We start from the raw sequence: 115,343 nt of genomic DNA on the forward strand, positions 1-115,343 counted from the left end.
CGCTCGGTCAGCGTGTCCTCCAGGACGAGGACGGTGGTGTCGCCGGCGGTCTCGCGGGCCTGTGCCGTGTACGCCCGGCCCACCAGCAGGTGGGTCGCGCCGCTGTCCCGCAGGAGTGCCGCGTTGCGGGCGGCCGGGGCCGCCGGGTCCAGCGGCAGATAGGCACCGCCCGCGCCCAGCACACCCAGCACACCCGTCACGAACGGCACGCCGGGGTCCGCGAGCATCGCGATCAGGGAGCCGGTCCGCACGCCGTCCCGGGTGAGCCGGGCGGACAGCCCGCCGGACGTCTCGACCAGCTCCCGGTAGCTGAGGGTGCCCGTGCCGTCGGTCAGGGCGGGCTCGTCCGGGATGCGGTCGGCGACCGCGCGCACCCGCTCCACGACGCCGAGGCTCTCCTCGGGGATCGAGGGGTCCCAGGTGCCGAGCAGACCGCCGAGCTCGCCGGGCGTCCCCGGTCCGGCGAGGCCGGCCGGCGCGGTGACGTCGACCCGGGCGAGCGGCAGCGCGGGGTCGTCGGCGACGGTGCGCAGGAGGTGCCGGAACATCACGGCGACGCGTTCGACGTCGGCGCGGGTGAACAGGCCGGGCGCGTAGTCGAACCGCAGGTGCAGGGCCTCGCCGGGGAACACGGCCATGCTCAGCGGGTGGTGGCGGGCGTCCCTGGCCTCGGTGCGCAGCACCCGGGTGCCGTCGGTCCCGGATTCGGTGCCGGCCGCGTCGAGCGGGAAGTTCTCGAACAGGACGACGGTGTCGAAGACCTCGCCGGTCAGCCCGGCGGCCTTGTGGATGTCGGCGAGGCCCAGGTGCTCGTGCGGCAGCAGAGCGGTCTGCTGGTCCTGGAGCGTGGACAGCAGCTCGGCGAGGGTGGTGCCGGGGCTGAGCCGGACCCGGACCGGGACCGTGGTGAGGAACATGCCGATCATCGACTCGACGTCGGGGACCTCGGCGGGCCGGCCGGAGGTGACGGCGCCGAAGACGACGTCCTGGCGTCCGGTGAGCCGGCCGAGGAGCAGCGCCCAGCAGCCCTGGACGACCGTGTTGAGGGTGAGACCCCGGGCGCGGGCCCAGCCGGACAGGGCGGCGGTCAGCTCGCGCGGCACCTCGGCGTGCACGGTGTCGGGCAGCGCGGGGGCGCGGCCGGGGTCGGCCGGTACGAGCAGCGTCGGCTCGTCCACGCCCTCCAGTGCGGCGCGCCAGGCCGCCCGGGCGGCCTCACGGTCCTGGGCGGCGAGCCAGGCGAGGTAGGAGCGGTAGGGGGCGGGGTCGGGCAGCGGCGTGGTGTCCGGGCCGGGACGGCACAGGGTGAACAGCTCGCGCACCAGCAGCGGCATCGACCAGCCGTCGACGAGGATGTGGTGGCTGGTCCAGATGAATCGGTGCCGTCCCTCTCCGTGGGTGACCAGGGCGAACCTGAGGAGCGGCGGGGAGGTCAGGTCGAAGCGCCGGGTGCGTTCGGCCTCGGTGATCCGGTCGAGCTCCGCGGTGCGCTCCGGTTCCGGCAGGGCCCGCAGGTCCGTCTCCTGCCAGGGCAGCTCGGCGTGGTCCGGCACGATCTGCACGGGGTCGCCGGTGGCGCGGGCGCGGAAGGCGGCGCGCAGGTTGGGGTGCCGGTCGAGCAGGGCCTGTCCGGCGGCGCGCAGCACGGCGGGGTCGAGGTCGCCCTCCAGTTCGGCGACGATCTGGAGCGTGTAGACGTCGGTGGTCCCGCTGTCGTAGTCCGCGTGGAAGAGCAGGCCCTGCTGGAGCGGGGTGAGCGGGAGGACGTCGGCCAGGGCCGTGCCGGCGGCGGCGAGTTCGCTCTCGTACGTCTCGATCTCCGCCTGGCTCAGGGCGACCAGCGGCAGGTCGGACGGGGTGCGGCCGCCCGCGCCGGACCCGGTGGTGTGCCGGACCAGCAGGCCCAGGGCACGGAACCAGGTCTCGGCGATGTCCTGGGCGTCCTCCTCGGCGACCGCCTGGCCGGCCCACGCCCAGTTGGCGATGAGGTGGGGGCCGTCGTGGCGGTCCTCGGTGGCCGGGGTGACGTCGATGAGGTGCGGCAGCGGCATACCGGGGTGGGCGCCGGTGCCGACGACGCCGTCACCGCCCGCCGGTTCCCACAGCCGGTCCTCGCGGGCGTCGAAGCGGCCCATGTAGTTGAAGCCGAGTTGCGGGCGGGCGCAGGGGGCGAGGACACGGGCGGCGTGCGGGTTGAGGTAGCGCAGCAGGCCGAAGCCGACACCCCGGTCGGGCAGGGCGCGCAGCTGTTCCTTGACGCGCTTCAGGGCGGTGGACAGGGCGGGGCCGCCCGCCCACACCTCGTCCCAGTCGAGGGCACCCGGATCGAGGCGGACCGGGAAGGCGCTGGTGAACCAGCCGACGGTGCGGGACAGGTCGAGGTCGTCGGTGAGCTGCTCGCGGCCGTGGCCCTCCAGCTCGATCAGGGTCTGCGCGTAGGGGGTGCGGCCGTGCCGGCGCCGCCAGTCGGCGACGGCCAGGGCGAGTCCGGTCAGCAGGACGTCGTTGACCTCCGCGTGGAAGGCGGCGGGCACCTCGGTGAGGAGCGGGCCGGTGACATCGGGCCCGAGTTCCAGACGGAGGGTCCGGCGGGTGCCGTACACGTCCTTGGCGGGGTCGAGGCGGCGGGTTCCGATGAGTGGGTCGGGACCGTCGAGAAGGTCCTGCCACAGGGCGAGTTCGGTGCCGCGCCTCTCGGTGCGGGCCTGGTCGGCGAGCGTGCGCGACCAGGCGCGGTAGGAGGTGCCGACCGGGTCGAGTGCGGGGGTGCGCCCGTCGGCGAGGGCCGCGCAGGCGGCCGCCAGGTCGGGCAGCAGGATGCGCCAGGAGACGCCGTCGACGACGAGGTGGTGGCCGCACAGCACGAGCAGCGCGGTGCCGGCGCCGGGGGCCGGTGCGATCAGCACGGCCTGGAGCATGACGGCGACGGACGGGTCGAGCCGCGCGCGGGCGGCGGCGGCCTGCCGTTCGGCGAACGCGAGCAGGTCCTTGCCGTCGGCGGCGCCCGCCTCCGCACGCGCGACGAGGCGCACGCCGGCCAGTGCGCCGGGTTCCAGCACCTCGGTGTGCCACAGCCCGGGCGACGGCTCGGTGGCGCGGGTGCGCAGGGCGTCGTGGTGGTCGGCCAGGGCGTGCAGGGCGGTCTCCAGCACCTCGGCACCGAGGTCCGCGGGCACGTGCACGACGACGTGCTGGCTGTACTTGACGACCGGCCCCGTCAGGCTGCGGACGTCCTCGTGCAACTGGCCCATGATCGGCGTCAGTTCGTACGGTCCGACGCCCGGCTCACCGTCCGGCTCGTCCGGCTCGCCGGTGCGGGGGCCGCCGGCGGCGCGGGCCAGCGCGGCGACGGTCTTGTGCTCGAAGACGTCCCGGGTGGTGAGGGCGAGCCCGGCCTTGCGGGCGCGGCTGACGACCTGGATGGAGCGGATGCTGTCGCCGCCGAGCGCGAAGAAGTCCTCGTCGACGCCGACCTCGGGGGTGCCGAGGACGTCCCCGAAGATCCCGCACAGGATGCGCTCCCGCTCGGTGCGTGGACCGCGCGCGGTCTCCTGGCCGGCGAGCGCGGGCTGCGGCAGGGCCTTGCGGTCGAGCTTGCCGTTCGGGGTGAGCGGCATGGCGTCCAGGACGAGCCAGGTGGACGGGATCATGTACGCGGGCAGCAGCTGGGCCAGCTCATGGCGGACCTGTACGGCGTCGACGCCGGGCCCGGTCAGATAGCCGACCAGGCGCGGGTTGCCGGAGGCGTCGGGCAGGACGGCGACGGCGGCGTCGGCCACGCTCTCCAGGGAGCGCAGGACGGCCTCGATCTCACCGGTCTCCACGCGTCGTCCGCGGATCTTGACCTGGTGGTCACGGCGCTCGATGAACTCCAGCTGCCCGTCCACACGCTGCACCACCCGGTCACCCGTCCGGTACATCCGCGCGCCCGGACCCGCGAACGGGTCGGCCACGAACGTCCCCGCGGTACGCCCCGGATCATCCAGATAACCACGGCCCACACCCGCACCACCGACATACAACTCCCCCGGCACCCCGGTCGGCACCGGCTGCAACTCGTCACTGAGCACATACAGCCGCGTATGACGGACCGCACCACCGATCGGCACCCGGCCACCCAGCACGTCACCGGACCGGATCACCCCGTGCGTCACATCGTCCGAACACTCCGTCGGACCGTACGCGTTCATCAGCGGCACCAGCGGATAACGCCCATGCCAGCGCTCACACAGATCAGCGGGCAACGCCTCACCCGTCACCATCAGCCACCGCAGATCCGGCAACTCAGGCGCACGGCCCTCCACGTCGAACGCGTCCAGCGCCGCCCGCAGCAACGACGGCACCACCTCCAGCACCGCCACCCGCTCATCACGCACCACCGCGAACAGACCCACCGGATCCGCCGCCAGCTCCGTGCCCGACACCCGCACCCGGCCACCCACCAACAAGGGCGCCAGCATCTGCCACACCGACACGTCGAACGTCAGCGGAGCGTTCTGCACCACCACCTCACCCGCGACCAGCTCCAGATCCGCGACCTTCGCCCACAGGTGGTTCACCATCCCCGACCGCTGGACCATCGCCCCCTTCGGACGCCCCGTCGACCCCGACGTGAACATCACATACGCCAGGTCGAGCGGGCCCCCGGACAGGGGGAGTCCGGCGTCGCCGCGGGCGTCGGCCGGGTCGGTGAGGGACAGGGCCACGACGTCCGCGTCCGGGGTGTCGAGCCCGGCGCCGAGGAGGAGGTGGCGTGCGCCGCTGTCCCGCAGGAGTGCCGCGTTGCGGGCGGCCGGGGCCGCCGGGTCCAGCGGCAGATAGGCACCGCCGGCGGCCAGGACGCCCAGCACGCCCGCGACGAAGGGCACGCCGGGCTCGGCGAGCAGGGCGACGACCGCACCGGTGGCCGTGCCGGCCGCGCGCAGGCGGGCGGCGACCCCGGCGGCGCGGGTGACGAGACCGGCGTAGGTGATCTCCTGTGTGCCGTCGGACACGGCGACGGCGCCGGGCGAGAGCGCGGCGACGTCCCGGACCCGCTCCACGAGCCCCTCGTAGCCGGCCTGTTCGGTGTCCCGGTCCCAGGTGCCGAGCAGTCCGAGCCGTTCACCGGGGGCGCCGATGCCGATCCGGCCGACGGGGTGGTCGGCGGGGAGGGCGGCGAGGTCGCCGAGGAACGTCTCGAAGCGGGCCAGGTGGGTGGCCAGCTCCTCGGAGGTGTAGAGCTCCGGGTTGCCGTCGAGGTGGATCTCCATCGTGCCGTCGGCGGTGTTGAGGACGGTGATGATGAGGTCGTTGACGATGCCGGTGGAGAGATTGACGACGGTGCCCCGGCAGCCGGTGCCGAAGGTGAGGGCAGGGTCCTGGTCGAGGACGTTGACGAACGGCCCGAAGGGGCGCCGGTCGTCGGTGCGCAGGCCGATGTCGCGGCGGACGCGGTCGCCCCGGTACCGCTGGTGCTTCAGGGCCCCCGACACCTCGACCCAGGACTGGCGCAGCAGCTGGGCCGGGGTCATGCCGGGGCGCACCGGCACGGCCAGCGGAAGGTAGTTGGCGAGCATGCCGGGGATCTCCCGGCTGGCGGCGCCGACCCGGCCGGTCACCGGCAGGGTGAGCAGCGGCCGGTCGACGCCGGTGGCGTGCCGGGTGTACGCGGCGGCCGCGGCGACCAGGACCACGGGCAGGGTGACCTTGCCGTCCCTGGCGAGGGCGCGCAGGGCGTCCGTGGCCTCGGTGCCGAGGCGGGTGGTGTGCCGCAGCGCGCTGCGGCCGGGGGCGGGCTGCCGCGAGGAGAGCGAGACGAGTTCGGGGGCCGGTCCGCGGGTGCCGTCGGTGAGCCGTGCGGTCCAGTAGGCGCGGTCGCGTTCGACGTGCGGGGAGCCGAGGTAGTCGCGTTCGGCGTCCAGAAGCCGGTGGAAGGGCGGCATGGCGTCGGCGTCGAGGTCGCCCGGGCGGGCGCCGGCGGCGAGCCGGGTGTAGAGGGCGGCGAGCTTCGGGTAGAGCAGGGCGCGGCTGAACCCGTCGGCCAGGATGTGGTGCATGCACAGGTAGAGCAGATGGTGATCGGGGCCGAGCCGGATGAGGGCGCCGCGGAACAGCGGGAAGTCGGTGACCTTCAGGGGGTCGGCGTGGTCGGCGCGCATCCACGCCCCGGCCGCGGCGAGCGGGTCCGCCTCGCCGCTGAGGTCGAGGGTCTTCAGGGGGAGCTGGGCGAGCGGCCGGACGATCTGTCCGGGGGCGCCCTCCTCCTCGACGAACTGCACCCGCAGTCCCTCGGCCTCGTGCCCGAGACGTCCGAGGGCCCGGCCGAGCACCTCGGTGTCCAGCGGTCCGCGCAGGTCGATGTAGTCGGCCATGTTGTAGCCGAGCGGCCCGGTGGCGAACTGCTCGTCGAACCAGATCTCCGCCTGTGCCGCGGTGAGCGGGAGGACGGCGCCTCGGTCTGTCGTCATCGCTTTCCTCTCCGTCATGCTCAGCGCCTCAACCCATCCGTCCGCTCGTGCCGTTCATCCGGAGACCGGTTCGAGTCCGGCCGTCTCACCGGTCCGTGCCGGGTGCCGCTCGGCGGTCCGCGTCAGGCTGTCCGGGCCGAGGGCGTGGGTGACCCAGTCGTCGTGGTAGACGGTCTCCATGTAGCGCTCGCCGAGGTCCGGGGAGATGGTCACCGCGGTCACCTGCTCGTCCGCCCGGCCGGTGGCGTCGCCGTGGTGCCGGTCGAGCCAGGTCAGCGCGCCGGTCACGGCGGTGCCCGTGGAGCCGCCGAAGGAGAAGCCGTGCCGCATCAGTTCCCGGCAGGTGCGGACGGTGTCCGCCTCGGGGACGTGGACGACGGCGTCGACGAGGGACTCGTCGAGCAGGGCGGGCCGCACGCTGGTGCCGAGACCGGGGATGTGCCGGGTGGCCGGGGGACCGCCGAAGGTGACCGAGCCGACGCTGTCCACGGCGACGATCCGCACCGAGGGGCGCCGCTCGCGGAACCAGCGGGCGCAGCCCATCAGGGTGCCCGTGGTGCCGGCGCCGACGAACAGCACGCTCAGGTCGGGGAACTGCCGGGCGATGGCGGGCGCGGTGGTGCGGTAGTGGGCCATCCAGTTGCCGGGGCTGAGGTACTGGTTGAGCCAGACCTTCTTCTCGTCGGCGGCCAGCAGCGCCTCGACGTGGCGGATGCGGGCGCCGAGGAAGCCCTCGCTCTCGTGCGGCTCGGTGATGACGTGCACCTCGGCGCCGAGCGACTCCATGGTGCGCCGGGTCACGGCGTTGCAGCGGGTGTCGGTGACGCACAGGAACCTGAAGCCCCGGTTCGCGGCGATCAGCGCCAGGGCGACGCCCATGTTCCCGGAGGAGGACTCCACGAGGGTCGAGCCGGGACCCAGGGCGCCGGCGGCCTCCGCCTGCGCGACCATCTCCCGGGCCGCCTTGAGCTTGATGGAGCCGGCGAAGTTGAATCCCTCGACCTTGAGAAAGAGCCGACGCCCGAAGAACGGTTGCAGATTCACGAAGAGGTCGCTGACATCGAATTCATGCGACGCGGATATAACCGGCACTGGCACTCCTGGCCTTCGGCGACGAATGAGCCTCGGCGCCCAGCCTGTCGCCGGGCGCTGACGCAGTGCTGACGGTCTGCTGACGGGGGTCCGCCGGGGCCGGGGGCGGCCGGGCACCTGCGGTGGCGCGGGACGCGGGCGGGCGGGGAAGGCGGTACCGGCGTCAGTGGGGTGTCAGTTCCCGGTCAGTTGAGCGTCAGTGCCATCGGAAATCGTCGTGCGGTCGGAATTTCTCCCGGCTTCCGCCCGTCCCACAGCTCTTTTGTGAGGAGCACGGCTTGAATCGGCCATCAGCCATCAGTGAAGTCCTTCCGCTCTCGCCTTTGCAACAGGGCCTGCTGTTCCTCACGGAATTCGACCGGGAGGGGACGGACCGCTACACCCTTCAGCTGGTGGTGGACTTCGAGGACCTGACCGACGCGGGCGCGGCGGCGCTGCGCGAGGCGGCGTCGGCGCTGCTCGACCGCCACCCGCAGCTGCGGGCCTGTTTCCGGCACCGGCGTTCCGGCGAGACCGTGCAGGTCGTGCCGAAGGCCGTGGACCTCCCGTGGCGGGAGGTGGAGGTGGCGGACGACGCGGACCTGGACCGGCCGGCCCGGGAGGACCGGCTGCGCCGGTTCGACCTCGGCCGTCCTCCCCTGCACCGCTTCACCCTGCTCAGGGCGCCGGGGGGCCGCGCACGGCTGCTGTGGACCGTGCACCACATCCTGGTCGACGGCTGGTCGATGGCGACGCTGACGCGGGAGCTGGCGCGGTACGCGGCCGGGGCGGACGAACCGGCGCCCGCGCCGCCCTACCGGGCCCACCTCGCCTGGCTCGGGACGCGGGACCGGGAGACGGCCCGGGCAGCCTGGACGGAGGCCCTGGCCGGCGTGTCGGAGCCGACCCGCCTCGTGGGGGACGACGGGACCGCCGACGGCTCGCGGGATCTGCCCGAGCGGGTCCCCGTCGAGCTCTCCCCTGACGCCGCCGCGAGGCTCACCGGGTTCGCCCGTGCCCGGGGCCTGACGGTCAACGCGGTCGTCCAGGGCTGCTGGGCGCTGCTGCTGTCCCGGCTGACCGGCCAGGACACCGTCCTGTTCGGCGCGGTCACCTCCGGCCGGCCGGCCGAACTGCCCGGCGTCGAGGACATGGTGGGCCTGTTCGCCAACACCCTGCCGGTGCGGGTCGACGTGGACCCCCGGCTGACCCCGGCCGAGCTGTTCGCCGCCGTGCAGGAACGGCAGGCCGGGCTGTTGCCGCACGAGCATCTGACGCTGGCGGAGGTGCAGCAGCTCACCGCGGTGCGCGGCGAGCTGTTCGACACGGCCCTGATGTTCCAGAACTACCCGATGGACCGCTCGCCGCTGACACCGTCCGAGCAGGGCGCGGGTCCGCGGGTGACGGGCGTCGACATCCACTCGGCGACCCACTACCCGCTGACGCTCACGGTGTTCCCCGGCACCCCGTTCGGCCTGGCGGTCGACCATCTGCCGTCCCGGGTCCCGGCCGCCGCCGCCCGCTCCCTCGGGCTGCGGCTCGCGCGGCTGCTGGAGGCGGCGGTGACCCGTCCGGACGAGCCGTCGGGCCGCCTCGACGTGCTGCTGGACGACCGCGAGCGCGCCCTTCTGCTGACCGGCCGCAACCGCACCCGGGCCGACCTTCCCGGCCGCCTGCCGGCGCCGCTCCTGGAGCGGTGGGCCGAGCGCACGCCCGACGCCCCGGCGGTGCGCTGCGGGACGGCACGCCTCACCCACGGGGAACTGCACGCCCGCGCGGACGAGCTGGCCGCCGCCCTGCGCACCGCGGGCGCGGGCCCCGAGCGGGTCGTGGCGCTCGCCCTGGACCGCTCCCCCGACCTCGTGGTGGCGGTGCTCGCGGTCCTGAAGACCGGTGCCGCCTATCTCCCGCTCGACCCCGACTATCCGGCGGACCGGCTGCGCCTGATGCTCGCCGACGCCGCGCCGGTGGTGACGCTCACGCATCGCCGGGTCGCCCCGCTCCTGGCGGACGTGCCGGCCGGCACGACGTGGATCCTCGACGGGGAGGGGTTCCCCGAGGGGACGCCGGGGGACGGCGACGGCCCGCCCACCGACCCGCGCTCCCCCGCGTACGTGATCTACACCTCCGGCTCCACCGGCCGCCCCAAGGGCGTCGTCGTCCCCCACGAGGCCCTGGCGAACCTCGTCCACGACATGACGCGGCGCCTCGAGGTCACCCCCGGGGACCGCTTCCTGGCGGTCACCACCCTCGGGTTCGACATCGCCAACCTGGAACTCCTCGTCCCCCTGGCGGCGGGCGCCGAACTCGTCCTCGCCGACCGGGAGACCGTCCGCGACCCGGCCGCCCTGGCCGACGCGATCACCACGGCCGGCGCCACCCTGATGCAGGCCACCCCCAGCCTCTGGCAGACCCTCACCACCCACCACGCGCCCGCCCTGCGGAACCTGCGCGCGCTGGTCGGCGGCGAGGCGCTGCCGGAGCCACTGGCCCGCGCCCTCGTCACGCACTGCGCCTCGGTCAGCAACGTGTACGGCCCCACGGAGACGACCGTCTGGTCCACGGCCGCGCCCCTCACCCCGGCGCTGCGCGGACAGCCCCCCATCGGCGAACCGGTCTCCAACACGGCCGTGTACGTCCTCGACCCCGCGCTGCGCCCCACCCCGGACGGCTCGTTCGGCGAGCTGTACATCGCCGGGACGGGGCTGGCCCGCGGCTACCTGGGCCGGCCGGCGCTCACCGCGGGCCGTTTCGTCGCCGACCCGTACGGCCCGCCCGGCAGCCGCATGTACCGCACCGGCGACATCGTCCGCCGCTCCGCCGACGGCACCGCGCTGGAGTACGCGGGCCGCAGCGACCACCAGGTGAAGATCCGCGGGCACCGCGTCGAGCTCGGTGAGATCGAGTCCGTGCTGGGCGCACAGCCCGGCGTCGAGCGGGCCGTCGTCACGGCCCGCCCCGGCCACGGCGGCGAGGCCCGCCTGGTCGCCTATGTCGTACCGGCAGGGACCGACCGCGACCGGCTGCGGGAGCGCGCGTCCGCGGTGCTGCCCACGCACATGGTTCCTGCCGTGTACGTCCCCCTGGACACGCTCCCGACCACCCCGAACGGCAAGGTGGACCGCAAGGCGCTGCCCGCCCCGCCGGAGGACCGCGGCGGGGGCGGCCGCCCGCCCGCCACGGCACGCGAGGAGCTGCTGTGCGCCGTGTTCGCGGAGGCGCTGGGCTTCGAACGGGTCGGCGTCGACGACGACTTCTTCGCGCTGGGCGGCCACTCGCTGTCCGCGGTCCGCGTCGCCAACCGGCTGCGCGCGGAGCTCGGCGTGGACGTCCCCGTGCGCACCCTGTTCGACACCCGTACCGCCGAGGCGCTGGCCCGCGCCCTGCCCGGCGGCCCGCTGACGCCGGACCGCCCTCCGCTGCGGCCCGCCCCGCCCGAGGACCGGGCGGCGGCGCCCCTGTCGTACGCGCAGGAGCGGCTGTGGTTCCTCAGCCGGATGGGCGTCCCGGCCGGCACGTACAACATCCCGCTCGCCGTCCGATTCACCGGTCCCCTCGACCCGGCGGTACTGGGGCGGGCGCTCGCGGACGTGGTGGCCCGGCACACGTGCCTGCGCACCGTGTTCGTGGAGACCGACGGGATGCCGTCGCAACTGGTGCTGACCGCGCGGGAGGCGGCCGGGGCGGGCGCCTCCCTGGAGGTCGTACGGCTGCCCGGGGAGGAGGCGCTCGCCGGGGCACTGGCCGGTGAGGCGGCGCACGCCTTCGACCTGTCGGCCCGGGTGCCGCTGCGCGCCCGACTGTTCTCGCTCGGCTCCGGCACCCATGTGCTGGCCCTGACGCTGCATCACATCGCGGCGGACGGCTGGTCGCTGGAGCCGCTGGCCCGGGACCTGGCGTCCGCCTACCGGGCGCGGCTGGCCGGCCGTGCGCCGGACTGGGAGCCGCTGCCGGTGCGGTACACGGACTACGCGCGCTGGCAGCGGGAGCTGCTCGGCCCGGGAGACGACCCGGACAGCCTCGCCGCCGCCGAACTCGCCCACTGGACCCGGGTGCTGGAGGGGCTGCCCGAGGAGCTGGAGCTGCCCGCCGACCACCCGCGGCCCGCCCGCGCCTCCGGGCGGGGCGGGAGTGTGGCCCGGGCCGTGCCCGCCGAGGCGCACACCCGTCTCGCCGGGCTGGCACGGCGCTCCGGCGCCACCCTCTTCATGGCCGTGCAGGCGGGGCTCGCGGCTCTGCTGACCCGGCTGGGCGCGGGTACCGACATCCCGCTGGGCAGCCCGGTCGCGGGCCGCGCCGACGACGCGCTGCGCGACCTGGTCGGCTGCTTCGTCAACACGCTCGTGCTGCGCACCGACACCTCCGGCGATCCCACTTTCACCGGGCTGCTGGAGCGGGTGCGGGAGACGGACCTGACCGCGTACGCCCACGCCGAGCTGCCGTTCGAGCATCTCGTCGACGCACTGAAGCCGACCCGCTCGCTGGCCCGGCAGCCTCTCGTCCAGGTGGTGCTGGCGTTCCGCAACGCCGCCGACCCCCTGCCGGCGATCGACGGGATCACGGCCGCGGTGGAGTCCGTGCCGTCGACGACCGCGAAGTTCGACCTCTCCTTCGAGGTGACCGAACGCGCGGCGCCGGACGGCACCCCGGACGGGCTGGAGATCCTGCTGGAGTACAACGCGGACCTGTTCACCGAGGCGACGGCCGGCCGGATCGCGCAGGCGCTGGCCACCCTCCTCGACGCGGCGTCCCGCACCCCCGGCGCCCCCGTCGGCACGCTCGCCCTGCTCACCGCCGAGGAACGGCACGCGCTGCTGACCGGGCACCAGGGGCGGGTGCGGCCCCGGCCGCCGGTCACGCTGACCGACCTGTTCGAGGCCCACGCCGCCGAGGCCCCCGACCGCCCGGCACTGGTCGTCCCCGGCACGGCCCCCGTGACCTACGGCGAACTGGACGCCGAGGCCGGCCGGCTGGCCCGGCGGCTGCTGGGCCGGGGTGTCGGCCCCGGTGACGTGGTGGCCCTTGCCCTGCCCCGCTCCCCGGACACGGTCGTGGCGCTGCTCGCGGTGCTGAAGACCGGCGCGGCCTATCTGCCGGTGGACCCCGACTACCCGGCCGAGCGGATCGCGTACATGCTGCGGGACGCCCGCCCGGCCGAGGTGCTGTCCGTCCGGGCGGTCGCCGGCCGGCTGCCGGGGGTGTCCCCGCTGCTGCTGGACGACCCCGCCGAGCGGCCCGAGCGGACCGCCGTGCCCCCCGCCGTCCGCCGTGCGGGCCCGCGGGACACGGCGTACGTCATCTACACCTCGGGCTCGACCGGCCGGCCCAAGGGCGTCGCCGTGCCGCACGCGGGCGCGGCGAACCTGGCGGCCACCCTGCGCGAGGGCCTGGGCGCGGGTCCGGGCACCCGGGTCCTGCAGTTCGCCTCGTTCAGCTTCGACGCCACGGTGTGGGAACTGGCCGCCTCGCTGTTCAGCGGAGGCACCCTGGTGTTCGCGACCGCCGAGAGCAGGATGTCCCCGCCGCTGCTGGCCGGGCTGATCGGCGAGAACGGGGTGAACCACGCGATCCTGCCGCCCAGCGTGGTCGCCGGCTTCCCCGACCCGGCGGCGCTCCCCCGTGACCTGTGCCTGCTGGTCGGTGGTGAGGCGTGCCCGCCGTCCCTGGTGGAGCGGGTGGCCCCGTACGTCACCCTGCGCAACGCCTACGGGCCCACCGAGACGTCGGTCTGCGCCACCTGGAGCGACCCGCTCACCCCGGGCGGCAGGCCCCCGATCGGCCGGGCCCTGGACAACGTCCGGCTGTACGTCCTGGACGCGGCCCTGGCCCCCGCGCCGGTCGGGGTCACCGGTGAGCTCTGCGTCGCCGGGGCCGGACTCGCGCACGGCTACACGGGCCGCCCCGGCGTCACCGCCGAGCGCTTCGTCGCCGACCCGTACGGCCCGCCCGGCACCCGGATGTACCGCACCGGCGACCTGGTCCGCCGGCTGCCCGACGGCTCCCTCGACTACGTCGGCCGCGCCGACCAGCAGATCAAGCTGCGGGGCTTCCGGATCGAGCCGGGCGAGATCGAGGCCGCGCTGACCCGGCACCCGTTGGTCGCGCAGGCGGCGGTCGTGGCCACCCCGACACCGGCCGGCGGGAAGCAGCTGACCGGGTACGTGGTGCCCGTCGCGGGCGTGGCCGACGTCGACGTCCGCGCCGTGCTCGGCCACGCGGCCGAGTTCCTGCCGGCCCACATGATGCCGGCGGCCCTGGTGCCCCTCCCGAAGCTCCCGCTGACCACCAACGGGAAGCTGGACGTGCGGGCCCTCCCGGCGCCGGGCGCGCCCGCCCCCGGGCGCGCCCCTCGGCCGCCGCGCACCGCCGCCGAGCAGGCGCTGGCGGACGTCTTCCGCGAGGTGCTGGGCCTGGAGGAGGTCGACGCGGACGGGGACTTCTTCGCGCTGGGCGGCGACAGTCTGCGCTCGGTGCGGATCGTGTCCCGCGCCGCCAAGGCGGGCCTGACGCTCTCCCTGTCGGACGTGTTCACACACCGGACGGTGGCGGCTCTGGCGGCGGCCGCGGAGCGGCGGGCCCCGGTGGAGGAGGGTGACGACGAGGGCTTCACGGCCCTGCTGCCCGTGCGCCCCTCGGGGTCCCTGCCGCCGCTGTTCTGCGTCCACGGCGGCGTCGGCTTCGGTCTGCCCTTCGCCGGGCTGGCACCGCACCTCTCCCCGGAGCGGCCGGTGTTCGCGCTCCAGTCCGACGGCATCGCGGCGCCGGCCGGCGCATGGGTGCCGCCCGCCGACGTGCCGTCCCTGGCCGCTCTCTACGTGGAGCGGATCCGGCGGGTCCAGCCGCACGGGCCGTACCACCTGCTGGGCTGGTCCTTCGGCGGCCTGGTGGCGCACGAGATGGCGGTACGGCTCCAGGCCGCCGGGGAGGAGGTGGCCTTCCTCGCGGCGCTGGACGTCTGCCCGGTCGCCCCGGAGGACCCCGCGGCCACGGACGAGCAGATGCGCACGGCCTTCCTGGAGCATCACGCCCGGGGCCACGCGGTGGACGAGGCGGAGCTGGAGCGGCTGATGACCGTGATGCGTCATCACACCGGCATCGCCCGGCACTTCACACCCGGAGGCTTCCACGGGCCGCTGACCCTGTTCGTGGCCGCGGACGAGCCGGACGCCCCGGTCGCCGACCCGGCGGCGCGCTGGGAGCCGTACGTGGCAGGGCCCGTCGTGGTGCACGAGGTCCGCTGCGGACACGAGGAGATGCTGTCCGGGGAGGCGGCCCGCCACATCGGCACGCTCACGGACCGGGCGCTGCGCCGGACCTGACCCGGCCCGCGCACCCGAAGGCGCCGGCGGTTCCAGGGGAATCGCCGGCGCCTGTCCGTGTCCGCCGGTCTCAGCGGTCCCGCGGGCTCACAGCGACGGGTCCTGCATGAGGATCGCCTGGTACGTGCTGTGGAGCCGGCGCGAGGGCTTGAGACCGAGTTCCTCGTCGAGCCACTTGCGGGTCCGGTGGAAGATGTCGATCGCCTCGGACTGCCGCCCGCACCGGTACAGCGCGATCATCAACTGCTCGCTGAACCGCTCCCGTTCCGGGTACTGGGCGAGCAGCTGCTTCAGCTCGGCAACGACGACCCCCGCCTCGCCGGCCTGGAGCTGAGCCTCGATCAGGTCTTCTCTCGCGGTCTTGCGCTGTTCGTCGAGACGGAGGGCGACCGCCCGGCACCGCGGGCCGTCGCTCACGTCGAGCAGGGCGGGCCCCCGCCACATGGACAGGGAGCTGCGCAGCAGGTCCCTCGCCTCGTGCGGCCGCTCGCTCACCAGACTCGCGCCCTTCTCCGCCATCCGCAGGAAGCGGTGGGCGTCGAGGGCCTCCTCGGGCACGTCGAGCAGATAGCCGTTGTCCACGGTCCGGATGACCGTCTGGTCGGGATCCTCGAAGCCGAACTCGGCCAGCGCCTTGCGCATCCGCTTGACGTTGGCCTGCAGGGCGTTGCGCGTGTTCTTGAGGGGGCTCTCGCCCCAGAGTTCGTCGATCAGTTCGTCGAAGGCGACCACCTGACCGGGGTTCATTGCCAGCATGGTCAGCATGACGCGTATCTTCTTCGCCCGCAGACCGACAGTCCGCTGACCGTCCCCTATCAGCAGCGGGCCCAATATGGAGATGTACACCAAAAAATTCCCATCCCTATCCAAGAATTCGGCCGCGAGCTCCCACCTCGCGACTTCGGGCACAGCACGCGGAACAGCGACTCATTCCGACGGGCCCGACAAGGGAATTACCTGGGAGTTACTCGAACTGATCAATTATCGAACAGGTCCGAGTGGTTCGAAACTGTACCTTCGTACATGTGGTGATGGGCCTGGGCCACCAAGCCCACCTGAAGGCGTGATTCCACTTCCAGCTTGGTCAGGATGCTCGCGACGTGCGCCTTCACCGTGCGCTCGGTGACCTGGAGGCGGGCCGCGATGGCCCGGTTGGAATGCCCGTCGCCGAGAAGTGCGAAGACCTGGAGCTCGCGGTCCGAGAGCGTGTCTACGCGAGCGAGCTCGGCCTGCCAGCGCGCGGTCGGCAGGTCGTCGTCACCGTGCATGGATACTTCCCCCTGATCGCCCCGTTTTCCCCCGTCGTCGCGTCAAGGAAGTTGATGATTCACCCAATGCCTCGGTCGTGGACCGGTGATCGCTCTTCCCCGAACGCGCGTCTGAGTGTACAACTCCCGCATCTTTCCCCACAGGAGTCGCAGAAGCGGTTCACACAATTCACTGGATGATTAGCGAGTGTCCAGCGCAAAGCATGACAGACATGACGGAAGGGGCGGCCCGTAAGGACCGCCCCTTCCGTCGCGACCGGGCCGCGCGGCGCCTCAGAGAATCGGCGCCCGCTGCGCCAGCACCGCCGGGATCCTCACCGGCCGGGCCTCGTCCTGGTGGGCCAGGCGCGAGGGCCACCAGGTCTTCCAGCCGAGGAGCGTCACCACCGACGGCAGGACCACGATCCGGATCAGCGTGGCGTCCAGCAGCACCGCGCAGGCCATGCCCACCCCCATCTGCTTCATCTCGATGAAGCTCAGCGAGGCGAGCAGCGCGAAGACGCTTACCATCACCACGGCCGCGCTCGTCACCACTCCCGCCGTGCGCGTGATGCCCTGCTCGACGGCCTCACGGATGGGCAGCCCGCCGCGCGCCGCCTCCCGGATCCGGCTGACCACGAAGACGTGGTAGTCCATCGACAGCCCCAGCAGGATCACGAACAGCATCAGCGGCAGCCACGCCACCACCCGGCCGGTGGACTCGAAGTCGAGGAAGCCCTCCGCCCAGGTCCGCTGGAAGATCAGCGCCAGCAGGCCGAACGAGGCGACGGCGGAGAGCACGTTGAGCACCACGGTGATCAGCGCGAGCACGACCGAGCGGAACGCGATCGCCATGACCAGGAAGGTCAGCAGCAGCGCCACCCCGAGCACCCACGGCATCTTGTCGACGACGTTGGCCCGGTAGTCCACGTCGTACGCCACGTCGCTGCCGCCGACCGCGAACTCGGCGCCCTCGACGGCGCCCACGGTCTTCGGGGCGATGTCCTCGCGCAGCGCCGCCAGCGACTCCCGCGCCTTCTCGGAGCTGCTGTCGAAGCGGGTGCCGACGGAGATCGTCGTGATCGTCCCGTCCTTCGAGGTGCGCACCTCGGGCGCCGGGGTGTGCACGAACAGGTCGGAGTGCCGGGTGCGTTCGACGAGCGCGCCCACCGCGTCGTCCAGGCGGCCCTGCCGGCCGGCGGGGACCCGGACGGCGACGGTGTGGGTGTCGGCCTGGCTCGGGAACGACTGCGTCAGCCGCTCGTTGGCCTGCATCGCGGGAATGGACCGGGGCAGGTCGTCGACACCGGTCGCCTTCAGCTTCAGGTCCAGGGCGGGCAGGGCGAGGGCGAGCAGGGCGCCCACGGAGACCACCAGGGCGATCACGGGGTGGCGCAGGGACGGCTTGAGCATCGCCGACCACAGCCGCGGCTTGGTGCCGGCCCGCTGGGTCAGCCGCCACACCAGCGGCACCCGCGGCCGGTCCAGGTAGCGGCCGAACTTGGAGAGCATCGCGGGCAGGACGGTCAGCGAGGCGAGCATCGCGATGGCGACGACCAGGACCGCGCCGGTCGCCATCGACTCGAAGGCGATGTGCCCGGCGAGGTACAGGGCCCCCATGGAGACCATGACGACCAGTCCGGAGACCATCACGGAGTGGCCGGAGGTGGCGGAGGCGATCTCGATGGCGTCGATGTTGTCGGCGCCCAGGGCCCGCTCCTCGCGCTGCCGCTTGAGGTAGAAGAGCGAGTAGTCGACGCCGATGGCCATGCCCATCAGCACGATGATGTGGGTCACCGGCCCCGGGTCGGCGACGAGTTGGGAGGCGACGCCCCACAGGCCGAGACCGGCGAGCACGGACGAGATGCCGAGGATGACGGGGACGCTGGCGGCGACGATCGCGCCGAAGACGAAGACCATCACGATCAGGGTGACCGGCAGGCTCAGGCCCGTGGCCCGGCCCAGGTCCTCGGAGAGCATGTCGTCGAGCCCGGCCTTGATGGAGCCGGCCCCCACGAGTTCGACCCGGACGTCGGAGTGCGCGTCCCCGACCCTCGTGACCCGGTCGATGAGCGGCTGTACCCGCTCGCTCGCGGTCTCGGGGTCGCCGGAGAGCGTCACCGGCACCAGCAGGGCCGAGCCGTCCGGCGCGGGCACGGGCCTGCCGACGGAGGCGACTCCCTCGGCGCCACGCAGCGCGTCCGCGGCCTCCCCGGCGGCCGCCCGTGCCGCCTTCTGGTCGAGTCCGCCCTCGTAGGGCGTCACCAGGACGTTCTCCACGGCCCGGCTCTCCAGACCGCCGCTGCGGGCCAGATCGGCGGCCCGCCCGGACTGCCCGATGGCAAGGTCCGAGACGGTCGCCGACCGTGTGCCGGTCATTCCGCCGACCACCAGGGCGCCCAGGACGAACACCACCCAGAGCGTCATCGCCCACCAGGGGTGGACGGCGCTCCAGCGAGCGGCCCTGGTGATCAGGTTCCTGCCTCCCACGATTGCTTTCCCCTTCTCGAATGGATCGCCCGGGATCACGGACACATGACTCGGTACGAAATTCCGGCCGTTGATTACCGCGCGCTCTTGCCTGTCGAAAATCTATGGGTGACCCGGCGCGCGTTCACGGGTACAAGTACTCCGATTCGAGGGGGAGTTTTCTCTACTTGACACCCCGGGTGGCCGACATGGCGGCGGATTCTTCCGGCGGCATGTCATACCACAGCCGCGATGACACGGAAAAGGGGCCGCCGCCGAGCAGGGCGACGGCCCCCGCGTATCCGGCGGGCAGCGTCAGGTCCGCGACCGTCCAGGGGCCGGGCAGCGCACCGGTGGGGTCGCGGACGACGGCCTGGGCCTCGGTGTGCGCCACCGGCACACCCATGCCCTGGGTGAGCCGGCTGCCCGCCGCCTTCACGCAGGCCTCCTTCCTCGTCCAGAAGCGGACGAAGGCGCCGCGCCCGGCGCGCTCCACCAACTCGCGTTCCGCTTCCGGGAAGAAGCGCCTGGCCAGCCGGGTGACGTCGAGGTCCGGCCGGGCGTACTCCACGTCCACGCCGACCGGCCGGGGCGCCAGCGCGAGGAGCGCCAGCTCGCCCGAGTGGGACAGGCTGAAGTGGGTCCCGTCGGCCCCGTCGACGACGGGTTTTCCCCAGGGCCCCCGGGTGAAGCGCAGCTCCTGCGGGGGCCGTCCGAGGCGGGCCCCGATGATGACGCGGGCCGCGGCGTGCGCCCGTACGAAACGGCGGCGCATTCCGGGGAGTTTCCCCATCCGGGCCCGCGCCCTCTCCTGCTCGTCGAGGATCCCTTCGAGAACGGAGACACGGTCTTCCGCTTCCGCTACGCCCGTCCCATGGACCTGCACGGAAGCGGAAGCGGAAGCGGAAGCGCCACCGGAAGCGGAAAGCGGAATGCGCCACACCTCGACCCGCGTGTTCACGGGCGGCCCACCTTTCCGGTGTGCAGTCCCTGGAACAGGTTGAGTTTCTGGATGTTCCGCGTGCCTTCCATGAACTCCACGCCCCGCGCGTCCCGCGCCAGCTTCTCCAGCAGCGGGTGGTCCACCCGTGCGCCGGGCCCGAGCAGACCGAGCGCGGCGAGGGTGACGTCCTCGGCGACCTCGCAGGCCCGCGCCTTCGCGGCGGACGCCAGGTGCCCCGCCGCGGGCCGGCGGTCCACGGCGCGGGCGGCCCGGTAGGTCAGCAGCCGGGCGGCGTCGATACGGCGGCCCAGCTCCTCGTACGTCTCCCGCTCGGCGCCCCGCAGCAGCCGGCGGTGCTCGGCCACGTACGCGTGGGCGGCGCGGGCGATGCCGAGGGCGATGGCGGCCACGCTGGGCCGCAGCTGGTTGAAGACGGCCACGATGCTCCACATCCCGCGCCGGGTCGGCGGCAGATGGGTGCCCAGCACCTGCTCGGCGGGCACCCGCACCGCGTCCAGCGTGATGCGGGTGAGCTGGGCGCCGCGCAGCCCCACCGTGGGCAGCGGCTCGGCGCGGAAGCCCGGGTCGGCGGTGTCGACCAGGACGGCCAGCACACCGAGCCGCTCGGTGCCCTCGACGCGGGCGAAGACGGCGCCGACGTCGGCGCGCGCGGCGTTGCCGACGTACCGCTTCGCGCCGTTCAGGACGTATCCGCCGTCGCCCACCGGGGTGAGGGTCGCGGTCATCTCCCCGATCGCCGAGCCGCGTTCGGGCTCGGTCAGCGCGAAGCAGGTCCAGCGGGGCCGCTCCGCGAGACGGCCGTACACCCGGTCCCGCTGCTCCTGGCTGCCGAGGACGCCGAGCAGCACCCCGCACATGGAGGCGCCCGGCGAGGCCAGCATCATGCCGGCGTCCCCCCGGGCCAGTTCCTCGCTCACGATCACCCGCTCCAGGGTGGGCAGCCCGTGCGCGGGCCCCGCGCCGGCCGCGTCGCTCACCCGGTCCCAGCCGGGCGGCACCAGGTGCCCGGCGAGGAACCGCACGGCGGGCAGGTCGAGGTGCCGCCGGACGGCGTCCGGGTCGCGGTCGAGCTCCAGGGCGTGCGCCCGCAGGTCCTCGGCCCAGCGGCGCACGTGGTCCCGGGTGGTGACGAGGGACGCGGGCAGTGCGCTCACGCCGGCTCCCCGCGGTAGACGTCGGCGAGCAGCTCCGAGGCGTGCGCGGCGGGGCCGGGGCCGTCCTGGGTGAAGCCGTGGGCGCCGAGCAGCCGCAGCAGGGTGCGGTCGGCCCGGGTGATCTGCCGCTGGAGCCGGTCCAGGGTGCCGTCCCCGCCGGGGCCGTCGGCCAGCTCCTCCAGGACGCCCTCGATCTCCAGGTGCTCGATGAGGACGTCGGCGAGGGTGCCCTTGACCATCTGCTGCATCAGCAGCGAGGTGCCCTCGACCTGCCGGGCGGCGAGATAGGCGACGCACGCCTCCCGCAGCCGCTCGGACATGCCGAGCCGCAGCCAGGCCAGCCCGGTGCCCCAGACGCGGGCGTCGGGCCCGTCCGGCGCCGCCGCGGCCTCCGTGCGGTCCGCGGGCCGCAGCACGGCCAGTCCGGGCAGCGGTTCGTCGTCCCCGCGTTCGTCGCGTCGGGCGTCCTCGGCCTCCATCGCGGCGAATTCGTCGAGCAGTTCCTTCGGCAGCACGGCGTGCCCGCGCGGCCCGCGCGGCGGCGCCTTCGGCGACAGGGCCCGCGTCAGCAGGGTCAGCGCGGGCACCAGCCCGTCCGTGCGCGCGCTCCCGCGCGCCTCCCGGCAGTGCTCACGCACCTCGGCCGGAACCGTCATCGGTGTTCCCCTTCCCCCCGGTCACCCGTGTCCGGGCGCAGTCGAGCGTGCAGTGCGCGAGCCGGCCGGGCCCCGGGTCGTGGTCGGCCACCACCACCGGGCCGGTGACACCCCGGACCACCGCGTCCAGGAGCGCCGTCCAGACGCCGGTGCACGGCAGTCCGGGCGCGGCGACGGCCACCGGCGCCCCGTACGCGGGCAGCCGGCAGGCGGCCTCGGCGAGCCGGGCGCCCGCCACCACCGGGACCGCCGGGTCCCACCCGGCGAAGGTGTCCGCAGCCGCCACCGGGCCCTGCCCCATGCCTCCTACGGGCGCCCCGCCGCCGCCCCAGTCCAGCAGCAGCGCGACCGCGGAGTCGGTGTGCGCGGCCGCCGCGTCCGGCACGGGGAACGGCTGGGTGCTCTGGTCCACGGCCAGCAGCAGCACCCGGGTGAGGTCGCGGCGCCGGGCGTACTCCACGGCCACCCGCAGCGCGCTGAACCCGGTCAGCGGCCCCTGGTCGGACAGCGCGAAGGCAAGCGGTCCGCCCGGAAGGCGCCCCTTCACACAGGACGCGGCCAGCTCCGCGTGGACGAAGTCGGGCGTGGCGTACGCGACCACGACGAGCTGCGGGGCCTGCCCGGCGGGCAGGCCGCCCAGCGCGTCGAGTGCGCCGAGGGCCAGCTCCACGGAGCCGCGCCGGGGCGCGGCCGCGTAGCCCTCGCGGTCGAAGCTCAGCCCGTAGGGGGCGCCCAGTTCCGCGTAGAACGCCTCCAGTTCCGGATCCGGTACGTAGGGGGCCGCGGCGGCCCCGGGCGCGAACCGGGCCGCCCTCATGAGGCGGGGCAGGACCGGCGCGGCGCCGTCCGGCTCCGCCCGCCGTACGGGCGCCGCCGTGCGGAACATGCTCAGGCGCCCGCTTCGGCCGCGACGAAGTCGGCGAGGGAGCCCACCGTCTCGAAGTGGGTCATCTCCAGGTCCTCGGCGTCGAACTGCACGTCGAGGATCTCCTCGATGGTGATGAGCAGTTCCAGGGCGCTGCTGGAGTCCAGGCCCAGCTCGTCGAAGAGGCGCACGCCCTCGGCGGCCTCCGAGACGTCCTTGTTCAGGACCTCGCTCAGGCCCTTGCGGACGGCGTCCACATAGCGCTCGCGCTCGGCGCCGGCCACGACTGCGGTGTTCTCGGTCATCTGTCGTTCTCCTCGCTGGTGCGGTCGTTCTCGGGTTCAGGGGGTGGTGTCGCTGCCCGGCGTGTCGTACAGGCGCTGCCCGCCGAGCATCGCCTCGACGTCGTCCCGTTCGCGGACGAGGTGCGGCCGCCCGTCCAGGACGAGGACCTCCGCCGGGTAGCCGTGGCTGAGGAAGTGCACGGGGGAGGCGGTCGGCCCGTACGCGCCGGAGCGCAGCACGCCGATCAGCTCACCGGCCCGCAGCGCCGGCATCGGGACCTTCTTGCCGATGACGTCGTTCGGGGTGCACAGCGGCCCGGTGATGTTCCACGGCTCGCCCGCCGGCTCGTCGAGGCGCTCCAGGGCGACGATGGGGAAGTTGCGCTTGACGTAGGAGCCGATGCCGACGGCCGCCATGTGGTGGTTGGTGCCGCCGTCGGTGACGGCGAAGTTCTCGCCCATCGACTGCTTCGTGTAACGCACGCGCGTCACGTAGGTGCCGGACGCGGCGACCAGGAACCGGCCCAGCTCCATGATCATCCGGGTGTCCGGGTGCCGTACGGCGAAGGCGTCCACGACCGGGTTGAGACGGGCGGTGAGCTCGTCGAGGTCGAGGTCCTTCTCGTTGTCGAAGTAGGCGACGCCCAGGCCGCCGCCGACGTCGACCGTCTCCAGCGGGAAGCCCAGGTGCCCGGAGACGCGCTCGGCGAGGTCCAGGATGCGCCGGGTGTTCTCCACGACGGTGTCCTCGCCGAGGATGCGGGTGCCCAGGTACACCTGGACGCCCATCAGGCGCACGGCGGAGTACCGGGACGTGAGGCCGGGGCCCTCCGCCAGCAGCCGCTCCTCGTCGATGCCGAACTGGCGGGGCTTGCCGCCCATGGTCAGGCCCGAGCCCTTCACGGAGAAGGACGGGTTGACGCGCAGCGCGACCCGGGCGGTGACGAACTTCTCGCGGGCCACCTCGTCGATCAGGGCGAGTTCGTCGAGGGACTCGCAGACGATCGCGTGGATGTCCTCGTCGAGGCAGGCGGCGAGTTCGGCACGGGACTTGCCGGGACCGAGGAAGATGATGTCGCGCGGGGCGACTCCGGCCCGGCGGGCCGTGACCAGCTCGGTCAGGGAGGACACCTCGGCGCGGGCGCCGCAGCGGTTCAGCAGGGCGCAGACCGAGATGTTCGGGTTGGCCTTCAGGGAGTAGAAGACCTCCAGCGACGGGTGCAGGCGCTCGCGCAGTCCCTGGAAGCGGCCGGTGATCTCGGCACCGTCGTACAGGTAGAGGGGGGTGCCGTACTGCTCGGCGAGGTCGGTGACGCCGATGCCCTGCACCTCGAAGGCGTGGCTCACGTTCAGCTCCGTTCCGTGTGGGCCGCGAGGCGGCGGGTGATGTCGGTGTCGAGGGCGGCCACCTCGGCGTCGGAGCCGGCCACGAGGACGCCGTAGAGCCGGCCCTCGAAGCCGTCGTCCCCGGCGTCCGCGGCGGCGGCGTTCACCGTGGCGTAGTTGTTGACGAACAGGCCGCGCGGGCGCGGGCCGCGCTCGGTCAGCAGCAGCGTGTCCAGGACCTCGCGCAGCTCCGCGAAGGGCAGGGCGCGCCGCGGCCGGACGGTGAAGTGCCGGGCGACGGCGACCTCGTCGGGCCCGGCGAGCACCTCGTGGACGACGCTCTGGTACGTCGACATGTTGTTGCGGGCGTTGATCTCCACGACCGGGTACAGCCCCCCGTCGGGGTCGACCATGGCGTCCACGCCCACCACCCCGAAGTAGCCGTCGGCCGCCAGGCGTTCCCCGAGCCGGCCGGCGGTGGCGGCGACCTCGGTGATCTGCCGTCCGGTCAGCCGGGCGGGCATGCGGTGCCCCTTGTGGACGCCGTTCTCGGTGAGCAGTTCCTTGACGAAGTCGAAGTGCGTGGAGCCGTCCCGGCCCACCGTGAACTGGTAGTTGAGGTCGGCGCGCTTGGCGACCCACTCCTCGACGACGAGCGCCGTGCGGGGCTCCGCGCCGCCTGCCGCCCGCTCGGCCTGGGTGACGGCCATCCGGTGCAGCCGCGCGAGGCGCTTGTCGCTGTCGAGGACGACGATGCCCTTGCCGGACACCCCGAACGCGTCCTTGACGACGACCCTGCGGCCCGCCGCCAGCAGCTCCCCGGCCGCCGCGACGGCGTCCGCCAGCTCCGGGAGCGTCTCGCAGGCCCAGCCCCGCGCCTGCCGGATGCCGAGCTCGTCGGCGAGACGGCGGCTGTAGACCTTGCTGTTGACGCGCTTGCAGACGGCGGCGGACGGGGCGGCCAGGGCCAGTCCGGTGCGTTCGGACAGCTCCTCCTCGACGGTGGAGACGCCGTGCCCGGTCAGCCGGGCGCCGCCGGCGGCCAGCGCGGACAGGGTGTGCAGCAGCCCCGGGTCGGCGAGGGCGTCCTCGCTGACCGTGCGGCGCGGGTCCTGCCCGGCCACCACGTGCACGGTGGGCAGGGCGAGGCCGAGTCCCTCCAGGTAGGCGCGGTAGCCGTCGTCGAGGGCGGTCTTGAGGACGACGTGGTCGTCCTTGCCGCCGAGCAGCAGCGCGAACTCGTCCATGCGGTTGACGACCGCGCTGCCGGCGTGGGCGCCGACGCGGGGCAGCGCGGGCTCACCGACCGCCCACTGGTTCTCGACCTCGAAGTTGCCCAGGAACACCAGAGGGGTGTCGACGGCTCCGGTGACGGCGCGCTTGAGGCGCGCGGTGAAGCCGGCGGGCGGTGGTTGCATCTGTGTCGACCTCGTCCTTCTCGTGGATGTCAGTGCTCGAAGACCATCGCCGCGAACGTCGCCCCGAGCCCGACGCTGGTCATGAGGTAGCGGTCGCCGGGGCGCAGCCGGCCCAGCTCGGAGGCGTGCTGGAGGTTGATGAAGGGGTCGGCGCAGAAGCAGTGCCCGGTCTGCGGCACCAGGTCGAGGAAGACCCGCTCCAGGGGCAGCCCGAGCTCCTTGCAGACGCCGATCCACGACAGCCGGTTCACGTTGTGGGGCAGCACCAGCGCGAGCTCGCCGAGCGTGCAGCCCGCCTCGTCCAGGGCCGCGCCGATCACCTCGGTCAGCCCTGGCCCGTAGAGGTCCTGGAAGTCCTTCGCCGCCGCGTCGCCCATGATGAAGTCGGCGCCGAAGCGGGGGTGGGTGCGGGCGGCGTAGCCGAGCATCCGGTCAGGCCCGGTGCGGTCGGCGGTGACCAGGACGGCGGCCGTGCCCTCGCCCATGACGGTCACGTCGGGAATGGACTGCGTCTTGCCGGTACGGGCCTTCTCGCCGGTGAGGACGAGGGCGAGCGCGTCCGGGTCGGGGTCCGCGGCGAGCAGGGTCCCGGCCATGTCCACGGCGAGCAGGCCCGAGGCGCAGGCGTGGTGGGCCACCACGAACGCGGTGGCGTGCTCCAGGCCCAGCTCGGCCAGGAGCGGTCCGAGGGAGGTCATCGGGTAGGGCAGCGGCGAGGCCATGGTGCGGGCCTGCAGGACGTACTTCACCCGCTGCTCCTGACCGCGCAGCTCGACGAGCTTGGCGGCGGCGCGCAGCAGCAGCTCGGTCTCCGTGGCCTCCGGTGCGCGGCACACCTCGGAGAGACCGTAGAAACGCTGGTAGCGGCGCAACTGCACGTCGGTCAGCCCGAGTTCCCTCTGGAACCGGGCGATCGGAATGGTGTCGGGCAGGCTGCTGGAGACCGCGACGATGGACGTCATACCCCTAACAGTCGCGGCCCCCGCTGACGCCCAGCTGACGCTGCGCTGACCGGCGGCCCGCCCCTCACCCGCCGCCCTGCGTCACCGCCGCGCCCTCCGGGGTGCGGCGGTGGGCCGTCGCGAGGGCCAGGGTGACGGTGAGGGACGTGAGAGCCATGCAGGTCATCGCCGTCGCCGGAGTGGTCAGCTGGGCGACCGTGCCCGCCAGGGCCGCGGCGACGCCCTGCATGGCGAGCATCCCGGCGCCGCGCAACCCGAGGGCGTGACCGGCGAGTTCGTCGGGGGTGAGGGACATCAGGCGTTCCTGCTGGGCCAGGGTCGCGCCGAAGCCGACGGAGGCGACGCACACCGCCAGGGCGGACCAGGGCAGACCCGGGCGCAGGGCGAACAGCAGGTACGGCGCGGCCAGCAGCGTCAGGAGCGGGATCGGCAGGCGCGGGCGCAGGGCGGGCGGCACCAGGCGGCCGACCGCCAGGTCGCCGGTGAACATGCCCAGCGCCGCACAGGCGAAGAGCGCGCCGGCCGCGCCGGGGTCGTAGGAGACGTAGAGGGACTCGCAGCCGACGATCAGGCCGTTGGGCAGCCACATGCCGAGGTAGGCGAGGCGGCGGGGGCGCGAGGACCACAGCAGGGCGTTGGTGCGCCAGGTCTCCACGACGGACGGGCGGCCGGCGGCACGCGGCGGACGGGCGGTCAGGCCCAGCCGCAGGACGAGGGACGCGGTGGCATACAGCGCCGCCGCGAGGAGCAGACAGGCACGCGGGGACAGTACGGCCAGGAGGGCGCCGCCCGTCGCGAAGCCGACGATCTGCACCAGCCCGAAGACCATGTTGAACACCGAGCGGCCCAGCACGAAGCCGCCCTTGGGCAGGATCTCGTTGAGCAGTCCCCCGCTCACCCCGCCGCCCAGCGAGGAGACCAGTCCCTGGACGAGGACCACGCCGAAGGCCGCGCCGAGCGGCAGACCGGGCAGCGCCTGCACGGCCGCGCAGAGGGCGAAGGCCAGGGCGATGCCGCTGAGCGCCGCCCGCGGCGGGAGCCGGTCGGCGGCCGACAGCAGGAAGGTCGCCCCGAGCATCTGCGCGAGCTGCGGCCCGAACATGCTGACCGCCGACAGCAGCGGTGAGTCGGTGGCCCGGTAGACGAGCGTGGCGAGTGCGAGCCCGCCGATCGTCAGGGCCGCGCCCTGGGCGGCGGAGCCGAGGAAGAACGGCGTGAACTCACGGGTCCGGAAGAGCTCGCGGTAGCTGCGCATGCGGGGAGTCTGCGGCGGCGCGCGCGGCGGCCGTACTGTTTCGCGCGCACGCGAAACGTCGGGAGGGTGCTCGTGGGGTGGTGGCAGCTCAACGCGGACACGCTGGTGCGCAGCCGGTTCGTGCTCTCCCCGTTCGCGGAGACCTTCGCCAGTCTGCGGCTGCTGCACACGGGCACTCCGGCGCACCCCGGCGAGCGTGCGTGGCTGCGCGCCCATCTGCCCGCCTACCGGTCCCTCCTCGCGGCGGACCCGACGACCGCGCGGCTGGTGGGCGCCGCCCTCGGCCGTGCCTGGATCGCCGACTTCGTGGCGCCCACCCCGCGGGACGGGGAGGGCTTCGAGGACGTCGTCGCCCGGGTGCGGTCCGCCGATCCCGCCGCCGCGCGCGCCCACCTCGCCGTCTCCCTCGCCGGGCCGCTGCCCGCCGAGCTGGACCGCGACGACCTGCCCGAGCGGGCCGCTCGGCTCCTGGAGCACGTCTGGAGACGCACCGTACGGCCGTCCTGGGAGCGGCGCCGCCGCATCCTGGAGGCGGACGTGGCCGCCCGGACCGCGCGGGTCAGCCAGGGCGGCTGGGCGGCGGTCCTGGACTCCCTGCGGCCCGGCCAGACCCGCTGGCTCGGCGGGAACCGGCTCCAGGTGAACCTGCAGGAGTACCCGCCGCGCGAGATCTCCGGCGCGGAGCTGGTGTTCATGCCGGTGACCCCGCGCACCGGCTGGGTCTCCTGGGAGGAGCCCGACCGGTACGCCCTCGTCTACGCCTGCTCGGGCCCCCTCACCGACCCGGGCGCCCGGAGCGTCCCCGCGGGCCTGTCCGCCCTGCTGGGCCCGGCCCGCGCCACCGTCCTCGTCCTCCTCGGCTCCCCCCTGAGCACGAGCCACCTGGTCGCGGTGACCGGGCAGGGCCTGGGCTCGGTCGGACGGCATCTGCGGGTGCTGCGGGACGCGGGACTGGTGGAGCGGCGGCGGCGGGCGGGCCGGTCGGTGCTGTACGCGCGGACGGCGGCCGGGGACGCCCTCGTCGGTGCCCCGCGCCGGCGCGGAACGGAGCGGAGTTAGCATCCGGACCATGACGACCCACAACAGCACCTCACCCCTCGACGTCGACATCGACGCCCTCACCGGCGGCCCGGCCGACCTCGCCCAGTACGCCGGCAAGGCCGTGCTGGTCGTGAACGTCGCCTCCAAGTGCGGCCTGACCCCGCAGTACAGCGGCCTGGAGAAGCTCCAGGAGCGCTACGCCGAGCGCGGCTTCACGGTGCTCGGAGTGCCCTGCAACCAGTTCCTCGGACAGGAGCCGGGCTCCGCCGGGGAGATCGCCGAGTTCTGCTCGGCCACGTACGGCGTGACCTTCCCGATGACGGAGAAGGTCGAGGTGAACGGGGAGGGCCGGCACCCGCTGTACGAGCGGCTGGTGGGCTTCGCCGACGCCGAGGGGCACACCGGCGACATCCGCTGGAACTTCGAGAAGTTCCTGATCGGCCGGGACGGCGCGGTCGTCGCCCGGTTCTCGCCGCAGACCGAGCCGGAGGCCGCCGAGCTCGTGGCGGCCGTCGAGGCCCAGCTGGCCTGACCGCTTGACCTTGCCCCAGGGGCAGAGCCGAGCGTCGTCGTCGCCGGGCGGAGGGAACCGCCCGGCGACGGAGGATGAGGCCGTGGACGAGGAACTGCTCACGATCGGCGCGTTCGCCGCGCGGGCGCGGCTGTCCGCCAAGGCGCTGCGGCTGTACGACCGGCTGGGACTGCTGGTGCCGGCGCGGGTCGACGAGGCCAGCGGGTACCGCTACTACCGGGCCGAGCAGGTCGCACAGGCCCGCACGGTGGCGCTGCTGCGCCAGCTGGACATGCCGCTCGCGCGGGTCGCGGAGGTGGTCGGGGCCCCGGACGGGGCCACGGCCGCCGACCGGCTCGCCGCCTACTGGGCGCAGGTCGAGGCGCGGGTGGCGGGGCAGCGGACGCTCGCCGAGTACCTCCGTGGACGACTGTCGGGGAGGAGCTCCGAGATGTACGGGAAGTTCGTGGTCGAGACGGTGGACGTGCCCGGGCAGGTGGTGATCGGGGAGGCCCGCCATGTGCTGGTGGGCGAACTGCCGGTGTGGATCGGTTCGGCGCTGGGCCGGCTGGAGGCCGCGGGCCGGGAGTGCGGTGGGATCACGGCGCCGCCGTTCGTCGTGTACCACGCCGAGGTGTCGCCGGAGAGCGACGGGCCGGCCGAGGCGTGTGTGCCGGTCGCGGACGAGGCGGCGGCCCGCGCCTGGCTCGCACGGACCGGCCGGACGCACACCACCTCGGTACGGGTGGAGCCCGCGCGGCGGCTGGCCTTCACCCGGATCACGAAGGCGCAGGTGGCGCATCCGCAGATCATGGCGGCGTTCGAGGCGGTGGAGGAGTGGATCGCCCGGGAGGGGCTGGAGCAGGCGGGTCCGTGCCGCGAGGTGTACTTCGCGGACTGGGAGGCGGCGGGAGCCGGGGACCCGGTGTGCGACGTGGCCTTCCCCGTGAGGTGATCCGGGGTGAGGCGGTGGGGATGATGCCGGCGGTCGCCGCGCCGGGTCGCCGTGCCTGACGGGTGTGGCCGAGCCCTCTCGGCAAGGACGGCGGACTGGTCGAGAGGGCTCTTCCTTGTGCTGCCTGTGCAGTCGTGACGCTTACGGCCGGTGGAGGGAAAGGTCAGACGGACCCGCCCCTCACGCCTTGACCGACGCCACGAAGGTGTTCCACGCGTCCGCGGGGAACGCCAGGACGGGGCCCTCGGGCACCTTGGAGTCCCGTACCGCCATGGCCGCCGTGACCGGCGACTTGACCTCGACGCACGCGCCGTTCCCTGTCGAGTACGAGGACTTGGTCCACGTGTCCGTGGAACCCTGACGAATTGCCATGTTCGCTCCGCAATGCTGATGGTGAGTGCTGTCATCGCGCGGCACGGCCCTGGCCGGACCGGCAGCGCGATTCACGCCAACCTTTTTGCTCGGTGGCGTGATCGACGCTACTCGCCACCCCCGGCCGACGAAGCGACTATTCACTCGGCCGAGTGGCATATTCCAATGGAGCCTTCCGCCCTGACGGGTGACGGTGTACGGTGCGGCTTTTTCAGCGCGCGTACTCCTTGGCGATGTCCGCGATGAACTGCCGCGACTGCTCGACGTTCAGGGCCTGCGCCCGCAGGTGCTCGTACATCACGCTGTACTTCTGGACGTCGTTCGCCTTCTCCAGGTACAGGTCGCTGGTGACGCCCTCGATGTAGACGACACTGGAGTCGGCCGCGTCCGGGAACTCCAGGATCGCGTACTGCCCGTTGAGCCCCGGATGGGCGCCCATGTCGAACGGGATCACCTGCACGGTGACGTGCGGCAGCAGGGACTGCTCGACGAGCTGCTCCAACTGGTCCCGCATCAGGGAGCGGTTGCCGACGACCCGGCGCAGGGCGGCCTCGTCCAGCACGGTCCACAGCCGCAGCGGGTTCTCCTCGGTGGAGATTCGTTCCTGTCGGCGCATCCGCACCTGGACGCGCTTCTCGATCTCCGTCGGCGCGGTCTCGGGCAGCGCCCCGGCGATCAGGGCCTCCGCGTACTGCTTCGTCTGCAGCAGACCGGGCACGACCTGCGGGTCGTACACGCGCAGGCTGGCGGCGTCGGTCTCCAGGCCGATGTAGACGCTGTAGGGGATGTCGCCGAAGGAGTGCCACCAGCCCTGCTGACGCGAGTCCTTGGCCATCTGCATCAGGGAGTCGACGATCCGGTGGTCCTCCACCTCGTAGACCCCGCACAGGTCGCGGACGTCGCGCTGGCTGATGCTGCGCCGCCCGTTCTCCAGCCGGCTGATCTTCGACTGGGAGACCAGCAGCCGTTCGGCCACTTCCTCGGCGGTCATGCCCTTGAGCTCGCGGAGCCGGCGCAACTCCTGGCCCAGCCGGCGTCGCCTGACGGTGGGATTGACATTGGACGCCACGGGACGTGCACCTCCGGCTGCCTGCCTTGTGATCGGCACTTTGCGTATCTGCTGTTCAGCAGATTGCCACCAAGGCGCTCACCACCGCTGGGAAACGGTGGATATGCGCAGGACGCACACCGTTGGGGATACGTGCGGGCACACGCGGCCGCGCGGGGCGACGGAACCGGTGTCCCCGTCCGTGAGATGAGACGGACGTACGGTTCCGTCGCCCCGCGCGGATCAGCGGCTCCCGGACCGGTCATGGGGACGGTGCGGCGCTGCACGTGGCGTGCGTGTGGTGCGGGTCGAACGGGTCGAGCGGTCTCTCAGTGGGCCACGACACGCGCCATGGACCCACGGCGCGGCTGTGCCGGGACGGCGCGCGCGGGTTCCGCGGGCGACCTGCCGCCGGGGCCCGGCTGCCGGCCGGACGGTGGCTGGCCGCGACGCGGCTGTGCGGCCGCGCCGTTCTGGACGTCCATCACCGCGTGCGCGACGAGGCCGCCCATGGGGTCGTGCCGGATCAGATCCCGCAGCCGGGAGCGAGAGGAGCGTCCCTCGTTGCCCGGATACAGGTGCTTGCCGAGCCCGACCGCGTGGGCCAGGGCGGCGAGCGCAGCGGTCCGCGGGTCCGGCGGTACGCCGGTGCGGATCGCGGAGTCCAGCCGGGCCCTGATCTCCCGGCTGATCTCGGTGTCCGTCGCCTGGTAGCGCGTCGTCGGCAGCACTCCGCACATCTGGCCCGGCACGGCGGCGACCATGCCGCACCTCTCCAGATGCGAGAGATAGGTCTGGCGCAGCCCCAGCCGGGGCCCGCCGATCCAGTGGACGGCCCGTACCGGAGCGCCACGCCTTCGCAGCAACTCCAACGCGCAGTCCAGTGTCGGATCTCCTGTCGGCCGTGGTGCCACCACGGCGATACGATCCCCGTCTGGGGCTATCCGTCCGGCCAGCGCCAGCTCCACTAGCTGTGCTCCGGCCAGACCGAGGTCGAGCGACTGCGGCTGCGCGGTGGTACCCGTGGCCGGGTCCAACGCCAGCAGCAGAAGCTCCTCCGGAAGTGTTCTGCGGCTCCTGCCCATCCATGCCTCCCCGCGTGGATGAAAGACAGGGTGACCCCTCTCACATTGGTCTGTCGAGAGCACGTGACCGGTTCGTAGCGGAACCGGTAGGTATGTCGTTCTCGTCTACCGCGTCAGGTGGGGGCCGCGCACAGGACACTGGTATCTGGTTCGGACAGCGGCACGGGTGTCGTGCGGACACGGTGTCCGGGCCACGGCCCACGATTCGGCAGCCGCACGGAGGGCGTGCGGCGGCACATGGAGGAGGCATCGGTGGCGGGCGAGTCCCCCGACAGGTCGAAGCAGCGCGAGTCGTCGGCAGAACCGACGTCGGGGAGCGCGGTCCCGGTTCCCGAGTCCCGGCCCGAACCCGGGTCCACCACCCGTCCGGCCCAGGACACGGGCGGCGACCCGCGCCTGGCGATGGCCCGCGAGTCGTCCCCGCGCGGCGGCGTGGACACGGCCACCCGGGTGCTGTCCCGCCAGGACCTGGACGAGGGGCGGGAGGAGCCGGCGGAACCGGAGGCCGACGGTGACGATGACACCGAGGGCTCCGAGGCCGCCGCAGGGAGCGCCGAGGCTCCCGGCGCCTCCCCGGCCGCCGAGGGCGCCGAGGGTCCCGAGAGCGAACGCGAGGCCGCCGAGGACGCCGCCGGCGACAACGATGGCGCCGGCGAGGCGGCCGACGCCTCGGACGACTCCGAGGCCGCCGACGGCTCCGGGGACACCGGGGACTCCGGGGGCGAGTCCCCCGGCACCGACGGGGACCGGCTGAGGGACGCCGTCGCGGCCTGGGTGGCGACCGCCGACGGCAAGGGCGCCCCGGACGACAAGGGCGAGGCGGACGACAAGGGCGAGGCGGGCGCGGAGGACAGCGCGGAGGAGGCCGGCGAGGACACCGACGGACCTTCCGGCGCCGGCGCGGAAGCCGCCACCGACGCCGAGCACACCGCGGACGCCGAGGACACCCCCGCCGGCGGCAAGGGCGTCGACCAGGCGACCGCGGTCTTCCGGACCCGCCCCGCCGAGCAGCCGGAGGCGTCGAAGGCCGACGACGCCGAGGACGAGCCCGCCGCCGAGGACACCCCCGCCGACGGCAAGGGCGTCGACCAGGCGACCGCGGTCTTCCGGACCCGCCCCGCCGAGCCGCGCGTCGACCAGCCGACCACCATGCTGAAGGCGCCCCAGCCCGAAGCACCCGAGCCGAAGGCGCCGAACCCGGAGGCGCCCGAGTCCGGGGCGCCCGAGCCGAAGGCCCCGAAGCCCGAGGCTCCCGAGGCCCCGGCGCCCGCCGAGCGCACCAGCAAGTTCGTCGCCCTCAAGCCGGACCTTCCGCAGGAGGCCCCGAAGGCCCCCGAGGCCCCCCGGGCTCCCGTGCCGCCGGCGGACGTCACCGCCGCCGTCCCGCAGATCGGGCCGGAGCGCACCACGCAGCAGCCGCTGCCGCCGAAGCCCCCGCTGGACCTGCTCGCCGAGCTGACGAACACCCCGCCGCCGCCGGAGACCCCGGTGCGCACCCTGGTGCGGCGCGTCAAGATCTGGACGCCGCTGGTGATCCTGCTGGCGATCGTCTTCGCGATCGTGCAGGGTGTGCGTCCGCTCCCGGCGCCCACCCTGGAGCTGACCGCGCAGGACAGCTTCACCTTCGAGGGCGACAAGATCGACATCCCGTGGCCGGCCCGGGGCCAGGCCGCGCTGGACGTCGACGGCATCGGCAGTTTCGGCTCCTCGGGCGACCAGAAGCCCGTGCCGATCGCCAGCGTCGCCAAGGTCATGACGGCGTATCTGATCCTGCGTGAGCACCCGCTGAAGAGCGGTGCCGAGGGCCCGAAGATCAAGATCGACCAGGCGGCCGAGGCCCAGTCGAAGGCGGGCCAGGAGTCCACCGTCGACGTGACCGCGGGCGACTCCATCTCCCAGCGGGAGGCGCTGGAGTCCATCCTGATCGCGTCCGCGAACAACGTGGCGCGGCTCCTGGCCCGCTGGGACGCCGGTTCGGAGAAGGACTTCGTGGCGAAGATGAACGCCACCGCCGACAAGCTCGGCATGACGAACACCACGTACACCGACCCGTCCGGCCTGAACGACACCACCGTGAGCACGGCCGTCGACCAGGTGAAGCTGGCCAAGGCCGCGATGAAGGAGCCCGCCTTCCGCGAGGTCGCCGCGATGATGTCGTACGACGACTACAAGGGCGTCAACCACTCCAACTGGAACCAGCTGGTCGGCAAGAACGGCGTGGTGGGCATCAAGACCGGCACCACCACCTCCGCCCTCGGCAACCTCGTCTTCGCGGCGAAGAAGGAGGTCGGCGGCGAGACGCGCACCATCATCGGCGCCGTCGTCCGCCAGCCCGCGGGCGGCCCGGAGAACACCATCCTCAGCGCCGCCCTGTACGGCGGCGACCAGCTGATCCGTGCCGCGCAGGGCGCCCTGGAGCCGGCGACCGTCCTGAAGAAGGGGGACGTCGTCGGCTACGTGGACGACGGGCTGGGCGGCCGTACCCCGGTGGTGGCCGCCAAGGACGTCACGGCGGTCGGCTGGGCGGGCCTGAAGGTGAAGCTGACCTTCGCGCCCGACGAGGTCCCGCACACCGCGAAGGCCGGCACCGAGGTGGGCACGCTCACCGTCGGCGACGGAACCAGCGGCGCGGTGAAGATCCCCGTCGCCCTCCGGACGGACCTCACCGAACCCGGCTTCACGGACAAACTCACCCGTATCGGCTGACCTGGGGGCGCTACCGCGTCACCGCACCGCAGCCCGCCGACCGCGTTCGCCGGCGGGCTGCGTGCTAGCGTCACGAATCGGGCAAGGTCGTCGCCCGCGGGGCACGACCGCAGCACCTTGACCGACCGGGCCGAGACACGCGGGACACGGGACGCGGCCGGAACAGAAGACAGCACGGGGAGTGCCTCAGACGTGGCCACTGCGGAGCCGACACGCGCCGACGACGCCGATCCGGGACGGGGAGCCGGTCCGCGAATACGCGTGCCCGCGCCGCGCACGGAGGAGGATCCGGGCGACACCCGGAACGGGCCGTCGTCACGTCCGAGGAGGGCCGTCCACGCCCTGCGCGAGCGTCTGCTGCGTCACCCGGCGCTGTCGGTCACCGCCCTCTCCGGGCTGCTCCACATCATCTGGTTCTTCACGTTCGCGAACAGTGGCGGCGACCTCGCGGCCCAGGACGCCTGGGCCGAGTTCGTCGGCCGGCACCCCGACTCCGCGTACAACCTCGCCTGGTACGGCGGGATGCACCCGGTGTCGTACAGCATCGTGTCGCCGTATCTGATGTCGGTGCTGGGCGTCCGGACGACGATGATGATCGCCGGGACGATCTCGGCGGGGCTGCTGATGCTGGTCCTGCTGCGCAGCCGGTCCGTGCGCAACCCGCTGTGGGCCGCGCTCGCCGGGATCTTCGGGCTGATCGCCAACGCCATCTCCGGGCGCGTGACGTTCGCGCTGGGCACGATGTTCGCGCTGGGCGCGGTCGCCGTCGTCTTCTGCTGGCCGTACCGGTGGCGCTACAGACGCTGGGCGAAGGCGCTGTGCGCGGCGCCGCTCGCCGCGCTCGCCACCATGGCGTCGCCGGTCGCGGGACTCTTCGTCGGGTTCGTGGCCGTCGCGCTGTTCCTGCAGAAACGGCGTCCGGGTGCCTGGGCGCTGGGGCTCGCGCCGACCGTCGTGGTGGGGCTGTCGGCGTGGCTGTTCCCGTTCTCCGGCACCCAGCCGATGGTGTTCGGCTCGGTGATCATGCCGCTGCTGATGGCCGTCGTCGTCCATCTCGCGGTGCCCGCGGACTGGAGGACCGTCCGGCTGGTGTCGGCGGTCTACGGCGTCTCGGTCGTCCTGGTGTGGGTGGTCAGCTCGCAGATCGGCTCCAACATCACCCGGCTGGCGATGCTGTTCGCCGGGGTGACGCTGGTGGCGGCCCTGCCGTTCACGGTGCCGCGCACGCGCAAGTGGTACGCGGTGGTGACGGCCCTGCTGACGTTCGTCGGATGGATCGGCTACAAGACGGTCGATGACGTCATCCACGCGGCTCCGGAGGCGTCCTGGGCGCGTGAGCTGGCCCCGCTGGTCAACGAACTCCAGGAGGTCGGCGCCGAGAAGGGCCGGGTGGAGGTCGTGCCGGCCCGCTCGCACCGGGAGGCGTCCGCGCTCGCGCCGTACGTCAACCTGGCGCGCGGCTGGAACCGGCAGGCCGACATGGAGCGCAACCCGCTCTTCTACGACGACACCCTCAACTCGGCGAACTACCGGGAGTGGCTCCGGCGCTGGGCGGTGCACTTCGTGGTGCTGCCCAAGGACGAGCCGGACCCCTCCGCGGCGCAGCGGGAGCGGGAGCTGGTGCAGCGCGGCCTGCCGTATCTGAAGCAGGTGTGGGGCGACGCGAACTGGCAGCTGTTCCAGGTGACCGACCCGACGCCGCTCGCCGAGCCGAACGCCGTGGTGGAGCGGGCCGAGCAGGGCGAGATGACGATGCGGGTGAGCAAGCCGGGCCGCATCCTGATCCGCATCCCCTACTCGCCCTGGCTGAGCATCGTGGACGCCGAGGGCAAGAAGCTCGACCCGCCGAAGGAGACGGAGGCCTCCCGCAAGCGTCCCGACGACGAGCCCAAGACGTACGCCAACGTCAACGGCTGTCTGATGGAGACCGAGGAGGACGCGAAGGGCGACCGCTGGACGACGCTGGTCGCCCCGCGGGCGGGCGTGTACCGGCTGGCGGCGCCCTACGACGTGCCGCGCGGCACGCCCTGCCCGGAGGAGCTGCGCTGACGGAGCGCCTCAGCGCAGCTCGGCCACGTACCGGTCGGTGCCCGGCACCGTGGGGATGAACGGCGCCACGAGCTCGGTCCGGCCCAGGCCCGTCGTCTCGACGGCCGTGTCCAGTCCGGTGAAGTGGTCCTGCCAGCACCGCCGGGGGTCCTCCTCCAGGAACCAGAGCAGGGTGAGCCGGGTGCCGACGCCCTCGACCTGCTTGACGTAGGACATGCGGTCCAGCGGCAGGGGTGTGGGGCTGAAGACGGTCACCAGCGCGGCCGGGGAGCCCTTCAGCAGGTCGGGCAGATGGTGGTCGCGCAGCCGGCCGAGCAGGTCCGCGCGCCGCTCGGCCGCGTCGGCGTCGACGACCTGGAGGACCAGGCCCGCGTAGGGGTGGTCGAGGGCGTGGACGTCGCGGGGGCCCGCCGTGCCGTCGCGGTACACCGTCGTCTCGTGGTCCTGGAACGCCGTGAGGACGTGGGTGCGGTCGTGGTGGACGCGGGCGTCGCGGTTCAGGCGCCGGTTGATGGCGACGGTCCAGCGCATGTGGTCGGCGTAGCGGCCGGCGGTGATCCAGTACGTGGAGAGGTAGCAGCCGGCGGTGACCGGCCGCGCGACGGCCGACTCGGCGGGGTAGCGCAGCAGCTGGAGGTCGCGGGTGGCCACCCAGCGCCGGCCGGCGAACATCCAGGGCATCGCCATGGCGCCCGCGTAGTAGTGGTCGTCCTCGTACCAGCGGTTGTAGGCGTGCTCATGGCCGGGGTGCGGTTCGACCATGGTGATCAGGGCGTGGCCGGGGCGGACCCCGTACGGGCCGACGGCGGCCAGTTCGGCGTACACCTCGCTGCGGGTGTCCTCGCTCACGCTGTTCCCCTTTCCTCGGCTCGCCCATACTCTGACGCCCCGTCAGATATTGCGCCAGGGTCGGGAGGCACCGGGATGTCACTGCTCACGGGCAAGACGGTGGTCGTGTCGGGGGTCGGCGTGGGACTCGGCCGGCAGGTCGCGGCGGCGGTCGTACGGGACGGCGGGAACGCGGTGCTGGGGGCGCGGACCGGGGAACGGCTGGCCCGCGGCGCCGCCGTGATCGACCCGGCCGGAAAGCGCACCGCGTACCGGGCGACCGACATCACCGACGAGGAGCAGTGCGCGGCGCTGGCCGCGCTGGCCCGGGAGCGGTTCGGCGGGATCGACGCGGTGGTCCATGTGGCGGCCCTGGACTCGCTGTTCGGCGGGCTCAGGGACGCGGACTTCACCACCTGGCAGACGGTGCTCGACGTCAATCTGCTGGGCACGCTGCGGATGACGCGGGCCTGTCTGCCGGCCCTGGAGGAGCACGGGGGGTCGGTGGTGTTCATCGGCACGCAGTCGGCGGTGGCGGCGCCGTCCGAGGTGCGCCAGGCCGCGTACGCCGTCTCCAAGGGCGCCCTGACCAGCGCGATGTACTCGCTCGCCCGGGAGCTGGGGCCGCGCCGGGTGCGGGTCAACACCGTGCTGCCGGGCTGGATGTGGGGGCCGGCGGTGGAGACCTTCGTACGGTTCACGGCCCGGGCGGAGGGTGTCGCGGAGGCGGAGGTGCTGGCGCGGCTGACCGGGCGGATGGCGCTGCCGGAGATGCCGACCGACGGGGACGTCGCGGACGCGGCGGTGTTCCTCGCCTCGGATCGGGCGCGGGCCGTCACGGGGCAGTCGCTGCTCGTCAACGCCGGTGAGTTGATGCGCTGACGTACGGGTTCCAACGGATTTCGTTGTTCACATCCATGAACCCAAGTCAATAAGCAGAACGATTTTACTGTCTGTTGACCCTACTCGCGCTTGTCGTGCCGTCTGCGGCGCATCGACCATGGGCGGGCCGTTCACAGGGCGGAACCCTGGAAGGGGTCACATGAACAGTCTCGACTGGGCCGTGCTCATCGGCTACTTCGGCGTGATGGTCGCGATCGGCGTCTGGTCCCACAAGCGGGTCGACAGCGTCAGCGACTTCTTCACCGCGGGCGGCAAGATGCCGTGGTGGCTGTCCGGCATCTCGCACCACATGTCCGGCTACAGCGCGGTGATGTTCACCGGGTACGCGGGCATCGCCTACACCTACGGCGTCACGTCCTTCGTCACCTGGTCCTTCCCCATCGCGCTCGGCATCGCCATCGGGTCGAGGCTGTTCGCGCCGCGCATCAACCGGCTGCGGTCACGGCTGCACGTGGCCTCCCCGCTGGAGTACCTGAAGAACCGCTACGACCTGCGGACCCAGCAGGCACTGGCCTGGTCCGGCATGCTGCTGAAGATCGTGGACGTGGGCGCCAAGTGGGCCGCGATCGCGACCCTGTTGTCGGTGTTCACCGGGGTCTCGCTCAACCAGGGCATCCTCATCACCGGGTGCATCACCGCCGTCTACTGCACCATCGGCGGACTGTGGGCGGACGCCCTCACCGAACTCGGCCAGTTCGTCATCCAGTTGCTCGCCGGGCTCGCGATGTTCCTCGCCGTCGTGATGAAGCTGGACGACAAGGGCATCGGCTTCCTCGACGCATGGGACGAGCCCGCACTCCAGGGTCACGGCGAGCCGCTGGTCGGCCCGTACGGCACGGTCTTCCTGCTGGCGTTCCTGTTCATCAAGCTCTTCGAGTACAACGGCGGCATGCTCAACCAGGCCCAGCGGTACATGGCCACGGCCACCCCGCGCGAGGCCGAGCGCTCGGCCCGGCTCTCGGCGGTGCTGTGGCTGGTCTGGCCGCTCGTGCTGTTCTTCCCGATGTGGATGTCCCCGCTGCTGGTCGAGTCGCAGAAGCCCGACGGCTCCGACTCCTACGCCCTGATGACCGAACAGCTGCTGCCGCACGGCCTGCTGGGCCTGGTCATCGTCGGGTTCTTCTCGCACACCATGGCCATGTGCTCCTCCGACGCCAACGCCATCGCCGCCGTCTTCACCCGGAACGTGGCGCCGGTGCTGTCGAAGCGGGCGCGGGCCTGGAACGAGCGCTCCGGCCTGGTCGCGGCACGCGTGACGACCGTCGTCTTCCTCGGTCTGTCGATGGCGGTGGCGACCCAGGTCGACTCCCCCACGTTCAAGGACATCATCACCGTCGTGATCAAGTGGGTCGCCGGTCTGATGGGCCCCATCGCGATCCCGATGATGCTGGGCCTGCTGCGGCCGTTCCGCCGCTCCGGGCCGACCGCCGCACTGGCCAGCTGGTCGATGGGCCTGCTCGCCTTCTGGCTGGTCAACTACCCGATCAGCTGGAACGTCGACGGCGGAGTGCCGCTCCAGTACCAGGTCTCCATCCCGCTGGCGGTCTCGCTCGTCCTCTACATCCTCATCGGCGGCCTGAAGCCGGAGGACACCCCGGAGCGCCTCGCCGTGGTGGAGAGCGTCAACACGGACGGCGACGGGGCGGCGTCCGCCGCGGTGCCGGCGCCGGCCCGCGCGCCCGAGGACGCGGTGCGGGCCGAGGAGTGAGCGCGGGAACGGGCGGCGGGGCTCAGGCGCGCGGGTAGCGCGCCAGCCAGCCCGGCGCGGAGCCGCCCGGCCCGTGCAGAGCCGGGCCCTGCGTCATCTCCATGGCGAAGTCGTCGGCGAGTTCCAGGATCGTGGGACGGCCCTCCAGCTCGGCCAGCCAGGCCGGGGGCAGGGCCGTCTCGCCGTGCAGGGCCCCCAGCAGACCGCCGGTGAGGGCGGCCGTGGCGGCGGACGGGCCGTCGTGGTTCACCGCCAGGCACAGTCCCTGCCGGACGTCCTCCCCAACCAGGGCGCAGTACACGGACGCCGCGAGCAGCCCGTCCGCCGAGCCGTCGGCCGCCAGCTCCCCCACGCGGGCGGGGGTCGGCATGCCCTGGCGCACCGCGCCCAGCGCGTGCTGCAGCGCGTCCGACACCGGCTCGTGCCCGGGGCGCACGGCGAGCAGCCCGAGGGCCCGCTGCACCGCCCCGTCCAGGCTCTCGCCGCAGGCCAGCCCGTGCACGATCACGGCGTACGCGCCCGCCGACAGGTAGGCGACGGGGTGGCCGTGGGTCTGCGCCGCGCACTCCACGGCGAGTTGCACGACGAGTTGGGGCTCCCAGCCGACGAGCAGCCCGAACGGCGCGGAGCGCGCGGCCGCCTCGGGGCCGAGCTCGGCGGAGTTCTTCGGCGCCTCCAGGGTGCCCATCGTCTCGTCGCCGAGGCCGAGCAGCAGGGAGCGGGTCGCGTCCCGGCGGGCGTACAGCCACTCCTCGCGGGCGAGCCAGCCGTCGTCCTTGCGGCGCTCGTCGGGTCCCCAGTCGCGCTGGGTGGCGGCCCAGCGCAGATAGGCCCGGTGCAGATCGGTCGGCGGATGCCAGGCGCCGGTGTCCCGGCGGACCTGGGCCCGTATCAGCCCGTCCACGGAGAACAGGGTGAGCTGGGTGAGATGGGTCACGGCACCCCGGCGCCCGTAGCCGAACGCCAAGTCCAGCAGGCCCTCGACGCCGTGCTGCTCCTGGATCTCGGCCAGGCCCAGCCCGTCGACCGGGGCCCCGAGGGCGTCCCCGACGGCCACACCGAGCAGCGTCCCGCGCACCCGGCTGCGGAAGTCCTGCTGCTCGGCACGGCCCCAGACGGGTCCGCCAGTCGCCCCCACCAAGACCTCCCCGCGGCCATCCGCTCGTACGACAGTTCGTCACTGTAATCGACCGGGGACCCTCGGTTCAGGGGGCGGAACGGTATGCGGCGTGTGACGGAAGTGGTCCGGAACGAGCCCCTTCGCGGCCTTCGCCGGTCAGGTCCGGTGACGTTCCCGGATCGTCTCCGCCACCGTCGTGATCCGCTCCAGGCGCGGCCCGAGGTGCGCCGCGTCGGCGCCGGGACTCCTCAGGAGGTCGCCCAGGATGGAGGCCAGGTTCGCCGCGTCCGCCCAGCCCGGTTCCAGGGCCAGGAAGTCCGTGAGGCCCCGGTCCGCCAGGGGCCAGTCCCTGAGGGCGCAGCCGAGGAAGCAGTGGCCCTGGGCGCGCTGGACGTCGTCCAGTTCGGTCTCCGTCTCCAGCATCCGGGCCAGCTCCCGCCACAGGGGTTCGGCGGCGGACAGGCCCTCCGCGAGGCCGGTGACCACGGCCGTCTGGAACGCGCCGGCGAGGGGCTCCGGCTCCCGCAGCCGCTGCGCGCAGCGCCGGGCCGGATCCCACTCCTCGCGGTGGGCGTGCCACTCGGCCCGCAGGTCGTCCAGGTCGCCGTCGGGCAGCCCGGCCTCCTCGGCCGCGCGCAGCCGGTCTCCCGCCTCCTCCCGGCGGCCGCACAGCATGAGCAGGTCGATGGCCGTCCGCCGGGCCCAGACCGGCTCCCAGTCCAGGGCGACGCACCGGTCCAGGTCGGCCAGGGCCTCCTCGCACCACCCGAGCTCCAGCGCGGCACGCGCCCGCTGGGCGTGGGCCCAGCCGAAGTCCTCACCGGCCTGCAGAGCGCGTTCGAAGCAGCGGTACGCCTCCTCGCGGTCCTTCAGCTCCCGGTGCACGGCCCCGAGGACGGCGTGCGCGTAGTCGTAGTCCGGGTCCTGGGCCAGGGCCTGCTCCAGGGCGGCGCGCGCCTCCTCGTAGCGGCCCTCCTGCCGGTACGCCTCCCCCAGTTCGGCGGCGGCCCAGCCGTCCGAGGTGTCCGCGGCGGCGGCCCGCCGCAGGTCGTCGAACCTGCCCTCCTGGTCGCCCGTGCGTGCCCTGACCTGGGCGCGAGTGACCAGCGCCCACGCGTAGTCGGGTGTCAGGTCGATGGCCCGGGAGAGATCGGCCAGCGCCTCCTCGTCGCGGCCCAGTTCGTACTGGGCGAGGCCCCGGCTGGCGAGCGCCGAGGCGTAGTCGGGCTTGAGGGCGACGGCCCGGCCGAGTTCGGCGACGGCCTCCTCGAAGCGGCCCGCGAGCCGGTAGGCGTCCCCGCGCTCGGACGCGACCCAGGGGTTGTCGGGCGCCTTCCCGACGGCGCGGTCGAAGTCCGCGAACGCCTCGTCCGGCTCGGAGCGCACACGGCGCAGCCGGGCCCGGCGCACCAGGGGCCACAGGTAGTCCTCGTCGAGGGCCACCGCCTGGTCGAGGTCGGCGAGGGCCTCGTCGTACCGGCCCAGCTCCTGGCGGCAGACGGCCCGGCCGGCGAGGTACTCGGGATCCGTCGGGTCGAGGGCGACGGCCCGGTCGTAGTCGGCGAACGCCTCTTCGAACCGGCCCGCGAGCCGGTACGTCTCGGCGCGCTCGGCGATGACGTACTCGTCGTCCGGGGTGAGCCGGTCGGCGGTGTCGAACGCGGCCAGCGCCGCCGGGAAGCCGCCGAGCGAACGCAGGGCGAGTCCGCGGCCGACGTGCGCCGGGGTCAGTTCGGGGTCCAGCCCGACCGCCCGGTCGGCGTCCGCGAGGGCGAGCTCGTACCGGCCCTCGCGGCGCAGCTCCCGCGCCCGGAAGGAGTAGGCGACCGCCCGGGTGCGGCGGTCGGGCCCCGGACGGGACAGGACCAGGTTCGCCACCTCGGTCATCGCGGTCGCGTCGTCCGCGAGCGCCTCGCCCAGTGCCCGGCCCCAGTCGCCGAGGACCGTGTCACCGGTGGCCTCGCCCGCCTCCGCCAGCATCTGCGCCCAGCGCCGGCCCGCCGCCTCGTCGGCGCCGCAGACCAGCACGACGTCCCGCAGCGCGTCGTTCAGCGCGGTGCGGGGACGGGCGCACAGCGCGTGGTAGGTCTCCTCCAGCCGCAGCTCGCGCCACTCCTCCTCCAGCCACTCCTGGTAGGCGCCGAGGCCCTGGCCCGCCTCCTCCCGCCAGCGGCCGTACACGGCGGCGAGCCGGTCGTGCCGCTCGGTCCAGCCGCGCGGGGAGCGGCGCCGCTGCAGCCGGAGCATCGGCTCGCGGACCAGGTCGTGGTACCGCAGCCGGTCGCCCCGCTCGTCCACGAACGCCAGGCCCCGCAGCCAGGCGAAGAGCGGGTCGACGTCGTCGTCCGGGCAGTCCACGGCGGCCCGGAACACGTCCATGTCCACCCGCCGGGGCAGTGCGCAGGCGAGCGCCACGGCCCGGCGCACGGCGTCCTGCTCCCACTTCAGGAAGCGTTCGACGGCGGTGGCGCTCGGGTCGCCGATGTCGTCCGGCCGGGCGGGGCGCTGTTCGGCCAGTGTCGAGACGAGGACGGGCAGACCGCCGGTGAGCCGCAGCACCTCCTCGACGACCGGCTCGGCCACGACACCCCGGTCGGCCAGCAGGCCGCGCGCCTCGGTCTCGGTGAACGGGCCGAGCGGTATGTCGGTCATGAAGTCGGTGAAGCCGCCCCAGCGGGCGGTGTCGAAGGGGTGCTGGCCCGCGGTGACCACGACGACGGTGGCGGGCAGCGCGCCGTACCGGTCGCTGGTCATGACGTCGTGCAGCCAGCCGTCCAGGAAGGGGCCGGTGCGTTCGTACGTGTCGAGGAACAGGACGATCCACGGGGCGTGTTCCGCGGCGCCGGACAGCTCGGTCAGCAGGACGGGGGTGAGCACCCGCTCCGGGGAGAGCACCAGCTGCACGTCGTCCTGGCTGCGGAACCGGGCGCTGAGCCCCGCCCGCAGCCGGTCGGCGCTCTGCGCGAGCTGGGCGGCGTCGAGGGCCCCCGCGAACGGGCCGACCCCGGGGACCATACCGAGGCCCACGAGTCCGGCCCGCATCACCGCCGTGCCGGTGGCCGACGGCCCCTCCGGCTCGGTGCCGAGGGCGGCGGCGGCCGCCTCCGCCTCATGCCGCCGCTCCCGGTGGGTGGCGAGCGCCCGGTCGAGGTCCTTGAACCGGTGCCCCTGGGCGGCGAACCGGCGGCTGATCGCCGCCATCGCCTCCGGGACGCTGCCGGCGGACTCGTCCACGGAGGCGGTCAGCGCGCCCTTCTCACGGGCCAGTTGCTCCAGTTCCCGCAGCAGGAAGGACTTGCCGACGCCGGCCTGGCCGTGCACATGGAACAGGAACCGGTGCCTCTCGTCCTGCGGCGGCAGCTCCAGGTTCTCCCGGAAGGCGGCCCGTTCGGCTCCCCGGCCCACGAAGCCGGCGCGGCTGCGCTGCCGGATCAGCTCCTGCATCGACGGCTGCGCCTGCGCCACCGTACGTCCCCTCGTCCGCCCGCCCTCGAAGTCCGTCCCACTCATTGTGGCGCAATGACGCCCGAACACCCGCTCGGCGCGGGGAAGATGACCTCCATGTCGACCACACCCCCCCGCACCCCCCTGCACCTCGCGGCCACGCTCCTGACCGGGACCGTGGCGCTCTACATCGCGCTCGTCGCCTTCGGGAACATCACGGACTTCGGTACGAACCAGCAGTTCGTGCGGCACGTCCTCGCGATGGACACCACGTTCGAGGACGACGACCTGATGTGGCGGGCCGTCACCGGCAAGGGACTTCAGGACGCGGCCTACGTCGCGATCATCGTCTGGGAGACCGTCGCCGCGCTCGTGCTCATATACGGCACCTGGCTGTGGGCGCGGCGCGACGACGTGAGGGCCCGCCGCTTCTCCACCTACGGGCTGCTGATGCTGATGCTGCTGTTCGGCGCCGGGTTCATCGCGATCGGCGGTGAGTGGTTCGCGATGTGGCAGTCCTCGGACTGGAACGGGCTCGACGCGGCGACCCGGGTGTTCCTGCTGAGCGGCGTCGTGCTGATCGTGAACCACCTGCCGGCCGGGCCGGCGAAGACCTCCGACGCCTGACCCGACGGGCGCCGGGGTCAGTCGACCACGACCACCGGCGTCCCCGTCTCACCGAACGTCCACAGCGCCGCCCCGTCCGCCGCGCGCATGCGGACCCCGCCGGTCTGCTTGCCGGCGGCGGGCGGGGGCGACGAGCCGTCCACGGCGTTGGAGAAGGCGATGGAGACTCCGGACTTGGCGGCGAAGTAGACGATGTTCTCGATCTGCACGCCGTCGGAGCCCTTCGTGGCCATGGTCCGGGACGACACGGCGTAGCGGCCGGGGTCCGGGCTGACCGTGCCGGGCCAGACGGTGAAGGTCCGCCGGGCGGCGTCGCTCGCGTCGACCAGCCAGACCCGCTTGTCGCCGAGGTCGTAGACGATGCGGCGGCCGGTGCCGGAGTCTGCGGGCACCTCGGCGGCCCGGGCCGGCTTCGGCGGCGCGGGGCTCGCCTCCGGAGACGCCGACGCGCTCGGGCGGGCCTTCCCCGCCGTCGGGTGGGGGCCCTTGTCGGCCTGCACGGCGAGGGCGGCGACGGCGGCTATCGCGCCCACCGTCAGACCGGTCACCCAGACCTTGGAAGCAGGCACGGGCACGCATCTCCTCGGCTACGGAAAGCTATGGACGGCCGTCGACGGCCACGGAGCGCGCCGACGGCTACGGGAACGCCGGCGAGTGCGCCGGCGAGGGTCGGATCATCGTACCGACCCCGCGGGGGGCTCCCCTCAGTCCAGGACGGGCAGCAGCTGGGGCAGGTGCCCGTCCGACGCGGCCGCCGCCCGCTGCCGCTCCTCGGGCACCTCGCCGTACAGGGTCGTGCGCGGCTTCGCCGGCCGCCCGGCCGCCTCGGCGACCGCCACCAGGTCCCGTACGGACTTGTAGGAGCCGTACGACGACCCCGCCATCCGCGAGATCGTCTCCTCCATCAGCGTGCCGCCCAGGTCGTTGGCGCCGGAGCGGAGCATCTCCGCCGCACCCTCGGCGCCCAGTTTGACCCAGCTCGTCTGGATGTTGGGGATGTGGGGGTGCAGGAGGAGCCGGGCCATGGCCGTGACCGCGCGGTTGTCGCGGGTCGTCGGGCCGGGGCGGGCGATGCCTGCCAGATAGACCGGCGCGTTGGTGTGGATGAACGGCAGCGTGACGAACTCCGTGAAGCCGCCCGTGCGCTGCTGGATGCCGGCCAGGGTGCGCAGATGCCCGAGCCAGTGCCGGGGCTGGTCGACGTGCCCGTACATCATCGTCGAGGAGGAGCGGATGCCCAGCTCGTGGGCGGTGGTGACGACCTCGATCCAGGTCGCCGCCGGCAGCTTGCCCTTGGTGAGGACCCAGCGGACCTCGTCGTCGAGGATCTCCGCCGCGGTGCCGGGGATCGAGTCCAGGCCGGCCTCCCTGGCCGCCGTCAGCCACTCGCGGATCGACAGGCCGGTGCGGGTGGCCCCGTTGACGACCTCCATCGGGGAGAAGGCGTGCACGTGCATGCCGGGGACGCGTTCCTTCACCGCCCGCGCGATGTCGAAGTACGCCGTGCCGGGCAGGTCCGGGTGGATGCCGCCCTGCATGCAGACCTCGACGGCGCCCACGTCCCACGCCTGCTGGGCGCGGTCGGCGACCTGGTCCAGGGAGAGCGTGTAGGCGTCGGCGTCGGTGCGGCGCTGGGCGAACGCGCAGAAGCGGCAGCCGGTGTAGCAGACGTTCGTGAAGTTGATGTTCCGGGTGACGATGTACGTCACGTCGTCGCCGACCGCCGTTTTCCGGACGTCGTCGGCGACGCGGCACAGCGCGTCCAGGGCGGGCCCGTCCGCGTGCAGCAGGGCCAGCGCCTCGTCGTCGGTCAGCCGGGTCGGGTCGTCGGCGGCGACCCGCAGCGCGTCGCGGACGTCCGTGTCGATGCGCTCCGGCGCCATGCCGGGCGCGGCCGCCTCGCGCAGGGCGCCCCAGTCGCCGTACACCTCGTCGAAGTCGTCGCGCCGGTCGGAGGTACGGCCCTCGGTGTCGATGGTCGTGTGCAGGTCGGTGCGCCCGGAGGAGACGAACGCCTCCTCGGGCTCCTGCCACGGGTGCCCCTCGACCACGGCGTCCGGCCGGGCCAGGCCCGTCCCCGGGTCGGCGAGCGCCCGGACGTGCGGCAGCAGCCGGGGGTCCAGCCAGGGCTCGCCGCGCGTCACGAACTCCGGGTACACGCAGAGCCGTTCGCGCAGCTCGAACCCGGCGTCCGCGGAGCGCCGGGCCAGTTCCTCGATGCGCGGCCAGGGGCGCTCGGGGTTGACGTGGTCGATGGTGAGCGGGGAGACGCCGCCCCAGTCGTCGATGCCGGCCGCGATCAGCCGGGCGTACTCGTGGTCGACGAGGTTCGGCGGAGCCTGGATGTTGCCGGCCGGGCCCATGATGAGGCGGGCCACCGCGACCGCCGCGACGAGGTCGTCCAGCTCCGCGTCGGGCATGGCGCGCATCGCGGTGTCCGGCTTGGCGCGGAAGTTCTGGATGATCAGTTCCTGCACGCCGTGGTAGGCCCGGGAGATCCGGCGGAGCGCGAACAGGGACTCGGCGCGCTCCTCGTAGGTCTCGCCGATGCCGAGGAGGATGCCGGAGGTGAACGGCACCGAGGACCGGCCGGCGTCCTCCAGGACGCGCAGGCGGACGGCCGGTTCCTTGTCCGGGGAGCCGTGGTGCGGGCCGCCGGGCTCGGACCACAGACGGGTCGCGGTCGTCTCCAGCATCATGCCCATCGACGGGGCGACGGGCTTCAGGCGCTGGAAGTCGGTCCAGGTCATGACGCCCGGGTTGAGGTGCGGGAGCAGGCCCGTCTCCTCCAGGATGCGGATGGAGATCGCGCGGACGTAGGCGATGGTGTCGTCGTAGCCGTGCGCGTCGAGCCACTCGCGGGCCTCCGGCCAGCGGTCCTCGGGCTTGTCGCCGAGGGTGATGAGGGCTTCCTTGCAGCCGAGGGCCGCACCCTTGCGGGCGATGTCCAGCACCTCGTCCGGGGACATGAACATCCCGTGGCCGGCCCGGCGCAGCTTGCCGGGGACGGTGACGAAGGTGCAGTAGTGGCAGCGGTCCCGGCACAGCCGGGTGAGGGGGATGAAGACGCTCTTGGAGTAGGTGATGACCCCGGGCCGGCCGGCGGCCGCGAGGCCCGCGTCCCGGACCCGGGCGGCGGACGCGGCGAGGTCGTCGAGCGCCTCGCCGCGGGCCTGGAGCAGCACGGCCGCCTCGGACACGTCGAGGGCGATGCCGTCCCGGGCGCGTTTGAGGGCGCGACGCATGGAGTTGTCGGTCGGGCCGGTTCCGGGGGTCGCGGGAGTCGTCATCCTTCGAGCATACGAGCGGGCTGATCAGCGGCGGCGGTCAGGCGACGAAGGGCGTGTAACCGTCCAGGGCGCGCAGCACCTCGGCGTCACCGGCCGGGGGCAGTTGGACGACGACCTCCTCGATGCCCAGCTCGGCGTAGTGGGCGAGCTTGCCGGGGGTGGGGAAGACGGCGTACGGAACCACCTGGAGGGCGGCCGGGTCGCGTCCGGCGTCGGCCCAGACGGTCCGCAGCCGGGGCAGGCTCTCGGACAGTCCGCGTCCGCCGATCGGCAGCCAGCCGTCGGCGTACTCACTGATGTGGGCGAACAGTTTCGGCCCCGCGGCGCCGCCGACGAGGGTGCGCGGTCCGTGGAGGCGGGGGCCGCGCGGCTTCTGCACGGGCTTGGGGTGGGCGAAACTGGCCCGTACGGACCCGAACTCACCCTCGTACGCGGTTGGTTCGTCGGCCCACAGCGCCTGCATCAGGGCCATCCGGTCGCGGACGAGGTCGCGGCGCGAGGACCAGTCGACGCCGTGGTCGGCGGCCTCCTCCACGTTCCAGCCGAAGCCGAGGCCGAGGGTGAAGCGCCCGCCGGAGAGATGGTCCAGGGTGGCGATCTGCTTGGCCAGGTCGATGGGGTCGTGCTGGGCGACCAGGGTGATGCCGGTGCCGAGGCCCAGCCGCTCGGTGACGGCGGCGGCCTGCGCGAGGGCGACGAAGGGGTCGAGGGTGCGGCCGTACTCGGGCGGCAGGTCGCCGCCGGCCGGGTACGGCGTGGTCCGCTCGACGGGGATGTGCGTGTGCTCGGGCAGGTACAGCCCGGCGAATCCCCGCTGCTCCAGCTCACGGGCCAGCCGGGTCGGGGTGATCGTCTCGTCGGTGAGGAAGATCGTGGCGGAGATGCGCATGCCTGCATCTGTACCCCCGGCACGCCACGATGTCCATACCGACTGGTCGGCACATTCCAGCCGGCCCCCATGACGGTCCGCCCCGCCTGTTTGTCCGCCGAACGCCTTCCCCTCGCCGGAAGTTCACGGCTGAATACGAGGGTTGCACGCACCACCCCCGCACCACCCACGCCATGGCACTCACGACGAACCGGGAGCACCAGCATGTGCGAGGACGACCACGCGGGCCTGGGCCGGCGGGCGCTGTTCGTGACGGGCGCCGCCGCCGCGCTTACGTTGGGAGGCGTGACCTTCGCGTCAGGCGCCGAGAACCCCCGGGGCACGCAGACCCGCACCGTGCGGGGCACCCTGCCGCCCGGGTCCCCCGACTATGTGTACGTGCCGGTCGAAGTCCCGTCCGGCGTACGGGAGATCAAGGTCTCCTACACCTACGACAAGCCGTCCGTCCCGGCCGGCACCGCGGGCAACGCCCTCGACATCGGCATCTTCGACCAGCGCGGCACCGAGCTCGGCGGGCGCGGCTTCCGCGGCTGGTCGGGCGGGGCGCGCACGGAGTTCTTCATCCGGACGGACGACGCCACGCCGGGTTACGTCCCGGGGCCCGTCCGGGCGGGCACCTGGCACATCGCCCTCGGGCCGTACACGGTGGCACCGCAGGGGCTGGCGTACGAGCTCACGATCACGCTCACGCACGGCGAGCCCGGCGAGGCCGTCCGGCCGGTGTACCCGCCGGAGCGGGCCAGGGGGCGGGGGCGCGCCTGGTACCGGGGCGACTGCCATCTGCACTCCTGGCACTCCGACGGCCGCCGCACACCGGCCGAGATCGCCGCGCTGGCGCGGGCGGCGGGCCTGGACTTCATCAACTCCTCCGACCACAACACGCACGCCTCGCACCCGCACTGGGCCGAGGCGGCCGGGGACGACCTGCTGGTCATGCTGGGCGAGGAGGTGACCACCCGCAACGGGCACGTGGTGGCCCTCGGCACCGACCCCGGCACGTTCGTCGACTGGCGCTACCGGGCGCGGGACAACCGCTTCGGGCGGTTCGCCCGACGCATCCGCGAGGCGGGCGGCCTCGTCGTGCCCGCGCACCCGCACGCCACCTGCGTCGGCTGCAACTGGAAGTTCGGCTTCGGCGAGGCCGACGCGATCGAGGTCTGGAACGGCCCGTACACCCCGGACGACGAGGTGGCCCTGGCCGACTGGGACAGCACGCTGGTGGCGTCCACGCGCTCGGGCTCGCGCTCCTGGATCCCGGCGATGGGCAGCAGCGACGCCCACCGCGCCCCCGACCCGGTCGGCAGCCCGCAGACGGTCGTCCTCGCCGACGACCTGACCCGCACGGCCGTCCAGGAGGGCATCCGCGCGGGCCGCTCGTACGTCGCCGAGTCGAAGAACGTCTCCCTGACGTTCGGCGCCTCCGGCGGCAGGGCCCGGCACGCGGGCATCGGCGAACGCCTGGAGGTGGACCCCGACACCCCCGTGACGGTCCGCCTGGCGGTCGAGGGCGCCCCCCGCTGCACGATCCGCTTCGTCACCGACCAGGGCGTCCTCTTCACGACCGGCCCCCTCCCGGTCTCGGGCACCGGCACCGCGGAATGGCACACCACCCCGGCCAACGCGGCCTACGTCCGGGCGGAACTGCGCCACGAGACGGCGGCGGGTCCCTTGCCGGGGGCTCTGGCGGCGTTCACGAATCCGATCTTTCTGGGGCGCGAGCAAGCGCCCTGACCGGGAGCCGGCCCGTCAGCCGGCCAGGTCCGCGACCACCGCCATGTGGTCGGACGCCCAGACGCCGGCGATGGGCGTGTCGCAGGCCCGGTGGGCGGAGCGGACGTGGCCGAGGCCGCCCTCGCCCGGGGGGCCGACATGGATGTAGTCGATCCGGGCGCCCGGCTCCAGCATGGCCGCGACATACGGGTTGACGGGGTCCCAGGTGCGGGCGGGGGCGGCCGGGTCGGCGTACTCCCAGGCGTCGAGGAAGACCTGGCCGGGTACGGGCGGCGCGGTCCGCAGGCCGCCGAAGAGGCGGACCTCGTCGGAGTCCGGGAAGGCGTTGAAGTCGCCGGTGACGACGGCCGGGAAGGGCGTGTCGCCGCGGTGCTCGGCGACGAACCCGGCGAGGGCGGTGACCTGCTCGACGCGGACCGCCGAGGCGTGCGGGACGGACGTCAGATGGGTGGTGAAGAACGGGATGTCGTAGCCGGGGCCGGCCAGCCGGGCGTGCAGGGCGAGGCGGCCGTCGTCGAGGTCGGCGGGCACGGGCAGGCGCAGGGTGTGCTGGGCGACGACCGGCCAGCGGCTGAGGACGGCGTTGCCGATGTCGGCCGACGGGTGCCCTATCCGTGCGCGCCAGCGCTCCGGGGCCGGGGAGGGCGCCCACGCCCAGTGCAGGCCGAGTTCGCCGGCCAGCCACTCGGCCTGGTTCTCGCCGTCGGCGGCCCAGACCTCCTGGAGTCCGACGACATCGGGGCGCAGTTCGCGCAGCGCGGCGAGAATGGCCTTGCGGCGGTCCTGCCAGGGGCCGAAACGCCACCAGAGGTTCCACGTCACGACCCGCATCGGCTGCCACCCGCTTCTCGTCCTGGCGTGTCGGGGACCATGGAGGCAACGGTCCGGCAACACTTCGCCCGTCGCGCCCGGGCTTCCCCGAGGGAGACAGGAGACTAGCCGGTCATGTCACGCCTCGACGACGCCAGGTTCCGTGCCGCCACCGCGTTCCAGCGGCATGTGGGGAATCCGGTACTGCGCCGCTTGCCCTTCCAGACCCTGCTGGAAACCACGGGCCGGGTCTCCGGCCTGCCCCGTCGCACGCCGGTGGGCGGGCGCCGGATCGGGGACGAGTTCTGGCTGGTGTCGGAGTTCGGTGAGCGGTCCCAGTACGTGCGCAACATCAAGGCCGACCCCCGGGTCCGGGTGCGCGTGAAGGGCCGCTGGCACTCCGGTACGGCCGAGCTGCTGCCCGACGACGACCCGGTGGCCCGGCTGCGGCGGCTCCCGCGCTTCAACAGCACGGCCGTGCGGGCCCTCGGGACCGACCTGCTGTCGATCCGCGTGGACCTGGCGGACTGACCTCAGCCCGGCCAGACGATCGCCTGGACCTCGCTGTAGGCGTGCAGGGCGTACGACCCGACGTCCCGTCCGACCCCGCTCTTCTTGAACCCCCCGAACGGCGCCTCCATGTTGCGGCCGACGGTGTTCACGCCGACCCCGCCGGCCCGCAGCCGCCGTGCGACCCGGAAGGCGCGGGCCACGTCGCCCGACCAGACGTAGTCGAGGAGGCCGTAGTCGCTGTCGTTGGCGAGGGCGATCCCCTCCTCCTCGTCGTCGAAGGGGACGACCACGACGACCGGGCCGAAGATCTCCTCGCGGGCGACGCGCATGTCGTTGGTGCAGTCGGCGAGGACGGTGGGGGCCACGTAGAAGCCACGGGCGACGTCCGGCCGTTCGCCGCCCGCGACCACCACCGCGCCTTCCTCGCGGCCCAGTTCGACGTACGACTCCACCCGGTCGCGGTGCGCCCGGGAGATCACCGGGCCGACCACCGTGCCCGGCTCCTGCGGGTCGCCGACCGTCAGCCGGCGCGCGTACGCCGTCAGCCGCTCCACCAGGCGGTCGTGGACGCCGCGCTGGGCCAGCACCCGGGTCGGGGCCGTGCAGATCTGGCCGCTGTAGAAGGAGAACGTGGTGCCGATCCCGGTGACCGCCGAGTCGAGGTCGGCGTCGTCGAGGACGACCGCGGCCCCCTTCCCGCCCAGTTCCATGAGCTGGCGGCGCATGTCCCGCCCACACACCTCGGCGATGCGCTGCCCGACCGCGGTGGAGCCGGTGAAGCTCACCATGTCGACGTCCGGCGACGACACGACCGCCTCGCCGACCGCGACGGACCGGGCCGAGACAACGTTCACCACCCCGGGCGGCACCCCCGCCTCCTCCAGCGCCTCCGCCATCCGGTAGACGGACAGCGGGTCCTGCGGCGCCGGTTTCACCACGACCGTGTTGCCCATGGCGAGCGCGGGCGCGATCTTGCCGGCCGGGTTCGCCCACGGGTTGTTGTACGAGGTGACGCAGGCGACCACGCCCACGGGCTGCCGCACGGCGAGCGCGCCCATCACCCCGGCCCGGCCCATCGGCCCGGCCTCGTCGATCTGCGGCGGGATCGCCCACTCGGCCGGTTCCACACGGGCGTACCGCCGGAAGCGGGCCGCCGCGACCCCGACCTGCAGGCCCCGGGCCGTCGCGGTGGTCGCGCCGGTCTCGGCGCGGGCCAGCTCGGCGTACGGCACGAGGCGGTCCCGGATGAGGGAGGCCGCCCGCGCGAGGACGGCGGCCCGTTCCTCCGGCGCGGTGCGCGACCACGGTCCGAAGGCGGCGCGGGCCGCCGCGCAGGCCGCCCGCGCCTGCTCCGGCGTGGCCTCCGGGGCCCGCCCGACGGTCTCCTCGGTCGCCGGGTCGACGACGTCGTAGTGCCCGCCGTCCGGCTCCGTCCAGGAGCCGCCGGTGAACACCCGCTGTCCCCCGTCGCCGCTCACCGGGTGGCCACCGTCCCGGTGTCCCGGCCCGAGCGCAGCACCCGCCCCGGCACGGCCCCGCTCACCACGCCGTCGCGGATCGCCTCGACGCCGTTGACCCACACGGCCCGTACGCCGAGCGGCCGGGAGTCCAGCCGCGGGCTGTCACCCGGCAGGTCGTGCACCAGGGTGGCCGGGGCGGCGTCGACGCGCTCCGGGTCGAACAGCACCAGGTCCGCGTGGAAGCCCTCCCGGATCCGGCCGCGGCCGCGCAGCCCGAACAGCCGCGCCGGGTCGTCGGTGAGCATCTTCACGGCCTGTTCCAGACCGGTGAGCCGGCGCCCGCGCAGACAGTCGCCGAGGAACCGGGTGGTGTACGGCGCCCCGCACATGCGGTCCAGGTGCGCCCCGGCGTCGGAGCCGCCGAGCAGGACGTCCTCGTGCCGCCAGGTCTCGGCGCGCAGCGCCCAGGACGCCGGGTCGTTGTCGGTGGGCATGGGCCACAGCACCGTCCGCAGGCCGTCGTGGGCGCAGATCTCCACCAGGCACGCGAAGGGTTCCTGGCCGCGTTCGGCGGCGATGTCCCCGACGACGCGTCCGGTCAGGCCGCGGTTGGCGTCGCTGTAGGTGTCGCCGACGACGTACCGGGCGAAGTTCGTCAGCCGCCGGAAGACTCCCGCTTCCTCGGACCGGGCGTGCCGCAGCAGCTCCGCCCGCACGGCGGGGTCCCGCAGCCGGGCGATCCGCTCGGGCACCGGCAGCCCCAGCACGTCGCCCCAGCCCGGGATCAGGTTGAGGGCGCAGAAGGTGCCCAGCGACATGTTCATCGGCGTGAGGATGGGCATGGTCAGGGCGACGATCCGGCCGCCCGCCTTGCGGGCCCGCTCGCTCGCCAGCAGCTGCCGGGGGACGCGCTCGGGCACGGCCGCGTCGACGGTGAGCACGTTCCAGTTCAGGGGGCGCCCGGCGGTCGCGCTCATCTCCACGAGGAGATCGATCTCGGCGTCGCTGAACCGGTCGAGGCATCCGGCGACGATCGCCTCGATCTGGGTGCCCTCGTGCTCGCCGACCGCCTTCGACAGCGCGAGCAGCTCGGCCGGTTCCGCGTGCCGGGACGCGACGGGCCGGCCGTCGCCGTCGGAGTGGGTGGCGGACTGGGTGGTGGACAGGCCCCAGGCGCCGGCGTCCATGGCGTCGTGCAGCAGCCGCAGCATCGCGTCGAGCTGCTCGCCGCTCGGCCGGCCGCCGACGGCGTCCTCACCCATCACGTACCGCCGCAGCGCGCAGTGCCCCACCATGAACCCGGCGTTGACCGCGATGCGCCCTTCGAGCGCGTCCAGGTAGTCCCCGAAGCCGTGCCAGTCCCAGGGGGCGCCCTCCTCCAGCGCGACCAGCGACATGCCCTCGACCTTGGACATCATGCGGCGCGTGTAGTCGGCGTCCCCGGGACGGTCCGGGTTCAGCGGGGCGAGCGTGAAGCCGCAGTTCCCGCCGACGACCGTGGTCACCCCGTGGTCCAGGGACGGGGTGGCGTACGGGTCCCAGAACAGCTGGGCGTCGTAGTGGGTGTGCGGATCGACGAACCCGGGGGCGAGGACCAGCCCGGAGGCGTCCTCGCTGCCGCGGGCCTCCTCGCCGACGGCCCCGACGACGGCGATCCTCCCGTCCCGGATTCCGACGTCGCCGGTGAAGGCGGCCGCACCGGTGCCGTCGACGACGGTGGCGCCCTTGATGACGTGATCGAGCATGCCGGTTCCTCCTCGGATCGGGGGTGGGCAGTGCCGTTCAGGGGCGCGGCGGACCGCGACCAGCCACGTCGCACCCGCACTCGCCGTCGGCCGGCGGCCGCGCGGCGGTCAGGCGGACTGCCGGAAGCGGGACGTCCGGTGCACCGGGTCGGTGTCGATCCTGGGAATCACGTGCTCCCCGATCAGCCGGATCGTCCGCAAGGTCTCCTCCTTCGGCACCCCCACCGGCAGCCCGAAGCTCAGCTGATCCGCCCCGGCCTGCTCCCACCGCTTGCACTGCGTGAGCACCTCGTCCGGGTCGCCGCAGATCAGCAGCTCCTCCTCGACGAGCAGCTCCACGAACTCCGCCGTGTACGGCGGCAGCGTCTCGGGCCACTCCGGGAAGCCCTCGGGCCGCGGGAAGGTGTCGTGGTACCGGAAGACCAGCGAGGGCAGGTAGTGCAGTCCCCCGTTCACGGCGGTCTCGACGGCCTCGGCGTGGGTCGGCGCGCAGATCGCGGTGGTCGTCACCATGACGTTGTCGTTGACGAAGTCCCCGATCGGCTCGGCGTCGACGATCGCGCTCTTGTACTGCTCCAGCACCCACTCCATGTCGGACACCTTCTGGACGCTGAAGCCGAGCACCCCGAGGCCCTTGCGGGCGGCCATCGCGTACGACGGCGGCGACCCTGCGGCGTACCACATCGCGGGGTGCGACCTCCCGTACGGCTTCGGCAGGACCTTGCGCGGCGGCAGCGACCAGTGCTTGCCCTGGAAGCCGGCGTACTCGTCCTGGAGCCACATCTTGGGGAACTCGGCGATCGTCTCTTCCCAGATCTCCTTGGTGTGGTTCATGTCGGTCACACCCGGTATGAAGCCCAGGATCTCGTGCGACCCGGCGCCGCGTCCGCTGCCGAACTCGAAGCGGTTGCCGGTGAGGTGGTCGAGCATGGCGACCTTCTCGGCGACCTTCACGGGGTGGTTGACCTGGGCGAGCGGGTTGAAGATGCCCGAGCCGAGGTGGATGCGCTCGGTGGCGTGGGCGAGGTAGCCGAGGAAGACGTCGTTGGCGGACAGGTGCGAGTACTCCTCCAGGAAGTGGTGCTCGGAGGCCCAGGCGTACTTGAACCCGGACTTGTCCGCCTGGATGACGTACTCGGTCTCCTCCATGAGCGCCTTGTGCTCGGCGAGCGGGTCGGTCTCGGCGCGCCTGCCGACGTATCCCTGTACGAAGAGCCCGAATTCCAAGGCGGTTCACCGTCCCCTGGTCCCATCTGACGGCTCGTCAGATACGTGTGCGGCCGACTGTGGCACCACCCGCATGGACCGTCAAGAGATGACGGACCGTCAGATAACGCTCACGCCGGCCAGCCAGCCACCGTCGATCACGAAGGGCTGCCCGGTGATGTACGAGGAGTCCGCCGACGTCAGGAACAGCGCGAGCCGTGCGACCTCCTCGGGCCGCCCGATCCGGCCCAGCGGCACCAGCTTGCGGTAGAGGCCGTCGAGCGCCCGTGCGGAGTCCTCCGGGCCGGCGTCCGGGTCCAGCCGGGCCGGGTTCGCCATCACGGTGTCGACGGCGCCCGGGCAGATCGCGTTGACCCGGATGCCCCGGGGCGCCAGCTCGAGCGCCGCGACCCGGGTGAGGCCGAGGACGGCGTGCTTGGTGGCCGCGTACGCGCCCACGGCCGCCATGCCGGTCAGGCCCGTGCAGGAGGCGGTGTTCACGATCGTGCCCCCGTCCGCCAACTCGGGCGCCACGGTCTTCATCCCCAGGAAGCAGCCCACCTGGTTGACCCGCACGACCTGCATGAACTCCTCCAGCGGGGTGTCGACGAGGGCGTGGAAGCGCAGGATGCCGGCGTTGTTGACCAGGGCGTCGACCTGCCCGTACGCCTCCTTCGCGGCCGCCACCGCCGCCCGCCAGTCCTCCTCCTCGCCGACGTCCAGGTGCGCGTAGCGCGCGCCCAGCTCCTTCGCCAGCGCCTCCCCCTGCTCGTCCAGCACATCGGCGACGACCACCTCGGCGCCCTCGGCCCGGAACAGCCGCGCCTCCTGCTCCCCCTGCCCACGCGCCGCACCGGTGACGATCACGACCCGGCCGTCCAGCTTGCCCATGGCTCCCCCTCAGTCGAGACACGGGGCGACCTCGGCCCCGAAGGCGGCGATCTGGTCCTCCAGCTCGGCCCGGCCACGGCTGCGCAGCCGCACCTGGACCTGGTGCACGCCCATCGCCCGGTAGGCCCGCAGTGACTCGGCGAGCGCCTGCGGCGGCCCGCTGAGCGTGCTCCGGCCCACGTCCCAGGCGGGCGTGCCGATGTACAGCGGCTCGGCGATGGCGCCGACGGTGAAGGGGCCTTCGGCGCCCGCCTCCTCCCTGAGCCGGTGGATGCGGGCGATCTGCGCGGGGAGCCGGTCGCGCGGGTCGCCCTGCGGCAGCCAGCCGTCCCCCTTGAGCGCGGCCCGGCGCACGGCGGCGGGCGAGGACCCGCCGACCCACACCGGGACGTGCTCCTGGGCGGGGCGCGGCCGTTGCCCGAGTCCGGCGAAGTCGTAGTGCTCGCCGTGGTGTTCGGGGAACTCCTCCGGTCCGAGCGCCGCGCGCAGGGCGTCGACCGACTCGTCGAGGACGGCGCCCCGGCGCGTGAAGTCCACGCCCAGTTCGTCGAACTCCTCGCGCACATGGCCGGCGCCGACGCCCAGGATCAGCCGTCCGCCGCTGAGGTGGTCGAGCGTGGCGTACTGCTTGGCGGACAGCAGGGGGTGCCGCAGCCCGACGACGGCGACATGGCTGAGCAGCAGGGTCCGTTCCGTCGCGGCGGCGAGGAAGGCGAGGGTGGCGACGGGGTCGTACCAGATGGTGCTCATCGCGGGGGCGAGGCGGCGCGGGACGCCGACGTGGTCGCAGCTCGCGATGTATGTGAAGCCGGCGCGGTCCGCGGCACGGGCGACGGCCACCAGGTCGTCCGGTCCGGCCGCGGCCTCCCAGGGCTCCGCGTAGAGCCTGCTCTGCGACTGGACGGGGAGCTGGATGCCGTAGCGCAGGCTCACCGGGCACCGCCGCCCGGCCACAGCCCGTCGCCGGTCAGGCCCAGCAGGTCGACGGCGTTGCCCCGGACGATCCGCTCGACCACCTCGGCGTCCAGGTGCCCCATCTGCGCCTCGCCGACCTCGCGGGACTTCGGCCAGGTGGAGTCGGAGTGCGGGTAGTCGGTCTCGTACAGGACGTTGCCGACACCGATGGCGTCCAGGTTGCGCAGGCCGAAGGCGTCGTCGAAGAAGCAGCCGTACACATGGCCGGCGAACAGCTCGGACGGCGGGCGGTGCACCTTCTCGGCGACCCCGCCCCAGGCGCGGTTCTCCTCCCACACGACGTCGGCGCGCTCCAGGATGTAGGGGATCCAGCCGATCTGGCCCTCGGCGTACATCACCTTCAGGTTCGGGAAGCGCTCGAACTTGCCGCTCAGCAGCCAGTCGACCATCGAGAAGCAGCAGTTGGCGAAGGTGATGGTGGAGCCGACGGCGGGCGGGGCGTCGGCGGAGGTGGAGGGCATCCGGCTGGAGGAGCCGATGTGCATGGCGACGACCGTGCCGGTCTCGTCGCAGGCGGCGAGGAAGGGGTCCCATTCGTCGGTGTGGATCGAGGGCAGGCCCAGGTGCGGGGGTATCTCGGAGAAGGCGACGGCGCGCACGCCCCGGGCGGCGTTGCGCCGGACCTCGGCCGCCGCGAGCTCCGCGTCCCAGAGCGGGATGAGGGTGAGCGGGATGAGCCGCCCCTGGGCTCGCGGCCCGCACCACTCCTCCACCATCCAGTCGTTGTAGGCCCGCACGCACAGCAGGGCCAGCTCGCGGTCGGCGGCCTCGGTGAAGGTCTGGCCGCAGAAGCGCGGGAAGGTGGGGAAGCAGAGCGCGGACCGCACATGGTTGACGTCCATGTCGGCGAGGCGGGCGGGGACGTCGTAGGAGCCCGGGCGCATCTGCTCGTAGGTGATCACCTCGAGCCTGATCTCGTCGCGGGGGTGACCGACGGCCGTGTCGAGCCGGGTGAGGGGGCGGTGCAGGTCCTCGTACACCCACCAGTCGCCGACCGGGCCCTCGTCGCCGGGGCGGCCCATGACGGGTTTGAACCGGCCGCCCAGGAAGGTCATGTCCTTCAGGGGGGCGCGCACGATGCGCGGGCCGGTGTCCCGGTGCCTCCTGGGGAGCCGGTCCTGCCAGACGGTGGGCGGCTCGACCGTGTGGTCGTCCACGGAGATGATCGGCGGGAACGTCGTCTCGGTGTCCATGCCGGTCACCGTAGCGCCGATCTGACGGCCCGTCAGCTAACCGGGTGGGGGTCCGTCGTGCGAAGGGCGCGTGAGGGTGGTGTGACATCCCGCGCGCCGGACCGTCGACACCCGTTCCACGGCTGACGCATCGGCCGGGACAAGGCAAACTGACGGAGTTGTAAACGGTCTGAGGGAGACGGCGATGGACGGGGAACCGCGAGTGCCGGAGCAGAGACGTCCCGGCTCCTCGGCAGGTGCGGCGGCGCCGGTGGCGGCCCTGCGCTTCGGCGTGCTCGGCCCGGTGCGCGCCTGGCGCGGCGAGGAGCCCCTCCCCACCGGCTCGCCGCAGCAACGCGCCCTGTTCGCGGCCCTGTTGCTGCGCGAGGGCCGCACGGCGACCGCGGCGGAGCTGATCGACGCCCTCTGGGGCGAGGAACCGCCCTCGCAGGCGCTCGCCGCGGTCCGCACGTACGCCTCGCGGCTGCGCAAGGCGCTGGACGCCGGGGTCTTGGTCAGCGAGTCCGGCGGCTACGCGATCCGGGGGCTGGGCGAGGGCGCGCTGGACCTCGCGCGGGCGCAGGAACTCGCCGCCGACGGCGAGAAGGCGCGGGCCGCCGGGGATCTGTGCCGGGCGCGGGAGCTGCTGGGGCGGGCGCTGGCGCTGTGGGACGGCGAGGCGCTGGCCGGGGTGCCCGGCCCGTACGCGGAGGCGCAGCGGGTCCGGCTGGAGGAGTGGCGGCTGCAGCTTCTGGAGTCCCGGCTCGACATGGACCTGGAGCAGGGCTGCCACGCGGAGGCCGTGTCGGAGCTGACCGCGCTCACCGCGGCGCACCCGCTGCGCGAGCGGCTGCGGGAGCTGCTGATGCTCGCGCTGTACCGCAGCGGCCGGCAGGCGGAGGCCCTGGCGGTGTACGCCGACACCCGCCGGCTGCTCGCGGACGAGCTGGGCGTGGACCCGCGGCCCGGTCTGAAGGAGCTCCAGCAGCGCATCCTGAGGGCCGACCCGGCCCTCGCCGAACCGTCGTCCCCGGCGGCCGAACCGGCGGCGGCGCCGGTGCGCCCGGCCCAGCTCCCGGCCACCGTGCCCGACTTCACCGGCCGGTCCTCCTTCGTCGCCGAGCTGAGCGACGTGCTGTCCTCGGCCGAGGGCCGGGTGATGGCGGTGTCGGCGCTGGCCGGCATCGGCGGCGTGGGCAAGACGACTCTGGCCGTGCACGTGGCCCACCGGGCGCGTGCCGCGTTCCCCGACGGGCAGCTCTACGTCGACCTCCAGGGCGCGGGTCCGCGCGCCGCCGAGCCGGAGACCGTGCTGGGCTCCTTCCTGCGGGCGCTCGGCACCGCGGACGCGGCGATCCCCGACTCGCTGGAGGAACGCGCGGCGCTGTACCGCTCGGTGCTGGACGGACGGCGGGTCCTGGTGCTGCTGGACAACGCCCGGGACGCCGCCCAGGTACGGCCGCTGCTGCCGGGCACCGACGGCTGCGCGGCGCTGGTGACGTCCCGGGTGCGCATGGTCGACCTCGCGGGCGCCCATCTGGTGGACCTGGACGTGATGGCGCCGGAGGAGGCACTCGCCCTCTTCACGAAGATCGTCGGTGAGGAGCGGGTGGCCGCCGAGCGGGAGGCCGCGCTCGACGTGGTCGCGGCGTGCGGGTTCCTGCCGCTGGCCATCCGGATCGCGGCGTCCCGGCTGGCGGCGCGGCGCACCTGGACGGTGTCCTCGCTCGCCGCGAAGCTCGCCGACGAGCGGCGCAGGCTGGACGAGCTGCAGGCCGGGGACCTCGCGGTGAAGGCGACGTTCGAGCTGGGCTACGGCGCGCTGGAGCCCGCGCAGGCCCGCGCGTTCCGGCTGCTGGGCCTCGCGGACGGCCCCGACATCTCGCTGGCGGCGGCCGCGGCGGTGCTGGACCTTCCCGTGGAGGACGCCGAGGACCTGCTGGAGCCTCTGGTCGACATGTCCCTGCTGGAGTCGGCGGCCCCGGGCCGCTACCGCTTCCACGACCTGGTCCGCCTCTACGCCCGCTCCTGCGCGGAACGCGACGAGCACCCTCCGGGGGAGCGGGAGGCGGCGCTGTCGCGGTTGCTGGACTTCTATCTGGCGACGGCTGCCCGGGTCTACGCCATCGAACGTCCCGGTGACCGTCTGGTCGACCACCTGGAGGCCACCGAGTACCCCGGGCTGACCTTCACCGATGCCAAGGCCGCGGTCGACTGGCTGTACACCGAGTCGGACTGCCTTCTGGCCTGCGTACGGCAGGGCGCCGGTGGCGGCAGGCTCCGGCGGGCCGTCGATCTGCTCTGGGTCGCCAAGGACCTGGCGGAGTCCGGGGCCAACGCGCACCAGTACGAGGCCGCCGCGGTGGCCGCGCGCGACCTGGCCCGGGCGGCGGGCGACGGACGGGCCGAGGGACGCGCGCGTACCGCGCTGACCAACGCGCTGATGGTGTCGGACCGGTTCGTGCAGGCCGACGAGGAGGCCCGGCAGGCCATTCTGCTCGCGCAGACGGCCGGAGACCTCGCCCCGTGTTGCTGGGCGCCGAACGACCGCGGCATCATCGCCTTCTACCAGGGCCGCCACGACGACGGCGAACGGCACCTTCAAGAGGCCATCGCCAACTACCGCACGGACGGGAACCTCCCGGGCGAGGCCAGCGCGGTGTGCAATCTCTCGCGCATCCAGGTGAGCCTGGGCCGCACCACGAGCGCGGTGCAGCTCGCCCGGCGCGGCGTGTCCATCTACGACCAGCTGGGACTGACCGTGCGTCTGGCCAACGGCCGGCTGGCCCTCGGCATCGCCCTCACGGCGGCGGGCCGCCACGTCGAGGCGCTCGAGGAACTCGAGGAGGCGCTACGGCTCTTCCAGGAAAACCGCCAGCGGTTGTGGGAGGGATCCGCCAACTTCCGCATAGCGGAGGCGTACATGGCGAGCAGCCGCCCGGCCAAGGCCGCGCAGCACGCGGAGCGGGCTCTCGCGCTCCGCGTGATCGGCGGTGACTGGATGCGCGCGAACGTGCTGACCACGCTGGGGCGGGCCCTGCAGCAGATCGGGCAGACGGATCGCGCGAGGGCCTGCTGGCGTGAGGCCCTGAGCATCCACGAGGAAGCGGGTGCCGCTGAGGCCGAACAGGTCCGTGCTCTGCTCTCGCCCGCAGCAGTGGCCTGAGGACGTCACGGCCGCGTTCATCGTTCGTTTATCGCGTGCCGCCATGCTCATGAGCACCGATCCGTTGCGTCGGGGGGCAGACGGCTCGGCACTCGGTCGCACCATTAAGGTGATCGGCCTTGCAATGGTCCGTCCGGCGACCCGCGGGGGAGTCGCCGGACGGGCCTTCCGCCTTCAGTCAACAGAAAGTTCCGACGATGAGCGACGAAGCACAGAAGCAGAAGATCAAGACTCTGGAGAACCACGCCGGCAGCCCGGGTGACGGCTCCACGGTGAAGCCTCTGGAGAACCACGCCGGCAGCGTCGCCGAGGGCGAGACCATCAAGCCGATGGAGAACCACGCCGGCAGTGTGGCCCAGGACATCCTGAAGACCGACGAGAACCACGCCGGTTCCGAGCAGGTCTGACCGCACGCACGGGGAGACGACCGCGGCGGCGCGGAGGGGGAGCCGTCGCGGTCGTCGGCGTCAGGGGGGTGCGGGGGCGGTGCCCCGCAGCGCCGCCTTGACCACCTTCCCGCTCGCGTTCCGCGGCAGCTCCGCCACGAACTCCACCCGCCGCGGCACCTTGTAGTTCGCCATCTGCCGCCTCGCCCAGGCGATGAGGTCGTCCCCGGTGAGCACCGCTCCCGGCCGGCGGACCACGAACGCCTTGCCGACCTCGCCCAGCCGCACGTCCGGCACGCCGATCACGGCGACGTCCGCCACCTGCGGGTGCAGGCCGAGCGTCCGCTCGATCTCCGCCGGGTAGGCGTTGAAGCCGCCCACGATGAACATGTCCTTCAGCCGGTCGGTGATGCGCAGGTTGCCCGCCGCGTCGAGCATGCCGACGTCCCCGGTGCGCAGCCAGCCGTCGGCGGTCAGCACCTCGGCGGTCGCCGCCGCGTCCTCGTAGTAGCCCCGCATGACGTTGAAGCCGCGCACCAGGACCTCGCCGGGTTCGCCGGGCGGGGCCTCCACCCGGACCTCGGTGCCGGGTATCGCCCTGCCGGACGTGGTCGCGATCACCGCGGGGTCGTCGCCGCGCCGGCACATCGTCACCAGGCCGCCGGCCTCGGAGAGCCCGTAGGCGGTCAGGACCGTCTCCACGCCCAGTTCACCGCGCAGCCGTTCCACGAGCCGGAGCGGGACGACCGCCGCGCCCGTCACCACCAGGCGCAGCGCGGACAGATCGTGGCTGTCGCGGGCCGGGTGGTCGAGCAGCGACCGGTGCAGGGTGGGCGGGCCCGGCAGCACCGAGACCCGCTCCGCCGCGATGTTCGCGAGGGCCGTCTCCACGCCGAACACGGGTTGCGGAATCATCGTGGCGCCCCGCATCAGGCAGGCGATCACCCCGGCCTTGTAGCCGAAGGTGTGGAAGAAGGGGTTCACGATGAGGTAGCGGTCGCCGTGCCGCAGGCCCGCCAGGTCGCTCCAGACCGCGTAGGCCCGCAGTGTCTGCGCGTGGGTGAGGACCACGCCCTTGGGCCGCCCGGTCGTCCCGGACGTGAAGACGATGTCCGAGGGCCAGGAGCCCTCGACCGCCGCGGCGCGCGCCCGCACCCGCGCCGTGCTCACGGTGTCGCCGCCCGCGAGGAAGTCCTTCCAGGTGCGGTGGTCCGCGGGGGCGTCCTCCGCGAGCACGACGACCTGCTCCAGCGCGGGCAGCCCGGGCCCCCCGGCGACGGCCCGGCGCAGCGAGGCCACGTAGGAGGTGCCGAGGAAGGTGCCCGTCACGAACAGCAGCCGGGCGCCGCTGCGGCGCAGCACGTCGGCCGCCTCGGCGCCCTTGAAACGGGTGTTCAGCGGCACCAGGACCGCGCCCGCCGAGACGGCGCCGAGCGCGGCCACGATCCAGGCGGGCGAGTTGGGGGCCCACAGGGCGACCCGGTCGCCGGGCCGGACGCCCGCGGCGAGGCAGGCGGCCGCCGCGCGGTCGACGCGGGCGCCGAGTTCGGCGTACGTGATGCGGGTGCGGCCCTCCACCACGGCCTCGGTGTCCGCGTACCGGCCGGCCGCCGCCCGTACGAGTTCCGGAACGCTGCCCCACTCCACGTCACCGCGCACCATGGCCTCCCCACTGGCTGACGGTCCGTCAGATTACCTGTAATCTGACGGGCTGTCAGCAGCCGTCCCGGGAGGCGGAGGTGTGCGCGGCATGACGTCAGGCAGCGGTCTCAAGGACGCCACGGCGATCGTCGGCATCGGGCAGACGCCCTTCGCCCGGCACCTCGCGGACGACGAGCGCACCCTCGCCTGCCGAGCCGTGCTGGCCGCGCTGGACGACGCCGGGATCGCACCCGGCGAGGTGGACGCCCTCGCCTCGTACACCATGGAGGAGACCGACGAGGTCGAGCTGGCCAAGGCCGTCGGCCTCGGCGACCTCACGTACTTCGCCAAGGTCGGCTACGGCGGCGGCGGTTCGTGCGCCACCGTCGCGCACCTGGCGGCCGCCATCGCCACCGGACAGGCGTCGGTGGGCGTCGCCTGGCGGTCCCGCAAGCGCGGCAGCGGACCCCGGCCGTGGCGGAACACGACCGCCCAGCTGCCCACCCCGGCGCAGTGGACCAGGCCGTTCGGGCTGCTGCGCCCGGTCGACGAGATCGCCATGCTCGCCCGGCGCTACATGCACGAGTTCGGCGCGACCCGCGACCACCTGTTCAACGTCGCCCTCGCCTGCCGCAACCGCGCCAACCAGAACCCCGCCGCGATCATGTACGACCGCCCGCTGACCCGCGAGATGTACATGACCTCGCGCTGGATCAGCGAGCCCCTGTGCCTGTACGACAACTGCCTGGAGACCGACGGGGCCCTCGCGTGCGTGGTCGTCGGCAGGGAGCGCGCCCGCGACTGCCGGCAACGCCCCGTGTACGTGCACGCGGCCGCGCAGGGCCTGCCCGCCCAGCACCACGGCATGGTCAACTACTGGAACGACGACCCGCTCACCGGCCCCGCCTGGACGGCCGCACGGCACCTGTGGAAGCACGCCGACCTCACCCCCCAGGACGTGGACGTCGCCCAGATCTACGACGCGTTCACCGCGCTCGTCCCGCTCTCCCTGGAGGGGTACGGCTTCTGCGCGCGGGGCGAGGGCGGTGCGTTCACCGAGGGCGGCGCCCTGGAGATCGGCGGCCGCCTCCCGCTCAACACGGGCGGCGGCGGTCTCAGCGAGGCGTACGTGCACGGCTTCAACCTCGTCACCGAGGGCGTACGGCAGCTGCGCGGCACCAGCACCGCGCAGGTCCCCGGCGCCGCGACCTGCCTCGTCACCGCCGGCGAGGGCGTCCCCACCTCCGCGCTGCTCCTGAGGAGTTGACCGCCGATGCTCTCCCCCGTCACCGACGCCGACGGCGCCCCCTTCTGGGAGTACGCAGAGCGGGGCGAGCTGCGGGTGCAGACCTGCGGCGACTGCGCCGAGCCGCGCTTCCCGCCCCGGCCGTGCTGCCCGCGCTGCCAGTCCTTCGCGAGCACATGGCGGCGCACGAGCGGACTCGGCCGCGTCTGGTCGTACGTCGTCGCCCATCCGCCCCTGCTGCCGGACTACGCGGAGCTGGCGCCGTACAACGTGGTGGTCGTCGAACTCACCGACGCCCCGCGCGTGCGGCTCGTCGGCAACGTCGTCGCCGCCCCCGGCGCGCCCCTGAACTCCGTGCCGCCGGAACTGATCCGCATCGGCGCCCGGGTCCGGGCGGTGTTCGACGGCACGGGGCTGCCGCGCTGGGTGCGGGAGCGGTCATGAGCCTCGGCGTGCGCGTCGACGAGGGCACCGGCGTCGCCGTGGTCACCCTGGACCGGCCCGGCCGGCTCAACGCCCTCGACCTGGCGACCCGGGACGAACTGGTCGCCGCCTGGCGCCGGATGCGCTTCGACGACACCGTACGGGCCGTCGTGCTGACCGGCGCCGGGGAGCGCGCGTTCTGCACGGGCCTGGACCGGGACACCGAGGTGCCGCAGCCGAACTCCCCCTATATGACGGACGATCCGCTGCTGCGGGCCGGGCCCAAGTCCAACGACCTGTGGAAGCCGGTGATCGCGGCCGTGCGGGGCATGGCCTGCGGCGGCGCCTTCTATCTGCTCGGGGAGAGCGACTTCGTCGTCGCCGACCCGACCGCCGCGTTCTTCGACCCGCACACCACCTACGGCATGGTCAGCGCCTACGAGTCCATGCTGATGGCGCTGCGCATGCCGTACGGGGAGGCCGCCCGGACGGCGCTGATGGGCGCGGCGGAACGGCTGGGCGCGCGGCGGGCCCACGAGATCGGGCTCGTCTCCGAACTCACCGCGCCGGGCGAGGCGCTGGCCGTGGCCGTCGAGCGCGCGACCGTGATCGCCGGGCATCCGGCGGAGGCCGTGCAGGGCACCGTGCGGGCGCTGTGGGCGGCCCGGGAGGCCGCCCTGGACCGCGCGTTCGCGCAGGCCCCGCATCTGATCGCGCTCGGCAACCTGCCCGGCGAGCGGCAGGAGGAGCTGTTCCGCACCCGGAGCCGGGCGTTCAGAACCAGGTGACCGGCGGGACTGGGGCCTTTCGTTTGGATCAGCCTGGCTGTGGCCGACGGGACATGGTGACGTGCCCGACGCCGGGATGATCCAAACGAAAGGCCCTAGTACGAGTCGTCCACGCGCAGGGCCTCGCCGAGGACGCAGGTGCCGGCGGCGGTGGCGCTCGCGCGGGCCACGACGTCGACCGACTCGGTGGCGCCGGGCTCGACCGTCAGGATGCCGGAGGTGGCCTTGTCCAGCTCGCGGCCGCCAGAGTCCTTGAACGTCACGGTGAACGTGTACGAGTAGGTCCGCAGCGCATCGCTGTTGGTGGCGCTCACCCGGGCGACCAGGCCGCGGTCCGGGTCGTTCTCGCACCGGTCGATCCTGACGTCACGGGTGGCCGCGGCGCCCGGCCCCTCGCTGGTCTGCGTACCGCCGCCCGAGGTGGACCCGGTGCCGTAGTCGTCGTCATCGTCGTCGTAGTGGGTGCTGCCGCCGCCGTGGCCGCCGGAGCTCGACGAGGAGCTGTGCGAGTCCGAGCCGCCGCAGCCGCCGCCGTTCGAGTGCCGGGCCCCGGTCAGTGCGACGACGACGCCGACGGACACGGCCACAGCGCGGACATGACGAAGCTTCACTGGTGTCAACCCCCGTTGATTTGAGCGTGAGCACGTCACGGTAGCAGCCGAGGCGTGGCAGAATGCGCTCACTCGGTGTGACGCCTCGCGCAGTGACGGTGAGGACGTCTACGCGGTACGGGCCGTTCCGGTGCCCTTCTCCGCGTCCAGCGCGTACACGCAGCGGTCCTTGCTGCACGCGTACACAACGCCGTCGCGCACCACCGGGGAGCCGGTGATCTCGCCGCCGGTGGCGAGCTTCCACCGCAGCCGGCCGTCGTCGGCCTTGAGCGTGTAGAGCAGGTGGTCGGTGGAGCCGAAGTGGATCCGGCCCTCCGCCACCGCGGGCGCTCCCACGATGTCGCCGCCCGCCTGGAAGCGCCACTTCGGCGTCCCGGTGACCGCGTCCAGCGTGTACAGGCCCTTGCCGCTGCCGACGTGGACATGGCCCGCGGCCACCAGCACCGGCTCGGTCGAGGCACGGGCCTCGGTGGCGATGCGCCAGCGGTCCCGGCCGTCGGTGGCGTCCAGCGCGTACACCGTGCCGAGGTAGTCGGCGAGGTACACACCGCCGCCGGTCACCGCGGGGCCGGGCACGAAGGCCGGCGGGCACAGGAAGACCGCCGGGGCCTCGAAGTGCCAGCGGACGTGCCCGCCGGCCGCGTCGAGGGCGAGCACGCGGGTACCGGCCGAGACGTACACGTAGCCGTCGTGGGCCTTCGCCACCCGCACCGGCACCCCGCCGCAGGAGGCGGCGTCGCCGATCGGGTACGACCAGCGCTCGTCGCCGGTGCGGGCGTCCAGGGCGCGCAGCCGGGCGTCCTGCCAGACGTAGGCGGTGCCGTCGTACAGCGCGGGGCCCGCCTCCGGGGTCTCGAAGTCGGTCTGCGCGCCGGTGATCTCCCAGAGCTTCTGGCCGTTGGACGCCTCCCAGGCCTGGACGCCGCCGCCGCGGGTGCCGGTGAGGACCGTGCCCCGCTCGGCCTTCAGGGAGTACACCCAGGCGTCCGTCTGGAGCCGCCACAGGTCGGCGCCCTCGCGGCACTCCAGGGCGAACAGGGTGGGGCCGTCGGAGGCGTGGATGCGCCCGTCGGCGACCGCCATGGACCAGGCCACGTCCCGGGTCTTGAAGCGGCGGCGGCCGGTGGCGACGTCCAGGGCGTGCACCTCGAAGGAGGTGACGTAGACGAGGTCGCCGGCGACGGAGGGGGTGCCCCAGACGTCGTTCGACATGCGGAAACGCCAGGGCCGCCAGCCGCCCGGGCCCTCCGCCGGGGCCGCGGGCGCGGCCGGCAGGGCGGGGTCGGCGCCGTTGACGCCGGGGCGGGGCTTGGACCAGGAGGCGACCAGGGCGGCCTCCGCGGGCGGCGCCTTCATCGCGGCAGCGCGGGCGTCGGCGACCCGGGGGCCGGGGCCGATCGGGACGGCGGCGCCCGCCAGGCGGACGGGGCCGGTGCCGGGGGCGCCGACCGGCACGGGCGGGGCCTGGGGGCCCGGGACGACCGGGTCGTGCGGGGGCGGCGGCGGCACGGGCGCGGGGACGCCGCGTCCGGCGCTGCGGCCGGAGGCGGGCGCGGGCTTGGGGGCCGGGCGGCCGCCGCGGCGCGTCTCGATCAGGCTGACCGCCCGCTCGGGCAGCCAGGCGGAGGCGGTGCCGCTGTCGTCGGTGCCGGAGCCGAAGAGGTGCGGGGCGAGCTGGGCCTGGAGGTCGGCCGGGTTGGGGCGGGCCGTCGCGTCCATCTGCATACAGGACTCGATGAGGGGGCGCAGCTCGTCGGGCAGGCCCTCCAGGTCCGGGCCCTCGCGCAGCAGCATGAAGACCGTCTCGACCGGGTTGGCGCCGTGGAAGGGCGGGTGCCCGGTGGCGGCGAACACCAGCATCGAGCCGAGCGAGAAGACGTCGCTGGCGCCGGTGACGCTGCGGGAGTCCTTCGCCTGCTCGGGGGACATGTAGGCGGGGGTGCCCACGGCGACGTTGGTCATGGTCAGACGGGTGTTCGACACGCCGGACGCGATACCGAAGTCGATGACGCGCGGCCCGTCCTCGACGACGAGCACGTTGGACGGCTTGAGGTCGCGGTGGACGAGACCGGCGCCGTGGATCGACTGCAGCGCCTCGGCCACGCCGGCGGCCAGCCAGCGCACCGCCTGGGCCGGGAGCGGCCCGCACTCGTTCACTATCTCCTCGAGGGAGGGTGCGGGGACGTACGCGGTGGCCAGCCACGGCACGGCGGCGCGCGGGTCGGCGTCGACCACCGCGGCGGTGTAGAAGCCGGAGACCGCCCGGGCCGCCTCCACCTCGCGCGTGAAGCGCACGCGGAACAGCTGGTCCTCGGCGAGCTCCGTACGGACCGTCTTGATCGCCACGCGCCGGCCCGAGGCCGACCGCGCGAGATAGACCAGCCCCATGCCGCCGGCGCCCAGCCGCCCGAGCACCTCGAACGGCCCGATCCTGCGCGGATCGTGCTGCGTCAGCTGATCCACCACTCTGCCTGCCACCTCCCCGTACGGGCCCCGTGCACCCACATATGCACGCGACCCCGTGCAGCGTCTCACCACCGCACCGCCTCGGCGGCACGCACCCCGATTCTTCCTGTCCGAGCGCCCGGTGGCGAACCCGGGTCCAAAAAGGGGTGTCTCATGACAAAACGACACATCGAACCTGGCGCACGCCCCGCCCACCTGCCGGAACGCCTGCCTCAGCGCTCCAGGAGGGCGAACGAGGCCCCCTGATTGTCGGTGACGACGGCGACCGTGCCGTACGACGTCTCGAAGGGCGGGACCTGCACCCGCCCGCCGAGCCGGGTGACCGTGCCGAGGGCGGCCGCGCAGTCCTCGACCCGGAAGTGGACGACGAAGTGGGGCGGCATCATCTCCGCGAAGACCTCCCCGACCGCCGCCCGCCCGAAGTCCGGCTCCGCGCCGGGACCGAACAGGGCGTCGTGGAACAGCCCGCCGTAGAAGGTGTTCGCGGCCTCGGTGTCCCGGGCGTACAGCTCGGCCCAGGCGAACGTCCCCGGCTCGTGCCGGCGCCCGAACCCGCTGTGCGTGCCCGCCTCCCACAGCCCGAACACCGCGCCCTCCGGATCGGTCACCAGCGCGGCCGTGCCCAGTCCCGGGCCCACCTCCACGGGTGCGGTGACCACCTGCCCGCCGGCCTGCCGGATCCGCGCGGCCAGCGCCCGGGCGTCGGGTGTTGCGAAGTACACCGTCCACACGCTGGGCATCCGCCCGTCCGTCTTCGGCGTGAGCGCCGCCACCCGCTCACCGTCCAGCAGGGCCCATACGGCGGAGTCGTACGCCTCCTCGAAGGCCCAGCCGAAGAGCTCACCGTAGAACCGCTTGCCCGCTTCCACGTCGGGGAGCTGTGCGTCCACCCAGCACGGAACGCCCTCCACCTGATCCGTTCCGTCTGCGGATGCCCTGTTTTCGGCCATACTGCCAACGTAACGGCCTCACGCGCACCGCGCAGACCAGGCACACCAGCCCCCGAGCCTTGGCGCACCCCATTTGCAGTCGGCCGAATCGCGCCCCGATGCCGCCTCGGTAAGCTGACGACATGACAGGACAAGTGCGTACCGTCGACGGCCGCGTGGCCGGCAGGCGTGGGCAGGCGACCCGGCAGAAGCTGCTCGACTGCCTCAGCGAGATGCTCAGCTCTTCCCCGTACCGGGACGTCAAAGTCATCGATGTCGCCCGCAAGGCAGGTACGTCGCCCGCAACCTTCTACCAGTACTTCCCGGACGTCGAGGGCGCCGTCCTGGAGCTCGCCGAGCAAATGGCCGCCGAGGGCGCGGAGTTGACCGCCCTGGTCGAGGGCCGCAGCTGGGTGGGGAAGGCGGGCTGGCAGACCGCGCAGGACCTCGTCGACGGCTTCCTGGACTTCTGGCGCCGCAACGACGCGATCCTGCGGGTCGTCGACCTCGGCGCGTCCGAGGGCGACAAGCGCTTCTACAAGATCCGCATGAAGATCCTCAACTCGGTCAACAACTCCCTCGCGGACGCCGTGTCACAGCTCCAGGCGAAGGGCCGGGTCGACAAGGACGTCAACCCCGCGGCCATCGCCGGATCGCTCGTCGCGATGCTCGCCGCGGTCGCCTCGCACCAGAAGGGCTTCCAGAGCTGGGGCGTCAAGCAGTCGGAACTCAAGCCGAATCTGGCCCTGTTGGTGCATCTGGGCGTCACCGGCAGGAAGCCCGTGAAGTGACGCCCGAACGGCCGGCGGGGCGGTTCCCGGCCGGCCAGCGCCCCCAAGTCCTGTCTGGCAGGCGGTGGTCCACCCGGTGGGCCGCCGCCTGTCGTGCGTCACGGCCCGGTCCGGCCGGGCAGCGGGCGGTCCTTCACCACGTGCTTCATCACCAGCGTCGACGTCAGCCGCTGCACCCCCGGCAGCGTGGCCAGCCGCTCGTCGTACAGCCGCTGGTAGGCCGCGAGATCGGCGGTGACGACCCGCAGCAGGTAGTCGGGCTCCCCGAACAGCCGCTGCGCCTCCAGCACCTCCTCCACCTCGCCGAGCGCCCGCTCGAACCCGGCGACCGTGTCCCGGTCCTCCTGCCGCATGGAGACGAAGACCAGCGCCTCGAAGGCGAGCCCGACGGCGGCCGGGTCCACCACCGCCCGGTACCCGCCGATGGCGCCGGACCGCTCCAGCTCGCGCAGCCGCCGGTGGCACGGCGAGACGCTGAGCCCCACCCGCGCGGCCAGCTCCGTCACGGTCAGCCGGCCGTCCTGCTGGAGCTCGGCGAGGATGCGTCCGTCCACGTCGTCCATGGGGCGGATCCTCCCCCGGAGGGCCGGGTGCCGGGCAAATGCCGCCGTCGCTTTCGGGTCACCCCACCTGGGACCGCGGAGTGAGGCGGAAGAGCCGGATCCGCCGGTCCACCCGGGCCTGGTACGCCGCGTACGGGGGCCATAGGGCCACGGCGGCCCGCCAGGCCGCCTCCCGCTCCTCACCCGCCAGGAGCGCGGCCGTGACGGGGACGGTGCGGCCCTTCCAGTCGATCTCGGCGTCGGCGTGGGCGAGCAGGTTGCGGGTCCAGGCGGGGTGACCGGGCCGGCCGAAGTTGGAGCCGACGAGCAGCCAGGAGCGGCCTCCCGCCTCGGGTACGCAGGCGAGCGGCGTACGGCGGGGCAGTCCGCTGCGGGCGCCCGTGGAGGTCAGCACGACACCGGGCAGCATCAGGGCGCTGAGCAGCACCTTTCCCCGGGTGAGCCGGTGCACGGCCCGGTCGAGCGCGGGCACGACGTGCGGTGCGGCCCGGGCGAAGCCCCGGGTCGCGGACAGCTTCTGGACGGCGCGTACGACCGCGCGCGGCAGGGTCACACCCGCACCTCCCGTGTCCCGGGCGCCTCGAGGAGCCGGGCCGACCCGGCGGCGTGCGCGCGCAGCCGGTGGACCGGCCCGAGAAGCAGTTCGTCGCCGGCCGCCCGCTTGAAGTACAGGTGCGCCTCGTGCTCCCAGGTGAAACCGAGGCCGCCGTGGAACTGGATCGCCTCGCCCGCGGCGGTCCGCAGCGCCTGGAGGGCCTGGGCGAGGGCGAGGCCGCCCGTCCGCTCGCCGTGGGCGGCCGCCCAGGCCGCGTGGTACGCCGCCGACCGGGCCGCCTGCACCTCGACGTACACGTCCGCCAGCCGGTGCTTGACCGCCTGGAAGGACCCGATCGGCCGCCCGAACTGCTCGCGCCGCCCGACGTGCTCCACGGTCCGCTCCAGGGCCCGGTCCGCGGCGCCCACGGCCTCGCAGGCGAGGACCGCCGCGGCCCGGTCCCCCGTCTCCCCGAGGGCGCCGGTCACCTCGGCCCCCTCCTCCCCCAGCAGCTGTGCGCCGACGTCCCGCAGGTGCACGCGGCCCTGCGGGCGGGTGGCGTCGACGGTGGTCTGCCGGGCCCGGACCACCCCGGGCGCGTCGCCGGGCACCAGGAACAGCAGGGTCCGGGGGCGGGTGTAGCCCCCGGTGCGCGCGGCGACCACCAGCAGTCCGGCGCTGTGCCCGTCCAGCGTCTGACCGGCCTGCCCGTACAGCCGCCAGCCGTCCCCGCCGCGGCGGGCCTGCACACCGCCCGCCCGTCCGCCGCCGGCCCAGTCGCCGCCGTTGCCCCCGGTCAGGGCGAGGGCGGTGGCGAGGGCGGGACCGTCCACGACGAGGGCGGCGGTGAGCGCGCCGGAGGCGAGGCGGGGCAGCAGGTCCGCCCGCTGGGCGGGGGTGCCGAGCGCGGCGACCAGCGGGGCGGCGAGGACGGCGGTGGCCGTCAGCGGGGAGGGGGCCAGCACCCGGCCGGTCTCCTCGCAGGCGAGGGCGAGTTCGGTCACCGAGCAGCCCACGCCGCCGTACGCCTCGGGCAGGGCGAGGCCGGGCAGGCCGAGGCGCCCGAGGGCCGCCCACAGGGCGGGGTCGTGACCGGTGGGGGTGTCGAGGGCCGCGCGCAGCTCGCCGGGGCCGCAGCGGCTGTCGAGCAGGGCGCGCAGGGCGCGGCGGACGCCGTCCTGTTCGGGGGTGAGGCTGGTGTCCATGGGTGTTCCCTCTCTTCCCCTCGGATCTGACGGTCAGTCATATTAGAAGGGCCGAGGTGGGATGCCCAGAGGCGGGAGGCCGCGCATGACTGCCGGGAACCGGAGGGTCGCCGTGGTGGGGGTGGCCCTGTCCGACTGCGGGCGGGTGGACGACGCGACCGCGTACGCCCTGCACGCTCAAGCCGCTCGCCGGGCGCTGGCCGACGCGGGACTCGCGCGGGAGGTGGTGGACGGCTTCGCGTCGGCGGGTCTCGGCGTGCTCGCGCCCGTCGAGGTGGCCGAGTATCTGGGCCTGCGCCCGACCTGGGTCGACTCCACCTCGGTCGGCGGCGCCACCTGGGAGGTCATGGCGGCCCACGCGGCGGACGCCGTCGCGCGCGGCCACGCGAACGCCGTGCTGCTGGTGTACGGCTCGACGGCCCGGGCGGACATCAGGGCGGGCCGGCGGACCGGCGAGCTGTCCCTCGGGGTGCGGGGCCCCGCGCAGTTCGAGGCCCCCTACGGCCATACGCTGATCGCCAAGTACGCCATGGCCGCCCGCCGCCACATGACCGAACACGGCACCACGGTCGAGGAGTTGGCTCAGGTGGCCGTCCAGGCGCGGGCGAACGCGGCCCTGAACCCCGAGGCACTGCACCGCGATCCGATCACCGTGGACGACGTGCTGTCCGGGCCGGTGATCGCGGACCCGTTCACCAGGCTCCACTGCTGTCTGCGCTCCGACGGCGGCGCAGCTGTGCTGCTGGCCGCCGAGGAGTACGTCCCCGACTGCCGTACGGCACCGGTGTGGATCCTCGGCACCGGGGAGCACGTCTCGCACGCCTCGATGGCCGAGTGGCCGGACTTCACGACCGGCCCGGCGGCGGTGAGCGGACGGCTCGCCTTCGCCCGGGCCGGGGTGCGCCCCGAGGAGATGGACTTCGCCGAGCTGTACGACGCCTTCACCTACATGACGCTCGTGACCCTGGAGGACCTCGGCTTCTGCGCCAAGGGCGAGGGCGGGGCGTTCGTCGGGAAGGGGCGGCTGCTGGTGCGCGGCGGGGAGCTGCCGGTGAACACGGACGGAGGCGGGCTGTCGGCGCAGCACCCCGGGATGCGCGGGCTGTTCCTGCTGGTGGAGGCGGTGCGCCAGCTGCGCGGCGAGGCCGGGGAACGCCAGGTGGCCCGGCGCGGCCGGACGGGGGAGCCGCCTCGGCTGGGCGTGGTGTCGGCGACGGGTGGATGGTTCTGCTCGTCCGGGACGTTGGTAGTGGGAAGGGAGTGAACCGACCGAAGGAGACGGTATGGCACTGACCCGTGAAGAGCGTGAGGAGTTCCTCGCCGAGCCGCACGTCGCGGCGCTGGCGGTCGACGGGGGCGGCGGGCGGGCCCCGTTGACCGTGCCCGTCTGGTACCAGTACCGCCCCGGCGGCGACGTGTGGGTCATGACCGGCCTCGACTCCCGCAAGAACCGGCGCATCCAGGAGGCGGGCCGGTTCTCCCTGCTGGTGGACCGGGTCGAACCCACGATCCGGTACGTCTCGGTCGAGGGTCCCGTCCTGCGGACCGTCCCGGCCACCCTGGAGGACCTGCGGGAGATCTCGGCGCGCTATCTGCCGCCCGAGAAGGTCGACGGCTATGTCGACTTCGCCTGGAAGAACCACGGCGAGCAGGTCGTCGTCCACATGCGGCCCGAGCACTGGCTGTCGTCCGACCTCGGACGGATCTGACCCGCCCGGCACGCTCCCCGCGGGGGACAATCGGGGAATGGGAACGGATCTTCACGACCTGCTGAGGTCGCTGCGGGTGTGGGACGTCGAGCTGCCCTCCTTCGACCCGTCGGGCACCCCCGACGCGCCGCTGGAGCTGTTCACCGCCTGGTTCGCCGAGGCGGTCGCGGCCGGGCAGACCGAGCCGCACACGATGTCGCTCGCCACCGCGGACGAGGAGGGCCTGCCGGACGTACGGACGGTGGTGCTGCACGGCGCCGACGCGTCCGGCTGGTCCTTCGCCACGCACCGCGACAGCCGCAAGGGCCGCCAGCTCGCCGCCCGCCCGTACGCGGCCCTCGGCTTCTACTGGCCGGCGCGGGGCCGCCAGGTGCGGGTGCGCGGCCCGGTGACGGCGGCCCCGTCCGCCGAGTCCCGGGCCGATCTGCAGGCCCGCTCGACCGGCGCCCTCGCGGCGGCCCTGACCGGCCGGCAGAGCCAGGTGCTCGCCTCCCCCGAGGAGCTGACGCGCGCGTCGGAGGCCGCCTGGGAGCGGGCCCGGGAGGAACCGGACGCGCCGGTGCCGACCTGGACGCTGTACCGGCTGCGCCCCGACGAGGTGGAGTTCTTCCAGGGCGACGCGCACCGCCGGCACGTACGGCTCGTCTACCGGCGTACGGAGCCGGGATGGGTCAAGGAGCTGCTCTGGCCCTGAGGGACGCGGGAGCGGCGCCGGTCAGCGGGCGCGGTGGATGTCGTACGCGGTGAAGTCGGCGACCGGGCGGTAGCCGATGCGCTGGTACAGGCCGTTGCTCGTGGGGTTGGACAGGTCCGTGAAGAGCAGCACCTCGCGCACCCCGGAGGTGAGCACGGACCGGGTGACCGCGGCGGTGGCCGCGCCGCCGTAGCCGCGCCCGCGCAGCGGGGCCGGGGTGTAGACGGGGGCGATGCGGACCTGCCCGGCGATCAGGGGCGTCACCCCGGCCATGGCGAGGGGCGTGCCGTCCTCGCCCTCCCACAGGGTGACGCCCCCGGAGGACACGCGCGCGTCGGCCCAGGCGCCCGGATCACGCGCGGGCGCGTGCCCGGTGGCCTCCGTGAACTCGCCGTACCAACGGGCCAGCAGCTCCCGGTCCTGCGAGCCGGCGAGGCGGGCGCGGCCGGCCGGAACGGGCTGCGGGACCGTCAGGTTGCCGAGCCGGTACAGGCGCTGGCGCTGTCCGACGGTGCCGCGCGCGCCGGTGTGCCGCTGCCAGGCGGCGACGAACGCCTCCGCGGTCTCCTGCGCCGCGATGACGCCGGGCACCGCGTGCCCGAGGGCGAGCAGGTGGGCGGCGAGGGCGTCGGCCTCACCGGGGGTGAGCGGGGTGACGTTGAGGCGGTGGGGCGGGGTGCGGAAGTAGGCGGCCCGCACCTGTCCGTCCCGTTCCAGCGCGCCGAACACGGGGGTCTCGTCGCCGTAGGCGCGCGGCCCGTTGGTGCGCAGCGTCTCGGTGACCGTCAGGGCGACGGTGTGCAGGTCGGGGCGTGAGCGCAGGAAGCCTCCGGCATGGGACAGGAAGCCGTTGAGGTCCTGGGTGGAGTACCAGTCGTCCGGGCGCATGCCTCATGATCCCGCGCCCCGCCCCGCGGTGTGCACTTTTCTCCGCCGTGGACACCAAGACGACACAAGTCCTCACGCCGCGGCGGGGGTTGGGGTAAGGGGACCGTCGGGTTCGGGGTCGGTGGCGAGCCGGGCGTGCAGGTGCGTGTCCCGGTAGGCGTCGTGCCGTCCGGCCTCCCACTGAGCGCCGCGCAGGGTGCCCTCGGCGCGGAAGCCGCACCGCTCGGCGACCCGGCAGGAGGCGTGGTGGCCGACGGCGTGGCCGAGTTCGAGCCGGTGCAGGCGGGGGCCGTCCGGGGCGGTCAGCGCCCAGCGGGCGGCGAGGGCGAGCGCGTGGCCGGCCACGCGCCGGCCGCGGGCCTCGGGAAGGACCCAGTAGCCGACACGGCCGCAGTCCATGGGCCGGCTGACGACGCTGACGCCGACGTGCCCGAGGACCACGCCGCTCCCGGCGTCGGTCACGCAGTACGCCGCCGAGCCGTCCGCCGTGTCGGCGGCAGCGGCCCGCAGGGTGGCGCGGGCGCCCTCGCGGTCCGCGGCCAGCGACAGCGGGGTGTTCCAGCGCCGGAACTCCGGGTCGGCGCGGCCCCGGAACCAGGCGTCCAGGTCGGTCCCGGAGTCCGGGTCCCAGGGGCGCAGCCGCAGGCCGTGGCCGTACAGGTCCGGGAAGGGGCGGGGAGCGGGGCGTATGCCGGCGTCGGTCATACGGCCATTGAAACCCAGCGGGTCAGGGCGCCGGGCGGAACATCGGCACCCCGTCCGGGAAGGCGGCCGTGAGCGCCAGGCCGGCCCGCAGCCGGGCCGGGTCCGGGCAGTCCACGAGCCCGGTCGCCATCCGGGGGCCCTCGGCGAGGTCGACGACGGCGGCGACGTACGGGGTGCGCGCGTCGAAGGGCGGCAGGTCGTTGCGGTGCACGACGGACCAGGTGTACAGGGTGGCCCGGCCGCTCGCGGTCTCCCAGACGACGTCCTCGCTCCAGCAGCGCGGGCAGGACTCGCGGGGGTAGTGGTGGGCGCGTCCGCAGGCCCGGCAGCGCCGCAGCAGCAGCCGGCCGGCGGCGGCCGCGTCCCAGTAGGGGCGGGTGAAGGCGTCCGGCTCGGGGACGTCGTAGCGGGGCCCGCTCATTCGAACAGTCCGAGCGCGCCGTCCACCGACCAGGACTGCCAGGACATCCCGAACAGCGCGACGACCGAGATCAGCGCCATCATGCCGTTCTGCCCCTGCTCGGCCCAGTCGTGGATCATCAGGGTGAGGTACACGAGGTTGAGCAGCAGCCCGCCGGCGAGGGCGACCGGGGTGAGGAACCCCAGCACGAGACCGAGCCCCAGGGCCAGTTCGGCATGGAGGACGACGTACGCCATGGCCCGGGGCCGGGGTGCCACGACGCGGTCGAAGCCGGAGCGGACGGCGGGCCAGCGGTGCTCGGCGGCCACGTCCGCCGCCCAGGCGATCCCGGAGCCGGCCAGCCAGCTCCCGCGGTCCTTGTGCCGCCAGCTCTCCAGCCACCACAGGCCGAGTCCTATCCGGAGCACGGCCAGCCATTGCGCACCTGTGAGCCAGATCGCGTCCATGGATCTGACGGTACGTCAGATCCATGGAGCCTGACAATCGTCCGGGCGCCCCGGCGGGCTCAGGCCGCCGCCTCGGCCGCGGAGACGGCGGCGTCGGGCCCCGCCACCACCCGGCGGCGGCGCAGCGGCATGCCCATCCCCGGGTTGCCCACGTTCCAGGCGGCGCCCTTGCAGATCAGCTCCTTGTAGAAGGCGGCGATCCGGCCCGTCAGGGCCGCGCGGACCGGGCGGTCGTCCCCGGTGACGTACTGGATCAGGCCCTGCCTGCGGCCCAGCGAGACGCACTGGTTGAAGTAGCGCAGCGGGACCTTCGGCAGCCTGCCCCCGGTCAGCCGGGCCACGATGGCGTCGGCGGCCTGCCAGGCGGTGAAGCCGCCCGAGGCGCACGACATGCGCAGCGGCTTGCCGCCGACGCCCCGCGCGAGGGCCGCGTCGCCGATGGCGTAGACGTCCGGGTGGGAGACCGAGCGCATGGTCTCGTCGACCACGATCTGCCCCCGGTCGCCGACCTCGAGGGTGGTGGCCGGCGCGATCGGGTGGACGGCGAAGCCGGTGGTCCACACGGTGACCGCGGCCGGGATCTCCGCGCCGCCGGCGGTGCGGACCCGGTCGGCCTCCACCCCGGTGGCGGTGGTGCCCTCGTGGACGGTGATCCCAAGTCGGCCGACGGCCTCGCGCAGGTACCGGCGGCCCTTCGCGGAGAGCCAGTCGCCGAGTCCGCCGCGCACGACGAGGCGGACGTCGAGGTCCGGGCGGGCCTCGGCGATCTCCGTCACGGCCTCCACGCCGGTGAGGCCGCCGCCGACCACGGCCACGGGCGCTCCCGGCTCCAGCGCGGCGAGGCGCTCGCGCAGCCGCAGCGCGCCGGGCCGGCTCGCGAGCTCGAAGGCGTGCTCGGCGACGCCGGGGACCCCCTGGTCGTCCCAGCCGCTGCCGAGGGCGTAGACGAGGGTGTCGTACTCCAACTCCTCGGTGCCGTCCGCGTCCTCGACGGCCACGGCCTTGCGGTCGGCGTCGACAGCGGTGACCCGGGCGATCCTCAGGTCGACGCCGGCGCCCCGGAAGATCTCGGTGAACGGCCGGGGCTTGAGGGTCTGCCCCACGGCGAGCTGGTGCATCCGGACGCGCTCGACGAAGTCGGGCTCCGCGTTGACCAGGGTGACGGTGACGTCGTCGCCGTGCAGGCGCCTGGCGAGCCGCCCGGCGGCGAACGCTCCGGTGTAGCCGCCCCCGAGCACGATGATGCGGTGCTGCATGTCCTTGCTCCTGTCTTCAGCGGGTTCGCCTCCTGAACCGGACGGTCCGCCGATTCCTGACAGGAATGCGATGTGAACCACGTCACACCACGGAAGCCGGCGTCGTACGCCGGTCAGAACGCGTCGCGCACCAGGGGTTCCCCGTGGTCGGCGGCCTGCCAGACCCGGGTCGCGCGCTCCAGCTTGTCGGGGTTGACCTGGCTGCGGAACGCGGCGAGGCCGTCCTCGGTGACCTCCACGCACATCACGCCGATGACCCGGCGGTCGACGACCACCACGAGGGCGGGTTCGCCGTTGGCGGTGGTCGCGTGGTACTCGGGCGACCCGCCCACCAGAGCCCGCTTGGCGGCGCTGGGCTTGAACAGGCCCCGCAGGAACCGCGCGACCGCCGAGGCCCCCTCGACCGCCCGGGCCCGCGCCGGGACCTTCCCGCCGCCGTCGCCGACCACGACCGCGTCCTCGGTGAGCAGGCGCACCAGAGGCTCGGTCCGGCCGCTGACGGCGGCCGCCAGGAACTCGTCGACGATCCGCCGGGCCGCCGCCTCGTCGACCTCGGTCCGCGCCCTGCCCCGCGCCACGTGCCCGCGGGCCCGGTGCAGGATCTGCTGGCTGGCGGCCTCGGTGACGTCGAGGATCTCGGCGATCTCCCGGTGCGTGTAGTCGAACGCCTCCCGCAGCACGTACACCGCCCGCTCGCTGGGCGAGAGGCGCTCCAGCACGACGAGCACCGCGTACGAGACCGACTCGCGCTGCTCGGCGGTGTCGGCCGGGCCCAGCATGGGGTCCCCGGCGAGCAGCGGCTCGGGCAGCCACTGGCCCACATAGGTCTCGCGGCGGGCGCGGGCCGAACCGAGCTGGTTGAGGCACAGATTGGTGAGCACCTTGGTCAGCCACGCCTCAGGGACCTCGACACGCTCCACGTCGGCGGCCTGCCAGCGCAGGAACGTCTCCTGGACGGCGTCCTCGGCCTCGCTCGCCGAGCCGAGCAACCGGTAGGCGATGGCTTCCAGACGGGGCCGGGCCGCCTCGAACCGTTCCACGTCGTTCACCGTGAGGGCCATGGGCCCGGATCCTAACTCCCGGGCCGCGAACGGGCAGGCTGGGACGGGGCGGCCGGCGCTCCGGGCGCACCGCGCCCCCGCATCCAGGGCCCCGGACCCACAACCAGGAGAGCTACGTCACACACCCCACCCAGGTCTCCCGCAGTCGTGATCGATCCGCAACCAATTCCGGGCTTGACCGAGACCCATCAACCAGTTGCGTGGTTACGCTCCGAATCATGGCCGACACCCCCCAACTCCCGGAACGCCCCGTCTACGTCGTCGGGGGCGGCCCCGGCGGACTCTCCGTCGCGTACGCCCTGCGCGCCCGCGGCATACGGGCCGTCGTCCTGGAGCGGTCGGAAGCGGTCGGCGCCTCATGGCGCGGGCACTACGACCGGCTCCACCTGCACACCACCCGGCGGCTTTCGGCGCTGCCCGGCCTGCCGATGCCGCGCCGCTTCGGACGCTGGGTGTCCCGCGACGACATGGTGCGCTACCTGGAGAAGTACGCCGAGCACCACGACCTGGAGATCGTCACCGGCGTCGAGGTCTCCCGCGTCGAGCCCGCGCCGGACGGCTCCGGCTGGCTGCTGCACGCCACCGGCGGCCGGGAGCTGGCCGGCGCCGCCGTCGTCGTGGCCACCGGCTACAACCACACCCCGCGCATCCCCGACTGGCCCGGGCGGGAGGGCTACGGCGGTGAGCTGGTGCACGCCGGCGAGTACCGCGACGCGGCCCCCTACGCCGGCCGGGACGTCCTGGTCGTGGGCGCCGGCAACACCGGGTCCGAGATCGCCGTGGACCTCGTGGAGGGCGGCGCGGCCCGGGTGCGCCTCGCCGTGCGGACGGTGCCGCACATCGTGCGCCGCTCGACCGCCGGGTGGCCCGCGCAGTTCACGAGCATCCTCGTACGGCGGCTGCCCGTGCGGCTCGTCGACCGGCTGGCCCGGCCGGTGGCCCGGCTCAGCGTCCCGGACCTGTCGGCGCACGGGCTGCCGCGTCCCGACACCGGCCTGTACAGCAGGGTCAGGGAGGGCGCGATCCCGGTCCTGGACGTCGGGCTCGTCGACGCGGTGCGCCGGGGCCGGATCGAGATCGTCGCCGCCGTCGAGGGGTTCGACGCGGACAAGGTGGTCCTCGCGGACGGCAGCCGGATATCGCCGGACGCCGTCGTCGCCGCCACCGGCTATGCGCGCGGCCTGGAGGGCCTGGTCGGCCATCTCGGCGTGCTCGACGAGCGGGGCAGGCCCGGCGTGCGGGGCGCCCGGACCCCGGCGGACGCGCCCGGTCTGTACTTCACCGGCTACACCAATCCGATCAGCGGCAATCTGCGGGAGATGGCGATCGACGCGCAGCGGATCGCCCGGTCCGTCGCCCGGGACCGGCGCCGCCGGGTCGCCCGGCTGCCCGCCTGACCGGTACCCCCGCGAGTCCGCACGGGGAGGCGTCCGCCCGGCTTTTGCCCGCACGACGGTTCCTGACGGAGTGTCAGTTCATTTAATCTGACACTGCGTCAGTTAATCGCTGTCACCCAGGGACGGGCGGACCGATGCTTGGATCAACCCACGGCACCCTCACCACCGACTCCCGCCGGGGCCGCGTCGTCGCGTGCGGCGAGCAGCCCGCGCCGGCCGTCCACGGCCGGCCCGCCGAGCCCGACGACCTCGACGTCAGCGGCCGTCCGCTGTACTGCGACGTACCCGACCTGGACCGCCTCTTCCGGCCGGAGTCGCTGGCCGTGATCGGCGCCTCCGACGCCGAGGGGCGACCGAACACGGGGATCACCCGCCGGCTGGTGGACTGGGCCGGGCGGACCGGCGCCCGGCTCCACCCCGTGCACCCGGCCCGCCCGTCCGTCTTCGGCATCCCCTGCGTCCCGTCGGTCGCCGACCTGCCCGAGCAGGTCGACCTGGCCGTGCTGCTGGTCGCCGACCCGCTGCCGGTGATCGAGGAACTGGCCGGGACGAAGGTGAAGTTCGCCGTCGTCTTCGCCTCCGGGTTCGCGGAGACCGGCGAGGAGGGCGCGGCCGCGCAGGCCCGGCTGGCCGCCGCCGTCGAGCGGTCCGGGCTGCGGCTGCTCGGGCCCAACACCAACCTGAACGCCTTCGAGCGGTTCCGCGACGACCTGGACGGGCCCGCGATCGCGCTCATCACCCAGTCCGGGCACCAGGGCCGCCCCGTCTTCGCGCTCCAGGAGCTGGGCGTGCGCCTGTCCCACTGGGCGCCCACCGGCAACGAGGCCGACCTGACGACGGCCGACTTCCTCTCCTACTTCGCCGAGCGGCCCGAGGTCGGCGTCGTCGCCGCCTATGTCGAGGGCATCAAGGACGGCCGCGCCTTCCTGCTCGCCGCCGACCGCGCGGCCCGCCGCAAGGTGCCCGTGGTCGCGGTCAAGGTGGGCCGCACCGAGGCGGGCGCCCGCACGGCCGCCTCCCACACCGGCCGGCTGACCGGCGCGGACGCGGTGGTGGACGCGGCCCTGCGCCAGTACGGCGTGATCCGGGTCGACGGCCTGGACGAACTCCAGGACACCGCCACTCTGCTGGCCCGCGCCCGCCCGCCGCGCGCCGACGGCGTCGTCGTCTACTCGATCTCCGGCGGCACGGGCGCCCACGTGGCCGACCTCGCGGCCGGAGCGGGGCTGCGCCTGCCGGTCCTGTCGGAGGCCCGGCAGGCCGAGCTGCACCAGTGGATACCCGGGTATCTGAGCGTGGCGAACCCGGTCGACAGCGGCGGGCACCCGGTCGGCGACGAGCGCGGCCGCAAGATCATCGACGCGATCCTCGACGACCCCTCGGTGGGGGTGCTGATCTGCCCGGTCACCGGACCGTTCCCGCCGCTGAGCGACAGGCTCGCCCAGGACCTGGTGGACGCCGCGGAGCGGACGGACAAGCTGGTGTGCGTGGTGTGGGGGTCGCCGGTCGGCACCGAGCGGGCCTACCGCGAGATCCTGCTCGGCTCCTCGCGCGTGGTCACCTTCCGCACGGTCGCCAACTGCGTCTCCGCCGTCCGCGCCCATCTCGACCACCACCGGTTCGTCACCGGCTACCGCTCCCCCTTCGACGAGGCGCCCCGCACCCCCTCGCCGTCCAGCCGCAAGGCGCGGGCCCTCCTGCGCCCGGGACAGCAGCTGAGCGAGCACGCGGCGAAGCAGCTGCTGCGGGCGTACGGCATCCGGGTCCCGCGCGAACAGCTGGTGACCAGCGCGGCGGCGGCCGTGCGCGCGGCGGGCCCGGTGGGCTACCCGGTGGTGATGAAGGCGTCCGGCGCGCGGATCGCCCACAAGAGCGAGCTGGGCCTGGTCAGGATCGGCCTGACCTCGGCCAGCCAGGTCCGGGACGCCTACCGCGAGCTGACCGACATCGCCCGCTACGAGGACATCGCGCTGGACGGCGTGCTGGTCTGCCAGATGGTGGAACGGGGCGTGGAGATGGTGGTGGGCGCCTCGCACGACGAGCTGTTCGGGCCCACGGTGACGCTCGGGCTGGGCGGGGTGCTGGTGGAGGTCCTGCGCGACACGGCGGTCCGGGTGCCGCCCTTCGGCGAGGAGCAGGTCCGCCGGATGTGCGCCGAACTGCGGGGCCGGGCACTGCTCGACGGGGTCCGGGGCCGGCCCCCGGCCGACCTCGACGCGCTCGTGGAGGTCGTGCTGCGGGTGCAGCGGATGGCGCTGGAGCTGGCCGACGAGGTCGCGGAGCTGGACGTCAACCCGCTGATGGTGCTGCCCCGGGGGCAGGGCGCGGTGGCGCTCGACGCGCTCGTGGTGTGCCGCTGACATGGCCACCGGACCGGACCCGCTCGACCTGTCGGTACGGCACTCCCGCGAGGACGGGGTGTGCCGGATCACGCTGGACCGCCCCGAGGCGCTGAACGCCCTCACGCCCGGTCAGCGCGACCGGGTCGTCGACCTGCTCGCCGGCGCCTCCGCGGACCCGGAGGTGCGGGCCGTCGTCCTCACCGGCACCGGGCGCGCGTTCTGTGCCGGGGCGGACCTGCGGGGCGGGTTGGCGGGTGGGGCGCGGCGCCCCGGGGACGTGGCGCGCACGCTCCGGCTCGGCGCCCAGCGGCTGATCGCGGCCGTGCTGGACTGCGAGAAGCCGGTGGTGGCGGCGGTGAACGGGACCGCGGCCGGCCTCGGCGTCCATCTGGCGCTCGCCTGCGACCTGGTGCTGGCCGCGGAGTCCGCGCGGTTCATCGAGGTCTTCGTACGGCGTGGTCTCGTCCCGGACGGCGGCGGCGCCTACCTCCTCCCCCGGCTCGTCGGCCCGCATCGCGCCAAGGAGCTGATGTTTTTCGGCGACGCCCTGTCCGCGGCGGACGCCGAGCGGCTGGGCCTGGTCAACCGGGTCGTCCCCGACGGGGAGCTGGAGGGCGTGGCCGGCGACTGGGCCGCACGCCTGGCGGCGGGCCCGACCCGGGCGCTGGCCCTCACCAAGCAGCTCGTCAACGCCTCCTGGGACAGCGACCGCGCCGGCGCGTTCGCGGCGGAGGCGGCCGCGCAGGAGATCAACCTGACGACCGAGGACGCGTCGGAGGGCCTGGCGGCCTTCGCGGAGCGCAGGAGCCCGGCATTCCGGGGGCGTTGACATCTCTCCGGCGCACGGGCCTTCCTATCTGACGGACCGTCAGTTTCAATGTCCGGTGTGATGGGACACGCAGGGATGGCGGCCGCCGCCGTCCGTCACCTCCGCCCGGCCGGGGCACCCCCGGCCCCGGCGCCACCGCGCCCCGCGCTGCGCTGCGTCCGCGAGGACGAGCGGGCACCGGTCCCGCAGGACGTGTTCCGGCGGGTGCTGGGGACCTTCGCGACCGGCGTGGTGGTCGTCACGGCCCCGGCGGACGCCGCGGCCCCGCACCGCCCCGCCGGATTCGCCTGCCAGTCCTTCGCGTCCCTGTCCCTCGACCCCCCGCTGGTCGCCTTCATGGCCGGCCGTACGTCGACGACATGGCCGCGCATCGCCCGCGCGGGCGTCTTCTGCGTCAACGTGCTGGCCGCCGGCCAGGAGGAGCTGTGCCGCGCCTTCGCGGTGAGCGGCGCCGACAAGTTCGCCGGGGTCCGCTACGACCGGGCCCCGGTGTCCGGCTCCCCGCGCCTCGCGGACACGCTCGCGTGGATCGACTGCGCGGTCCACGCGGTGCACCCGGGCGGCGACCACCTCATCGTCGTCGGGCGGGTCGACGCCCTGGGCGCGCGTGACGGGGACGGGGCTCCGCTGCTCTTCCACCGGGGCCGGTTCCGCTGACCGCGTGTCAGAGGGCCGGGAAGACCGGCACCGGACGACGCCGGATCACCAGGGCCATCAGCGCCGCCGCCGCGCACAGGGCGCCGGACGCGTACCAGACCATGTCGTAGGTGCCGAACACGTCCCGCGCGACCCCGCCGAGGAACGCCACCAGCGCCGCGCCGAGCTGGTGGGAGGCGAGGACCCAGCCGAAGACGATCGCGCTGTCCTCGCCGTACTGCTCCCGGCACAGGGCGACGGTGGGCGGGACGGTGGCCACCCAGTCGAGGCCGTAGAAGACGATGAAGAAGAGCATCGGCGGGTGGACGCCCGGGGCGAGCAGCATCGGCAGGAACAGCAGCGAGACACCGCGCAGGGCGTAGTACACCGCGAGCAGCCGGCGCGGTTCGAAGCGGTCGGTGAGCCAGCCGGAGAACACCGTGCCGACGACGTCGAAGACACCGATCACCGCGAGCAGGGAGGCGGCGGCCGTGATCGGCATGCCGTGGTCGTGGGCGGCGGGCACGAAGTGGGTCTGGATCAGTCCGTTGGTGGAGGCGCCGCAGATCGCGAAGGTGCCCGCCAGCAGCCAGAAGGGGCCCGTGCGGGCCGCCGAGAGGAGGACGGTCACGGCCCGGCGGGCGGCGCCCTGCGCGGGCGGCGGCTTGGGCACGAACTCCGTGGCGCCGTAGGGGGCGAGGCCCACGTCGGCCGGGTGGTCGCGCAGCAGCAGCCAGACGAAGGGGACGACCGCGAGCGCCGTGAGCGCCACGGTGACGACGGCTGGCTTCCAGGTGTGCTCCTCGACCATCCAGGACAGCAGCGGCAGGAAGATGAGCTGACCGGAGGCGGAGGCGGCGGTGAGGATGCCGGTGACCAGGCCCCGGCGCTCGGTGAACCAGCGGTTGGTGACCGTGGCGGCGAACGCCAGCGCCATCGAACCGGTGCCGAGCCCCACCAGCAGGCCCCAGCACAGCAGCAGTTGCCAGGCCGCCGTCATCCAGTAGGTCAGCCCCGACCCGGCCGCGATCAGCACGAGGGCCACCGCGACGACCCGACGGATGCCGAACCGGTCCATCAGCGCGGCGGCGAAGGGAGCAGTCAGGCCGTACAGCGCCAGGTTGATGGAGACGGCCGCCCCGATCGTGCCGCGCGACCAGCCGAAGTCGTCGTTGAGCGGGTCGATGAGCAGGCCCGGCAGGGAGCGGAAGGCGGCGGCACCGAGGATCGTCACGAAGGCGACCGCGGCGACGAACCAGGCGCGGTGGACACGCGGCCGGCGCGGCGACGGCGACCCGGCGGCGGAGGCGTCCGGGGCGGCGGTGTCGTGCTGTGCGGGGGTCGTCTGAGTCACGTCCCCGAGCTTCGGGCCTGCGCGTCCTCGATTCCATTGGCCCGGAGGACAGCATTCGCTAGGATCGGGCCATGCCCGATGAGCCGAGCCCCGAGCCCCCGACGGACTGCCGCCCCGCGCCAGGGCCCCACCGGGTCGCCGTGCTCGCCCTGGACGGGGCGATCCCCTTCGAACTGGGCATCCCGCACCGCGTCTTCGGCCGCCCCCGGGACGCCGAGGGCCGGCCGCTGTACGAGGTCGTCACCTGTTCCGTCCGGCCGCCCGGACCCGTGCGCACCGACGCCGACTTCGCCATCCAGGTCGAGCACGGCCCGGAGGCCCTGGCCACCGCGGACACCGTGATCGTCCCGGCGTCGCGCGAGCTCGAACCGGTCTTCGAGCAGGGCGTCCTGCCCGCCGAGCCGGCCGCCGCGTTCGCCCTGGTCCGGCCCGGCACCCGGCTCGCCTCCATCTGCACCGGCGTCTACGTCCTGGCCGCGGCCGGCCTGCTGGACGGCCGCCGGGCGACCACCCACTGGGCCCACGCCCGGCGCTTCCAGGAGCTGTTCCCGACCGTCGACGTCGACGCCGACGTGCTGTTCATCGACGACGGCGACGTGCTGACGTCGGCCGGGGTCGCCGCCGGGATCGACCTGTGCCTGCACATGGTCCGCCGCGACCACGGCACCGCGGTCGCCAACGACGTGGCCCGCACCATGGTGGTGCCGCCGCACCGCGACGGCGGGCAGGCCCAGTACATCGCCCGCCCGGTCCCCGACCCGCAGCAGTCCTCCACGACGGCGGCCCGCGCCTGGGCCCTGACCCACCTCCACGAGCCGATCCAGCTGAGGGACATGGCCGACCAGGAGTCCATGTCGGTGCGCACCTTCACCCGGCGATTCCGCGAGGAGGCCGGCGTCAGCCCGGGCCAGTGGCTGACCCGGCAGCGGGTCGAACGGGCCCGGCACCTGCTGGAGACCACCGGCCTCTCCGTCGACCAGGTGGCCGCGCGGTCCGGCTTCGGCACCGCCCAGTCGATGCGCCAGCACCTACAGGCTGCGCTCGGCGTCACCCCCACCAGCTACCGGCGCACCTTCCGCGCGGGCGGCGGGGCCCGCCTCGAGGTCACCGGCAGCCGGTGACCGCTCCCGCCGGGCCTCCCCCCACCAGCCCAGCGCGGTCAGCAGCAGCGTCAGACCGACCCCGGCCAGGACGGCCGTGGACGGCGCCACCACCCGGAGCAGGGCACCCGCCAGCGACCCCGTCGCCGCGTATCCGGCGCCCGCGGCCGCGTACAGCACGGAGTAGCCGGCGGCCAGCGCGCCGGGCGGCAGCGCGTCCCGCAGCGACAGATTGCGGGTGATCAGCGCGCCGGACTGGAGGATGCCCGCGAGGACCAGGGCGACCGCCATGCCCGGCCCCTCCGGTATCAGCGCGAGCAGCCCCACGAACACCGACATCCCGCACATCAGCGCCACGCTGCGCGAGCGCAACCGCCCCGGCCACGACCGCAGTCCGTACACGAACGCCCCGGCGCCCGACCCCACCGCCATGCCCGCCAGCAGCGGACCCGACCAGCCCACGCCGATCCCGCGCTGCTCCAGCAGGGCGGGCAGGGTCAGTTCGACCAGGCCGAGCAGGGTGATGCTGGCGGCGCCCGTGACGTACACCGGCCAGGCGCCCAGCAGCACACGGGGCCGCACCCGGTTCGCCCGGCCGCCCTGCCCCTCCTTCGCCCAGCCCGCGGGCAGCAGCCGGTGACCGGCCGCGGACAGCGCCATCAGGACGGCCGCGAGGAGCAGCGGCACCCGGGGCGCCCAGGCGAGGGCCAGGCCGGCGACCGCGACCGGCGAGACCGCCCACACGCCGGACATCAGCATCGACTCCGCGGACAGCGCCTGCGCCACGGCACGCTCGGGCACGAGGAAGGTCAGCAGCGCGCGCTGCCCTCCGGCGGCGGCGGACGGGGCGGCCCCGGCCAGGAACGCGAACGCGCCGAGCACCAGGGCGTGCGACCCGGCGAAGATCCCGAGCCCGGTGAACCCCAGGGCGCCGCCCGCGAGTCCGGCGGTCAGCTGGCGCCGCCCGCGGGCCGGGTCCAGGCGGGTGCCCAGGACGGGCGCGGCGACGATCTCGCCGAGCACATAGGCCGCCGCTAGCGCCGCGCCCAGGCTGTAGCCGCCGGGCCGCTCCCGGACCAGGAACACCAGCGCCAGCGGCGTCATGGCGACCGGCATCCGCGCGGCGACGGCGGTGCCGGCCCACACCAGGACCTGCCTGGAGGCGACGTCTCGATAGGTCATGGAGTCGACGGTAGGTCCCGGCACCGACAGCACGGCAGCCGATTTCCGGGCCTGTGGAAAACCCTCCCTCCACCGTCCGGACCCGGACGAACCCGTCGTCGCGCGGCGGCACTTCAGAAGGTCAGCACACCCCGCGCCACCTTTCCCGCCTCCGCGTCCGCCGCCGCCCGCGCGAAGTCCTCCACCGGGTAGGTCCGCGTCACCAGCTCGTCCAGCAGCAGCCGGCCCGTGCGGTACAGCTCCGCGTACAGCGCGATGTCCCGCTGGGGCCGCGACGAGCCGTACCGGCAGCCGAGGATCGCCTTGTCCAGGTACATCGAGGAGACGAGGAAGGACGCCTCGGCGGTGGCGGGCGGCACCCCGAGCAGCACGGCCTGCCCGTGCCGGTCGAGCAGGTCGACGGCGGCCCGGATCAGCTCGACGCGTCCCACGCACTCGAAGACGTGGTCGGCCCCGTCGGGCAGCAGCTCCCGCACCCCGTCCACCGAGGTCAGGAAGTCCGTGGCCCCGAACCGCCGGGCCGTCTCCTCCTTCGCCGGGTGGGCGTCCACGGCCACGATCCGCAGCGCCCCCGCGATCCGGGCGCCCTGGACGACGTTGAGCCCGACCCCACCGGCGCCGATCACGACGACCCGGTCGCCCCGGTCGACCCGGGCCCGGTTCAGTACCGCCCCTACCCCGGTGAGCACCCCGCAGCCGATGAGCGCGGCCCCGGGCAGCGGGATCTCCTTGGGCACGGGCACCGCCTGGACGGCCTTCACCACGGTCCGTTCCGCGAAGGCCGAGTTGGCGGCGAACTGGAACACCGGCCGGCCGCCGCGCCGGAACGGCCGTTCCGGCCGCCCTATGGCCCGCCGGCACATGGTGGGCCGTCCCCGGTCGCACTCGGCGCATGTACCGCAGTTGGCCAGCGTGGACAGCACCACGTGGTCACCGGGCACGACATGGGTGACGCCCACACCGACCGCCTCCACGACGCCCGCGCCCTCATGGCCGAGCACCACGGGGACGGGGAACGGTATGGTCCCGTCCACCACGGACAGATCGCTGTGGCACAGACCGGCCGCCGCGACGGCGACCAGCACCTCGCCGGGCCCGGGGTCCCGAACCGCCAGGTCGTCCACGACCTCGGCCCGCTTGCCGTCGAACAGGACTCCGCGCATCAGACGCCTCCCTTGGGCTCCCTGGGCAGACCGAGCACCCGCTCGGCGATGATCGTGCGCTGCACCTGGTCCGACCCGCCGTAGAGGGTGTCGGCCCGCGAGAACAGGAACGCCCGCTGCACGTCGTCGAGCGTGTACGGCGCCGAGGGCGTCCAGTCCCCCGGCCCGGCGCCGGCCGCCGCGCCCCGGACCCGCATCGCCAGCTCCCCGAGCCGCTGGTGCCAGCCGCCCCACAGCAGCTTGGCCACGCTGGGCGCCCCCGCGTCCCCCGTGCCGCCCAGGGTCCGCAGGGCGTGCCACCGCATGACCCGAAGCTCCGCCCACTGCCGTACCAGTTGCCCGCGTATCACCGGATCGTCCACCGCCCCGCGGTCCACGGCCTCGCGCACGACCCGCGCCAGTTCCCCGGCGAACCCGATCTGCTGGGCGAGCGTGGAGACGCCGCGCTCGAACCCGAGGAGGCTCATGGCGACCGTCCAGCCCGCGCCCTCGCCCCCGACGAGGTGCTCCGCGCGCGCGTGGGCGCCGTCGAAGAAGACCTCGTTGAAGTCGCTGGTCCCGGTCAGCTGCCGGATCGGGCGGACCTCGACGCGCCCCGGCTGGTCCATGGGCACCAGCAGGAAGCCCAGGCCGTGGTGGCGGCGGGAGTCCGGATCGGTGCGGGCCAGCACGAAGCACCAGTCGGCCTCGTGCGCGAGGGACGTCCAGATCTTCTGCCCGGTGATCCGGTACGTCCCGTCCGGGCACCGCTCGGCCCGGGTGCGGACAGCTGCGAGGTCGGAGCCCGCGCCGGGCTCGCTGTACCCCTGGCACCACAGTTCCTCGCCGAGCGCGACCGGAGGGAGGAAGCGGGCCTTCTGCTCCGCGCTGCCGTGGGCGAGCAGCGTGGGGGCGAGCAGCTTCTCCCCGATGTGCCCGGAGCGGGGCGGTGCGCCCGAGCGCGCGTACTCCTCGGCCCACACGACCTGCTGGGTCAGCGTGGCCGTCCGGTTGCCGTACCCGCCCTCGCCCCAGCCGAGCCCGATCCACCCGGCCTCGCCGAGGGCCCGCTCCCAGGCCCGCCGTTCCCACCCGCCCGCCACATGCCCGGCCAGCCACGACCGGGCCTGCTCGCGGAACGCCTCGTCCTCCTCGCCGAACGCGAAGTCCACGACCCCTCCTCGTCTCGCCGGACAGCTGACGTCGCCTCGCACTACCGCGCGTTCGGCCGGTCGCCGCGCCGCGCGGCCTCCTCGGCCGCCGCCACCCGCGCCAGCATCGGCAGCGGGTCGGTCCCCACGGACCCCGGCAGCACCCGGGCGATCCGCTCGGGCGTCCAGGGCCCCTCGGCGTGGACGGAGCGCAGTTCGGCGGGCTGCGCCCACACCGCGATCCGCGGACCGGCGACGGTGTACACCTGCCCGGTGACCTGCTGCTCGCGGGCCGCGTCGGACAGCAGGTAGACGACGAACGCCGCGACGTCCTCCGGCTCGCCGATGTCGGTCAGCTCCAGGGGCACGTGGGCGGACATCCGGGTCCGGGCGACGGGCGCCACGGCGTTCGCGGTCACGCCGTACTTGTGCAGGCCGAGCGCGGCGCTGCGCACGAGCGAGATGACACCGCCCTTGGCGGCGCTGTAGTTGGCCTGCGACACCGAGCCCCGGTGGTTGCCGCTGGTGAATCCGATCAGGGTGCCGGACCGCTGCGCGCGCATCACGGCCGACGCGGCGCGGAACACGGTGAACGTCCCCTTGAGGTGGGTGGCGAGGACCGGGTCCCACTCGTCCTCGGTCATGTTGAACAGCATCCGCTCGCGCAGGATCCCGGCGACGCAGACCGCCCCGTCGAGCCGTCCGAAGGCCGACAGGGCGGTGTCCACCACCCGGCGGCCGCCCGCCATCGTGGAGATGTCGTCGGCCACGGCGACGGCCTCACCGCCGGCGGCCTCGATCTCCTTGACGACGGACTCGGCGACCTCGCTGGTCGGTGAGGCGCCGTCCACGGACACCCCGTGGTCGTTGACGACCACGCGGGCGCCCTCGGCTGCTGCCGCCAGCGCCACCGCGCGTCCGATGCCGCGCCCGGCGCCCGTCACGGCGACGGCCTTGCCTGCCAAGAAGTTCCCCATGCCCCGGCCCCTTCCCGCCGTTTCTGACGGACCGTTAGATTTCTGATTCTACGGCCCGCCGGATACGCGGGGACAAGACCCGGGGAGGACCCATGTCGCTGCCGGACGCGTTCCACGAGATCGCCCAGCGCGTCAACAACTGGGGACGCTGGGGCGCGGACGACGAGATCGGCACCCTGAACCTGATCACCGACGAGGTGGTCCGCGCGGCGGCGGCGTGCGTCCGCTCCGGCCGCCGCGTCCCGCTCGCGCTGCCGCTCGAACAGGACGGCGTGCAGACCGGGATGATCCCCGGCCGGGTCAACCCGCTGCACACCATGGTGCAGATCAACCAGGAGGTCTTCGGCCCGGGGACCGTCGCGTGCAGCGACGACGCCGTGGTCATGGGACTGCAGGCGGCCACCCACTGGGACGCGCTCGCCCACGTCTCGCACTCCGGGCGGCTCTACAACGGCCGCCCCGCCGACAGCGTCACGGCGCACGGCGGGGCCCGCTTCGACGGCATCGACAAGGCGCGGCACGTCGTCTCGCGCGGGGTGCTGCTCGACGTGGCCCGCGCGCGGGGGGTGGCGCGGCTCGACGGCGGTCACGCGGTCACGCCGGAGGACCTGGAGGCGGCGGAGGAGCTGGCGGGCGTCCGGGTGCGCGCCGGTGACATCGTGCTCGTGCGGACGGGACAGATGGCGCTGTGCCTCGCCGGGGACCGGCACGGCTACGGCCACCCCTCCCCGGGCCTGTCGGTCCGCACCCCGGAGTGGTTCCACGCGCGCGACGTGGCGGCCGTCGCCAACGACACCCTGACCTTCGAGGTCTTCCCGCCCGAGACGGAGGATCTGTGGCTGCCCGTGCACGCGCTCGACCTGGTGGAGATGGGGATGCCGCAGGGCCAGAACTGGAATCTCGAAGAGTTGTCCACAGCCTGTGGACAAGAAGGCCGCCACGCGTTCCTGTTGTCGGCGACGCCCGAGCCCTTCGTCGGCGGCACGGGAAGCCCGGTCGCTCCCGTGGCGATCCTCTGACGGTCACGTCTTGACGCCGGCTGGCGGCGCGGCTTCCCCACTCCCGGCTCCACCGGGCGGGGATGACCGCCCCGAGCACGGCACGCGCGCCGCCATCCGGCTCCGGCGTGCCTGCCCCTCCTGGCCCTGGAGAACCGCCGCCGAAACACGACCCACACTCGGCAAGGACCTCCGTCACCGAAGCCCTCGCCGTCCCCTCGCGGCGAATCGCTGATCACAAGCGTGATCAAACGGGCACGACTCGTCAACACCCTGTCAGGGATTTGTTACTTACGTCCCCTTTTGTGGACACCGCGCACGGAAGCAGGACCGGGGCGCATCGAGGGCCGCCGGACCGCACGAGGGGGCGCCCCCTGCGTCCGTGCCCCGCGGGCCACGGCGGGCGACCGCGGTGTGCGCCGGTCACACCGCCTCGTAGGCGAACCCTTCGTACGCCGGAATTCCGCCCCCGCAGGCGGTGACGGCGGCATCCGACTCGCCGCCCCGGTCGAGTTCGCACCAGATCCGCTTGCCGGCGCCGTCGGAGGTCCAGCCCCACCGGTCGGCGAGACCGTCGACGAGGGCGAGCCCGCGCCCGCCCGTCGCGTCGCCGTCGGCACAGCGCGGCACGGGCGCCCGGCCGCTGCGGTCGGCCACCTCGAGCCGGACGGTGGAGGAGTCCTGCGGCGCCTCGGGCAGGGAGAGGCGGAGCACGGCCGGACAGCCGGTGTGCACCACGGCGTTGGTGACGAGCTCGGAGACGAGCAGGATCAGCGTCTCGGCGAGCGGCTCGTCGACCTCTATCCCCGAGCCGGCGAGTCGTGAGCGCGCCCAGCGCCTGGCTCGCCCCACCTCAGCGGGATCGGGCCGGATCTCCAACTGCACTTGAAGCACCTGCACCGCTCACACCATCCGAACCGGCGGACAATTGACCCCGCGCCTCACGAGGGCCACGATCCTAGCCATTTTTTTCATGGCCAGAACAATGGCCAAAGCCAGGGTCACGGAACGTGAATCCCTTGGCTGACAGCATGGTTGACGTACAGTCACCCCAACAAGCGCTTCGGGCATATTCCAGCGCGAAGGATTACCTCTGCTGCATACTGTGCGACGCTTGCCGTGGAGAGTCGAACAGGCCTGGGCGAACGGCCCACATGCCGGGCGAGCAGCGGCGAGCACCGCCGGATACGAAGCCGTCTCACAGACGGCTCCGGCATGGCTCGTACTCGGAACCACTCGCATCCCACACAAGGTACCGGAGCGAACGCCCGACTCCGCCCCGTGACGAGTCACACTCCGGACACAAGCCGATATCAACGCTCTGTAATTCCGGCATGCCACGATCCGCGACATCATCGCGGGCCTTTTCCGTGACCCCGCAGACCACGGCGTTTCAGGGGTCTCCGTCGAGCAATGCGGCCGCCATCAGCTCCTCACTCTCGGTAGCGGGCCCCGCACGGTAGGTGCGGACCCAGGCCCGCTTCAGATGCAGATGGGCCTCGAACTCCCAGGTGAATCCCATGCCGCCGTGCACCTGGAGACAGTCACGGGCGCCTCGGACGGCGGCCTCGTCGGCGAGCAGCCGCGCGGCGTGGACGTCGACCGGGTCGGCCGTGACGGCCGCTGCGTGGACGGCGGCCCGCGCCGTCCGGGTCCGCACGAGCATGTCCGCGCACAGGTGCTGCACCGCCTGGAAGGTTCCGATGGGCCGTCCGAACTGCTCGCGTGACCGGGCGTGTTGCACGGCCAGCTCGCACATGCGCCCGGCACTGCCCAGTTGTTCGGCCGCGGTGAGCAGGACGGCGACGGGGTCCGGGGCGGCGGAGGCGGGCAGGCGGTGCAGTGGGGTGAGCGGATCGACCGAGCGCATCGGCAGGGCGCCGGCGGTGTCGCCGCGCACCTCGTCCGCCGCCCGCAGCCACTCCACCAGACCGCCCATCGGGGCGGTGACGACGGCGTGCCCCTCGGCGGCGCCCGGGACCCGGCCCGCCTCAAGGTGCGTGGCCACGAGCGGGCCCGGCAGCAGCGCCCGGCCCGCCTCCTCGAACGCCAGCACCGCCTCGGGCAGTCCGAGCCCGACGCCCCCGTCGTCCTCGGGCAGACGCAGCGCGAAGAACCCGGCGGCGCCCAGCTCGCGCCACAGCCTCCGGTCCAGGAGGCCGGGCCGCTCCACGGCGTCCCTCAGCTCCCGCGGGCCGAACCGGCGCGCGAGCAGCTCCCGTACGCCGTCGCGCAACGCCCGCTGGTCCTCGTCGGGTTGGAGTCGCACCGCTCACCGCCCCTTCGGCAGTCCGAGGATCCGCTCGGCCACGATGTTCCGCTGGATCTGCGAGGTGCCGGCGGCGATGGTGTACGACAGCGAGGACAGCCGGTCGAGCACCCACGGCCGGTCCAGGTCCAGCGCCCGCGGGCCCAGCACGTCGGCCGCGGTGTCGTAGAGCCGCTGACGGGCGTGCGAGTACGCCAGCTTGAGGACCGAGCCGGTGACACCGGGGACCTCGCGCCCGTGCTCCGCCTCCCCGACGTTCCACTGCGTCAGCCGCCACAGCGCGCTGAACTCTGCGTGCAGCCCGCCCAGCGCGCGGCGCAGCGCGGGATCGTCCCAGCGGCCGGTGCGCCGGGCCTCGGCGGCCAGTTCACGCAGCACCCGGCGGCAGGCCATGACCTCGCCCACGAAGGCGGTGCCGCGCTCGAAGGACAGGGTCACCATGGTCACCCGCCAGCCGTCGTTCTCCGCGCCGACCCGGTGGGCGACGGGCACGCGCACGTCGTCCAGGAACACCTCGGCGAACTCGGCCGAGCCCGCCAGGGTCCGCAGCGGCCGCACGGTGACGCCGGGCGCGTCCATGGGCATCGCCAGCCAGCTGATCCCGCGGTGGCGGGGGGCGCCGGGGTCGGTGCGCACCAGCAGTTCGCACCAGTCGGCGACCTCGGCGTGGGACGTCCAGATCTTCGAGCCGTTCACCACGTAGTGGTCGCCGTCCCGGTGCGCGCGGGTGCGCAGCGCCGCGAGGTCGCTCCCGGCGTCCGGCTCGCTGAAGCCCTGGCACCAGACCTCCTCCCCGCGCAGGATCGGGGGCAGCCAGCGGGCCCGCTGCTCGTCGGTGCCCTCGGCGGCGATGGTGGGCCCGGCGTGCAGCAGCCCGACGAAGCAGGCGCCGACATAGGGCGCGCCGGCCCGCTCGGTCTCCTCCAGGAAGATCAGCCGCACGGTCGGGGAGGTGCCCCAGTGGACGTCGCCGTACCCGGCGTCGTACAGCCGGCGCTGCCAGCCGAGGTCGTAGGCGCGCCGGCCGGGCCAGTCGTCCGGGGACGGCGGGGGCGGCAGCGTGGGGAGCGCCCCGGCCAGCCATGTGCGCAGCCGGGCGCGGAAGTCCTCCTCCTCCGGCGTGTGGGTGAGGTCCATACGGCCTCCATCTGATGTCCCGTCAGATACCCGCAGGGGAAGGCTAGGTCCCGCACCCCTGGACCGGCAAGGCGTCCAGCCCTACGCTCCGCACACGATCTGACGCACCGTCAGTACCGATGTGGTCCGCTCCACGAACAGGGGGCCGTCATGGACGACACCGCGCACACCCTGGGTTCCGCCCGGACCCTGTGGGACCTGCTCGCCGCCCGCGCCCGCCGCACCCCGGACCGCCCGGCCCTGCTCCAGGACGACCGCACGCTGACCTTCGGCGCGCTGCGCACCCGCGCCGAGCGGGTGGCGGCCGGACTGCACGGCCTCGGGGTACGCCCGGGCACGGTCGTCGCCTGGCAGCTTCCCACCCGGATCGAGACGGTCGTGCTGTCCTGCGCGCTGGCCCGGCTCGGCGCCGTGCAGTCGCCGGTCATCCCCTTCTACCGGGACCGCGAGGTCGGTTTCGCGCTGCGCGAGTCCAGGGCCGAGTTCTTCGCGGTGCCGGGCGAGTGGCGGGGCTTCGACCACACCGCGATGGCCCGGCGCCTCGGCGCGAAGGGCGTCCTCACGGCGTACGACGACCTGCCCGAGGACGATCCGGCCGTCCTTCCGCCGCCGCCTGCCGAGGGCACCTCGGTGCGCTGGATCCACTGGACGTCGGGGACGACCTCGGACCCCAAGGGCGTGCTGCACACCGACCGTTCGCTGATCGCGGGCGGCTCCTGCCTGGGGCACGCGCTGCGGCCCACGGCGGCCGACGTCGGCTCGATCGCCTTCCCGTACGCGCACATCGGGGGCCCCGACTATCTGGTGATGGTGCTGCTGTACGGCTTCCCGGCCGTGCTGTTCGAGCAGTTCGCGCTGCCGGAGGCGCTGGACGGGTACCGCCGGCACGGGGTGACGATCGCCGGGGGCTCCACGGCCTTCTACTCGATGTTCCTGGCCGAGCAGCGCAGGCAGCCCCCCGGCACGAAGGCGGTCCCCACCCTGCGGCTGCTGGCGGGCGGCGGGGCGCCGAAGCCGCCCGGGCTGTACCACGCGGTGGTCCGGGAGATGGGCGTGCAGCTCACCCACGGCTACGGCATGACCGAGGTGCCGATGATCACGATGGGCGCTCCGGACGACACCGCGGAGAACCTGGCGACGACCGAGGGGCGGCCGCCGCGGGGGATGGAGATACGGATCGTCGACGGCGAGGTGCGGCTGCGCGGGGAGGCCGTGTGCCGGGGCTATCTGGACCCGGCGCAGACCGCGGCGGCCTTCGACGAGGAGGGCTTCCTGCGTACCGGCGACCTCGGGCACCTCACCGGCAGCGGGCACCTGGTGCTCACCGGGCGCCTGAAGGACGTGATCATCCGCAAGGGCGAGAACATCTCGGCGAAGGAGATCGAGGACCTGCTGCACCGGCACCCGGACGTCGGGGACGTGGCCGTGATCGGGCTGCCGGACACCGAGCGCGGGGAGCGGGTCTGCGCGGTCGTCGAACAGCCGCCGGGGGCACGGGAGCTGACCCTCCGTGAGCTGACGTCGTACCTGCGCGGGGAAGGGCTGTCCCCCCACAAACTGCCGGAGCGGCTGGAGGTGGTGGACGCCCTGCCCCGCAACGAGACCCTGCGCAAGGTCCTCAAGTACCGCTTGCGGGAACGGTTCTCGGACCCCTCGACGTCAGGGCCGGACGCTCACTCCGGGACCGTGAAGTAGCGGGCGAAGGCGCTCAGGACGTCGTCCTCGGTCACCGTGCCGTCGCCGTCGGCGTCGAGGCCGGCGGCCGCCGTGCGGGCCGTGTCGCGCGGGACGCCGAGGCGGACGAGCACCCGCGCGGTGTCGTCGACGCCGGCCTTCCCGTCGTCGTCGGTGTCGGCCACGGCGAGGGCCGCGTGCAGGAAGGGCCGGGCGATCTCGGCGAAACGGTCGGGGTTGTCGCGCAGCCGCTTGACCGCGCCGGTGACGAACTCCTCACGGGTGATGCGCTGGTCGCCGTCGCGGTCGGCGATCCCGGCCATGCCCTGCCAGAACGCCTCGGCACCGATGTACAGGGCCTGGCCCTTGTCGGACCGGGCCGGGGTGCCGAACTCGGCGAGCAGCGCCTTGGCCGCCGCGCTGAAGTCCTCCCGGTCGATGTACCCGTTGCCGTCCTGGTCGAAGGTGGCGAACCGGGCCGCGATCCTGCGCTCGTACTCGCTGCTGACCATGTTGTGTCGGGCCGCCTAACGTCACGTGGGGTGCTTCTCGCACGGAGCGTACGACGCCGCGGGCCGCCGGGGCGCCTCGAAGCGGCGGTTGTGGCAGAACCGGGCACGTGCCGGAACGGGGATGTGGCGGATCCCCGGGGCGGGGGCGCGCTCAGGCCGACAGGGGGCGGGCGTCGTCCGCGACCGCCGCCGCCACGTCGGGGTAGACCTCGAACAGCCGGCGCACGCCGAGCGCCCCGAGCACCCGGTTGACGTGCGAGCCGTCCACCGCGCCCTGGGCGGGCAGTATCAGCCGAAGGCTGCCCCGGCAGGAGCGGATGAGGCGGCGGGCCGCGATGAGCACGCCGACGCCGGAGGAGTCGCAGAACAGGACCTCGGACAGGTCCAGGACGACGTTGTGCCGTCCCTCGGCCACCGCGTCGTGGACGTGCTGGCGCAGCACCGGCGAGGTCACCAGGTCCAGTTCGCCGGACACCTGGAGGACGGCCCAGTCGCCTTGCTCGTCACCGGTCACTTTCAAGGTCACCACCACGCCCCTCGGCCGTCGAAACGGAAGGCATTCCTACGCTTCCTTGCAGCGCGGCTGCCCAGCGGCTGTTCCCTGAAACTTCCTCCAGAAAACGGTCACCGGTCAGATAAGGCTTGTTTCCATCGCATTCGATCCCGTTCGATCGCATCCGGTCGCGAGACGGGTAGCCGACCCGGAGAGCGAAGCCCCTACCACGAGAGCGAGGTGTGTCACCAGTCATGACGCTGCAAGGGGCGCACATTGCCACAAAGGGGCGTGGGCCGTCGGACGTGCCGACTACATTCGTGGAGACGGTGGACGCACGCTGGACAGGGACGGACCGGTGAGAGCCTGTTCACAGGCTCCGGAGGGGGGCCGTATGGCGAAGAAGGACGCACCGCCCCGCTGGGACCGCAAGATGCAGCAGCGGCTCGCGCGGGGCGAGGCGGCCGCCCTCGGCGAGCTCTACGACCGGTTCGCCTCGCTCGTGCACGGACTCGCGCACACCGTACTGGGCGACGAACGCGCCGCCGACCGCGTCACCCGCGAGGTCTTCACCCATGTCTGGGAGCACCCCGACACCTACGACCCCCGGCAGGGCCCGCTGCGCTCCTGGGTCGCCGCCCTGACCCACCGCCTGGCCGTGCAGCGCCTGCGTGCCGCCGAGACCGCCGCGCTGGTGCGGGCCGGGCAGGGCTCGACGGAGGAGCTGGAGCGCAAGGTGCGCCACGCCTCGGTCGCCGCCCGCGCCGACTACATCGTCCAGTCCATGCCCGCCCCGCTGCGGGCCGCGCTGGAGCTGGCCTACTTCCAGCGCCGCGACTACCGCCAGACCGCGGCCGACCTCGGCGTCACCGAGGAGGAGGCCCGCCGTCGGCTGCGCCTGGGCCTGCAACTGCTGTCCACGGCCCACGACGCCGGGACCGGGCCCGGGGCACCACCGGAGTACGGGGGTGCCGCATGACCGGGGCCGAACCGTACGAACCCGACGACCCGCACGAGGAGGAGAACGGCCCCGCGGACAGCGCCCGCGGAGCTGACGGCATGAACAGCGGCGACGGCGACGACCAGCACCCCATCCCCGAGCCCGGCCCCGGCAGGCCGCCCCGCATACCGCTCCCCCGGCTCTCCGTCGAGGACACCGGGCGTCCGCTGCCCGACCTGGCGGACGCACCGGTGCCCGTCCTGGAGCACCGGGTCCTGAAGTCGCTGCTCGGCGCCTGGGCGCTGGCGGCCTGCTCACCGGAGGAGACGGCCGCCGTCGAGGAGCACCTGGGTGACTGCGGCGGCTGCGCGGACGAGGCGGTGCGGCTGCGCGAGGCCGTCGGCCTGCTGCACCCCGCGGAGAGCCTCGACCTGGACCCGTCGCTGCGCGCCCGCGTCCTGAGGGGCTGCCTGGAGCGGCGCCCGCCGCGCGTCCCGGTGCCCGAGTGGGCCGCGCCCTACGACGCCGAGACCGCACGGCTGGACGCCCTGCTGCAGGACTTCGGGGACGCCGAGTGGCACGCGCCCGTGCGGCTGCGGTGGTTCCGCAAGGACGAGCCGACGAGCCGCCGTACGACCGTCGCCGGGGTGATCGCCCATCTGCTGACCGTCGACGGGATGGTGGCGGCGGCACTCGGCCTGCCCGACCCGCTGGGCGACGTGAGCGCCGACCGGCCGACCCCGTCCGCGCGGACGGAGGCGTACTGGCGGGCCTCGCACTTCCCGCCGACCCGCGCCGTGCGCGCGCCCTGGCGGGAGCAGGCCCACGACCTGGTCCGCACGGTCTCCTTCACGGGCGGCGGCACCGGCGCGCTGTCCGTGCCGTACGGCGACTTCGCGCTGCCGCTGCGGGACGCCATGCTGGACCGGGCGTTCGAGTGCTGGGTGCACGCCGAGGACATCGCCGAGGCGGTGGACTACCCCTACGAGCCGCCGTCCGGCAGCGATCTGCACCACATGGTGGACCTGGCGGCGCGCCTGCTGCCGAGCGTGCTGTCGGCCCGGCGTCAGGCCGGGCTGGCCGCACCGGCGCCCGCGGGCCGACGCCGGCTCGTGCCGGCCGGGGAGCCCGGCCGGAGCCTGCGCCTGGAGATCGAGGGGGCGGGCGGCGGCGAGTGGCTGATCCCGCTCGACTCCCCGGCCGCCGTGGGCTCCGCCGAGCACGAGGTGGCCCATGTCGCCCTGGACGGCGCCGAGTTCTGCCGGCTGGCGGCGGGCCATGTGCCGCCCGCGGAGGCGGCGGCCGGACAGGTCGGCGACCGCGAGGCGATCAGGGACGTGCTCTTCGCGGCGGCGAGCCTGAGCCGGATGTAGCCGTCAGGCGAAGACGACCGTCCGGCGCCCGTTCAGGAGGATCCTGCGCTCGGCGTGCCACTTCACGGCCCGCGCCAGCGCCTGGCACTCCACGTCCCGGCCGACCGCGACGAGCTGGTCCGGCGTGACGTCGTGCCCGACCCGCTCGACCTCCTGCTCGATGATCGGTCCCTCGTCGAGGTCGGCGGTGACGTAGTGCGCGGTCGCCCCGATGAGCTTCACACCGCGCGCGTGCGCCTGGTGGTAGGGCTTGGCGCCCTTGAAGCTCGGCAGGAACGAGTGGTGGATGTTGATGATCCGCCCGCTCAGCTGCTTGCACAGGTCGTCCGAGAGGACCTGCATGTAGCGGGCGAGCACGACCAGCTCCACGCCCTCCTCGCGCACGATCTCCAGCAGCCGCGCCTCGGCCTCGGCCTTGTTGTCCCTGCTCACCGGGATGTGGTGGAAGGGGATGTCGTACGACCCCACCAGCTCGGCGAAGTCGGTGTGGTTGGACACCACGGCGGTGATCTCCACCGGGAGCGCGCCGATCCGGGCCCGGAACAGCAGGTCGTTCAGGCAGTGCCCGAACCGGCTCACCATCAGCAGGACCCGCATCCTGTCCTCGGCGCGGTTGATCTGCCACTCCATGTGGAAGGAGTCGCCGATCGCCGCGAAGCTCGCGCGCAGCTTCTCCACCGTGACGGGGGCGTCCGCCGAGAAGTGGACGCGCATGAAGAACAGGCCCGTGTCGTGGTCACCGAACTGCTGGCTGTCCTCGATGTTGCAGCCGGTCATGAAGAGGTAGCTCGACACGGCGTGCACGATGCCCTGCTTGTCGGGGCAGGACAGCGTGAGGACGTACTGGTCGGCGGGGACCGCGGCTCCGGTGGACTGCTCGTTCATGCAGCACAGGGTCCCATACGACGGGTGCCGCGCGGGCGGCCGTCCCGCTACGCGGACCGCGTCATGATGCGCAGCACCTCGAGGGTGCGCGGCGGCGCGTCCGGGTCCTCCCCGTCGGCCATCGCCATCCGCACGTGCGCGTCCCGTGCCGCCCGCACCGCCTCGGGCCAGCCCTGGTGCTCGACGTACGCGGAGACCGGGGCGTCCGGGCCGACCTGGTGCATGATCCGCAGCACGCGCAGCACGGCGGTGTCGACGAGGGCCGCCTCCTGGGAGTCCCGGAAGATCGTGCCGACGTACTTCTCGGCGGACCAGTTGTCCAGCCAGGTGTCCTCGACGAGGCGGTACACGGCGTCGGTGACGTCGCCGTAGCCGTCCACGCCTGCCAGCCAGACGTCCCGCTGGAACACCGGATCGGAGAGCATGTGCAGCGCGGAGCGCACATTGCTGCGCCAGCGCCACCACGGCATGTCGTTGAGTGGCATGCCGCCCATGGTGGAGGAGCGACGGCCGCGACGGGAAGAGCTATCCGAACCTTGCACGGTCATCGATCGTACGTTCCCCCTCACAGGCGCCTCACCGGCCCCCGCAATTCACCTCGACGTCACCGGATGATAACCGAGGGTCACGCTTGGGTTAGCGGTGTGACGGAAGTGTGTGGGGGCATGAGCGGAGCGCGACGTACCCGTGGCCACCTCCTTCCCGCCGGCCCTGCCCGGGCCGCGACGGCTCTGGCGGCGTGCGCCGCGCTCGCCGCCGGCTGCGGGGTCGTCCCCGGCACCGCCGGGGGCTCCGGGGAGGACCCGGTCACCGTGATGACCTGGGCGCCGGAGGGCACCAACGCGACCAACAAGCCCGGCATGCCCGCGCTCGCGCAGGCGTACGCCCGCTGGGTCAACGACGAGGGCGGGCTGGGGGGCCGTCCGCTGCGGGTACTGACCTGCAACGACCACAACGACAGCGTGTCGGCGGCACAGTGCGCCGAGCGCGCCGTCGAGGAGGACGCCGTGGCGGTCGTCGGCTCCTACAGTCAGTACGGCGACACCTTCCTGCCCACCCTGGAGGGCGCCGGCATCCCCTACATCGGCGGGTACGGCGTCACGGGCGCCGAGTTCACCAGCCCGCTGTCCTACCCGGTCAACGGCGGCCAGCCCACCCTCCTCGCGGGCCTCGGCCGCGAACTGGCCCGCGACTGCGGCCCGGTGTCCCTGGTGCGCCCCGACAACATCGCGGGCGACGAACTGCCCCCGCTGCTCGACGCGGGCCTGCGCGCGGGGGGCCACCCGTCCTCGGCGGACCAGCCGGCCCGCGAGGACGCCACCGAGTACGGGGGCCCGTCGACGCGCGCGCTGGAGCACGCCGGCACCGGCGCGGCGGACCCCGGCTGCGTGGTGCCCGCCCTCGGCGACCGCACCAGCACCTTCATGGACTCCTTCCGGCGCGCCCGCCAGGAGTACCGCCCGGTGCGCACGGCGACCGTGCTCGGCGGCGTCGACCAGACCGTGATCGACGCGACCGGCGGAGGGCCGGTGTACGACGGCGCGTACGTCACCGGCTGGTACCCGGTCGCGGCGGATCCGCGCTGGAAGCCGCTGAAGAAGGTGATCGCCTCGTACGCCTTCGGTGACAACCGCATCGACCCCGCGGACGCCGGGGTGCAGACCACGTGGATCGCCTACACGGTGTTCCGCGAGGTGGTGGAGTCCCTCGGCGACGGCGAGATCGACTCCGACAGCGTGCGCAGGGCCCTCGACGGGGGTCTGCGGGTCTCCACGGGCGGTCTCACACCGCCCCTGCGGTGGCCCTTCCAGGGCGTGCTGGCCGCCGTCGGCCGCCCCCGGCTGGTCAACGGCGAGGTGACGTTCCAGGTCGTCCGGGACGGCCGGCTGGTGGCCGCCCGCAAGGGTGCCGTCGATGTGACGGACATCCTGCGCGACGCCCGCCCGCACTGAGCGGGCGTCCCGCTCACAGCTGGGTCGGCTGGCGCTGCGTCAGGCCGTACTCGCGGGCGATCGCGTTCCACAGCTGGGCGGCGGTCTTCTTCTGCTGGCTCGCCGTACCGCTGTCGCGGTTGCCGGCCTGGGTCCGGTCGGTGGCCCGGGCCTGGCCCTTCTTGCACAGCTTCTTGTTGCCGGCGACCTGGTCCGCCCAGGCCGCGTAGTGGTTGTCGGCGGACGCCGACGCCTGCCACGCCCGGTTCAGGGCGGCCGTCAGCCGGGCGTGGTCGGGAAGCCGGTCGACCTTCAGCTTGGCCAGGTCGGAGACCAGCCGGTTGCGCTGCCCGGCGGCGTCCCGCAGGTCCTGCGCGGCCTGCGGGAGGTTCCCGCAGGACTTCACGTCGGCCACGGCCTTGATCACCGCGCTGCGGCTGTCGCCGCTGTCGGCCAGCAGCTTGTCCAGGGCGACCGCCTGCTGCTCCGCCGGGTCGGCGGACGGGGAGGCGGACTCCTCGGCCGCGGGGGCCGTGGCCGAGACGGGCTGGTTCGCGTCGGCCGGGTCGTCGTCGCCGCCCCCGCCGGCGAGCAGCGCGCCCGCGCCGATGCCGAGGGCGACGATCCCGACGCCCACGGCCGCGATCAGGGGTACGCGCGAGCGCCGGCGGCCGCCGTGCCCGCCGTCGTCGTGCGGGCCGGGCCGGCGGGGCGGCGGGTACGCGCCCTGGTGCGGGCCCTGCGGCTGCCGCTGGTACGGCGGCAGGTGCTGGGTGGCCGGGGCGGGGCCGGGGCCCTCGCTGCGGAAGAGGTTGTCGAAGTCCGCGTGCGGCTGCCGCTCCTGGGACCCGCCCGGCTGGGCGGCCACGGGCGGCAGGAACTGGGTGGGGTCGGCGTCCGAGGCCGCCGGCATCGGTCCGGCCCCGTGCCGGGCCCGGCCCAGCGCATGGGTGCTCTCCCCGGGCGTCTCGGGCGGCAGGGCGCCCGGGCCGACCGGCGGGATCACCTGGGTCGCGCCCTCGTCGGCCGCCGGGACCGGCGGTATGAAGCGGGTGGCCTGCTCGTCCGGGTGCGCGGCGACCGGGGGTATGTACTGGGTCGCCCCCTCGTCGGCCGGGGGCATCGGGGCGCCGTACCCGCCGGTGGCGGGCGGCATGGGCGCGCTCCCGCCGTAGGCCCCCTCGCCCGCGGGCGGCATGGGCGCCGGGGCGCCGGGCTGCCCGTACGGCTGCTGCTGGGCGTCCTGCCCGTAGGGCTGCTGCTGGGCGTCCTGCCCGTACGGCTGCTGCGGCGCCTGGTACTGCTGCTGGTCCTGGCCACCCCACGACTGGCCGCCCTGCGGCGCGCCCCAGGACTGGCCCTGCGCGGCGGGCGGGGCCGGTGTGTGCTGCTCGGGTCCCCAGGGGGTGCCCCAGGACGGGCCGCCGGGCGGGGCCGAGGGCGGCGGGGCGGCCGGGGGTGTCGCCGGACGGCCGACGGGGCCGCCCGTCATCCCCGGAAGCAGCGGCTCCCCACCGTCGGAGGGCAGCACGATGCCTTCGCGCGCGGGCCGCGCCGAGGGCTCCTCGCCCTGTCCACTCTGCGTCACCGGGACTCCTACGAATGGGGGACCTTGTGAATCGTCGCCTCACGCTACCGGCTCCGCCGACGACGGTGCCACGCAGCCCGGTGCGTGACCGGCGCCCCTGTGACCGCCGTTACAGTCCCGGCCCCTCGTCCGCCCGGCAAGTCCCCCTGTGCCACCCGCGCAGCGCGTCTCCCTTCCTTTCACGTTCCCTTCACCCGGGGCCGCCCCAGGCGTCAGGCGGCCGCCTGGAGATCGATCCTCTCCCCGAAGTCCCTGACCACGGGCTCGTCCCGGTACGGCTCGAGGCGCTGCTGGAAGTCATCCAGGTACTCGGCGCCCCGGTTGGAGCGCAGGGTCTCCAGCAGCTCCACGGCCTTCAGGCCGGTGTGGCAGGCCTGTTCGATCTCCCGCTGCTGCACCTGGGCTGTGGCGAGAAGCACATATCCGATGGCCCGGCGACGCGCCTTCGTCTCCGGCAGCCCCGCCAGCGACTCCTGCGCGCACCGCGCCGCCGCCTCCGCCTGGCCGAGGTCGCGGTGGCAGTGCGCCAACTCGTCCGCGAGGTACGCCTCGTCGAAGTGCCGGATCCACGCCGGGTCGTCACCGGAGGCCGGATCCGCCGCCTCCAGCGCGGCGACCGCCCGCCCGGACGACAGCTGGGCGGCGCGCGCGTCGCCCATCAGCGCGTGCCCGCGCGCCTCCGCCGCGTGGAACATCGCATCGGCCCGCGGTGTCACCCGCCCCCGTGCGCCCTCCTGCGCGGCCCGCGCCAACTGGGCGATCTCCCGGGGGTTCCCGAGCTGGGCGGCGAGGTGGCTCATCGAGGCGGCCAGTACGTACCCGCCGTACCCCCGGTCCCCGGCCGCCTGCGCGAGGCGCAGCGCCTGGATGTAGTAGCGCTGGGCGAGGCCCGGTTGCCCGGTGTCCACGGCCATGTAGCCGGCGAGCTCCGTCAGCCGCGCGACGGCGGCGAACAGTTCACGTCCGACCGCCTCCCGGTACGACCCGGCCAGCAGCCCGGAGACGACGCTGTTGAGGTAGTGCACGACGACCGGCCGCACATGCCCGCTGCCGTACTGGTGGTCCAGGTCCACCAGCGCCTGGGTCATCGCGCGCACCGCCGCCACGTCGGCCGGGCCCACCCGCGGCCCGGCCGACCGCGCGACCTGCGCGTCGGGCGCCGAGATCAGCCAGTCCCGGCTGGGCTCGACGAGCGCGGAGGCGGCGACGGACGAGCCGGACAGGAAGTCCCGCCGGCCGACGTCGCTGCGCCACAGCTCACACACCTGCTCGATGGCCCCGAGCACGGTCGGGGAGAACTGGAGTCCCACGCCGGAGGCGAGGTTCTTGCCGTTGGCCATGCCGATCTCGTCGATGGTGACGGTACGGCCCAGCTTGCGGCCGAGCGCCTCGGCGATGATGGCGGGCGCCCGGCCCCGCGGCTGCTGTCCGCGCAGCCAGCGGGCCACGGACGTCTTGTCGTAGCGCAGGTCGAGGCCGTGTTCGGCGCCGCACATGTTGACCCGGCGGGCCAGCCCGGCGTTCGAGCAGCCCGCTTCCTGGATGAGCGCCTGGAGCCGTTCGTTCGGCTGCCGTGCGACGAGAGGCCTTGCGGCCATGGCGTACCCCCTGTGACTACGGTGCCTGCCCGCGCACCGAGTTGACGTCCCTGTCACGGCCGGGTCCCGGCCCGGGGGCACTGGCTGCGCCCCGGCGGTTCCCGGCCGTGAAGATCAATGCCCCGTCCGTATACGGAAAATGCGAGGCTTGTGAGGATTGCCGGGGTTACGGCCGGAGCCGGCCCCCCTGGGGGTTACCCCGCGCCGGCCGGGGATCCTCCCGCGCGCCCCCACCCGTGCACCCATGCGCCCCGGGCACGGTCGCAGTGCTCCTCCCCCGCGCGCGCGAGAGCCGTAACCCCGGGTGGGTGCGGGAGTTGTGCTGAGCGTGGAAGAGACGATCCCGGCCACCGAAGCCGCACAGATTCCGAAGCAGCGCGGGGATTCGCTGTTGGAGACCGCCGTCCGTTACGCCGAGGAGCGTCACTGGGACGTGTTTCCGGGGACCTGGCTGGAGGCCGTCGACGGCGTGCCGTACTGCTCCTGCGGCGACGCGGTGTGCCCGGCGCCGGGCGCGCACCCCGCGCGCCCCGACTGGGCGACGCAGGCGACGGGCAGCGCCACGGTCGCGCGCCGCCTGTGGCAGAAGCAGCCGGCCGCGTCGATCCTGCTGCCCACGGGGAGGACCTTCGACGCGCTGTCCGTCCCGGAGACGGCCGGCTTCCTGGCGCTGGCCCGCATGGAGCGGATGGAGCTGACGCTGGGCCCGGTGACGCTGGCGCCGGACCGCCGGATGCACTTCTTCGTGCTGCCGGGCGCCGCCGTGAAACTGCCCGACCTGGTGCGCCGGCTGGGCTGGTCGGTGGGCTCGCTGGACCTGGTCGCCCTGGGCGGGGGGGCCTGGGTCGCCGCCCCGCCCACCCGGTTCGGGTCCCGGGGCGCCGTGCAGTGGGCGTGCCGGCCCACCCCCGCCAACCGCTGGCTGCCGGACGCCGAGGAACTGATCTCGCCGCTCGCGTACGCGTGCGGCCGCGACCGGTAGTCCCACGGCTTCCACCCGGCCCGTAGGGTTCCCCGCATGACGTCAGCAGCCGTACGCGTTCACGGGCTCTGGAAGCGGTTCGGGCAGCAGGTCGCCGTGGCCGGGATCGATCTGGCGCTGCCCGCGGGGAAGTTCATCGGGCTCGTCGGCCCCAACGGAGCCGGCAAGACCACCACGCTGTCCATGGTGACGGGGCTGCTCAGGCCCGACCAGGGGTCCGTGGAGGTGGTCGGGCGCGACGTGTGGCGCGACCCGGCGGAGGTCAAGGCGCGCATCGGTGTGCTGCCCGAGGGGCTGCGGCTCTTCGAGCGGCTGTCCGGGCGGGAACTGCTCGGCTACACGGGGCGGCTGCGCGGGCTCCCCGGGGCGGAGGTCGACAAGCGGGCCACGCAGCTCCTCGACGTCCTCGACCTCGCCGGGGCGCAGCACAAGCTGGTGGTCGACTACTCGACGGGCATGCGCAAGAAGATCGGGCTCGCCGCGGCCCTGCTGCACAACCCCGAAGTGCTGTTCCTGGACGAGCCGTTCGAGGGTGTCGACCCGGTGTCCGCCCAGACCATCCGGGGGGTGCTGGAACGCTTCACCGCCTCCGGCGCCACGGTCGTCTTCTCCTCACATGTGATGGAGCTCGTCGAGTCGCTGTGCGACTGGGTCGCCGTCATGGCGGCCGGGCGCATCCGCGCCCACGGGCCCCTCGCCGAGGTGCGCGGCGAGGCGCCCTCGCTGCAGCAGGCGTTCCTCGAACTGGTCGGCGCGCACGGCCGGGACGCCGGGTCCGACCTCGACTGGCTGGGCGGCGGGTCCCGATGAGCACCGACGTGACCGGGGTCTTCGTACGGCTGAAGCTGTCGCTGCTGCGCAACGGGCTGCGCCAGTCCGGGGGCCGGCGGGCCGCCTGGATCGCCTCGGCGGTCGTGGCCCTGCTGTTCGCCGCGCTGCAGTTGCTCGGCCTGATCCTGCTGCGGGGCACCGCGCACGCCGACGCCCTGGTCGTGCTGCTGGTCGCGGTGCTCGCGCTGGGCTGGGCGGTGATGCCGGTGTTCTTCCCCGGCGGCGACGAGACCCTCGACCCGACGCGGCTGGTGATGCTGCCGCTGCGGCCCCGGCCGCTGGTGCGGGCGCTGCTGGTGGCCTCCCTGGTGGGCATCGGGCCCGTGTTCACGCTGTGTCTGCTGACCGGGTCGGTGATCGCGGTGGCGCGGGGCGCGGCCGCGTACGTCGTCGGTGTCGTCGGCGTGGTGCTGGCCCTGCTGGTGTGCGTGGCGCTGGCGCGCGCGGTCGCCGCCGCCAACATCCGGCTGCTGACCAGCCGCAAGGGCCGCGATCTGGCCGTGCTGAGCGGGCTGGTCGTCGCGATCGGGGCGCAGGTCGTCAACTTCGCCGCCCAGCGCCTCGGTTCGGCGGGGCTCGGGCGGCTCGACCCGCTCGCGGACGTGTTGCGCTGGGTGCCGCCGGGGTCCGCGATCGGGGCCGTGCGGTCCGTGAGCGAGGGCTCCTACGGCGCCGCCGCGCTGCAACTGGGCCTGTGCGTGCTCGCGTTGGCCGGGCTGATCGCCCTCTGGACGCGGCATCTGACCCGGCTGATGACCGCGCCCGACGGTTCGACGCTCCAGGCGGCCGGCGAGAGCGCCGTACGGGAGAAGGGCGCGCGCGGCCCGGCCCGGCTGCTTCCCGCGGGGCGCACCGGCACCGTCATGGAGCGCAGCCTGCGCTATGTCTGGCGGGACCCGAAGACCAAGGCGGCCTGGGTGACGTCGCTGGCCATCGGCCTGATCGTGCCGGTCTTCAACGCCGTCCAGGGCACCGGGTCGATCTACTTCGCCTGCTTCGCCGCCGGGATGCTCGGCATCCAGATGTACAACCAGTTCGGGCAGGACACCTCCGCGTTCTGGATGGTCGCGATGACGATCTCCTCGCCGCGGGACGCGTATGTGGAGCTGCGCGGCCGGGCGCTGGCCCTGCTGCTGATCACCCTGCCGTACGCCACGCTCGTCACCGTGGTGACGACGGCCCTCATCGGGGACTGGCGCAGTCTGCCGGAGGTGCTGGGGCTGTCCTTGGCGCTGCTCGGCGCGATGCTGGCGACCGGCGCCTGGACGTCGGCCCGCTTCCCGTACTCGATCCCGCAGGAGGGGCACAAGAACGTCGCCCCCGGCCAGGCGGGCCTCGCCTGGATCTCGATCTTCGGCGGCATGGTCGCGGCGGCCCTGCTGTGCGCCCCGGTGATCGCGGTGACGATCTGGCTGCGGGTCAGTGAGGGCGGCGAGGCGTGGACCTGGCTGCTGTTGCCCGCCGGGGCGGCCTACGGGGCGGCGATCACGCTGCTGGGCCTGCGCCTCGCGGCACCCCGGACGGCGGCACGCCTCCCGGAGATCCTCACCGCGGTCAGCAAGGGCTGAGGGAGCGGGCCGGGCTCACCGGCGCCAGGGGATGCCGGACGCGGACGCCGGAGCCCGGCATGCCCGAGGAGAGACCTTCTAGGCCCACACGGCGTCCAAGAACGGCTCCACGGCCCTGCGCCAGCCCTCCGGCTGGTCGTAGTGGACGAGGTGGCCCGCGTCCGCGACCTCCGCGTACTGCCCGCGCGGAAGGACGCGGACCATCTCCTGGGCCTCGGCCCGTCCCAGCTCGCCGTCGAGTCCGCGCACGACCAGCGCCGGGCACCTGACTTGCGCCAGTTCCTCCCAGTGCGCGTCGTACACCCAGGTCTCGCGGGTGCGCAGCATCTGCTCCGGGTCGAAGACCGGACGCCAGCCGTCCTCGCACTCGTGCATGACCTCGGCGTAGAACTCGCCGCGGGCGGGGTTGGGGCGCTCGACCCACGGGTCGTCCTCGCCGAACCACTTGCGTACGTCGGCGAGCGTGGCGAAGGGCACCGGCCAGGCCTTGAACCACTCCGCCCACTCGCGCTGCGAGGCCGCGCCGAGCGCGGAGGCCCGCATGTCGCAGATGACCACGCCGCTCACCAGGTCGGGGCGGCGCGCGGCGAGCTGCCACGCGGTCAGGGCGCCCATGGCGTGGCCGACGAGGACGGCCCGGCTCAGGCCGAGCTGTTCGAGGGCCGCCTCGGCGTCGTCGACGTACGCCTCACGGGTGTACGCGGCCCCGGCGGGCTTGTCGCTGCGGCCGTGGCCCCGCTGGTCGAGGGCGATCGCGCGGTGCCGCTCGGAGAGCCAGCGGGCGGTGGAGGCCCAGTGGGAGGCGCGGCCCATCAGGCCGTGCAATAAGAGCACTCCGGGGGTGTCCCTGGGTCCGGGATGAGGATCGGACTTCGGGGGGTCGCCGAACTCCCAGGCCGCGAGACGTACGCCGTCCGTCCCGGTCACGTCGATGCGCCGCGCCATTGGTCCTGGCACCCCCTAGCTCCACTCGGACCGCTCGCGTGGGCCGGTCCTGTGCTCCGCGTCCGCCTGCTGTGTCTGTGCCTGCCGTATCCGCCGTGACCCGTCCGAGCACCGCCCCGCCGCCCGCGTCCGCCGCGGCGACGACTCCCTCGCGAACGATGTGCATGTCGTGTGCTTCCGACGTGATCTTATGCGCACATCTCTGCAGCGCACGGCCCGCCCGACCTGTCACCGCAGACTATCGAACTCTTATTCGAAAATGCGGTTCTCGCGGACAACACCCCACGTTCGGGTGACCCCTTGTCACGATTGATCGCCTTCGTCGGGGGGAGACCTTCATCGGGAGGCGGACCGCTCGGGGAAAACGGTCCGAGGGGGATGACCCTGGGAGCTCGGGGCTCCGGGTCAGCAGGGGAGGACAGGCCCCGGCGCCACACGGCGCCGGGGCCCTCTCCACGGCGACGGCACATCTCCTCCCGCCCCTTCCCCGGCCGGACGCGGCGGCGCCGGGTCACGGCCAAGAGCTCTCAGGTCGCATGCCTCAGCCGACAGCCTCGCACGCGCGCGGGCCCCGCGCTGCGATTCGGAGCACTGGATCTTGCCGGACGGCCGGATCCGGGGAGCAGCACGACTCCCCCTCGCACAGAGCCGCTTCGGGGCCGCACCCCGCGGGGCACGGCCGGGCTCAGCGCTTCGCGACGAACACGTGGGAGGCGACCTCCGAGTCCAGCTCGGCCGCCTCACCGCTGCTGCCGACCAGGACACCGCCCGCCGACTCGGTCACGCTCACCACCGAACCGGGCTGCACACCCGCCCGGCGCAGCGTGTACATCAGCTGCGCGTCGGTCTGGATCGGCTCGCCGATCCGGCGCACGACCACCGTCTTGCCCTCGGCGCCCGGGTCCAGGTCGGCCAGCGAGACCATGCCCTCGTCCAGGAAGGGGTCGGCGCCGTCCTTCTCGCCCAGCTCCTCCAGGCCCGGGATGGGGTTGCCGTACGGCGACTCGGTGGGGTGGCGCAGCAGCTCCAGCACCCGCCGCTCCACGGCCTCGCTCATCACG

92 protein-coding genes (2 of these 92 only partly in view) are annotated in these 115,343 nt (G+C 73.9%); 33 read left to right on the forward strand and 59 right to left on the reverse strand.

What is annotated here, in order from left to right; translation table 11 throughout:
- Window positions 1-6,449, reverse strand: the 5' portion of a protein-coding gene (locus ABZ899_RS05770; RefSeq protein ID WP_361341195.1) for an amino acid adenylation domain-containing protein. The gene continues 1,453 nt to the left of window position 1, outside the view; the window shows 6,449 of its 7,902 coding nt (coding positions 1-6,449); the start codon lies at window positions 6,447-6,449; the stop codon falls past the left edge of the window.
- A 54-nt stretch (window positions 6,450-6,503) separates the two neighbouring features.
- The gene (sbnA, locus tag ABZ899_RS05775; protein ID WP_361341198.1) at window positions 6,504-7,541 is read right to left on the reverse strand and encodes a 2,3-diaminopropionate biosynthesis protein SbnA; all 1,038 of its coding nucleotides are present in this window, start codon (window positions 7,539-7,541) and stop codon (window positions 6,504-6,506) included.
- Window positions 7,542-7,819: 278 nt separating this feature from the next.
- On the opposite strand from sbnA, the gene ABZ899_RS05780 reads away from it, so the two are divergent.
- Window positions 7,820-14,839, forward strand: coding sequence for an amino acid adenylation domain-containing protein (locus ABZ899_RS05780; RefSeq protein WP_361341201.1), 7,020 nt, complete (start codon window positions 7,820-7,822; stop codon window positions 14,837-14,839).
- Between the two features lie 87 nt (window positions 14,840-14,926).
- Here the strand turns inward: ABZ899_RS05780 and ABZ899_RS05785 are convergent, their stop codons facing one another.
- From ABZ899_RS05785 to ABZ899_RS05840, 12 genes are all read right to left on the reverse strand, one after another.
- Window positions 14,927-15,604 carry an AfsR/SARP family transcriptional regulator gene (locus ABZ899_RS05785; RefSeq protein WP_361341204.1) on the reverse strand — a complete coding sequence of 226 codons (678 nt, stop codon included), beginning with the start codon at window positions 15,602-15,604 and terminating at the stop codon, window positions 14,927-14,929.
- 212 nt (window positions 15,605-15,816) lie between these two features.
- A complete protein-coding gene (locus ABZ899_RS05790; protein ID WP_361341207.1) occupies window positions 15,817-16,107 on the reverse strand; it encodes a helix-turn-helix transcriptional regulator in 291 nt (96 codons plus the stop codon).
- Window positions 16,108-16,380: 273 nt separating this feature from the next.
- The gene (locus ABZ899_RS05795) at window positions 16,381-18,576 is read right to left on the reverse strand and encodes an MMPL family transporter (protein ID WP_361341210.1); all 2,196 of its coding nucleotides are present in this window, start codon (window positions 18,574-18,576) and stop codon (window positions 16,381-16,383) included.
- A gap of 163 nt (window positions 18,577-18,739) precedes the next feature.
- Window positions 18,740-19,330 carry a 4'-phosphopantetheinyl transferase superfamily protein gene (locus ABZ899_RS05800; RefSeq protein ID WP_361341213.1) on the reverse strand — a complete coding sequence of 197 codons (591 nt, stop codon included), beginning with the start codon at window positions 19,328-19,330 and terminating at the stop codon, window positions 18,740-18,742.
- A 182-nt stretch (window positions 19,331-19,512) separates the two neighbouring features.
- Entirely contained in the window at window positions 19,513-20,673 is a 1,161-nt protein-coding gene (locus ABZ899_RS05805; RefSeq protein ID WP_361341215.1) for an acyl-CoA dehydrogenase family protein, read from the reverse strand.
- Entirely contained in the window at window positions 20,670-21,329 is a 660-nt protein-coding gene (locus tag ABZ899_RS05810) for a hypothetical protein (RefSeq protein ID WP_361341218.1), read from the reverse strand. The genes ABZ899_RS05805 and ABZ899_RS05810 overlap by 4 nt, the downstream gene beginning before the upstream one ends.
- Window positions 21,304-22,215 (reverse strand): hypothetical protein, encoded by a 912-nt coding sequence (locus ABZ899_RS05815; RefSeq protein WP_361341220.1) that lies wholly within the window; start codon window positions 22,213-22,215, stop codon window positions 21,304-21,306. Before ABZ899_RS05815 ends, ABZ899_RS05810 begins: the two co-directional genes overlap by 26 nt.
- 2 nt (window positions 22,216-22,217) lie before the next feature.
- Entirely contained in the window at window positions 22,218-22,499 is a 282-nt protein-coding gene (locus ABZ899_RS05820) for an acyl carrier protein (protein WP_361341222.1), read from the reverse strand.
- A gap of 36 nt (window positions 22,500-22,535) precedes the next feature.
- Window positions 22,536-23,825: a type III PLP-dependent enzyme gene (locus tag ABZ899_RS05825; RefSeq protein ID WP_361341225.1), complete on the reverse strand. Its 1,290-nt coding sequence runs from the start codon at window positions 23,823-23,825 to the stop codon at window positions 22,536-22,538.
- 2 nt (window positions 23,826-23,827) lie between these two features.
- Window positions 23,828-25,222, reverse strand: a complete 1,395-nt coding sequence (locus ABZ899_RS05830; protein WP_361341227.1) for an ATP-grasp domain-containing protein — start codon at window positions 25,220-25,222, stop codon at window positions 23,828-23,830.
- A gap of 29 nt (window positions 25,223-25,251) precedes the next feature.
- Window positions 25,252-26,184 carry a 3-oxoacyl-[acyl-carrier-protein] synthase III C-terminal domain-containing protein gene (locus ABZ899_RS05835; protein ID WP_361341229.1) on the reverse strand — a complete coding sequence of 311 codons (933 nt, stop codon included), beginning with the start codon at window positions 26,182-26,184 and terminating at the stop codon, window positions 25,252-25,254.
- A 64-nt stretch (window positions 26,185-26,248) separates the two neighbouring features.
- On the reverse strand, window positions 26,249-27,439 hold the full coding sequence (locus tag ABZ899_RS05840; RefSeq protein ID WP_361341231.1) for an MFS transporter: 1,191 nt from the start codon (window positions 27,437-27,439) through the stop codon (window positions 26,249-26,251).
- 72 nt (window positions 27,440-27,511) lie between these two features.
- Here ABZ899_RS05840 and ABZ899_RS05845 point away from each other — a divergent pair, with 72 nt between their 5' ends.
- The 3 genes from ABZ899_RS05845 to ABZ899_RS05855 all read left to right on the forward strand — a co-directional run bounded on the left by ABZ899_RS05845 (window position 27,512) and on the right by ABZ899_RS05855 (window position 29,946).
- Window positions 27,512-28,498, forward strand: coding sequence for a helix-turn-helix transcriptional regulator (locus ABZ899_RS05845; protein WP_361341233.1), 987 nt, complete (start codon window positions 27,512-27,514; stop codon window positions 28,496-28,498).
- A gap of 10 nt (window positions 28,499-28,508) precedes the next feature.
- Complete coding sequence (locus ABZ899_RS05850) at window positions 28,509-29,012, forward strand: glutathione peroxidase (protein ID WP_361341236.1); 504 nt, start codon at window positions 28,509-28,511, stop codon at window positions 29,010-29,012.
- A gap of 82 nt (window positions 29,013-29,094) precedes the next feature.
- On the forward strand, window positions 29,095-29,946 hold the full coding sequence (locus tag ABZ899_RS05855) for a MerR family transcriptional regulator (RefSeq protein ID WP_361341239.1): 852 nt from the start codon (window positions 29,095-29,097) through the stop codon (window positions 29,944-29,946).
- Between the two features lie 180 nt (window positions 29,947-30,126).
- On the opposite strand, the gene ABZ899_RS05860 is transcribed toward ABZ899_RS05855, so the two are convergent.
- The 3 genes from ABZ899_RS05860 to ABZ899_RS05870 all read right to left on the reverse strand — a co-directional run bounded on the left by ABZ899_RS05860 (window position 30,127) and on the right by ABZ899_RS05870 (window position 32,451).
- Window positions 30,127-30,318, reverse strand: coding sequence for a DUF397 domain-containing protein (locus tag ABZ899_RS05860; RefSeq protein ID WP_361341241.1), 192 nt, complete (start codon window positions 30,316-30,318; stop codon window positions 30,127-30,129).
- A gap of 211 nt (window positions 30,319-30,529) precedes the next feature.
- Window positions 30,530-31,387 carry a helix-turn-helix transcriptional regulator gene (locus tag ABZ899_RS05865; RefSeq protein ID WP_055623570.1) on the reverse strand — a complete coding sequence of 286 codons (858 nt, stop codon included), beginning with the start codon at window positions 31,385-31,387 and terminating at the stop codon, window positions 30,530-30,532.
- Window positions 31,388-31,695: 308 nt separating this feature from the next.
- Window positions 31,696-32,451 carry a GPP34 family phosphoprotein gene (locus tag ABZ899_RS05870; RefSeq protein WP_361341244.1) on the reverse strand — a complete coding sequence of 252 codons (756 nt, stop codon included), beginning with the start codon at window positions 32,449-32,451 and terminating at the stop codon, window positions 31,696-31,698.
- 252 nt (window positions 32,452-32,703) lie between these two features.
- Between ABZ899_RS05870 and ABZ899_RS05875 the strand changes: the two genes are divergently transcribed.
- Together ABZ899_RS05875 and ABZ899_RS05880 are read left to right on the forward strand one after the other, a co-directional pair.
- A complete protein-coding gene (locus ABZ899_RS05875; RefSeq protein WP_361341247.1) occupies window positions 32,704-35,157 on the forward strand; it encodes a D-alanyl-D-alanine carboxypeptidase in 2,454 nt (817 codons plus the stop codon).
- A 192-nt stretch (window positions 35,158-35,349) separates the two neighbouring features.
- Window positions 35,350-37,206 (forward strand): MFS transporter, encoded by a 1,857-nt coding sequence (locus ABZ899_RS05880; RefSeq protein ID WP_361341249.1) that lies wholly within the window; start codon window positions 35,350-35,352, stop codon window positions 37,204-37,206.
- A 9-nt stretch (window positions 37,207-37,215) separates the two neighbouring features.
- On the opposite strand, the gene ABZ899_RS05885 is transcribed toward ABZ899_RS05880, so the two are convergent.
- Window positions 37,216-38,055: a hypothetical protein gene (locus tag ABZ899_RS05885; RefSeq protein WP_361341252.1), complete on the reverse strand. Its 840-nt coding sequence runs from the start codon at window positions 38,053-38,055 to the stop codon at window positions 37,216-37,218.
- Between the two features lie 75 nt (window positions 38,056-38,130).
- Here ABZ899_RS05885 and ABZ899_RS05890 point away from each other — a divergent pair, with 75 nt between their 5' ends.
- A complete protein-coding gene (locus tag ABZ899_RS05890; protein WP_361341255.1) occupies window positions 38,131-38,916 on the forward strand; it encodes an SDR family oxidoreductase in 786 nt (261 codons plus the stop codon).
- Between the two features lie 160 nt (window positions 38,917-39,076).
- Window positions 39,077-40,645, forward strand: coding sequence for a sodium:solute symporter family protein (locus tag ABZ899_RS05895; RefSeq protein ID WP_361341257.1), 1,569 nt, complete (start codon window positions 39,077-39,079; stop codon window positions 40,643-40,645).
- A gap of 22 nt (window positions 40,646-40,667) precedes the next feature.
- Here ABZ899_RS05895 and ABZ899_RS05900 read toward each other — a convergent pair whose 3' ends face one another.
- The gene (locus ABZ899_RS05900) at window positions 40,668-41,783 is read right to left on the reverse strand and encodes an ADP-ribosylglycohydrolase family protein (RefSeq protein ID WP_361341260.1); all 1,116 of its coding nucleotides are present in this window, start codon (window positions 41,781-41,783) and stop codon (window positions 40,668-40,670) included.
- 138 nt (window positions 41,784-41,921) lie between these two features.
- Window positions 41,922-45,230, reverse strand: a complete 3,309-nt coding sequence (locus ABZ899_RS05905) for a tetratricopeptide repeat protein (RefSeq protein WP_361341263.1) — start codon at window positions 45,228-45,230, stop codon at window positions 41,922-41,924.
- Window positions 45,231-45,326: 96 nt separating this feature from the next.
- Here ABZ899_RS05905 and ABZ899_RS05910 point away from each other — a divergent pair, with 96 nt between their 5' ends.
- The gene (locus tag ABZ899_RS05910) at window positions 45,327-45,836 is read left to right on the forward strand and encodes a DUF2165 domain-containing protein (protein WP_361341265.1); all 510 of its coding nucleotides are present in this window, start codon (window positions 45,327-45,329) and stop codon (window positions 45,834-45,836) included.
- A gap of 17 nt (window positions 45,837-45,853) precedes the next feature.
- Here ABZ899_RS05910 and ABZ899_RS05915 read toward each other — a convergent pair whose 3' ends face one another.
- From ABZ899_RS05915 to ABZ899_RS05925, 3 genes are all read right to left on the reverse strand, one after another.
- Window positions 45,854-46,405, reverse strand: coding sequence for a hypothetical protein (locus ABZ899_RS05915; RefSeq protein WP_361341268.1), 552 nt, complete (start codon window positions 46,403-46,405; stop codon window positions 45,854-45,856).
- 135 nt (window positions 46,406-46,540) lie between these two features.
- Window positions 46,541-49,126 (reverse strand): bifunctional FO biosynthesis protein CofGH, encoded by a 2,586-nt coding sequence (locus ABZ899_RS05920; RefSeq protein WP_361341271.1) that lies wholly within the window; start codon window positions 49,124-49,126, stop codon window positions 46,541-46,543.
- Between the two features lie 37 nt (window positions 49,127-49,163).
- Window positions 49,164-50,015 carry an LLM class F420-dependent oxidoreductase gene (locus tag ABZ899_RS05925; protein WP_361341274.1) on the reverse strand — a complete coding sequence of 284 codons (852 nt, stop codon included), beginning with the start codon at window positions 50,013-50,015 and terminating at the stop codon, window positions 49,164-49,166.
- A 204-nt stretch (window positions 50,016-50,219) separates the two neighbouring features.
- On the opposite strand from ABZ899_RS05925, the gene ABZ899_RS05930 reads away from it, so the two are divergent.
- Window positions 50,220-51,746 carry a CehA/McbA family metallohydrolase gene (locus tag ABZ899_RS05930; RefSeq protein ID WP_361341277.1) on the forward strand — a complete coding sequence of 509 codons (1,527 nt, stop codon included), beginning with the start codon at window positions 50,220-50,222 and terminating at the stop codon, window positions 51,744-51,746.
- A gap of 15 nt (window positions 51,747-51,761) precedes the next feature.
- Here the strand turns inward: ABZ899_RS05930 and ABZ899_RS05935 are convergent, their stop codons facing one another.
- The gene (locus ABZ899_RS05935; RefSeq protein ID WP_361341279.1) at window positions 51,762-52,577 is read right to left on the reverse strand and encodes an endonuclease/exonuclease/phosphatase family protein; all 816 of its coding nucleotides are present in this window, start codon (window positions 52,575-52,577) and stop codon (window positions 51,762-51,764) included.
- Window positions 52,578-52,691: 114 nt separating this feature from the next.
- Here ABZ899_RS05935 and ABZ899_RS05940 point away from each other — a divergent pair, with 114 nt between their 5' ends.
- Window positions 52,692-53,087, forward strand: coding sequence for a nitroreductase family deazaflavin-dependent oxidoreductase (locus ABZ899_RS05940; RefSeq protein WP_361341282.1), 396 nt, complete (start codon window positions 52,692-52,694; stop codon window positions 53,085-53,087).
- Window positions 53,088-53,089: 2 nt separating this feature from the next.
- On the opposite strand, the gene ABZ899_RS05945 is transcribed toward ABZ899_RS05940, so the two are convergent.
- From ABZ899_RS05945 to ABZ899_RS05970, 6 genes are all read right to left on the reverse strand, one after another.
- On the reverse strand, window positions 53,090-54,547 hold the full coding sequence (locus ABZ899_RS05945) for an aldehyde dehydrogenase family protein (RefSeq protein WP_361341283.1): 1,458 nt from the start codon (window positions 54,545-54,547) through the stop codon (window positions 53,090-53,092).
- Entirely contained in the window at window positions 54,544-56,274 is a 1,731-nt protein-coding gene (locus tag ABZ899_RS05950; RefSeq protein WP_361341285.1) for a D-aminoacylase, read from the reverse strand. The genes ABZ899_RS05945 and ABZ899_RS05950 overlap by 4 nt, the downstream gene beginning before the upstream one ends.
- Before the next feature lie 108 nt (window positions 56,275-56,382).
- Entirely contained in the window at window positions 56,383-57,501 is a 1,119-nt protein-coding gene (locus ABZ899_RS05955) for an LLM class flavin-dependent oxidoreductase (protein WP_361341288.1), read from the reverse strand.
- Between the two features lie 99 nt (window positions 57,502-57,600).
- Window positions 57,601-58,371, reverse strand: coding sequence for a glucose 1-dehydrogenase (locus ABZ899_RS05960; RefSeq protein ID WP_361341291.1), 771 nt, complete (start codon window positions 58,369-58,371; stop codon window positions 57,601-57,603).
- Window positions 58,372-58,380: 9 nt separating this feature from the next.
- Window positions 58,381-59,298, reverse strand: a complete 918-nt coding sequence (locus tag ABZ899_RS05965) for a TIGR03619 family F420-dependent LLM class oxidoreductase (protein ID WP_361341573.1) — start codon at window positions 59,296-59,298, stop codon at window positions 58,381-58,383.
- A 2-nt stretch (window positions 59,299-59,300) separates the two neighbouring features.
- On the reverse strand, window positions 59,301-60,539 hold the full coding sequence (locus tag ABZ899_RS05970; RefSeq protein ID WP_361341294.1) for an amidohydrolase family protein: 1,239 nt from the start codon (window positions 60,537-60,539) through the stop codon (window positions 59,301-59,303).
- 184 nt (window positions 60,540-60,723) lie between these two features.
- On the opposite strand from ABZ899_RS05970, the gene ABZ899_RS05975 reads away from it, so the two are divergent.
- Both ABZ899_RS05975 and ABZ899_RS05980 read left to right on the forward strand, forming a co-directional pair.
- The gene (locus tag ABZ899_RS05975; RefSeq protein ID WP_361341296.1) at window positions 60,724-63,684 is read left to right on the forward strand and encodes a BTAD domain-containing putative transcriptional regulator; all 2,961 of its coding nucleotides are present in this window, start codon (window positions 60,724-60,726) and stop codon (window positions 63,682-63,684) included.
- 197 nt (window positions 63,685-63,881) lie between these two features.
- Complete coding sequence (locus ABZ899_RS05980; protein ID WP_361341298.1) at window positions 63,882-64,091, forward strand: hypothetical protein; 210 nt, start codon at window positions 63,882-63,884, stop codon at window positions 64,089-64,091.
- Window positions 64,092-64,151: 60 nt separating this feature from the next.
- Here ABZ899_RS05980 and ABZ899_RS05985 read toward each other — a convergent pair whose 3' ends face one another.
- A complete protein-coding gene (locus ABZ899_RS05985; RefSeq protein ID WP_361341301.1) occupies window positions 64,152-65,732 on the reverse strand; it encodes a FadD3 family acyl-CoA ligase in 1,581 nt (526 codons plus the stop codon).
- Window positions 65,733-65,820: 88 nt separating this feature from the next.
- Here ABZ899_RS05985 and ABZ899_RS05990 point away from each other — a divergent pair, with 88 nt between their 5' ends.
- Genes ABZ899_RS05990 through ABZ899_RS06000 form a run of 3 tightly spaced genes read left to right on the forward strand, consistent with a single transcriptional unit; the run spans window position 65,821 to window position 68,168 of the window.
- A complete protein-coding gene (locus tag ABZ899_RS05990; RefSeq protein WP_361341304.1) occupies window positions 65,821-66,978 on the forward strand; it encodes a lipid-transfer protein in 1,158 nt (385 codons plus the stop codon).
- 6 nt (window positions 66,979-66,984) lie between these two features.
- A complete protein-coding gene (locus ABZ899_RS05995) occupies window positions 66,985-67,401 on the forward strand; it encodes an OB-fold domain-containing protein (RefSeq protein WP_361341307.1) in 417 nt (138 codons plus the stop codon).
- Window positions 67,398-68,168, forward strand: a complete 771-nt coding sequence (locus ABZ899_RS06000) for an enoyl-CoA hydratase/isomerase family protein (protein ID WP_361341310.1) — start codon at window positions 67,398-67,400, stop codon at window positions 68,166-68,168. The genes ABZ899_RS05995 and ABZ899_RS06000 overlap by 4 nt, the downstream gene beginning before the upstream one ends.
- A gap of 95 nt (window positions 68,169-68,263) precedes the next feature.
- On the opposite strand, the gene ABZ899_RS06005 is transcribed toward ABZ899_RS06000, so the two are convergent.
- The 3 genes from ABZ899_RS06005 to ABZ899_RS06015 all read right to left on the reverse strand — a co-directional run bounded on the left by ABZ899_RS06005 (window position 68,264) and on the right by ABZ899_RS06015 (window position 72,195).
- Window positions 68,264-68,749, reverse strand: a complete 486-nt coding sequence (locus ABZ899_RS06005; protein WP_361341313.1) for a hypothetical protein — start codon at window positions 68,747-68,749, stop codon at window positions 68,264-68,266.
- A gap of 138 nt (window positions 68,750-68,887) precedes the next feature.
- Window positions 68,888-71,245, reverse strand: coding sequence for a serine/threonine-protein kinase (locus ABZ899_RS06010; protein ID WP_361341315.1), 2,358 nt, complete (start codon window positions 71,243-71,245; stop codon window positions 68,888-68,890).
- Window positions 71,246-71,457: 212 nt separating this feature from the next.
- Window positions 71,458-72,195, reverse strand: a complete 738-nt coding sequence (locus ABZ899_RS06015; protein WP_361341318.1) for a VOC family protein — start codon at window positions 72,193-72,195, stop codon at window positions 71,458-71,460.
- A gap of 134 nt (window positions 72,196-72,329) precedes the next feature.
- Here ABZ899_RS06015 and ABZ899_RS06020 point away from each other — a divergent pair, with 134 nt between their 5' ends.
- A complete protein-coding gene (locus ABZ899_RS06020; RefSeq protein WP_361341576.1) occupies window positions 72,330-72,965 on the forward strand; it encodes a TetR family transcriptional regulator in 636 nt (211 codons plus the stop codon).
- A 98-nt stretch (window positions 72,966-73,063) separates the two neighbouring features.
- On the opposite strand, the gene ABZ899_RS06025 is transcribed toward ABZ899_RS06020, so the two are convergent.
- Genes ABZ899_RS06025 through ABZ899_RS06035 form a run of 3 tightly spaced genes read right to left on the reverse strand, consistent with a single transcriptional unit; the run spans window position 73,064 to window position 75,268 of the window.
- On the reverse strand, window positions 73,064-73,528 hold the full coding sequence (locus ABZ899_RS06025) for an Lrp/AsnC family transcriptional regulator (protein WP_361341321.1): 465 nt from the start codon (window positions 73,526-73,528) through the stop codon (window positions 73,064-73,066).
- Between the two features lie 58 nt (window positions 73,529-73,586).
- Window positions 73,587-74,081: a nitroreductase family deazaflavin-dependent oxidoreductase gene (locus tag ABZ899_RS06030; protein ID WP_361341324.1), complete on the reverse strand. Its 495-nt coding sequence runs from the start codon at window positions 74,079-74,081 to the stop codon at window positions 73,587-73,589.
- Window positions 74,078-75,268: an acyl-CoA dehydrogenase family protein gene (locus ABZ899_RS06035; protein WP_361341326.1), complete on the reverse strand. Its 1,191-nt coding sequence runs from the start codon at window positions 75,266-75,268 to the stop codon at window positions 74,078-74,080. The genes ABZ899_RS06030 and ABZ899_RS06035 overlap by 4 nt, the downstream gene beginning before the upstream one ends.
- Window positions 75,269-75,353: 85 nt before the next feature.
- Between ABZ899_RS06035 and ABZ899_RS06040 the strand changes: the two genes are divergently transcribed.
- From ABZ899_RS06040 to ABZ899_RS06050, 3 genes are read left to right on the forward strand one after another with little or no spacing between them, the layout of a single operon-like run.
- Window positions 75,354-76,532, forward strand: a complete 1,179-nt coding sequence (locus ABZ899_RS06040) for an acetyl-CoA acetyltransferase (protein ID WP_361341329.1) — start codon at window positions 75,354-75,356, stop codon at window positions 76,530-76,532.
- A gap of 19 nt (window positions 76,533-76,551) precedes the next feature.
- Entirely contained in the window at window positions 76,552-76,977 is a 426-nt protein-coding gene (locus ABZ899_RS06045) for a pyridoxamine 5'-phosphate oxidase family protein (RefSeq protein WP_361341331.1), read from the forward strand.
- Between the two features lie 37 nt (window positions 76,978-77,014).
- Window positions 77,015-77,671 (forward strand): pyridoxal 5'-phosphate synthase, encoded by a 657-nt coding sequence (locus ABZ899_RS06050; protein WP_361341334.1) that lies wholly within the window; start codon window positions 77,015-77,017, stop codon window positions 77,669-77,671.
- A gap of 21 nt (window positions 77,672-77,692) precedes the next feature.
- On the opposite strand, the gene ABZ899_RS06055 is transcribed toward ABZ899_RS06050, so the two are convergent.
- The 6 genes from ABZ899_RS06055 to ABZ899_RS06080 form a co-directional block, all read right to left on the reverse strand.
- Complete coding sequence (locus tag ABZ899_RS06055) at window positions 77,693-78,559, reverse strand: GNAT family N-acetyltransferase (RefSeq protein WP_361341336.1); 867 nt, start codon at window positions 78,557-78,559, stop codon at window positions 77,693-77,695.
- A 72-nt stretch (window positions 78,560-78,631) separates the two neighbouring features.
- Window positions 78,632-79,264 (reverse strand): GNAT family protein, encoded by a 633-nt coding sequence (locus ABZ899_RS06060; protein WP_361341339.1) that lies wholly within the window; start codon window positions 79,262-79,264, stop codon window positions 78,632-78,634.
- Between the two features lie 22 nt (window positions 79,265-79,286).
- A complete protein-coding gene (locus ABZ899_RS06065) occupies window positions 79,287-79,685 on the reverse strand; it encodes an OB-fold domain-containing protein (protein WP_361341341.1) in 399 nt (132 codons plus the stop codon).
- Window positions 79,682-80,131, reverse strand: coding sequence for a DoxX family protein (locus ABZ899_RS06070; protein WP_361341344.1), 450 nt, complete (start codon window positions 80,129-80,131; stop codon window positions 79,682-79,684). Before ABZ899_RS06070 ends, ABZ899_RS06065 begins: the two co-directional genes overlap by 4 nt.
- Before the next feature lie 59 nt (window positions 80,132-80,190).
- Entirely contained in the window at window positions 80,191-81,387 is a 1,197-nt protein-coding gene (locus ABZ899_RS06075) for an FAD-dependent oxidoreductase (RefSeq protein ID WP_361341347.1), read from the reverse strand.
- A 113-nt stretch (window positions 81,388-81,500) separates the two neighbouring features.
- Window positions 81,501-82,448, reverse strand: coding sequence for an RNA polymerase sigma-70 factor (locus ABZ899_RS06080; protein WP_361341349.1), 948 nt, complete (start codon window positions 82,446-82,448; stop codon window positions 81,501-81,503).
- A 218-nt stretch (window positions 82,449-82,666) separates the two neighbouring features.
- Between ABZ899_RS06080 and ABZ899_RS06085 the strand changes: the two genes are divergently transcribed.
- The 4 genes from ABZ899_RS06085 (at window position 82,667) to ABZ899_RS06100 (ending at window position 87,673) form a co-directional block, all read left to right on the forward strand.
- Window positions 82,667-83,845 (forward strand): NAD(P)/FAD-dependent oxidoreductase, encoded by a 1,179-nt coding sequence (locus ABZ899_RS06085; RefSeq protein ID WP_361341352.1) that lies wholly within the window; start codon window positions 82,667-82,669, stop codon window positions 83,843-83,845.
- Between the two features lie 134 nt (window positions 83,846-83,979).
- The gene (locus tag ABZ899_RS06090; protein ID WP_361341355.1) at window positions 83,980-86,205 is read left to right on the forward strand and encodes an acetate--CoA ligase family protein; all 2,226 of its coding nucleotides are present in this window, start codon (window positions 83,980-83,982) and stop codon (window positions 86,203-86,205) included.
- Between the two features lies 1 nt (window position 86,206).
- Entirely contained in the window at window positions 86,207-87,016 is an 810-nt protein-coding gene (locus ABZ899_RS06095) for an enoyl-CoA hydratase-related protein (RefSeq protein WP_361341357.1), read from the forward strand.
- 60 nt (window positions 87,017-87,076) lie between these two features.
- Window positions 87,077-87,673, forward strand: a complete 597-nt coding sequence (locus ABZ899_RS06100) for a flavin reductase family protein (RefSeq protein WP_361341360.1) — start codon at window positions 87,077-87,079, stop codon at window positions 87,671-87,673.
- Window positions 87,674-87,680: 7 nt separating this feature from the next.
- Here ABZ899_RS06100 and ABZ899_RS06105 read toward each other — a convergent pair whose 3' ends face one another.
- Window positions 87,681-89,006 (reverse strand): MFS transporter, encoded by a 1,326-nt coding sequence (locus tag ABZ899_RS06105; protein ID WP_361341363.1) that lies wholly within the window; start codon window positions 89,004-89,006, stop codon window positions 87,681-87,683.
- A 71-nt stretch (window positions 89,007-89,077) separates the two neighbouring features.
- On the opposite strand from ABZ899_RS06105, the gene ABZ899_RS06110 reads away from it, so the two are divergent.
- Entirely contained in the window at window positions 89,078-90,127 is a 1,050-nt protein-coding gene (locus tag ABZ899_RS06110; protein WP_361341366.1) for a helix-turn-helix domain-containing protein, read from the forward strand.
- Here ABZ899_RS06110 and ABZ899_RS06115 read toward each other — a convergent pair.
- From ABZ899_RS06115 to ABZ899_RS06130, 4 genes are all read right to left on the reverse strand, one after another.
- Window positions 90,035-91,288 carry an MFS transporter gene (locus tag ABZ899_RS06115; protein WP_361341369.1) on the reverse strand — a complete coding sequence of 418 codons (1,254 nt, stop codon included), beginning with the start codon at window positions 91,286-91,288 and terminating at the stop codon, window positions 90,035-90,037. The genes ABZ899_RS06110 and ABZ899_RS06115 overlap by 93 nt on opposite strands.
- A 113-nt stretch (window positions 91,289-91,401) precedes the next feature.
- Window positions 91,402-92,451 carry an alcohol dehydrogenase catalytic domain-containing protein gene (locus ABZ899_RS06120; protein WP_361341371.1) on the reverse strand — a complete coding sequence of 350 codons (1,050 nt, stop codon included), beginning with the start codon at window positions 92,449-92,451 and terminating at the stop codon, window positions 91,402-91,404.
- Window positions 92,451-93,602 (reverse strand): acyl-CoA dehydrogenase family protein, encoded by a 1,152-nt coding sequence (locus ABZ899_RS06125; RefSeq protein WP_361341374.1) that lies wholly within the window; start codon window positions 93,600-93,602, stop codon window positions 92,451-92,453. The genes ABZ899_RS06120 and ABZ899_RS06125 overlap by 1 nt, the downstream gene beginning before the upstream one ends.
- A gap of 41 nt (window positions 93,603-93,643) precedes the next feature.
- Window positions 93,644-94,558, reverse strand: a complete 915-nt coding sequence (locus ABZ899_RS06130; RefSeq protein WP_361341377.1) for an SDR family oxidoreductase — start codon at window positions 94,556-94,558, stop codon at window positions 93,644-93,646.
- 92 nt (window positions 94,559-94,650) lie between these two features.
- Between ABZ899_RS06130 and ABZ899_RS06135 the strand changes: the two genes are divergently transcribed.
- Complete coding sequence (locus ABZ899_RS06135; RefSeq protein ID WP_361341380.1) at window positions 94,651-95,577, forward strand: cyclase family protein; 927 nt, start codon at window positions 94,651-94,653, stop codon at window positions 95,575-95,577.
- Window positions 95,578-95,979: 402 nt separating this feature from the next.
- Here ABZ899_RS06135 and ABZ899_RS06140 read toward each other — a convergent pair whose 3' ends face one another.
- The 3 genes from ABZ899_RS06140 to ABZ899_RS06150 all read right to left on the reverse strand — a co-directional run bounded on the left by ABZ899_RS06140 (window position 95,980) and on the right by ABZ899_RS06150 (window position 98,962).
- Window positions 95,980-96,441, reverse strand: a complete 462-nt coding sequence (locus ABZ899_RS06140) for an ATP-binding protein (RefSeq protein ID WP_361341579.1) — start codon at window positions 96,439-96,441, stop codon at window positions 95,980-95,982.
- A gap of 508 nt (window positions 96,442-96,949) precedes the next feature.
- Window positions 96,950-97,825 (reverse strand): acyl-CoA dehydrogenase family protein, encoded by an 876-nt coding sequence (locus tag ABZ899_RS06145; RefSeq protein ID WP_361341382.1) that lies wholly within the window; start codon window positions 97,823-97,825, stop codon window positions 96,950-96,952.
- A gap of 3 nt (window positions 97,826-97,828) precedes the next feature.
- Window positions 97,829-98,962, reverse strand: coding sequence for an acyl-CoA dehydrogenase family protein (locus ABZ899_RS06150; RefSeq protein ID WP_361341384.1), 1,134 nt, complete (start codon window positions 98,960-98,962; stop codon window positions 97,829-97,831).
- A gap of 150 nt (window positions 98,963-99,112) precedes the next feature.
- Here ABZ899_RS06150 and ABZ899_RS06155 point away from each other — a divergent pair, with 150 nt between their 5' ends.
- Window positions 99,113-100,657, forward strand: coding sequence for an AMP-binding protein (locus tag ABZ899_RS06155; RefSeq protein WP_361341387.1), 1,545 nt, complete (start codon window positions 99,113-99,115; stop codon window positions 100,655-100,657).
- Here ABZ899_RS06155 and ABZ899_RS06160 read toward each other — a convergent pair.
- The gene (locus ABZ899_RS06160) at window positions 100,636-101,148 is read right to left on the reverse strand and encodes an EF-hand domain-containing protein (protein WP_361341389.1); all 513 of its coding nucleotides are present in this window, start codon (window positions 101,146-101,148) and stop codon (window positions 100,636-100,638) included. The genes ABZ899_RS06155 and ABZ899_RS06160 overlap by 22 nt on opposite strands.
- Window positions 101,149-101,299: 151 nt before the next feature.
- The gene (locus ABZ899_RS06165) at window positions 101,300-101,680 is read right to left on the reverse strand and encodes an STAS domain-containing protein (RefSeq protein WP_361341392.1); all 381 of its coding nucleotides are present in this window, start codon (window positions 101,678-101,680) and stop codon (window positions 101,300-101,302) included.
- Between the two features lie 355 nt (window positions 101,681-102,035).
- On the opposite strand from ABZ899_RS06165, the gene ABZ899_RS06170 reads away from it, so the two are divergent.
- Window positions 102,036-102,620, forward strand: coding sequence for a sigma-70 family RNA polymerase sigma factor (locus ABZ899_RS06170; protein ID WP_361341395.1), 585 nt, complete (start codon window positions 102,036-102,038; stop codon window positions 102,618-102,620).
- Between the two features lie 80 nt (window positions 102,621-102,700).
- A complete protein-coding gene (locus ABZ899_RS06175) occupies window positions 102,701-103,954 on the forward strand; it encodes a maleylpyruvate isomerase N-terminal domain-containing protein (RefSeq protein WP_361341582.1) in 1,254 nt (417 codons plus the stop codon).
- A 3-nt stretch (window positions 103,955-103,957) separates the two neighbouring features.
- Here the strand turns inward: ABZ899_RS06175 and purU are convergent, their stop codons facing one another.
- Entirely contained in the window at window positions 103,958-104,839 is an 882-nt protein-coding gene (gene purU / locus ABZ899_RS06180) for a formyltetrahydrofolate deformylase (RefSeq protein ID WP_361341397.1), read from the reverse strand.
- Window positions 104,840-104,886: 47 nt separating this feature from the next.
- Entirely contained in the window at window positions 104,887-105,387 is a 501-nt protein-coding gene (locus tag ABZ899_RS06185) for a hypothetical protein (RefSeq protein WP_361341399.1), read from the reverse strand.
- A 117-nt stretch (window positions 105,388-105,504) separates the two neighbouring features.
- Here ABZ899_RS06185 and ABZ899_RS06190 point away from each other — a divergent pair, with 117 nt between their 5' ends.
- On the forward strand, window positions 105,505-106,791 hold the full coding sequence (locus ABZ899_RS06190) for an ABC transporter substrate-binding protein (RefSeq protein ID WP_361341401.1): 1,287 nt from the start codon (window positions 105,505-105,507) through the stop codon (window positions 106,789-106,791).
- Window positions 106,792-106,804: 13 nt separating this feature from the next.
- Here the strand turns inward: ABZ899_RS06190 and ABZ899_RS06195 are convergent, their stop codons facing one another.
- Window positions 106,805-108,358 (reverse strand): hypothetical protein, encoded by a 1,554-nt coding sequence (locus ABZ899_RS06195; RefSeq protein WP_361341404.1) that lies wholly within the window; start codon window positions 108,356-108,358, stop codon window positions 106,805-106,807.
- 212 nt (window positions 108,359-108,570) lie between these two features.
- Window positions 108,571-109,956 (reverse strand): transcriptional regulator, encoded by a 1,386-nt coding sequence (locus ABZ899_RS06200; RefSeq protein WP_361341407.1) that lies wholly within the window; start codon window positions 109,954-109,956, stop codon window positions 108,571-108,573.
- Window positions 109,957-110,275: 319 nt separating this feature from the next.
- Here ABZ899_RS06200 and ABZ899_RS06205 point away from each other — a divergent pair, with 319 nt between their 5' ends.
- The 3 genes from ABZ899_RS06205 to ABZ899_RS06215 are packed head-to-tail and all read left to right on the forward strand — an operon-like array spanning window position 110,276 to window position 113,337.
- Window positions 110,276-110,938, forward strand: coding sequence for a bifunctional DNA primase/polymerase (locus tag ABZ899_RS06205; protein ID WP_361341409.1), 663 nt, complete (start codon window positions 110,276-110,278; stop codon window positions 110,936-110,938).
- Between the two features lie 36 nt (window positions 110,939-110,974).
- Entirely contained in the window at window positions 110,975-111,748 is a 774-nt protein-coding gene (locus ABZ899_RS06210) for an ABC transporter ATP-binding protein (protein WP_361341412.1), read from the forward strand.
- Complete coding sequence (locus tag ABZ899_RS06215) at window positions 111,745-113,337, forward strand: transporter (RefSeq protein ID WP_361341415.1); 1,593 nt, start codon at window positions 111,745-111,747, stop codon at window positions 113,335-113,337. The genes ABZ899_RS06210 and ABZ899_RS06215 overlap by 4 nt, the downstream gene beginning before the upstream one ends.
- A 78-nt stretch (window positions 113,338-113,415) precedes the next feature.
- Here the strand turns inward: ABZ899_RS06215 and ABZ899_RS06220 are convergent, their stop codons facing one another.
- Window positions 113,416-114,282 (reverse strand): alpha/beta hydrolase, encoded by an 867-nt coding sequence (locus ABZ899_RS06220; protein WP_361341418.1) that lies wholly within the window; start codon window positions 114,280-114,282, stop codon window positions 113,416-113,418.
- A 685-nt stretch (window positions 114,283-114,967) separates the two neighbouring features.
- Window positions 114,968-115,343, reverse strand: partial view of a metal-dependent transcriptional regulator gene (locus ABZ899_RS06225; RefSeq protein ID WP_361341420.1) — the 3' portion only. 317 nt of this gene lie beyond the right edge of the window; 376 of the gene's 693 nt are visible here — the last part of the coding sequence; its start codon lies beyond the right edge, outside the window — the gene reads right to left on this strand; its stop codon occupies window positions 114,968-114,970.

The sequence above is a fragment of the Streptomyces sp. NPDC046859 genome (assembly GCF_040645135.1).
Lineage (GTDB): Bacteria > Actinomycetota > Actinomycetes > Streptomycetales > Streptomycetaceae > Streptomyces.

Bases quoted from the DNA above. Each gene is read 5' to 3' on its own strand.
- ABZ899_RS05785 (WP_361341204.1), bottom strand. From the start codon at position 15,604: ATGCTGACCATGCTGGCAATGAACCCCGGTCAGGTGGTCGCCTTCGAC.
- ABZ899_RS05790 (WP_361341207.1), bottom strand. From the start codon at position 16,107: ATGCACGGTGACGACGACCTGCCGACCGCGCGCTGGCAGGCCGAGCTC.
- ABZ899_RS05800 (WP_361341213.1), bottom strand. From the start codon at position 19,330: ATGCGCCGCCGTTTCGTACGGGCGCACGCCGCGGCCCGCGTCATCATC.
- ABZ899_RS05810 (WP_361341218.1), bottom strand. From the start codon at position 21,329: ATGACGGTTCCGGCCGAGGTGCGTGAGCACTGCCGGGAGGCGCGCGGG.
- ABZ899_RS05815 (WP_361341220.1), bottom strand. From the start codon at position 22,215: ATGTTCCGCACGGCGGCGCCCGTACGGCGGGCGGAGCCGGACGGCGCC.
- ABZ899_RS05820 (WP_361341222.1), bottom strand. From the start codon at position 22,499: ATGACCGAGAACACCGCAGTCGTGGCCGGCGCCGAGCGCGAGCGCTAT.
- ABZ899_RS05830 (WP_361341227.1), bottom strand. From the start codon at position 25,222: ATGCAACCACCGCCCGCCGGCTTCACCGCGCGCCTCAAGCGCGCCGTC.
- ABZ899_RS05835 (WP_361341229.1), bottom strand. From the start codon at position 26,184: ATGACGTCCATCGTCGCGGTCTCCAGCAGCCTGCCCGACACCATTCCG.
- ABZ899_RS05840 (WP_361341231.1), bottom strand. From the start codon at position 27,439: ATGCGCAGCTACCGCGAGCTCTTCCGGACCCGTGAGTTCACGCCGTTC.
- ABZ899_RS05850 (WP_361341236.1), top strand. From the start codon at position 28,509: ATGACGACCCACAACAGCACCTCACCCCTCGACGTCGACATCGACGCC.
- ABZ899_RS05860 (WP_361341241.1), bottom strand. From the start codon at position 30,318: ATGGCAATTCGTCAGGGTTCCACGGACACGTGGACCAAGTCCTCGTAC.
- ABZ899_RS05870 (WP_361341244.1), bottom strand. From the start codon at position 32,451: ATGGGCAGGAGCCGCAGAACACTTCCGGAGGAGCTTCTGCTGCTGGCG.
- ABZ899_RS05890 (WP_361341255.1), top strand. From the start codon at position 38,131: ATGTCACTGCTCACGGGCAAGACGGTGGTCGTGTCGGGGGTCGGCGTG.
- ABZ899_RS05895 (WP_361341257.1), top strand. From the start codon at position 39,077: ATGAACAGTCTCGACTGGGCCGTGCTCATCGGCTACTTCGGCGTGATG.
- ABZ899_RS05910 (WP_361341265.1), top strand. From the start codon at position 45,327: ATGTCGACCACACCCCCCCGCACCCCCCTGCACCTCGCGGCCACGCTC.
- ABZ899_RS05920 (WP_361341271.1), bottom strand. From the start codon at position 49,126: ATGACGACTCCCGCGACCCCCGGAACCGGCCCGACCGACAACTCCATG.
- ABZ899_RS05925 (WP_361341274.1), bottom strand. From the start codon at position 50,015: ATGCGCATCTCCGCCACGATCTTCCTCACCGACGAGACGATCACCCCG.
- ABZ899_RS05930 (WP_361341277.1), top strand. From the start codon at position 50,220: ATGTGCGAGGACGACCACGCGGGCCTGGGCCGGCGGGCGCTGTTCGTG.
- ABZ899_RS05935 (WP_361341279.1), bottom strand. From the start codon at position 52,577: ATGCGGGTCGTGACGTGGAACCTCTGGTGGCGTTTCGGCCCCTGGCAG.
- ABZ899_RS05940 (WP_361341282.1), top strand. From the start codon at position 52,692: ATGTCACGCCTCGACGACGCCAGGTTCCGTGCCGCCACCGCGTTCCAG.
- ABZ899_RS05950 (WP_361341285.1), bottom strand. From the start codon at position 56,274: ATGCTCGATCACGTCATCAAGGGCGCCACCGTCGTCGACGGCACCGGT.
- ABZ899_RS05960 (WP_361341291.1), bottom strand. From the start codon at position 58,371: ATGGGCAAGCTGGACGGCCGGGTCGTGATCGTCACCGGTGCGGCGCGT.
- ABZ899_RS05970 (WP_361341294.1), bottom strand. From the start codon at position 60,539: ATGGACACCGAGACGACGTTCCCGCCGATCATCTCCGTGGACGACCAC.
- ABZ899_RS05975 (WP_361341296.1), top strand. From the start codon at position 60,724: ATGGACGGGGAACCGCGAGTGCCGGAGCAGAGACGTCCCGGCTCCTCG.
- ABZ899_RS05980 (WP_361341298.1), top strand. From the start codon at position 63,882: ATGAGCGACGAAGCACAGAAGCAGAAGATCAAGACTCTGGAGAACCAC.
- ABZ899_RS05985 (WP_361341301.1), bottom strand. From the start codon at position 65,732: ATGGTGCGCGGTGACGTGGAGTGGGGCAGCGTTCCGGAACTCGTACGG.
- ABZ899_RS05990 (WP_361341304.1), top strand. From the start codon at position 65,821: ATGACGTCAGGCAGCGGTCTCAAGGACGCCACGGCGATCGTCGGCATC.
- ABZ899_RS05995 (WP_361341307.1), top strand. From the start codon at position 66,985: ATGCTCTCCCCCGTCACCGACGCCGACGGCGCCCCCTTCTGGGAGTAC.
- ABZ899_RS06000 (WP_361341310.1), top strand. From the start codon at position 67,398: ATGAGCCTCGGCGTGCGCGTCGACGAGGGCACCGGCGTCGCCGTGGTC.
- ABZ899_RS06015 (WP_361341318.1), bottom strand. From the start codon at position 72,195: ATGGCCGAAAACAGGGCATCCGCAGACGGAACGGATCAGGTGGAGGGC.
- ABZ899_RS06025 (WP_361341321.1), bottom strand. From the start codon at position 73,528: ATGGACGACGTGGACGGACGCATCCTCGCCGAGCTCCAGCAGGACGGC.
- ABZ899_RS06035 (WP_361341326.1), bottom strand. From the start codon at position 75,268: ATGGACACCAGCCTCACCCCCGAACAGGACGGCGTCCGCCGCGCCCTG.
- ABZ899_RS06040 (WP_361341329.1), top strand. From the start codon at position 75,354: ATGACTGCCGGGAACCGGAGGGTCGCCGTGGTGGGGGTGGCCCTGTCC.
- ABZ899_RS06045 (WP_361341331.1), top strand. From the start codon at position 76,552: ATGGCACTGACCCGTGAAGAGCGTGAGGAGTTCCTCGCCGAGCCGCAC.
- ABZ899_RS06050 (WP_361341334.1), top strand. From the start codon at position 77,015: ATGGGAACGGATCTTCACGACCTGCTGAGGTCGCTGCGGGTGTGGGAC.
- ABZ899_RS06055 (WP_361341336.1), bottom strand. From the start codon at position 78,559: ATGCGCCCGGACGACTGGTACTCCACCCAGGACCTCAACGGCTTCCTG.
- ABZ899_RS06060 (WP_361341339.1), bottom strand. From the start codon at position 79,264: ATGACCGACGCCGGCATACGCCCCGCTCCCCGCCCCTTCCCGGACCTG.
- ABZ899_RS06065 (WP_361341341.1), bottom strand. From the start codon at position 79,685: ATGAGCGGGCCCCGCTACGACGTCCCCGAGCCGGACGCCTTCACCCGC.
- ABZ899_RS06070 (WP_361341344.1), bottom strand. From the start codon at position 80,131: ATGGACGCGATCTGGCTCACAGGTGCGCAATGGCTGGCCGTGCTCCGG.
- ABZ899_RS06075 (WP_361341347.1), bottom strand. From the start codon at position 81,387: ATGCAGCACCGCATCATCGTGCTCGGGGGCGGCTACACCGGAGCGTTC.
- ABZ899_RS06080 (WP_361341349.1), bottom strand. From the start codon at position 82,448: ATGGCCCTCACGGTGAACGACGTGGAACGGTTCGAGGCGGCCCGGCCC.
- ABZ899_RS06085 (WP_361341352.1), top strand. From the start codon at position 82,667: ATGGCCGACACCCCCCAACTCCCGGAACGCCCCGTCTACGTCGTCGGG.
- ABZ899_RS06090 (WP_361341355.1), top strand. From the start codon at position 83,980: ATGCTTGGATCAACCCACGGCACCCTCACCACCGACTCCCGCCGGGGC.
- ABZ899_RS06095 (WP_361341357.1), top strand. From the start codon at position 86,207: ATGGCCACCGGACCGGACCCGCTCGACCTGTCGGTACGGCACTCCCGC.
- ABZ899_RS06100 (WP_361341360.1), top strand. From the start codon at position 87,077: ATGGGACACGCAGGGATGGCGGCCGCCGCCGTCCGTCACCTCCGCCCG.
- ABZ899_RS06110 (WP_361341366.1), top strand. From the start codon at position 89,078: ATGCCCGATGAGCCGAGCCCCGAGCCCCCGACGGACTGCCGCCCCGCG.
- ABZ899_RS06115 (WP_361341369.1), bottom strand. From the start codon at position 91,288: ATGACCTATCGAGACGTCGCCTCCAGGCAGGTCCTGGTGTGGGCCGGC.
- ABZ899_RS06120 (WP_361341371.1), bottom strand. From the start codon at position 92,451: ATGCGCGGAGTCCTGTTCGACGGCAAGCGGGCCGAGGTCGTGGACGAC.
- ABZ899_RS06130 (WP_361341377.1), bottom strand. From the start codon at position 94,558: ATGGGGAACTTCTTGGCAGGCAAGGCCGTCGCCGTGACGGGCGCCGGG.
- ABZ899_RS06135 (WP_361341380.1), top strand. From the start codon at position 94,651: ATGTCGCTGCCGGACGCGTTCCACGAGATCGCCCAGCGCGTCAACAAC.
- ABZ899_RS06150 (WP_361341384.1), bottom strand. From the start codon at position 98,962: ATGGACCTCACCCACACGCCGGAGGAGGAGGACTTCCGCGCCCGGCTG.
- ABZ899_RS06155 (WP_361341387.1), top strand. From the start codon at position 99,113: ATGGACGACACCGCGCACACCCTGGGTTCCGCCCGGACCCTGTGGGAC.
- ABZ899_RS06160 (WP_361341389.1), bottom strand. From the start codon at position 101,148: ATGGTCAGCAGCGAGTACGAGCGCAGGATCGCGGCCCGGTTCGCCACC.
- ABZ899_RS06170 (WP_361341395.1), top strand. From the start codon at position 102,036: ATGGCGAAGAAGGACGCACCGCCCCGCTGGGACCGCAAGATGCAGCAG.
- ABZ899_RS06175 (WP_361341582.1), top strand. From the start codon at position 102,701: ATGAACAGCGGCGACGGCGACGACCAGCACCCCATCCCCGAGCCCGGC.
- purU (WP_361341397.1), bottom strand. From the start codon at position 104,839: ATGAACGAGCAGTCCACCGGAGCCGCGGTCCCCGCCGACCAGTACGTC.
- ABZ899_RS06185 (WP_361341399.1), bottom strand. From the start codon at position 105,387: ATGACCGTGCAAGGTTCGGATAGCTCTTCCCGTCGCGGCCGTCGCTCC.
- ABZ899_RS06190 (WP_361341401.1), top strand. From the start codon at position 105,505: ATGAGCGGAGCGCGACGTACCCGTGGCCACCTCCTTCCCGCCGGCCCT.
- ABZ899_RS06200 (WP_361341407.1), bottom strand. From the start codon at position 109,956: ATGGCCGCAAGGCCTCTCGTCGCACGGCAGCCGAACGAACGGCTCCAG.
- ABZ899_RS06210 (WP_361341412.1), top strand. From the start codon at position 110,975: ATGACGTCAGCAGCCGTACGCGTTCACGGGCTCTGGAAGCGGTTCGGG.
- ABZ899_RS06215 (WP_361341415.1), top strand. From the start codon at position 111,745: ATGAGCACCGACGTGACCGGGGTCTTCGTACGGCTGAAGCTGTCGCTG.
- ABZ899_RS06220 (WP_361341418.1), bottom strand. From the start codon at position 114,282: ATGGCGCGGCGCATCGACGTGACCGGGACGGACGGCGTACGTCTCGCG.